We start from the raw sequence: 114653 nt of genomic DNA on the forward strand, positions 1-114653 counted from the left end.
GCCGGACGCCTTCCTCGCCGCCGTCAGCCCCGATCACAGCACCGTCAGGCCGTGCGGCCGCTTGTTCAGGGATTCACCGCCTTCTTCGGTGACGATCACGATGTCCTCGATGCGCGCGCCCCACTCGCCGCGGAAGTAGATGCCGGGCTCCACGCTGAATGCCATGCCGGGCTGCAGGACGAGGTCGTTGCCCGCGACGATGTAGGGCTCCTCGTGCACCGACAGGCCGATGCCGTGTCCGGTGCGGTGCACGAATGCGGGCCCGAAACCGGCTTCGGTCAAGGGGTTTCGCGCCGCGTCGTCGACCGCGGCCGCGGTGACGCCCGGGCGGACGGCCGCGACCGCCGCGGCCTGCGCGCGTTCCAGCTCGGCGAACCGGGCGGCGATCTCCGGATCGGGCTCGCCCAGGACGTAGGTCCGGGTGGAGTCGGAGTAGTAGCCGGGTTCGACCGGGCCGCCGATGTCGACGACCACCACATCGCCTGCCTCGATCCGGCGCTCGGACACGCCGTGATGCGGGTCCGCCCCGTGCGGACCGCTGCCGACGATGACGAATGCCGCCTCGGTGTGCCCCTCGGCCACGATCGCGGCCTCGATATCGCGGCCGACCTCCGCCTCGGTACGCCCCACCTGCAAGAACTCGCCCATCCGCGCGTGCACCCGGTCGATCGCCGCACCCGCCCGGCGCAGCGCGTCCACCTCGGCCGGGTCCTTGATCATGCGCAGTTCGCGCAGGACGGGAGTGGCGGACACCGGCAGGCCGGTGAACGACTCGGCCAGCGGCAGCAGATGCAGTGCGGGCATGACATCGGCCACGGCCACCCGGGAACCCACGTGCAGCGCTGACTTCACCAGCGCGTACGGGTTGGTTCCGTCGACCCAGTCCAGCACTTGCAGACCCAGTTCGCCCGCCGCGGAGCCCTCCAGCGACGCCAGCTCCAATTTCGGGATCACGACCGACGGCGTCGCACCGTCGGCGGGGATCACCAGGCAGGTCAGCCGCTCGAACGACTCGGCCGCCGAGCCGATCAGGTAGCGCAGGTCGGGGCCGGGAGTGATCAGCAGGGCGTCGAGGTGGGCGGCCCGCATCAGCTCCACCGCCCGCTCCAGCCGTGCACCGTAGACGTCCGCCGCGAACCTCGAATCCGTATGCGAGCTCATTCGTCCGACGTTACCCGCCGGGCGGGCCCGGCGAACGCCGAACTTCGCCAGGGTGGTGTCGGTGCGACCGAGTAGCCTCAGCCCGTGACCTCTGCTTCCGGTGGGCCCCTGCTGCTGTTGGACGGAGCCAGTCTGTGGTTCCGCGCCTTCCACGCCATCCCCGACAAGATCACCGCACCCGACGGCCGGTCGGTGAACGCGCTGCGTGGTTTCACCGACATGGTGGCGTCGCTGATCACCCGGTTCGCCCCGAGCCGACTGGTGGTGTGCCTGGATCTGGACTGGCGCCCGTCGTATCGAGTCGAGCTGGTCCCGTCCTACAAGGCACACCGGCTGGACACGTCGCCCGATGCCGCACCCGGCGCCGAGACCGTTCCCGACAGGCTCACCCCGCAGGTCGAGATGATCCTCGAGGTGCTCGACGCCGCAGGGATCGCGACCGGAGGGGCGGAGGGCTTGGAAGCCGACGACGTGCTCGGCACCCTGGCGACTCGTGAGCGCACCGACGAGGTGGTCGTGGTCAGCGGCGATCGTGACTTGCTGCAGCTCGTCCGGGACGAGCCCGCGCCTGCGGTACGGGTGTTCTACGCCGGACGGGGGCTGGCCAAGGCGGAATTGTTCGGCCCGGCCGAGGTGTCGGCGAAGTACGGTGTGCCGCAGCGGAACGCCGGCCCGGCCTATGCCGACATGGCGACGCTGCGCGGCGACGCCTCGGACGGATTGCCCGGAGTGGCGGGCATCGGCGAGAAATCCGCCGCCACCTTGATCTCCCGTTTCGGCTCCCTGGACGCCCTCGTCGCGGCCGTCGAGGACCCCGGCGCCGACCTGTCGCAAGGCGTGCGTGCCCGGCTGCGCGCCGCCGAGGACTACTTGAAGGCCGCCGCACCGGTCGTGCGGGTGGTCTGCGACGCCGAGGTAGCCCTGTCCCGCGACGACGTCCTCCCCACCGAACCGGCCGACCCGGCCCGCCTACACGCCCTGGCCACCGCCTACAACGCGGAAAGCCCGGTCACCCGCCTGATCACGGCACTCGCCACCCGCACCGCCTGACCCGGAGGCCGAAGCTGGTCGCACCCGTCGCGAAGAGCCATCCGATGCGCAACCGAGCACTCGACGTTCGGACTCGCGGCTCGTGGCTGCCGAAGGAAAGCGGCATCCATCCCCTCTGACACCCGCGCCGACCAGCATCGGTGTCCGCTACCGAAGCCATCGGCGGCAGTTGCACGCGACCACTCCGGCTCACCCCCGTCTGCACTGCCGTCGGCGAAACCACTCTGAGGTCCGCCACAAATCGCCGGTATGGCTTCCCTCCACTGGCGAAAGCGAACGGCGAGGTCCGCACGCGACCTGACACTCTCAGCTCACCTCTGCCACAGGTTCGGAGCGAAGCGAGACCGAGCATCCGCCGTCCCCGGCCCGGCTCGCGCAAACGCGAGCCATAAGAGGGCCGCGAACACCCAGCGCGGCAGGCGCTGGAGAAACGAATACAGCTCAGCTGGGGCGACCGACCTCGTAGGTGCCGTCGTCCTTGGTGATCTTGATGCTCACCTTCTTGGCCTCGCCGCTGACCTTCACGCTGCATTCGAAGGTGGCATCGACCTTGACTTCCTGGCCGGAGGGGCAGGAGACGTCGCTGATGTCCTGGATGCCGTAGGAATCCGACAACACCTTCTTCACGCCGTCCTGCACGGCGGCCTGGTCCAACTGGTCCTTGGCGGTCAACACGAGCACGAGCGCGACGATCGCGCCGACCACGGCGACACCGAGCACCGACAGCCCGATGATCAGGCCTTTGTTCTTGCCGCCCTGCTGCGGAGGCTGCTGTCCGGGAGCGCCCCACTGCTGCTGCGGCTGCCCCCACTGCGGCTGCTGCCCCTGCTGGCCCCAGTCCTGCTGCTGCGGTTGGCCCCACTGCGGCTGCTGGCCCTGAGCGGGCTGCTGGCCCCACTGCGGTTGCTGCGGTTGCTGCGGCTGCTGGCCCCACTGCTGCTGGGGCTGTCCCCATTGCTGCTGAGGTTGCTGCTCACCCCAGTGCTGGGTCGGCTGCGCCGAGGCCGGGGTCTGCGGCTGACCGCTCCACTGCTGCGTGGGACCGGACCCGCCCGGCGCCTGCTGTCCACCCCACTGCTGGGTGGGATCGTTGCGTCCCTCCCCGGGGTCGTTCGGTCCGTAAGGGCCGCTCATTTGCTTGCCTCCACTCGCATCGTTGTACACACGGTAGCCCCCCGCGTGGGCCTCGTCGCATGACACGACTACTCCGCCACGGTCGGTACGCGAAAGAAATCAAATCACAATCGAATCCGCCGTGTTGATATTGCCGCCCGCCGCGTGCCCGGCGCTCACGCCGCTCAGGCGGCGTCCACCGCCACGACGCCTCGCCGGATCGCCCGCACCGCCTTGGCCGCGGTGGCGGCGACCTCGAGATCGTCGGCGGTGCCGTGGATCTGATCGAGCAGATCGATCACCTGCCTGCACCAACGCACGAAGTCACCGGCCGACAGCGGCGCGCCTTGGTCGCCGCTGGCGAGCAACGACTCGGCCAACCCATCGCCGCGTGCCCATTTGTAAATGCCGTCGACGAAACCGAGATCGGGTTCCCTGGTCGGCGGCAGCTTGTGTCGCGCCTCGTCGGAGCGCAGCTCGGACCAGACGCCGATGGTCGCGCCTACCGCGCGCCGGATCGGAGCCGTCGGTCCGGTCGCGCCGAGATAGCCGCCCTCCTGGCGGGATTCGTACACCAGGATCGAGACCACACCGGCCAGTTCGGCCGGGCCGAGACCGCGCCACAACCCCTTCCTGAGGCATTCGGCTACCAGCAGATCGCTTTCCGCGTAGATGCGCGCCAACCGGCGTCCGTCCGCGGTCACCTCGCTCTCGTGCACGAATCCACGTTCCTCCAGCAGACCGAGGATCCGATCGAACGTGCGCGCCAGCGAATTGGTGGTCGCGGCAACCTTCTGGCGCATCGCCTCCGTTTCGCGCTGCAACCGGTTGTAGCGCTCGCCGATCCGGGCCAGCTGCTCGCGATCGGGCATGGAGTGCGCCGGATGGGCACGCAGGCTCCGGCGCAAGGTGGCCAGTTCCCGGTCGTCGGCCGCGGCGGACTGCCTGCCGCGACGTGGCCTGCCCGGCACCGAGATTCCCGTGCTGCGCAGCGCGGAGGCCAGGTCGCGGCGGATGCGCGCGGTGCGGTGATCCACCCGGCGCGGCAGCCGCATGTGCCCGAGCGCCTCGGCGGGCACCGGGAAGTCGGCGACCGAAACCCGTCCGGCCCACTTGTCCTCGGTGAGCACCAGCGGCCGCGGATCGCCCGGCGTCGCGTCCGGCTCCAGGATCACCGCGAGCCCGGCGCGGCGGCCGGACGGAATCGCCACCACGTCACCGCGGCGCAGCGCGCCGAGCGCGTCTACGGCGGCGCCGCGCCGGTCGGCACGGCTCTGCTGGGCCAACTGCCGCTCCCGCTGCTTGATCCGCTCCCGCAGCGACAGGTACTCGAGGAACCCGCCTTCGGCACCGCCGAGCTGGTCGCGCAACTTGCCCAGCGCTCCCTCGTTGCGCTCGATGCCGCGCACCAGCCCGACCACCGACCGATCCGCCTGGAACTGGGCGAACGATCGCTCCAGCAGGGCGCGCGACTCGTCGGCACCCATCCGATCGATGAGGTTGATCGACATGTTGTAGCCCGGCCGGAACGAGCTGCGCAGCGGATAGGTGCGCGTCGAGGCCAGGCCTGCGACCGCGCTGGTGTCCACCTCGGGCTGCCACAACACCACCGCGTGGCCTTCTACGTCGATGCCGCGCCGCCCCGCACGCCCGGTCAGCTGGGTGTACTCCCCGGGCGTGAGCTCCGCGTGCGACTCGCCGTTGAACTTGACCAGCCGTTCCAGCACCACCGTGCGGGCGGGCATGTTGATGCCGAGCGCCAGCGTCTCGGTGGCGAAGACGGCACGCACCAGCCCGTTGACGAACAGCTCTTCGACGGTGTGCCGGAACGCGGGCAGCATCCCGGCGTGATGCGCGGCGAGGCCGCGGTGCAGCGCCTCACGCCACTCCCAGTAGCCGAGCACCTCCAGATCGGCCTTGGGCAGATCGCCGGTGTGCTTGTCGATGATCGCGTCGACCTCGTCGCGCTCCTCCGGACGACTCAGATCCAGCCGCGAGCGCAGGCACTGGGCGAGCGCGCCGTCGCATCCCGCCCGGCTGAAGATGAACGTGATCGCGGGCAGCAAGCCCTCTTCGTCCAGCTTGGCGAGCACCTCCGGCCGCGGCAGCGGGCGGAAATCCCGGCGCGGGCCACCGCGGCCGTTGCGCGGGGCGCCCCAGCTGTTCATCCGGTCGGCCGCCTCACGGTGGCGGATGAACCGCACCAGGTCTTCGTCGACGAGCACCTTCTGCTCGGTGGATTTGGTGTCGAACAGGTCGAACATCCGCCGTCCCACCATCACGTGCTGCCACAGCGGAACCGGCCTGGTCTCGTCGACCACCACCGCGGTGTCGCCGCGCACGGTCTCCATCCAGGCGCCGAACTCCTCTGCGTTGCTCACCGTGGCCGAAAGGCTGACCAGCCGCACGTCCGGGGACAGGTGCAGGATGACCTCCTCCCACACCGCGCCGCGGAACCGGTCGGCGAGGTAGTGCACCTCGTCCATCACGACATAGGACAGCCCGCGCAGCGCGTCCGAGGAGGCGTAGAGCATGTTGCGCAGCACCTCGGTGGTCATGACGACCACCGGCGCGTCGGGATTGATCGATTGGTCGCCGGTCAGCAGTCCGACCTGGTCGCGGCCGTAACGCTCGGTGAGGTCGGCGAACTTCTGGTTCGACAGCGCCTTGATGGGTGTGGTGTAGAAGCACTTCCCGCCCGCCGCCAGCGCCAGGTGAACGGCGAACTCGCCGACGACCGTCTTTCCCGCGCCGGTGGGGGCACAGACGAGTACGCTGTGGCCTTCTTCGAGCGCCGCACAGGCTTCGCGCTGAAACGGATCCAGCCGGAACTTCAGCTCGGCGGAAAATGCGGTCAACTCGCCCGTCTGCGACCGGTCAACTGTCACTCGTCAGAGCGTATCGGAGTAGTCCGACACCGGTCGTGCGGATTTCTCCGCGGGCGTACCGATCGACCCGGCCGGATCGATCGGTGACGGGGCGCCGAGTTCGGAGGCCTCCTCGTCCGACAGCGCACCCCAGCCCTCGCGCTCCTTGCGCGCCCGGCGCAGGTCGTTGACCCGGGAGAACTGGATCGCCACCTCGAACAACACCGTCAACGCCAAGGCCAGCGCCAGCATCGAGAAGGGATCCTGCGGAGTCACGATCGCCGCGAAGACGAACAACCCGAAGGTGATCCCCCGCCGCCACGCCTTCAGGCGCTCGTAGGTCAGCACGCCGACCAGGTTCAACCCGACGATCAGCAACGGCGTCTCGAAACTGACCCCGAAGATGATCAGCAACTGGATGATGAACGAGAAATATTGCGACCCGCTCAACGCCGTGATCTGCACGTTGTCGCCGATGGTCAGCAAGAAGCTCAACGCGTGCGCGATCACCACGTAGGCCAGCACCGCGCCGGCGGCGAACAACACCGTGCCCGAGGAGACGAACCCGACCGCGTACTTGCGCTCCTTCGCGTACAGCCCGGGGGTGATGAACGCCCACAACTGGTACAGCCAGATCGGCGCCGCCAGCACCACGCCTGCGGTCAGGCCGACCTTCAACCGCAGCGTGAACTGCTCGAACGGCGCGGTCGCCAGCAGACGGCACTCGCCATCCGGGGTCAACGACGCACGGGCCGACGAGGGCAGCGAGCAATACGGCCCGCGCAGGATCTCACCGAGGCTCTCGATCCCGAGGAACCCGTGCCCGTACCACAGGAACCCGAGCACCGTCGTCGCGATCACCGCGGCGATCGACACGAGCAACCGGTAACGCAGCTCCTGCAGATGCTCGACCAACGACATGGTGCCGTCGGGATTGGTCCTGCGCTTACTGCGTCGCGGATCGAACGGGATTCGCATGGTTGGTGATCGCCCCTGGGTTCACGTGCCTCGCACGGCTCGGCAACAGCACTGAGTCCGGAGTGAGTTCTTCCTCACTCCGGCGCGAGCGGCTCCGCTCAGACCGATTTCTGCTCGGTGCGGGGCTCGGTGGCCTGCTGCGTCGGCTGCTGCGCGGCGGGCAACTGCGGTGCGGGCTGCTGAGCCTGCGCGCCGCTGGTTGGCGCGTTGCTCTCGTTCTGCATCTGACTGACCTCGCTCTTGAAGATGCGCAACGATCGGCCCAGACTGCGGGCCGCGTCGGGCATCCGCTTCGCGCCGAAGAACATCACGAAGACCACCGCAATGATCAGCCAGTGCCAGATGCTCAGACTGCCCATGATCTACCTCCCAAGACTGTGATGTTTCGATGCTACCGGAGGGTGACGTGCGCGAACGCCGCCGTCACCGCTCGTTCGCCCTGCGTTCGGGCGCGGCGCCCGCCGCTGCGGCCCGCAGCTGGCCGAGCAGTTCCCGTCCGGTCCACGCGCGCCTGCCGCCCTGCTCGGCCGCGACGATCAATTCGATCAGCCGCTGATTCACCGGCGTCGGCATCCCGACCATCGCGCCCAGTTCGACGATTTCCCCGCACAGCCAGGATATTTCGGTGGTACGGCCCAGCTCCAGGTCGTCCGCCATGGACGAACGCGCCATCGGATCGATGGCCAGCACCTGCCCGGCTACCCGCCGGAAGAGGCCGTCGGGAACGGTCAGCAGCGCGGCCATCACCCGGGGCGGCAGCGGGGTCAGCCGGGCGGGGCGAATTCGCGCCTTGTTCATCACCTCGAGCGCTTCGCGTTGGGTGAGCGCGAGGCAACGGCGGTAGTCCCGGTCGGCGAGTTCTTCCCGCAGCGGGCGCCCCGACAGCGCGTTGACCGGGTTGTTCAGGTTCAGCAGCAGCTTCGCCCACTGCACCGGCCGCAGGTCGGGATACCGGCGCAGGCCGAGCCCCGCTCGCTCGAATACGTCCAGGAACGGCGCCAGAGCCGGATCGTCCTGTACCGCGAGACCGCCCTCGGTGCCGCGATGGAAACGCCCGCCGGGGTGGTGCACGACGTTGAACATCACCATTCCGGCCAGGACCACGCAGTGCGGCAGGATCTCCCGGATCACCGAGTCGTTGCCGATGCCGTTCTGCAGGCTGAGCACGACGGTGCCCGGCCGGATCTTGCCCGCGAGGTCGCGCACCGCCTCCGCCGTCGCCGCCGATTTCACCGTGACCAGCACCAGGTCCGCCGAGCCGACGTCATCCGGTTCGGTGGCGCGGTGGAATCGATCCGGCGGCAACGCGTCGTCGCCGCCGTCGAGGTCGGTGAGCCGGAGCCCGGACGCGCCGAGTTCGTCGAGCACGCGCCTGCGGCCGACCAGGGTGACCTCCGCGCCCGCTACACCGAGCTTGCCGCCGACGAAGTTGCCGATGCTGCCCGCGCCTACCACCAGCACACGACTGTTCATGCCGGTAGGGCCTCTGCCTTCCTCATCTGGCCTCCAGGTATCCGGCTTCCTCGTAGGCGGCCAGCGCGGCGTTCGACCGCTCACGCACCGCCGCCACCAGCTCCGGCGGGCCGAGGACGGTGACACCCGCCCCGAAACCGAGCAGCAGGCGGGCCATCCAGTCCAGCGTGGCGAACCGCATGGTCGCCTCCAGGCTGCCGTCGGGATGCACCGCCAGCCGATGCATCGGGTACTGATCCAGCACCCAAGCGTAATCGGCGTGAATCCGCAAGCGCGCCAAGGCGACCGCGGGATCGTCCTGGAACAGGTCCAGGCCCGCCGTCGCGTCGGTGGCATGCACGGGCGGCCGGGCGAGTTCGTCCAACTCGGTCGCGGCCTCGATCCGGTCGAAGCGGAACAGCCGCACCCCCTCGGCCTGCCTGCACCACGCTTGCAGGTAGCTGTTGTCGTCCACGAGGACGATGCGGATCGGGTCGACGATGCGTTCGGACACCACGTCGCGACTGGCGGAGTAGTACACCAACCGCAGCGCACGGCCGAGCGCCAGCGCCGACCGCACGGCGGCCACCGCGGGCGCCTCCGGCGGCGGGGTTCGCGACCGCCCGTTCTCCGCGAGTTCCGCGCCGCCCGCGATCGCCGCTTCGATCTTCGCGATGGCCGCGTGGGCCGCCGTCGGGTCCACCATGCCGGGCATGTCGACGATCGAGCGCAGCGCGACCAGCAACGCGGTCGCCTCGGTGGAGGTCAACCGCAACGGACGGTCGATGCCTGCGGAGAAGGTGACCTCGATGCTCTCCTCGGAGAACGACAAGTCGATCAGGTCGCCCGGACCGTACCCGGGAAGTCCGCACATCCACAGCTGATTGAGGTCGCTCATCAACTGTTTGGTGGTCACGCCCAGGTCGGCGGCGGCCTCGGCCGCGCTGATGCCCGGGTGGGCGATGAAGTACGGGATCATGTTGAGCAGCCGGGACAGCCGGACCGAGAGCCGCGAGCTCATGCCCGCACCTCCGTGCGGTCGAACACCGAACGCAGCCGCGCGATGACATCGGCACGCAGCGACTCGGGGGCGAGTACCACGGCGTCCGGGCCCAGGCCGGTGATCAGCCGGGCCAGCCAATCGCGGGATCGCACCGGAAGCTCGACGACGGCGCCCGTACGGCCGCCGACGACGCGCTCACCGGTCACCTGGCCGAGCCTGCGGATCTCCCGCCCGCGCCCTTCGGCCACCCACACCGTCGCCGAGCCGCTGACCGGCGCGGTGCTGGTGACCTGGTCGACGATGGCGCGCAGGTCGACGCCCTCCGGCTTGTGGACGGCGTTGCGCGGGCCATACGCGGTCACATCGTCGCCGATGCGGGACAGCCGGAAACTGCGCACCGCGTCCCTGTCCCGGTCGTGCCCGACCAGATACCAGCGGCCGTGATGGGTGACGACGCCCCACGGTTCGACGTCGCGCATGAGATAGGGGGCGTTGATCGCGCCGCGGTGCTCGAACCGCACAGCCTGGCCCGCGTCGATCGCGGCGAGGAGTTTGCCGAGCACGGGTTCGGAGCCCCGAGCGCGGGCCGGAACCGCGGGCACGGACGCCACGGCGGCGTCGGTTTCCACGTGGATGCCCGCCGCGCGCAGTTTGAGCAACGCCCCCTCCGCGGCGGCGGCGAGTTCCGGCGATTCCCACATCTGCACGGCCACCGCGACGGCGGCGGCCTCCTGATCGCTCAGATCGATGTCGGGTAGCTCGTAGGCGTCGCGGTTGATCCGGTAGCCCTCCACCGTCGAGTACCGGCTCACCGGACCGACTTCCAGCGGAATCCCCAGATCACGCAGTTCGTTCTTGTCCCGCTCGAACATCCGGCTGAACGCCTCGTCGCTGGCGGAGTCCTCGTATCCGGCCACGCTCACCCGGATCCGCTCGGCGGTCAGGAACTGCCGGGTCGACAGCAGCGCGATGACCAGATTCATCAGCCGCTCGACCTTGGATATCGCCACCCGATAGAGGGTAATCTGCGCAGCCGGGCTGTGTTGGTTCGGCCGCTACTTCGTAGCGGCGTGTTCGCGGCCCTCTCATCGCTCGCGTTTGCGCGACCGCCGCTTGCTCCTTCGTCGCCTACGCGGCGGCCGCGTAGGCGCGCGCCGGGCCGCGAACGGCGCAGGCTCGGTCTGGCTTCGCTCGAAACCTGTGGTCGAGGTGCTTGGGCGCGTCGGTGAGCAACGTACTGACCTCGGCATCCGCCGTTACGAGCGAGCCGCGCGCCGGTACGACTTTGTCGGTGTGTCCGAAGTTATGGAAACAGCAGACCGAACGGCGCTCCGCTAGGTGGCTCGACAGTCGTGGAGGGCTCGACAATCGTCGAGCCGCCGCGACACAGTCATTGAGATGCGCGGGCCATCAGTCTTCCGACAAGTAGCGCTCGACCTTGTCCACCTTGGCGGTCATCGCATCCGTCACGCCGGGACGGATGTCGGCCTTCAACACCAAGCTGCAGCGTGGAGCGACGGCGAGGATAGCGTCGGTCGCCTGTTTCACGACGGCCATCACCTCGTCCCATTCGCCCTCGACGGTGGTGAACATGGCGTCGGTGCGATTGGGCAGTCCACTGGCGCGCACCACGCGGACCGCTTCGGCGACGGCGCGCCCGACGTCGACGCCGGTCCCGAGCGGTGTGACGGAGAAGGCGATGATCATGCCTCGATCATGCTCGCAGGCGTCGGAATTACATCGATGCGATCAGGCGATCTACGCGCTCGTCGACCGAACGGAACGGGTCCTTGCACAGCACGGTGCGCTGCGCCTGGTCGTTCAGCTTCAGGTGCACCCAGTCGACGGTGAAATCGCGGCCCGCCTCCTGGGCCGCGGTGATGAAGTCACCACGCAGCTTGGCCCTGGTGGTCTGCGGCGGGGTGTCCACCGCGGCGTCCACGGCCTCGTCCTCGGTGACCCGCTTGGCCAGCCCCTTGCGCTGCAGCAGGTCGAAGACGCCGCGTCCGCGCTTGATGTCGTGATAGGCCAGATCCAGCTGGGCGATCTTGGGATCGGACAACTCCATGCCGTACCGGTCCTGGTAGCGCTGGAACAGCTTGCGCTTGATCACCCAGTCGATCTCGGTGTCGACCTTCGCGAAGTCCTGCGCCTCGACCGCGTCCAGGGTGCGGCCCCACAGGTCGACCACCTGATCGATCTGGGGATCGCGGTCCCGATTGCGCAGATGCTCCACGGCGCGCGCGTAGTACTCGCGCTGGATGTCCAGGGCGCTGGCCTGCCGACCGCCTGCCAGGCGCACCGGACGCCGACCGGTCAAGTCGTGGCTCACCTCGCGGATCGCGCGGATCGGATTGTCCAGCGCGAAGTCGCGGAACGAGACACCCGCCTCGATCATCTCCAGCACCAAGGCGGCCGTGCCGACCTTGAGCATGGTGGTGGTCTCGGACATGTTGGAGTCGCCGACGATCACGTGCAGCCGGCGGTACTTCTCCGCGTCCGCGTGCGGCTCGTCGCGGGTGTTGATGATCGGCCGCGAGCGGGTGGTCGCCGAGGAGACGCCCTCCCAGATGTGCTCGGCGCGCTGCGACAGGCAGAACGTGGCGGCCTTCGGCGTCTGCAGCACCTTGCCCGCGCCGCAGATCAGCTGCCGGGTGACCAGGAACGGCAGCAGCACGTCGGAGATCCGGGAGAACTCGCCCGCGCGCACCACCAGGAAGTTCTCGTGGCAGCCGTAGGAGTTGCCCGCCGAGTCGGTGTTGTTCTTGAACAAGTAGATGTCGCCGCCGATGCCTTCTTCGGCCAGACGCTGCTCGGCGTCGATCAGCAACTCTTCGAGGACCCGTTCGCCCGCGCGGTCGTGGGTCACCAATTGCGCCAGGTTGTCGCATTCCGCGGTCGCGTACTCCGGATGCGACCCGACATCGAGGTAGAGCCGGGCACCGTTGCGGAGGAACACGTTCGAGCTACGGCCCCAGGACACCACCCGGCGGAACAGATACCGGGCCACCTCGTCGGGGGACAGTCGACGGTGACCGTGGAAGGTGCATGTCACACCGAACTCGGTCTCGATCCCCATAATTCGTCGCTGCACACCATCGACATTACAGCCAAGTCGAGGTCTTGCGTGGGGCACCGAACAACCCGTATGCATACGTCTTCACAACGATTTGGCCCGCTTTGTCGGAATTTGCCCGGGTGAAACGCCGGTTTCGCCGGAGGATGCACAGTTCGGCCCGGCCCCGGACATGCCGATACGGCCCGCGAACCAAGCGTCGTTCGCGGGCCGTCGAGTTCGTCGGCCCGGCGGATCACTCCGCCGACGGAGTCTCCTTCGCCGACGGTTTCTCATCCTTCGGCTCGGCGCCGGTCTCCTCCGCCGCGGGCTTCTCGGCCGCCTCCGCCGGACTCAGCAGACGCTCCAGCGTGGCGTTGGGCACCCGCCGGAACGCCCGGCGCGGACGCGCCTGCTCCAAGGTCGCGACCTCGAGCGAGCTCACGCCCAGCACCCGCTTCTCCTTCTCCGCGCCTTCCGGAACGCCCGCCTGCAACGCGCGCACCGCGACGCCGACCGCGGAGGCCAGGTCCAGACCCGGCTGGTACGACGACTTCAGCGCGGTGACGATCGGCTCCGTGGTGCCGCCCATCACCACGAACTCGCGCTCGTCCACGATCGACCCGTCGAAGGTGATCCGGTACAGCACCGATTGCGCGGCCTGCTCGGGATAACCCACCTCCGCCACACAGATCTCCACCTCGTACGGCTTGAGCTGATCGGTGAAGATCGTGCCGAGCGTCTGCGCGTAGGCATTGGCCAGCGCCCGGCCGGTGACATCGCGGCGGTCGTACTGATACCCGCGAATGTCGGCCTGCAGGATGCCGCCCCTGCGCAGATTCTCGAACTCGTTGTACTTGCCGACCGCGGCGAACCCGATGCGGTCGTAGAGCTCACTCACCTTGTGCAGCGTCGCGGACGGGTTCTCCGCGACGAACAGCACACCCTTGTCATACGTCAAGACCACGACGCTGCGCCCCCGAGCGATGCCCTTGCGGGCGAGCTCGGTCTTGTCGCGCATGATCTGCTCGGCCGACGCGTAGTACGGCAACGTCATGATCAGGCGCTCCCTTCTTCGGCGGCCTCGCGGTCGGCGACGATGCCGCGGGTGATCTCCGCCAGCCGCGACTCGGTCACCTCGACCGCACCCTCCTCATCGATCACGATCGCCGTCGGGAAGATGCCGCGCACCAGATCCGGGCCACCCGTCGCGGTGTCGTCGTCGGCCGCGTCGAACAGCGACTCGACAGCGATGCGCAACGCGCGATCCTGATCGATTCCCTTGGCGTACAACTTCTTCAGCGAGGACTTCGCGAACATGGAGCCGGAACCGACCGCGGCGTACCCGAATCGCTCCTCGCTGCGTCCACCCACCACATCGAACGAAACGATGCGGCCCGCCTTGTCGGCATCGGTGGCGTCCAGGTCGTAGCCGACCAGCATCGGCACCACCGCCAGACCCTGCAGGGCCGCGGGCAGATTCTCCCGCACCATCTTCGACAGCTTGTTGGCCTTGCCGTCGAAGGTCAGCGGCACGCCCTCGAGCTTCTCGTAGTGCTCCAGTTCCACCGCGAAGATCCGCACCATCTCCACCGCCATGCCCGCGGTGCCTGCGATGCCCGCCGCGGAATAGCTGTCGGTGATGTAGACCTTCTCGATATCCCGGCTGGCCAGCAGGTTCCCCTGGGTGGCACGGCGGTCACCGGCGATCAGCACACCGCCGCGATAACTCACCGCCACGATGGTGGTGCCGTGCGGAGCGATCTCCTTCGCGGAAGTGCCGCCGGGGATTCCGGCGGCACCCTGTCCGAACCTGTTGCTGGGCAAAAGATCCGGAGCATGCATGCGGAGATAGTCGGAGAAGGAAGAAAGGGCGTACCCCAGGTGGAGACGCGAGGGGTCACCGACTGTCACTGGCCACCTTTCTGCACGTACGCGCGGACGAAGTCCTCGGCGTTCTCCTCGAGCACGTCATCGATCTCGTCGAGCAGGTCGTCGGTTTCCTCCGCCAGCTTTTCGCGGCGCTCCTGACCGGCGGCGTCTACACCGTCGGGGCCCTCGTCCTCGTCGCCACCCCCGGCGCGCTTGGTCTGCTCTTGTGCCATGGCAGCCGACCTCCTCTGTCCTCACCATGATCGGGACCCATGGTGAGCACGGTCCCGATCATGAGCATTGTCCGTGCTCGTCCCTCAACACTACCTACCAGCACCGACAGTGTGCCTATTTTGTGTGGCGGTGTTGGTCTCGCGCAGGTGGACTATGTGGTCAGCTGCTCCACCAGGTCCGCGGCGGTGGTCACGCCGTCCAGGAGTTTGCCGACGTGGGCCTTCGTGCCGCGGCGGGGTTCCAGGGTGGGGATGCGGACCAGGGAGTCGCCGCCCAGGTCGAAGATCACCGAGTCCCAGCTGGCCGCCGCGATGTCGGCGCCGAAGCGGCGCAGGCATTCGCCGCGGAAGTAGGCGCGGGTGTCGGTGGGCGGGTTGGTCATGGCGTCGAGGACCTGCTGCTCGGTGACCAGCCGCTTCATCGAGCCACGGGCGACCAGGCGGTTGTAGAGCCCCTTGTCCAGGCGCACGTCGGAGTACTGCAGATCCATAAGGTGCAGCTTGGGGGCCGCCCAGCCGAGGCCCTCGCGGCTGCGCATGCCCTCGAGCAGGCGCAGCTTGGCCGGCCAGTCGAGCAGGTTCGCGCACTCCATCGGATCGCGTTCGAGCAGGTCCAGGACCATCGCCCAGTTCTCGATGATGTCCTGGACGCGCTTGTCGTCGTTGCCGGTGCGGTCGACGAACTTGATCACCCGGTCCAGGTAGACGCGCTGCAACGCGAGACCGGTCAGCTCGCGGCCGTCGGCGAGCGCGACCGTCGCCCGCAGCGTGGGGTCGTGACTGATGGTGTGCACCGCGGTGACCGGGCGGGCCAGCTGCAGATCCGACAGGTCCTCGCCCGCTTCGATCAGGTCGAGCACCAAGGCGGTGGTGCCGACCTTGAGGTAGGTGGACATCTCGGCCAGGTTGGCGTCACCGATGATGACGTGCAGTCTGCGGTATTTGTCGGCATCGGCGTGCGGTTCGTCGCGGGTGTTGATGATGCCCCGTTTGAGCGTGGTCTCCAGGCCGACCTCGACCTCGATGTAGTCCGACCGCTGGGACAGCTGGAAGCCCGCGTGGTCGCCGGACTGGCCGATGCCGACCCGGCCGGAGCCGCACACCACCTGGCGGGACACGAAGAACGGCGTGAGCCCGACGATGATCTGGTTGAACGGGGTGTCCCGGCTCATCAGGTAGTTCTCGTGGGTGCCGTACGAGGCGCCCTTGCCGTCGACGTTGTTCTTGTACAGCTGCAGCCGCGGAGCCCCCGGCACGCTCGAGGCGTGCCGCGCGGCGGCCTCCATCACCCGCTCGCCCGCCTTGTCCCAGATCACGGCGTCCAGGGGGTCGGTGACCTCGGGCGCGGAGTATTCCGGGTGGGCATGGTCGACGTAGAGCCGGGCGCCGTTGGTGAGGATCATGTTCGCGGCGCCCACCTCGTCGGCGTCGATCACCGGCGCGGGACCGTTCATCCGGCTCAGGTCGAATCCGCGGGCGTCACGCAGCGGCGACTCCACCTCGTAGTCCCAGCGCGTGCGCTTGGCGCGCGGCACGCCCTCCGCCGCGGCGTAGGCCAGGACCGCCTGGGTCGAGGTGAGGATCGGGTTGGCCGACGGCTCGGTCGGGGTCGAGATGCCGTATTCGACCTCTATTCCGATGATGCGCTGCATGGCATCGAGCCTAAGTCACGCACCCCGCCCGACCTCCCGCGACCGGCGGAGTCCAATGTCATACCGCAGGTGGTACTTCCGGAGGACCCGTCGCGGCGCAGGTCGGCGCGATAGTCGGGACATGTCCGAATCGATCGCAGCCCGCCGCCTGGAGACCGCCGAGCAGCATCGCCCGTCGCCTCCCCCACCACCCGCGCCCGCCCGGCTCGTCGCGTTGGACGTGCTACGCGGGATCGCGATTCTCGGCACCCTCGCCACCAACATCTGGATCATCACCAACCCGGAGGGGCTGGTCGGGTATCTGCACGACATGGGTGGCGAGGCCGGCGGATGGACGTGGACCGAGCGCGTGCTCCAGCAGCTGGCGCAGGGCAAGTTCCTCGGGCTGCTCACCGTCATGTTCGGCATCGGCCTGGCCATCCAGCGACGCTCCGCGACCAAGGCCGGGCGCCGCTGGCCGGGGAAGTACCCCTGGCGGGCGGGCTTGCTGTTCCTGGACGGTTTGGTCAACTTCGTCTTCGTCGCCGAGTTCGACGTCCTCATGGGGTACGCGGTGACCGGACTCGTGGTCGCATTCGTGCTCGCCACCGGTGCGCGGGCGCGGCGGCGCTGGCTGGTGGGCGCGGCGGCCGTGCACGTGTCGCTGTTGACGCTCATCGGGCTCGCTCTGGCGTTCGCGCCGAGCCAGGACGCGCAGGCGCGTCGTGCGCTGGACCCGAACCCGTATGCGGACGGCTCGTTCTGGGAGCTCGCGGCGTTCCGGCTCGGCAACGCCGGGCTGTTCCGGATGGAGACGATCTTCGTCTTCGCGATGTCGGTCGCGCTGTTCCTGACCGGCGCCCGGCTGTTCCGGGCGGGCGTGTTCGGCCCGGAAGGCGCGCGACTGCGCAAGCGGCTGATGATCCTCGGCTTCGGCGTCGCCGCGCCGATCGACCTGGGCGTCGGCATACTGGGCGGTGGCGACCTCGTCCTGTTCACCCGGTACGGCAGCGCGCCGTTCGTCTCTCTGGGCATTCTGGCCGCGGTCGCCGAGTGGTACCTGCGGCGGCCCGGCGCCGGGTTCGCCGGGCGGCGGTTCACCGAGATCGGCCGCACCGCGCTCAGCTGCTACATCCTGCAGAACCTGGTGGCATCGATCCTCTGTTACGGCTGGGGTTTCGGACTCGCGGCGCGCGTCTCGCCCGATGACCGTGTCCCGTTCACCGTCGGTGTCTACGTGCTGGTATCGCTGATCATCGCCTGCGGAGCGCACCTGTGGCTACGACGCTTCGAGCGCGGGCCGGTGGAGTGGTTCTGGAACGTGAGTTTCCGAACGCTGGCGCGGGAACGCTGAAACGCCATGATGCCCGTATCCCCGGGCCGGGGATACGGGCGTGACCATCCCGACCGGCTCCGTTGTGGCGCAGGGCTTGTCGTACCCGCACATGCCGCGAAATCCGGCGGCCCCGGCGCGCGGCGGCCGCTACCGTCGTGCTGTGACGCTCGCCGACCGCTACCCCTTGCTGCACACACCGGCTCACTGGGCGTGGGGCGACCTGGATGTCCGGTTCTCCACCACACTCCCGTCCGACGAACTGGTCACCAATATCCACGTCGTCTGTTTCGTCGGCGACGAGATCGTGCTCTGTCGCGACGATCGCGACGTCTGGCTGATTCCGGGCGGCACCAGGGAACGCGGCGAGTCGGTCGACGCCTGCGTGCGCCGCGAACTGCGGGAGGAGGCGGGCGCACGCCCGGTCGGACCGATCCGATGGTTCGGCGCGCACCATGCGACGAGCAACGGTCCGGCACCGTATCGCGAGTGGCAGCCCCATCCACACAAGGCGTGGCTGTGGTGCACCGCGGACGTGGTGCTCGAATCCGCCCCGACCAATCCCGACGACGCCGAGCAGATCCTCGAGGTGTGCACCTTTCCCGTAGCCGAAGCGATGCGACGGGCCGGATCCGACGGCGAGCACCTGAGCGAACTGGTGGCATTGGCGGTCGAACTCCACCGGCCGGAGCGTCCCGAGTGATGTAGGCGGCCGGCCGCACATACTCGGCCGCCGCCCACCGGTGGGATCGGGGGAGAATCGAAGGATGGCAACGGCAACTTGGCACGGCCGCGTCCTCGCGACCAGCAATGACACCATCATCGTCGAGGGCAATCACTACTTCCCGCCGGACTCGATCCGGCCGGAGTTCTTCCAGCCCTCCGACACGCACAGCTACTGCCCGTGGAAGGGCACCGCCAGCTACTACACCGTAGTGGTCGACGGAGACAGCAACACCGACGCCGCCTGGTTCTACCCGGAGCCGAAGACCAAGGCCGCGCAGATCAAGGACTATGTCGCGTTCTGGCGCGGCGTCGAGGTGACGGAGAGCTGAGCGGCGTCTTTCGCTGCGAGCAATCGAGTGGCGAACTCATGATCGATGCCGGAATCCGGTCGTAGGCGCGGTGGTGCGGTGATCGGCGGGCCGGGGCGGCGGCTCGGACCGCACTGCCCCGGCGAACGGCGGCAATCGGAGGAATCGGGAATACCGCCTGCGCGAAACCGATACGCTCATCCCAGGATTCAGCGCGAGTGTCTCAGCCGGGAGCATCCCATGATGAAGGCTCTGGTCACCAACGGCTTCTCGATGGCGCCTGGCGGCGCGGCGGACGAACCGGCGCGAGCGGGTGTCGCGCTGCTCCGGCCAGGGGTGCTGGCTTTCGCCGGATCGGTCGGTCCGACGGAGTTACACGCGCATCACGCGGTGCAGATCGTCGCCGCGAGCACGCCGATCGTGGTGGTGGACGGTAGCGGCGTCCGCAAGCAGGGCACCCACGTCATCGTGCCGACCGACGCACCGCACCGGATCGACGTAGGCGCCGCGCACGGCACGGCCGTCTACCTCGACCCCGAGACGGCCGCCGGTGCGGCGGCGGATCGCAGAGCGCACCTCAACGGCTGGGTCGACAGCGCCGACACCCTCGGCATCACCGCCGGTGGTGGAGACCTGACCGCTCAGGTCACCGCGGTCGTCGACGATCTGCTGCCGCAGGACGGCGCGTCCGGCGCGAGCGAGCGGCACGCGGTGATCACGGCGGCCCTGCAACTGCTGCCCGCACTGGTGCGCACCGGGTCGGTGCGGGGGGCGGATGTCGCACGACAGTTGGGTATTCCCGCGCCCCGACTGTCCCACCTGTTCACCGAGCAGATGGGAATTCCGTTGCGCCGCTATATCCTCTGGCTGCGGCTGCACATAGCGCGGACCCGCGCGCTGGCCGGAGACGACCTCGCGGCCGCCGCGCACGCGGCCGGTTTCTCCGATGGCGCGGATCTCACCCGCACCTGCCGCCGGACGTTCGGGCTGTCTCCATCGGTGCTCAGCCGCACCAGCGAATCGGTCCCGGACGCATAGCGGCCGGGACGGCTCGCGTTCCGTATCAGTCCGCCGGACGGGACTCGACGTAATAGTCCGCCGAGATCGTCTTCAGCATCTGCCGCACGCCGAGTGGCGCCCATACCGCGGAGGGGTCGTGCCGCACGACCGGATCGGTCAGCTCGACCACATGGCCGCGGGTTTCCAGGGCGAAACCACCCGCCGCGCAGATGTTCTTGACCCAGTCGACATTCCGGCCGTACGTCAGCGCGATACGGTAGGCGCCGTCCTGCTCGAAGACCATGACCGGGGTGCGGTAGGACCGGCCCGACTTCCTGCCCTTGTGCAGCACGATGCCGAACCCGGGCGCGCGTCCCGCGACCAGGCCCGCGGTCGGATTGGTGACATGCCGGTTGAAATTCGCCAGTGCGTGCGGAAGCACCATGGGCGGCGATCCTCTCTCCCTGTGGCCTGCGGTGTTCACGTTACTCTCGACCCATGTCCGCTCCGCCGCCTCATCGCGAGCCGCCCCACACCGGAGATCCGAGCGCGGAAACGATCGCCGTCTACGATGCGGCGGGCAACCCGGTGGGGGCCGCCGAGCGGGCCACGGTCTACCGCGACGGATTGTGGCACGCCAGCGCGGGGGTGCTTCTGCGCTCCGGTGACGGCGAGCGCGTCTACGTGCACCGCCGCACCCACACCAAGCTCGTTTTCGCGAGCATGCACGACTGCCTGGCCGGTGGTGTGGTCGCGCCGGGCGAAGCGCCGCGCGAGACGGCCCTGCGCGAACTGGCCGAAGAACTGGGCGTCACGCCGAACCCCGGCGACGTCTCGCCCGAACCGCTGGCGACGGTCTCCTGGGACGGCGAATGGGCCGGTCGGCCGATGCGGTGTCATCTGTTCGCGTACGAGTCGCGCTACGACGGGCCGGTTCGCCACCAACCCGACGAGATCGCCGCGGGATGGTGGTGGACCGACGCCGAACTGCTGGCGCGTCTGGCCGATCCGGACTGGCCGTTCGTCCCGGACACCCGCCTGCTGATCACGGATCTGCTGGTCGGCGCCCGGTCAGCGGCAGACGACGGGACGAGGCCCTGATCAGCTGGACGAGGCGACGGAGGCTGCCCAAGCGGCGAACGCGCCGGGATTGCGTGTCTGCAACAGCACCCGGCCGGGGCCGGTGAAATCGAAGACGAAACCCTCGCCGGACTTCAACGACTGGATCGATCGACCCGAGACCGCTCGCCGGATGCTGAAATTCATCGCCAGGTCGTAGGCGACCACGTGCCCGGTGTCGATCGTGATCGGCTCGCCCGGTTGCAGATCGATCACATCGATCGCGCCGAACACGCCCACCACGATCTCACCCTCGCCGTGCGCGCGCAGACCGAATCCGCCTTCGCCGCCGAACAGATTGGCGAACCCGCCCCACTTGCTCTCCACCTGCGCACCGTGCGAATTGGCGATCCATCCCCCACGGCTGATGAAGAAAGGCCGATCCGGCGTGATCTGCAAGTTCAACATGTCGCCGGGAAGCGCGGGCGCCACGTCGACCCACCCGCCCTGCGGCGGCGCGGTGAAAGTCGAGACGAAGAACGACTCCCCGGCCAGCACCGACCGCTTCAGTCCGGCCAGGATGCCGCCCTCGGCCTTGGCCTGCAACGTGACCCCCGCCGAATGAGCCACCATGGCGCCGCTCTCGACCCGCATCGGCTCGCCCCCGGCGAGAAAGCACCGCGCGACGGCGGCGGCGGGACTGTGGCGCAGTTGTACTTTCATGTCCGCCGACCCTACCGCCGAATCCCACACGGCGGGAACGGGTGTCAGAGCAGATCACGCAGTGCGTCGTCGTCTCGGGCCACCACCGCCCCGCCGTCCGCGGTGAGCACGATCGGCCGCTGGATCAGCCCGGGATGTTCGACCAGCGCTTCGATCCAACGGTCCCGGTCCGCGGCGGTCCGCGCCCAGCTCGCCATGCCGAGGTCCTTGGCGATCTGTTCGCCGGTGCGGGTGATGTCCCAGGGTTCGGCGTCCAGCCGCCGCAACACCTCACGCAGCTCGGCGGCCGTCGGCGGCTGGTCCAGATACTCGCGCACGGTGTAGTCGACACCGGCGTCGTTCAGGAACGCGGTGGCGTTGCGGCTCTTGCTGCACCGCGGGTTGTGCCAGATCTCGGTCTGCCCGGAAGTCATGTACGCAGGGTACCGAGGACGTGCACCCGGGCCGCCCGGCGCCCACTGGCGGATCTCGGACGTCGCGCCGCCGAGCGCCGCGTGTGCTCCGATACTGGAAGCCATGACTGAGCACGCGTCGCCCGAAAACCCCTACGGCACACCGACCACATCCGGTCCCGAGCGCATCCCTTCATATCAGGGCGTGATGAATCGGGTCGTGCGCGCGCTGCTGCGTGTGCCCGGGCTGTCCGGCGTCGTCGGCAAGCGGCTGATGATCCTGCACGTCGTCGGGCGCAAGTCGGGGAAGGTCTACGACGTGCCGCTGGCCTATACCCGGCACGGCGACACTCTGCTGATCGGCACCGCCCTGCGCCCGTGGGTGAAGAACCTGCGGGCGGGCGATCCGGTGCGGGCCTCCTTCGGCGGCGAGCCGCGCACCTTCGACCCGGTGGTCCACACCTCCGAGGCCGACGTGCTGCGGCTCTACGAGATCGTCGCGCGGGACAACAAGCAGAACGCCAAGTACAACGGCATCGGCTTCACCGCCGACGGTTCACCCTCCAAGGCCGATATCTACCAGACCTGGCAGCAGGGCGGCGTCGTGGTGGAACTGACGCCGCACTGAGCGGCCGGTCAGCTCGCGACGTAGCCGTCGGCCACGTCGAGCACTTCGTCGACGATCTCGAGGCCGGTGCGCAGTTCGTCGGCCGTCGTGGTCAGCGGCGGCGCGATCTGAAAGCGATTGCCCGCGTTGAACGGCCACAGCCCGCGCGCCTTGGCCGCGGCGGTGACCGCGGCCATCGGCTCGGCGTCCGCGCCCGCCGCCGCGAACGGGATCAGCGGCTGTCTGCTGCGCTGGTCCCGGACCAGTTCCAGCGCCCAGAAGAAGCCGAGTCCACGGACCTCGCCGACGCTCGGATGACGACCGGCGAGTTCGCGCAGGCCTTTTCCGAGCACATCGGCGCCCACCGCCCGTACGTGATCGAGGATTCCTTCGCGCTCGAAGACCGCGATCGAGGCGACACCCGCCGCGCAGGCCAGCGGATGACCCGCGTAGGTGAGACCGCCCGGATACACCACATGGTCGTAGCGCTGCGCGATCCGCTCGGCCATGAGCACGCCACCGAGCGGGACGTAGCCGGAGTTCACCCCCTTGGCGAAGGTGATGATGTCCGGCTCGACGCCGAACGCCTGTACCGCGAACCATTCGCCCACCCGTCCGAATCCGACCATCACCTCATCGGCGATGTAGACGATGCCGAACTCGTCGCACAGCGCTCGCACGCCGGCCAGATAACCGGGCGGCGGGACGAGCACACCGTTGGTGCCGACCACCGTCTCCAAAATCAACCCCGCGATGTGCTGCGGGCCTTCGAGCTCGATGACCTGCCGCAGGTGCCGCAGCGCGGCGGCCGTCTCTTCCTCGGGAGTCGTCGTGCCCCACGGTGACCGGTAGGGGTAGGGGCCGAAGAACCGCACCACGTCGACGTTCGTCGGTTCCGCGCCCCAGCGGCGCGGTTCCCCGGTCAAGCCGATCGCGACGCCCGTGCCGCCGTGGTAGGAGCGGTAGGCGGCGAGCATTTTCGTCCGCCCGGTGTAGCTTCGCGCCAAACGCACCGCGTGCTCGACGGCCTCGGCGCCGCCGGTGGTGAACAGGATCCGGTTCAGCTCGCCGGGAGCCCGCTCGACGATCAGCCTGGCCAGTTCGCTGCGGACGTCGTTGCCGACCGTCGGCGAGATGGTCGCCAACCGCTGCGCTTGGGCGACGATCGCCGCGACGATGTCCGGATGCTGGTGGCCGATGTTCACGTTGACCAGCTGGGAGGAGAAGTCCAGATAGCGCTTGCCGGTGTCGTCCCAGAAGTAGGAGCCGAACGCCCCGGTGATCGGAGCCGGGTTCAATTCGGCCTGCGCGCTCCAGGGATAGAAGACGTGATCGGCCACGCTAGTCGCTCCCTTCGGTCGACTTGGTCGTGGTCACGAGGGAAGCGAGACGAGGCAGCACCGATTCACCGTACGCCGCCAAAGTCGCGTTCTTCGCGTCGTGCTGGAGATAGACGGCGAACTGGTCCACACCGAGCCTTTCCAGCTCCCGCAACCGGGACAGCTGGTCGTCGGGCGTGCCCAGCAGGCAGAAGCGGTCCACGATGGCGTCGGGCACGTACTCGGCATGGACATTGCCCGCGCGTCCGTGCAGGTTGTAGTCGTAGCCGCGCCTGCCTTCGATGTAGTCCGTGAGGGCAGCCGGGATGTCGCCTGCCGTACCGTATCTCGCCACCATCTCCGCCACGTGGTTGCCGACCATCCCGCCGAACCATCGGCACTGTTGCCGCGCGTGCGCCTGCGCCGCGTCCGTCCCGTCGGTGACATAAGCGGGTGCGGCGACGCAGATCCGCACCGACGCCGGGTCCCGGCCCGCGCGCTCGGCCGCGGCGCGCACCCGGGCGACGGTCCATGCCGTGATGTCGGGGTCGGCCAGTTGCAGGATGAATCCGTCGGCCACGGCACCGGTCAGCTCGAGTGCGCGTGGCCCGTAGCCCGCCACCCACACATCCAACCGGGAGTCGGCCGCCCACGGCAACCGCACGACCGCGTCGTCCACTCGCGCGCCGCGACCGTTGCCCAGTTCGCGGATCACCTCGATCGATCGGCGCAGCGTGGCCAGCGTGGCGGGCTTGCCGCCCAGCGTGCGCACGGCCGAGTCGCCGCGGCCGATCCCGCATACGGTGCGATTGCCGAACATCTCGTTGAGCGTGGCGAAGGTCGACGCGGTCACCGTCCAGTCCCGGGTGGCCGGGTTCGTCACCATCGGACCGACCATGATCTTGCGGGTGGCGGCCAGAATCTGGCTGTAGATGACATAGGGCTCCTGCCAGAGCAGATGCGAGTCGAAGGTCCAGACGTGGGAGAACCCATATGTCTCCGCGAGCCTGGCCAGTTCGATCACACGCGAGGCCGGGGGCGTGCATTGCAGCACCACACCGATGTCCATGCGGCACTTCTCCGTTCCGAGGATCGAAAGTCAGATCAGGTTCTGCGCGAGTCCACGCGCGACGAACCGGCCGTGCCCCGCGTGCCCGAGGTAGCCGCCGTCGTCCACGACGACCCGGCCCCGGGACAGCACCGTGTCGACGTGACCGTCGATCTCGAATCCCTCGTAGGCCGAGTAGTCCATGTTCATGTGGTGGGTCTTGCCGAGACCGATGCTGGTGTGGCCGTCCGGGTCGTAGATGACGATGTCGGCGTCCGCTCCCGGGCTGATCACCCCTTTGCGCGGGTACATGCCGAACATCCGGGCCGGGGTGGTGCAGCAGACCTCGACCCAGCGTTCCAGCGGGATCCGGCCGGACCGGACGCCCTGGAACATCAGATCCATCCGATGCTCGACGCCGCCGATGCCGTTGGGGATCTTGCTGAAGTCGCCGATCCCCATCTCCTTCTGGCCCTTCATGCAGAACGGACAGTGATCGGTGCCGACGGCCGTGACGTCGCCGGTGCGCAGGTAGCGCCACAGCTTGTCCTGATGTCCTTCGGCCTTCGATCGCAGCGGCGTGGAGCACACCCATTTGGCGCCTTCGAAACCCGGCGCGCCGAGCTGATCCTCGAGCGAGAGATACAGGTACTGCGGGCAGGTCTCGCCGAAGACGTTGCGCCCGGCGTCGCGGGCGGCGGCGATCTGAGCCAGCGCCTGCTCGGCCGACACGTGCACGACGTACAGCGGCACGCCGGTCAATTCGGCCAGCATGATCGCGCGGTGGGTGGCCTCCTCCTCGAGCTGCCACGGTCGGGTCGTGCCGTGGAAGTACGGCGCGTTGTCCCCTCGCGCGAGCGCCTGTTCGACCAGCACATCGATGGCTATCCCGTTCTCCGCGTGCATCATCACCAGCGCGCCGAGTTCCGCCGCTGACTGCATGGCGCGCAGGATCTGGCCGTCGGTGGAGTAGAAGACACCCGGGTAGGCCATGAAGAGCTTGAAGCTGGTGACGCCCTCGGCCACCAATTCGCTCATGCCCTTCAAGGATTCGTCGTCGACGTCGCCGATGATCTGATGGAAGCCGTAGTCGATCGCGCACTGCCCGGCCGCTTTCGCGTGCCAGGCGGCCAGCGTGTCCTGAACCCGTTCCCCTTGCCGCTGGACGACGAAGTCGATGATGGTGGTGGTGCCGCCCCACGCGGCCGCGCGGGTGCCGGTCTCGAAGGTGTCGGAGGCCTCGGTCCCGCCGAAGGGCATCTGCATGTGGGTGTGACCGTCCACGCCGCCGGGGATGACGTATCTGCCGGTCGCGTCGAGCACGCGATCGGCGGACGCGGCGAGATCCGCGCCCAGCGCGACGGAGCCCGGCCGCAGGACGGCGGCGATGGTCTCGCCGTCGACGAGCACGTCGAGCGGCTGCGCTCCGGTGGCGGAGACCACCGTGCCACCGTGGATGAAGGTGCGCGCCATGTCGTTCTCCCCGGTCTCAGGGGGCCACCAGCGGCCCGTAGGCGTCGGGGCGGCGATCGCGGTAGAAGGCCCAGCGGTCGCGCACCACCTTGATCAGGTCCATGTCCAGATCACGGACGACCAGCTCGGGGTCGGTATCGGAGGCGACCTCGCCGACGAACTTGCCTTCGGGGTCGACGAAGTAGCTGGTGCCGTAGAAGTCGTCGTCGCCGTACTCCTCGGCGCCGACCCGATTGATGGCACCGATGTAGTACTCGTTGGCTACCGCGGCCGCCGGCTGTTCCAGTCTCCAGAGGTAACCGGACAAGCCGCGCGACGTGGCCGACGGATTGAACACGAGTTCCGCACCGGCGAGGGCCAGCGCGCGCCACCCCTCCGGGAAGTGCCGGTCGTAGCAGATGTACACGCCGACCTTGCCCACCGCCGTGTCGAACACCGGCCAGCCCAGGTTGCCCGGCCGGAAATAGAACTTCTCCCAGAACCCGTGCACGTGCGGAAGGTGGTGTTTGCGGTACTTGCCGAGATAGCTGCCGTCGGCGTCGATCACCGCCGCCGTGTTGTACAGCAGACCCGGCTGTTCCTGCTCGTACACCGGCAGGATCATCACCAGGCGCAATTCTTTCGCCAGTTCCGCGAATCGTTCCGTCGTCGGCCCCGGGACGGATTCGGCGTAGTCGTAGAACTCCGTGTCCTGCCGCTGGCAGAAATACGGGGCGTAGAACAGTTCTTGGAAGCAGATCACCGCGGCTCCGTGCGCGGCGGCGCGGCGCGCGTAATTCTCGTGCGCCGCGAGCATCGACTCCTTGTCACCGGTCCAGTTCGTTTGGACCAGCGCCGCTCGAACGATTCCCATGCCTCGTTATACGTCACCCGGAACCTGTTCCGTTGTCCGACGAGTGCCTGGAGGCATTTTGTAGCCAATCCGTGGCAACCGCGGTTACGGCGGCATCCCGACCTGCCCGTGCTCGAGTAATCGAGCCGTACTCCCCCACTTGGTCGGGCGAGATGGAATGATTCGCGCTGCATCGTCCGGTGCGCAACCCCGAGTGAAGGAGATTTTCAGCGGTGAGCAGCGAAGTGCAAGCGCGAGAACTCGTCGACGGCCGGCGCACGGGGCGCCGGGGCGTGCCGTGGCGATCGCTGCGGATCCTCGGGGTCCTCGTCGTCGGCGCGGCGCTGGTCGCGTCCGCGACCGGTGTCGTCTCGGCGACCCCGTCGCCTGCTCGGGAGCAGGGCCCGGCCGGCTGTGGCGTACCGACCGCGGGGCAGCCGAACGGTAAGCAGTGGCCCGCCGAACCCGGCATGACCATCGATCCCAACGCGCAATACACGGCGACGCTGATCACCACTTGCGGCACCGTGACCGTCGCCTTGGACGCCGCCCGCGCACCGCGCACCGTCAACTCGTTCGCGTTCCTGGCCGGAGAACGGTACTTCGACCACACGAGGTGCCACCGGATCACCACCGACGGCATCTACGTCCTGCAGTGCGGCGACCCCACCGCGACCGGCATGGGCGGCCCCGGCTATCAATTCCCCGACGAGAACCTGGCGGGCGCTACCTACCCGGCGGGCACGATCGCGATGGCGAACGCGGGCCCCGGCACCAACGGCAGCCAGTTCTTCCTGGTCTACCGGGACGCGCCGCTGCCGCCGAACTACACCCCGTTCGGCCGGGTCACCGCGGGCATGGACGTGCTGAACGCCATCGCCGCCGCCGGAGTCAAGGACGGCTCGTCCGACGGCGCACCGGCCGCCGACGTGGTGCTCGATTCCGTCGCCGTCCGCAACTGAATTCCGGACGACCATGGTGGCGGCGACGATCGGACGCCGCCACCATGGCCGTCCCGTGGGGGCTCGAACGAATCGGTCAGGACACCGCGGCGCGCCGACGCAGCAGCAGCGCCATCGCCGGCTCGACGAACCGGCTGACGACCGGCCCGAGCACCGCCATCAACAGCACGTAGGTTGTGGCCAGCGCGGCGAATTCGGCGGGGACCGCGCCAGCGGCCACCGCGAGACCCGCGATGACGATCGAGAACTCGCCGTGGGCGACCAGGGCGGTGCCCGCCCGCGCCCGGCCCAAGCGGCCCGCACCGGCCCGCTTGGCCGCCCACCATCCGGTGGCGATCTTGCTGGCCGTCGTGACCAGTGCCAGCAGGCACGCCCAGCCCAGCACCGGCGGAATGCTCGTCGGGTCGGTGCTCAGGCCGAACAGCACGAAGAACAGTGCGGCGAACAGGTCGCGCAGAGGTTCCAGGAGCTTGGTGGCGTTGTGCGCGGTGGAGTCCGAGATCGCGATGCCGAGCAGGAACGCGCCGACCGCCGCGGACACTTGCACAGCGGAGGCCGCGCCCGCCACCAGCAGCGCGGAACCCAGCAGCTTCAACAGGAAGATCTCGCGGTCGGCGCTGTCGACGATCGCGGAAACGTAGCGGCCGTAGCGCAGCGCGACGATCAGCACGACCGTGACCGCCGCCAGGGCGATGGCCAGCGTCTTCAGTCCGGCGAGGAAACCGACTCCGGCCAGCACCGCGGTCAGCACCGGCAGGTATCCGGCCATCACCAGGTCCTCGAACACCAGGATGGACAGGATCACCGGCGTTTCCCGGTTACCGAGCCTGCCCAGATCGTTGAGCACCTTCGCGACGATGCCGGAGGACGAGATGTAGGTGACCCCGGCCATCGCGATGGCGCCGGTGAACCCCCAGCCGAGCCCGAGCGCGACGAGCACACCCGGCGTCGCGTTGAGCACGATGTCCACCACGCCCGCGGCCCACGATCGGCGCATGCCCGTGACCAGTTCCGGAGCGCTGTATTCCAGGCCGAGCAGCAACAACAGCAGGACGACGCCGATTTCGCTGGCGAGATGGATGAAGTCGTCCACCTGCCGCAACTCGACGAGGCCACCGGTGCCGAACACCAGTCCGCCGATCAGATACAGCGGGATGGGCGACATGCCGATGCGCGCGGCGATCCGCCCGAGCAGGCCGAGGCCGAAGAACACCGCGCCCAGCTGGATCAGCGCGAGCGCGGTCTCGTGTGCGACCATGCGCTCAGCCGTCTAACAGGATCTTGGCGGCGGCCTCGAGGCCCTCCACCGTGCCGACGACGACCAGCACGTCTCCAGCGGTGAAGGTGAAGTCCGGCCCCGGCGAGGGAATCGGCTGGCCACTGCGGACCACGGCGACGATGGACGCCTTCGTCCGGGTGCGCATCTGAGTTTCGCCCAGCCTGCGTCCGTCGAAGCGGGAGCGGTCCGGGATGGACAGCTGCCGGGTGGTCAGTCCGGTGAACTCGCGGTGTTCCTCGCGCAGTTGTTCGACCAGTTGCGGCGCGCCGAGCAGACTGGCCAGCACGGCCGCCTCCTTCCCCGACAGCGGTACCTGCTCGGTCTCGTCGGGGTTGTCCGGCTTGCTCACGATGAGGTCCATCGTGCCGTCGCGATGGTCGATCACCCCTATCCGGCGTCGTGTATTGGTCAGCGGAAAATCCTTGCGCACACCTATACCCGGCAGGGGTGTCACCTCAACATTCACGACCTCACCCTATCGACCCACCCGTTACGACCCGTCGACGGGTGACCGAATTGTCCGTATTTCTCGCCGTTTCCGCACGCCACTCCGGCCTTGCGAGTTGGACCACGGTTCACCGCCCGTGGTAAGAGAAATGACGTGTCCCGTTCATGCCTCCGTCGCCGAGCCGTTGGATTCCGTTTCCGCGACGACCGCGCCGCGCGAGTCCGGTGACGGTCGCCCGAGCGGTGAATCGGTTGCTCCGGCCGGGTGCGGTCGCCACCGCGGCGGCCGTCCCGCGGGCGGGCGCCGGCGGGTACCGGCACGATCTGGACGGGCTGCGCGGCGTGGCGATCGCGCTGGTGGTGGCGTTCCACATCTGGTTCGGCCGAGTGTCGGGCGGCGTGGACGTGTTCTTGGCGCTGTCCGGGTTCTTCTTCACCGGCTCGCTGCTGCGCGGCGTGGCGGCCACCGGCACGGTCCGTGTCGCGCACACCGCTCGCCGGCTCGCCCGCCGATTACTGCCCGCCCTGGTCACGCTTCTGGCGGCCGTGGTCGCGGCGACCGTGCTGCTTCGCCCGTTCACCCAGTGGGGCGAGATGGCGGCGCAGACGCTGGCGTCGCTGCTGTACTACCAGAACTGGTATCTGGCGCTGTCCTGGTCGGACTACCGGGCCGCCGATCCGTCGGTGAGCCCGTTGCAGCATCTGTGGTCGATGGCGGTGCAGATGCAGTTCTACCTGCTCGCGCTGATCGTCGTGGCGTCGGTCGCTGGCCTGTGCCTGCGTTTCGCTCGTCCGGGGGCAGTGCGTCCGGCCTTGGCGATCGTGCTCGCCGCGGGCGCGGTGGCCTCGTTCGTCTACGCCGCGCACGGTACCGCGGTGCATCAGGGCTGGAACTACTACGACAGTTTCGCCCGCGCCTGGGAACTCCTCGCCGGGGCGCTGCTGGCGATCGTCGCGCCCTGGCTGTCACCGCCGCGTTCGGTGCGGGTCGCGGCCGCCGTCCTCGGCGCGGTCGCGGTGCTCACGTGCGGTTGGTTGATCGACGGCGCCGATCGGTTCCCCGGTCCCGCCGCCCTGGTGCCAGTCGGGGCCACACTGGCGCTGATCGTCGCGGGCGGCGGTCTCGCCGCCGCCGATCAGCCACTACCGAACCGGCTGCTCGGCGCACCGGCCGCGGTGCGCCTCGGCGAACTGTCCTACGCGCTGTATCTGTGGCACTGGCCGATCCTGATCTTCGTCCTGGCGCGGACCGGAGCCGCGACCGCGGGACTCGGCGTGGGTCTGGGCGTCGTCGGGGCGTCGCTGGTACTCGCCCACCTGACCAACCGGTTCATCGAGCAGCCGCTACGAATGCGGTCCGGTCGTCCGGCCGGAAAGACGCCCGCCCGAGGACGCCGCACCGGCCGGCTGGTCGCGGCGCTCGGCATCGCGGTACTCGCGGCGGCGCTGGGCGAGCAGGTGGTGACCAAGGCGAATCCGCCGCGAGCGGTGGCCGGGCTGGACTCGGCGCGCTATCCCGGCGCGGAAGCACTGGTCAACGGCGTGAGCGCGCCCGATGCTCCGATGCGGCCGAGCATGTACGAAGCGCCGGCGGACGCGGCCTACCCCTCGCGCGACGGCTGCATCGCGGACTGGGATACCCGCGAGGTCATCACCTGCACCTACGGCGACGCCGCCGCGGAGCGCACCATCGCGGTGGTGGGCAGCTCGCATGCCGAGCATTGGGTGCCCGCGCTCGACCTGCTCGCCCGCGAGCACTCCTTCCGGGTCGAGGTCTACCTGAAGATGGGCTGCCCGCTGACCGTGGCGGCGGAACCGATGTACAAGGGTGAAGCGAATCCGGACTGCCGCGACTGGTCTGTGGAGGTGATCGACCGCCTGGGCGTCGAACGCCCGGAGTGGGTGTTCACGACAGCGACCCGCCCTCGTGACGGCGCGGGTGACGAGACCCCGGCCGACTATCTGGACGTCTGGACCCGCCTGGCCGACCGCGGACTCAACGTGCTCGCCATCCGTGACACGCCGTGGCTGCGCCGCGACGGCGTGCGGTACCGGGCCATCGATTGCCTCGCCCAGTACGGCGACCGGATCAGCTGCGGGATGCCGCGCGCGGAGGCGCTGAACCCGGTCGATCCGGCGCTGGAGTTCGCCGCCTCGTTCCCCAACGTGTTCCCGCTGGACCTGTCCGACGCGCTGTGCGAACGCGACGTGTGCGCGGTCACCGAGGGCAACGTCCTGATCTACCACGACGAGCATCACCTCACCGCCAGCTATTCGCGGTCGCTGGCACCGGAACTCGGCAGGCAGTTGTCGCCGATCCTCGGCTGGTGGTGAGCCGGAACCGGATCAGTTCAGCCGCAACATGTCCGGCCAGGCTCGCGACCACGGCACGAGCGGCTGCGCGCAGCGCCAGACAGTGACGCCGCGGGTGACCCCCGGGAACCCGAGACGAGCGTCGACTTGCCCGATCGGGGTCACCTCGGCGCAGTGCGCGCGCACATCGGCCTCGGTGCCGCCCACCCACAGCACCGTCGTCGCCGTGTCCGGCGGGGTGCCGAAGTAGCCGAAGCCGCGATTCGGACTGAAGACGGCGGGCAGGCCATGCGTCGCGCGCGCGAGGTCCAAGGCGCTTGCCTGCCAATAGGAATCGGCGATCACCACGGCCGAAGCCCGCTCCGGCTCCGGCAGCGCCGCGTAGGCCGCCGCGGTCCCGGCCGCGAGTTCGGACCAGCCGAACCGCCCGTAGACCGCGATCTCCAGCCCCGCCTGGGCTTGGGTGTCGACCGGGTCGATGTCGGATTCCGGGCGCAGGGGCAGCGAGAAAATCACCAGCGCAACGGATATCGCGGCCACCGCAACGGTGAGGATCACACGCGATCGCCGCCGGTTCTCCATCCACCGCACCGCACCGACCGCGATCAGCGCTCCGTAGCAACCCGCCGCATAGTACGGTCGTCCACCGGTCGCGATGAAGACCACGATCAGCACCAACGGCAGGACACCTAGAAACCGGTACGGCCGCAAGCTTTCGGCACGAAACAGGGTCCACACCCCGTACACCAGCAGCAATCCACCGATCAATCCGGCGGAGGCGAGCGCGAGCGGCAGCCAGATGTAGCGCCCGCCGATCGTGGCCTGCTCCGCGGCGACCACACCACCCAGACGCAGCTGCGGCCACCCGTGCGCCGCCTGCCACACCAGGCTGGGTACCGAGGTGAGGGCGACGATCGCGGCGCCGCACCACAGGGCGGGGCGGCGCAGCAACTCACGCGGTCCGTAGATCGCCACCCCGATCACCAGTGCGAACCAGAAGAAGGGAATCAGCCACTTGACCTGCATATCCACCGCGGTGAGCAGCGCCGAGGCCAGCAGCAAGCCGTCGTGGCGGGTGCGGACCCAGCGGATCACCAGCCAGCTCACCACTACCCACAACGCCGTGTCGATCGTATTGGTGGCCAGCTGATCACCCTGCACCAGCAGGAACGGCGAGGTGGCATACGCGGCCGCGGCCAGCACCTGCGCCGGGCGAGCGCCTCCGAACTCCCTGGCGATCTGGGCGGTCACCACCACCGCGGCCACGGTGACGAGCACGGCCGGAAGACGCAGTGCCACCAGTGAATCCGGGGCGAGCAGATCCGTCATCCGCGCGATCGCGGGTAGCAGCGGCCCCTGATCGGCGTAGCCGACCGCGAGCCTGCGGCCCGCCGCGACGAAATACAGCTCGTCGCCGAAGAATCCGTACCGCTCGGTGGAAACCAGCAGCGCCACCGCGCCCAGCGCCGCCACTGCGCCGACTCCGCCGAAGGCGAACGAGGGCAACGGTGTCGTGGCATCGTCCCGGCGCCGCTGGGTGTCCAGTACCTCAGTCATCCTTATCCGCTTTCCGGGTCGCCGTGTCGAACAACCGGCACACGTGTGCCGCGTACGCGTCCATCGCGAAGTCCTGTTCCCGGACCGCCCGTCCGGCGGCGCCATCGATGGCGTCGCGGATGGACTTCGCCATCAAGAGCGGATCGAACTCGCCGAACTCGCCGGTGCGCTGCCCTTCGGTGAGGATGTCGACCAGCGGCGCGATGATGTCGCGTTCACCGTCGGCGGAGGCGAACTTCGGGTTGCCGTCCGCGTCCCGCAGATTCGTCACCACCTCGACCAGCGCCGCCACATACGTGGTGTTCGCATCGATGAAACCGAGGTTCGATTCGAGGTAGGCCAGCAGGCTCGCGCGCGGTCCGGCCGCCGCGCCGACCCGTGGCGCGATGTACTCCGCGGCCGAGACGTAGAGCTGGACCACCAGCTGCGTCATCAGATCGTCCTTCCCCTCGAAGTGATACGAGATGACGCCCTTGGAGATGCCCGCGCGCTCGGCGATCCGCGCCAGCGAAGCATTCGCGTACCCGACCTCGGAGATCACCTCCACCGCGGAGGCGATGATCTGCCGCCGTCGCGCCTCTTCGATGAAAGACCGCCGTTGGCCACTCGTACTGTTTTCTGGCCGCATGGTCAAATTTTAGCACGGGCGGACTGTAGGCCTGCTGATGAGCGACGACGTTCGAATGGAGCGCCGTCGAGAGTCATCCGGATACGAGTGGCGCGGCCGTCGCCGTGCACCGTCACCTGCGCCCTGGACAGCGAAAGGGCCGCGTCTCCGGGGAGACGCGGCCCATCGTGATCGGCGCAACCTTTACAGGTACTGACCGGTGTTCGACTCGGTGTCGATGGCGCGGCTGGCACTGGCGTTCTTTCCGGTGACCAGCGTGCGGATGTAGACGATCCGCTCGCCCTTCTTACCCGAGATGCGTGCCCAGTCGTCCGGATTCGTGGTGTTGGGCAGGTCCTCGTTCTCGGAGAACTCGTCCACGATCGAATCGTAGAGATGCTGGATGCGCAGACCCGGGTTGCCCGTGTCGAGCACCGCCTTGATGGCGTACTTCTTGGAGCGGTCCACGATGTTCTGGATCATGGCGCCGGAGTTGAAGTCCTTGAAGTACAGGACCTCCTTGTCACCGTTGGCGTAGGTGACCTCCAGGAAGCGATTGTCCTCGCTCTCGGCGTACATCCGGTCGACGACGCGTTCGATCATGGCGTTGATGCACAAGAGCTTGTCGCCGCCGAACTCGGCCAGGTCGTCGTCGTGCAGCGGCAACTCCTTGGTGAGGTACTTCGAGAAGATGTCCTGCGCCGACTCCGCGTCCGGACGCTCGATCTTGATCTTCACGTCCAGGCGGCCCGGCCGCAGGATCGCGGGATCGATCATGTCCTCACGGTTGGAGGCGCCGATCACGATGACGTTCTCCAGGCCCTCGACACCATCGATCTCCGACAGCAGCTGCGGCACCACCGTGGTCTCGACATCGGAGGAGACGCCGGAGCCGCGGGTGCGGAAGATGGAATCCATCTCGTCGAAGAACACGATCACCGGCGTGCCCTCGGACGCCTTCTCGCGGGCCCGCTGGAAGATGATCCGGATGTGACGCTCGGTCTCACCCACGAACTTGTTGAGCAGCTCGGGGCCCTTGATGTTCAGGAAGAACGACTTGGCTTCCTTGGCATCCTCACCGCGCGCCTCGGCGATCTTCTTGGCCAGCGAGTTGGCCACCGCCTTGGCGATGAGCGTCTTACCGCAGCCGGGGGGACCGTAGAGCAGCACACCCTTCGGCGGACGCAGCGCGTACTCGCGGAAGAGGTCCTTGTGCAGGAACGGCAGCTCCACCGCGTCGCGGATCTGCTCGATCTGCCTGCCGAGACCGCCGATGTCGCTGTAGTCGACGTCGGGCACCTCTTCCAGCACGAGGTCCTCGACCTCGGCCTTGGGGATGCGCTCGAAGGCGAAACCGGCCTTGGTGTCGACCAGCAGCGAGTCGCCCGGCCGCAGCTTGCGGATGGGGGAATCGGGATCGTCGAGGTCGTCCACCTCGGCGACCTTCGCCAGCGGGCCTGCCAGCCACACCACACGCTCCTCGTCGGCATGGCCGACGACCAGGGCGCGACGACCGTCGTCGAGGATCTCCCGGAGGGTGCCGATCTCGCCGACCGCGTCGTAGTGCCCGGCCTCGACGACCGTGAGCGCCTCGTTGAGGCGGACGGTCTGACCGTACTCGAGCGTCGAGGTCTCGATGTTCGGCGAACACGTCAACCGCATCTTGCGACCCGAAGTGAACACGTCGACCGTCTGATCGTCGTACACACCGATCAGAATGCCGTATCCGCTCGGCGGCTGACCCAGCCGATCGACCTCCTCACGCAGCGCGACCAGCTGCTGGCGCGCTTCCTTGAGGGTGTCCATCAACTTCGTGTTGCGAATGGTCAGCGAATCGATGCGGGCTTCCAATTCCCGTGTGCGATCCGGCGAATCGGCGAGTTGCCTTCGGAGTGCAGCCGCCTCGGCGCGCACTGCCTCGAGCTCTCTCCAGGCCGCCGAATCCGAATTCTCGATGGGGCTCATGTGCTGCTCCTCCCAGTCCCGGTCTATCAACGCTACCGGGCGCGACCCGTTCTCGCTTTCCGACATGGTTTCGTGGTGATCACATCTGGGCCGCGATCGGCGGCCGGATCACCATGTTAGCCTGCCCTAACCCGACCCTGGCGAGCCTCCTCGCCGCTCGAGCCGAAAGGTTGCCGACCATGCTCCTTCCCGCGAGAACCCTGCGTTTTTCCCTCGTCACCGCCGCGGCGGCGCTGGCCATCTCCGGCGCGGTGGCGGCGTGCGGCTCCGACGACGACTCCACCGGCGCGGCGACCTCGGCCGCCACCAGCACCGCCGCGTCGGGTACCCACGATCACTCCGCCCATGCGACCGGTGCGCCGACCGCCGATACCTTGCAGGCCGTGCTGGTAAAGCTCACCGATCCGACTGTACCCACCCCCGAGAAGGCCAAGCTGATCGTCAACGGTGAAAAGCGCACAGCGAACATCGACCAGATGAACAAGGGCCTGCAGGGCTACGCGCTCACCTTCGCCGTCGCCGACATCACCACCCAGGGCAACACCGCGAACGCGCAGGTGACCATCACCTCCCCGCATGGCGCCGCCCCCGCCGTGCCGCTGAGCTGGGAAAACGTCGACGGCACCTGGAAGCTGACGGACGCGAGCGGCTGTCTGCTGCTCGGCTTCGCGCAGGCGCCCTGCGTCCCGGCCTGAGTCGGCCACCACCTCGCCCGCCCGGCCGCGCTCAGCCCTTCGAGGGCCTGCGCTGCGGCTTGGGCGTGACGGTGCCCTCGGCGAGCCTGCGGGCGCTGACCAGGAAGGCGGTGTGACCCTGCATGCGATGCTCGGGCCGCACGGCGAGGCCGACCACATGCCACGGTCGCACCAGCGACTCCCAGGAGCGTGGCTCGGTCCAGCACTCCTGCTCGCGCAGCGCTTCGACCACTTTCGACAGCTGGGTGACGGTGGCCACATAGACGATCAGCACGCCGCCCGGCACGAGCGCCTTGGACACCGCCGGTAGCGCATCCCACGGCGCGAGCATGTCCAGTACCGCGCGATCCACCGGCTCTCCGGTGTAGTCGGCCACGTCACCCACGGTCAGCGACCAGTTCGCCGGCCGCTCGCCGAAAAACGTCTCGACGTTGCGGATCGCGTGCTCTGCGTGGTCGGCGCGGATCTCGTAGGACACCACCTGCCCCTGCGGCCCCACCGCCCGCAGCAGCGAGCAGGTCAGCGCACCGGACCCCGCGCCGGCTTCCAGCACACGCGCGCCGGGGAACATGTCGCCCTCGTGCACGATCTGCGCGGCGTCCTTCGGGTAGATCACCGCGGCGCCGCGCGGCATGGACAGCACGTAGTCGATCAGCAGCGGACGCAGTGCGAGGTAGGGCGTGCCGTTGGTGGAATGCACCACGCTGCCCTCGTCGGCGCCGATGAGGCTGTCGTGCTTGATCCCGCCGCGATGGGTGTGGAATTCCTTGCCCGGCTCCAAGACCACCGTGTACAGGCGTCCTTTGGCATCGGTCAGCTGCACCCGGTCACCGATGGTGAATGGCCCGGTCCGTCTGGCCGTCATGAATCTCCGTTCCACTTGTCGGAATCGTGCTGTGACGCACCGGCGTGTCGGTGCCGCCGGATAGCCTGCCAGGTATGTGCTCGCCCGTGTCCACGCCCCCTGCCGACGACGCGCGGACCGCCCGGCCCGATCCGACGGCCACCCGCGCCCGGCCCGCGCTCTCGCCTTCCCGGGCAATGGATTTCAAGCAGTGTCCGCTGAAATACCGCTTCCGCGCGATCGATCGGATACCGGAGCGGCCTTCGGTGCACGCGGTGCGCGGCACGGTGGTGCACGCGGTGCTGGAGGACCTCTACGGGCTGCCCGCGGCCGAGCGGGTGCCCGAGCGCGCCGAGGCCCTGGTGCCGACGGCGTGGGCGCGGGTGCACGCCCAACAGCCGGAGGTGGCGGAACTGGTCGCCGCGGGGCAACTCGACGCGTTCCTCGAGGAGGTGCGCGCGCTGGTGCGCCGCTACTACCGGCTGGAGGATCCGACCCGGTTCGATCCGGAGTCGCGCGAAGCGCGGGTGGAAGTGGAACTGGGCGACGGCGCACCACTGCGTGGGTTCGTCGACCGGATCGACCTCGCGCCAAGCGGCGCCCTGCGCGTCGTGGACTACAAGACCGGCCGCGCGCCGGGGCCGACGCAAGAGACCAAAGCGCTGTTCCAGTTGAAGTTCTACGCGCTGGTCGTACTGCGCACCCGCGGCCTGGTGCCCGCCCAGCTGCGGCTGATCTACCTCGCCGACGAGCAGATCCTCACCTACGCCCCCGAGGAGCAGGAGTTGCTGCGCTTCGAGCGCACGCTCTCGGCACTGTGGGCGGCCATTCTCGAGGCGGGGCGCACCGGGGACTTCCAGCCGAACACCAGCTGGCTGTGCTCGTACTGCGACTACAAGCCTTTGTGCCCGGCATTCGGCGGCACGCCGCCGCCCTACCCTGGCTGGCCGACCGGCGGCGTCACCGAATCCCCGGACGAGACCCTGGCCGAAGCCGTCTCGGACTGACGAGCTAGTGGCCCAGCGCGGCCACCAGGAAGTCCAATGACGTCCCGCGCTCGCCGAGCAGGAAAACCGCTCCGATCAGGACCACGACCAGTACCGCGTCGCCCGCGATGATGAACAGGTTTCGTATCCGCGTCCACGCCGTGCCGCGCGCGGGGACACCGTCGGCCGCCGGGGTGGTCGCTCGTCGGCCCGGCTCCGCCGCGGCCTTCTCGTCGTTGATCCTGTCCGACACGCCCGACAGTCTTCCCGATGAGGCCGGTGGTTTCGAGCCGACCCGCGTATTCGGCCGGTGAACATTTCCCGAACGGCGGGCCGCCCGGCCCCGATGTCCAGGACCGGGCGACATCGCGTGCCCGAGTTTCGGCTGCGTATCCATGGGGCCGACGCTCAGGCGGTGAAATTGTGGAACAGCAGCACCGAGAGTCCGAGACCCACCGCGAGATTCACGACCGCCGCGGACCCGAACACCACGACCGGCCGCCAGCCCGCTTCCCGCAGTCCGCGCAGCGAGAACTCCAAGCCGATGGAGACGAACGCGAAGATCAGGAACCAGGTGCGCAGATCGTTGATGATCGCGATGTGCGCCGCACCGGACTTCTTGTCCACCGCCTGCAGGTACAGCGTGCCGATGACCGAGGCGGCGATGAAGCCGAGCACGAACTTCGGGAACCGCTCCCAGAACTGGCGCGGCGAGGGCCGCACCGCACCGGGCGCCCGCTCGACGCGCAGCGTGAAGTACGCGGTCAGCGCGATGGCGACCACACCGATCAGCGCGTTCTGCGTGGTCTTGACGATGGTGGCGATCTGCAGCGCCTTCTCCCCCGCGATCGCGCCGGAGGCCGCGACCGCCGCCGTGGTGTCGATATTGCCGCCGATCCAGGCGCCCGCGACCGCGTCCGACAAGCCGAGCTCCTCCGCCAGCCACGGCAGCAGGAAGATCGAGGGCAACGCGAAGACGATCACCAGCGAGGCCGCGTAGGCGATCTGCTCGCGCCGCGCTTGCACCGCGCCCGCCGCGGCGATAGCCGCGCTGACACCGCAGATCGACACCGCCGAGGACAGCAGCGCGCGCAGCTTGTCGTCCAGCCCGAGGCGTCCGCCCAGCCACCAGGTGAAGCCGAACACGGCCGTGATCAGCAGCAGCGCTTGCAGGATCGACGGACCCGCCGCGGTGACCAGGACCTTCAGGTTGATCGAAGCGCCGAGCAGCACCACGCCGGTCTTGATGAAGAATTCGGTGCGGAAACCCGCCGAAAGCCGGTCGCGCAGTGCGAGTTTGCTCAGCACGACATTGCCGAGCAGACCAAGGGCGATGGCGTACACCGGGTATTCGACGGACTTGGCGACGCGCTGGAACGGAGTGCCCACTGCCCACTGCGGGACGTGTGTCTCGAAGTAGCGGGTGAGGGCGCCGAGCACGATCACGACCGCGATACCGGCCGCGATGGTCCCGGCGGTCGGCCGGGACGTCGCCTGCACCGCTTCCGTCTCGGATGACGGGATTCCGCCGGGCGCGGCCACGCCGGAATCCTTGTCCGCCAGAGCCTTCGATTCCTTCGCCGATTCGGCGCCGGTCTCGGCCATCACGGCACCAGCCAATCCGGAATCGCGCCGAGCAGGACCAGCGCGATCAGGATCAGCCCGGCGATCGCCGCCAGCCAGTCCTCGTTCCAGGTGAATGTGCTGCCCGACTGCTCCTCGGGTGGTGACTGTGACACGGGGGCTCCTTGCGTTTCCTCATCGAGAGGCCGCACGGTAGCAACCCCCGGTCACAGGGCACACCGATTGCGCTCAGCCTGAACGAATCAGGCGTATCGGACGAATCCGGCGTTCAGAATGCGCGGCAGGAGCGGATGTCCGTGGCCAGGATGGCTTTCGCGCCCAGATCGGCCAGCTTGTCCATCAACTCGTTGCTCTGCTTGCGCGGCACCAGTGCGCGCACCGCGACCCAGCCGGTGTCGGCCAGCGGCGCCACGGTCGGCGATTCCAACCCGGGGGTGATGACGAACGCCTCGTCGAGCAAATCCTTCGGGCAGTCGTAGTCCAGCATGACGTACTGCTGGGCGAAGACCACGCCCTGGATCCGGGCGACGAGCTGATTCCGTGCCCGGTCGCCGCGATCGGCGTCCTTGCGCTCGACCAGCACACCCTCGGAGTCGCACAGCGATTCACCGAACGCGACGAGGTTGTGCTGGCGCAGCGTGCGCCCGGAACCGACGACGTCGGCGATGGCGTCGGCGACGCCGAGCTGGATGGAGATCTCCACCGCGCCGTCGAGGCGGATCACCTCGGCCTCGATGCCGCGGCCGCGCAGATCGTCGAGCACCAGGTTCGGGTAGGACGTGGCGATGCGCTTGTCGGCGAGGTCCTCGACCTTCCACTCCCGTCCGGCCGGGGCGGCGTAACGGAAGGTGGAGCGGCCGAAGCCGAGGGCGAGCCGTTCCTGCACCGGTGCGCCGGAATCGAGGGCGAGATCACGACCGGTGATGCCGAGATCCAGCTCCCCGGAACCGACGTAGATCGCGATGTCCTTGGGCCGCAGAAAGAAGAACTCGACCTGGTTGGCCGGGTCGAGCACGGTCAGATCGCGGGAATCCGTGCGCTTGCGGTAGCCCGCCTCGGAGAGGATCGAGACGGCGGATTCGGAGAGGGCGCCTTTGTTGGGGACTGCGACGCGCAGCATGGAGGGAGTCCTTTCGGGAGGAGAAACGGGGTGTCGGACGGCCGTCATCACAGATGTCGGTACACGTCTTCGAGCTTCAGCCCGCGACCCACCATCAGCACCTGCACCCAATACAGCAGCTGGGAGATCTCCTCGGCGAGCGACTCGTCGCTCTCGTGTTCGGCGGCCAGCCACACTTCACCGGCCTCCTCGAGCACCTTCTTACCCTGGGTATGCACGCCTGCGTCCAGCGCGGCAACGGTTCCGGACCCCTCGGGGCGGTTGACCGCACGATCCTGCAGTTCGGCGAACAGGGATTCGAAGTTCTTCACGATGAGCCATTGTTTCAGACCCGGATGCGGGTCTGTTGCTCCGGCCCAGGATGGCCGGCAACGGCGACCGCCCGGTTCCTCCACCCCTGACCGGGTGCGGAGGAACCGGGCGGAAAGCGGCTAGTTCCCGGCGAGCAGCGCCTGCAGGTCGGCGACCGCCGTGCGGAGGTGGTCGGCGAACGCGTGCATCTGGTCGGCGACCGGTTTCGGAGTGGCCAGGTAGAGATTCCAGCGGTCCGGCAGCAGGACGTAGGCGATGCCGATGCAGCGGGGACTGGTGGAGCCGAAACCGAAGTAGCGGATGTTGACCGACGGCGCCGAGCTGGTGCTCAGGTAGTCGTCGCGCATGATCGTCCAGCCGGGGCTGTCGTAGAGCGGGATCGGATCGGTGACGCCCAGTTCCGCGCCGCGGCGGCGCTGGATCCACTGCAGCTCCCACAGGTGCTGCTCGGGCGCGTCCCCGGCCTGGCACTGCTTGGCCCGCTCCACGTGCGCGGACGCGGCCGTCCGCGCCGCGGCGAGCTTCGCCTCGGCGCTCGCGTTCTGGTCCTGCATCGCGTCCACGAAGGCGATCATCTCCGGGGTGATCACCCGCATGGCCTCGGTGCGGCCGTTGCGGTACTGCCTGGTCGCGATGGACTCGTAGGTCGCGCCGGTGAGCCCCTTGCTGCGCCGATGGGCCAGCTGGTAGCTCAACTGCGCGAACGCGTCCGGCGAGATGCCGAGCTGCTTGGCCCTGGCGGTGCCGAAGTCCTGGAACGACACCGTCTGGGTGGCGTTCGCCGCGGCGTACTGGGCGAAGGCGGCGGCCGCCGCGGCGATATCGCCGCGCTGCGCCTCGTCGAGCACGAACTCGACCGGCTCCACCGCGGGCAGTCCCTGCGCCTGTGCGCCGGAGTGGGCGGCGTGTTCCGGCACCGAGGTTTCCAGCAGGGTGTCCACGAACGACAGGATGGTGGTGCCGTCGAGTCCGCAGTGCTCGACATTGATGCCCGCCTGTCCGTCGGCGAAGACGACGAAGGACACCGATTTGTCGAACCACCGGTTCGCGCTGTCGCCGTGCAGCAACTCGTCGCAGGCGTGCAGTTCGTCGCGCGGGGCGAAGTCCTCGAGGCAGACGGCGAACAGCGCGGTCTCGATGGTGTCGAGCGCCGCGGCGTTCGCGGGCTCGGCCAGCAGCCGCTGCCTGCTCTTGGCCCATTCCGCGCGGGCCTTGGTGGTGAGGTGCCCGACGGCGGTGTCGGTGCGGGCCGGGCGGGCGCCCGCCTTCAGCACCGCGCGCAGCCCGTCGGCGAGATCCTCCGGCGAGTACGGCGCTCCGTCCGGGCCGATCACGTCCATCCGGAACGTGCTGCCGTGGAAGAACACCACGATGTGCCGGGCCTGCGAGGGGCCCGGCCATTCCGCGCTGTAGGGGACCCGGACCGTGTCCTGCTCCACGCCGGGGATCCTGGTCTCGGAGAACAGGTACTTGTTCTGCCACATGGACAGCTGCTGCCCGCGCTGGGTCACCGGCGGGACGGCCTCGCGGTCGAGGGCCAGCTTGTAGTCGACGGCGGCGGAGATGATGCCCGCCGCCCGGTCCACCTGAGTCGCGGCGGTGGAGGCGGCCAGTGGGGTGTCGTCCCGGAACAGGAAGAAGAAGTTCGCGTTCAGGGCGATCCGGTCCCGCCTGCCCAGGTATCGCGACGGCCAGAACAGGTCGAGCCAGCTGCCGACGCCGGGCGTCGCGTCGTACTCCGCGAGCGCCGCGTGCAGCGTGCGCCCCGGCCCGTCGGGTCGCAACAGGTCGTCGACCGCGGCCCGGGTGGCGGCGATCTCTTCGGCGGTCAGCAGCGGCTCGCACCACTGCAGGAACCGGCCACAGCTGTCCTCCAGCGTCGGCAGGGGCACCCGGGGAAGGTGGTCGTCGGCGGCGAAGGTGCGTTCGGTCAATGCGAGTCCTCGGTGTCGGCGTGATGTTTCGGCAGCGGCCTCGACACGTACAGGTTGGCATACAGCCAGCCCTGGTCTTCCCGGCCGGTCGTGTCGATCCCGTTGGCGGACAGGGTGTTCAGCACCTGCGCCTGTTCGGCCGCGGAGGCGAACCTGCGTTGCTCGTACAACCCCGGCGCGTGCTCGGTCCGGTAGCCGAGCGCGGCGAGTTCCGCCTCGATCGGTGCGAAGTCGAACATGCGCAGTACGAAGTGTGCCATCCACGGCCGCCTGCGCGGGTGCGCGGTGGCCACTCGAGTCAAGGTTTTCTCGGTGATATACCCGACGCAGCCGGTGGAGACGACCAGATCGGCGGTCGCGAGCAGGGCGCGCTGCTCGTCGGTCGGCTCGCCGGACTCGAGGTCGGCGTGCACGACGTCGTGCAGGAGCCCGGCCTCCCGCGCGTACTCCAGAGCTGGGCGGGCGGCGTCCATGCCGAGGAAGCGGACGTCCTCCACCGCGGCCCGCCCCGCCACGCGGTCTCGGTCGCGCCGGATCAGACCGGCCCGATCGGTGTCGGCGGCCGCGTAATGCTCGGCCAGCTCGCCGATCGTGGTGTCGAGGCGCAGCAGCGCGGCGTTCACACCGTAGGAGCAGCCGAGGTCGAGCACGGTCGGCACGGCGACCCGGGCGGACGCGCGGTATTCCCGAATCTGCTGCTGGAAGAACGGTTTCGCCAGTTCCGGAATGCGGTAGTCCAATTCGGACATGCGCGCGTAGTAGGCGCGCGGATCGGGGCGGACGTAGATATCGTCGAAAGACGCTTTCCCGGTGGTGTCTAACGGCACTGGCACTGTCGGTCCTCTCGGGTCGAGCTCGGTCAGTCGAGCCGTTCGGCTCAGTCGAGCAGTCGATCGCCCCGGACGGCGTCGGCCGCGGCGGCTAGGTGGTCGGGTAGCACGCGGCCGAACAACTGCCGGGTGCGCTCCACCGTGCCGACCATCCCGGGACGATCGGTGTAGGCGAAAATGGCCGAATGGCGCTGACGCGCACCGTCGACGGGTGAGACGCGGTGCAACGAGAAGCGACCCTGGAACAGCTGCAGGTCGCCCGGACGCAGTTCGAGCCGCTGGACGAAGCGCTCGCCGGTGCCGGTGAGCACGGCGCGGACGTCGTCGAGGTGTTCCGCCTCGGGTGTGCGGATGTTGGGGCAGTACTCGAAGACGCCGCCCTCCTCGGCGGGCTGGGTCAGCATCGAGACGGTGAATTCGTTGGTGTCGAAATGCCAGGGGTGCGACATGCCCGGCGCGACGACGTTCAGGCACAGTCCCGCGAGGGGATCGGCGAATTCGTGCAATTCCGACAGGTCGAAGCAGTCGGCGACGAATCGCTGGAACAGCTCGTCGGTGTAGAGCCTGTGGATCAGCGCGTCGGCGGGGATGCGGTCGCGGGGCACGAAGGCGTTGCCCCGCTCGAGCACGATCCGGCCTGGATGGTCCTCCGGCAGGTCGGCGTCCAGCGGAATGTTGTAGGCGTTGACCCGCTCGACCTCGTAGTGCGCGTGCGGGGCCATCAGCTCGCCCTGCGCCCGCAACGTCTCGGTCAGTTCCGGGCGGATGAAGCCACGCAGCACGGTGCAGCCGGTGTCGGCCAGTTCCGCACGGGCGCGCCGAACCGCTTCCCGCAGCGCGGGTCCTTCCGCCTCCGCCAGGGGATACCGTCCGGTATCTACGATCTCGTCGAGGACGCCCAACGCTGCCATGGCGTCATTTTGGTGGAGCGGTCGCCGACACGCCCGGGATTCGGCGAGATTGCCGGTGATCACGGTCACACCTATCATCTGCACGCACACCCGTTGCGGCACAGTAACTCTCGGCACGGTTCGTGCGCGAACGTCGCGCGCCGCGGCCACCCGGATGGCTCAATCCCGCACGCGCAGAGCGTTTTCGAGTTCCGCGACGGTCAGCCCGATCAATGAATCCCGGAACACCCGCCCCGGCGCGTGCGGCACCGGAATCTCGCACGGGACGACCACCACCGCACAGCCCGCGGCCTGCGCCGCACGCGTACCGGTCGGCGAATCCTCCACCGCCACACACTGTTCCGGATCGAGCCCGAGCAGCTCGGCAGCGCGCAGGTAGACATCCGGCTCCGGCTTGCCGTGCGCCACCTCGTCGCCGCAGACCGAGACATCGAAGAAGTCCCGGCCCAGCGTGTCGAGGCCGAACTCCGTGAGCGACCGCTTGGTATTGGTGACGAGCGCGCTGGCCAGCCCCGCCGCGCGCACCATGGCCAGCGCATCCTTCGCACCAGGCCGCCACGGGATGGGGCCGGTCATCAATTCGGTCACCCGCCGCTCCAGGAACTCCCCCGCCGCACGCAACGAGTCCGGCGTCGGCTCGATGCCCAAGCCGGTGAACATGATCCGCAGCGCGTTCGGGCCGGACGCCCCGATCAGCGCGTGCCGGATCGCATCGGTCATCTCGTGACCGTGCTCACGTGCCAGTTCCCGCACCGCGACATCCCAGAGCTTCTCCGAGTCGAGGAGCGTGCCGTCCATGTCCCAGAGCACTCCGGCCAGTCGCGCTGTCACGTTTCGGTCCTTCTCCCAGCTCTCGTCCATGTCGCGGGCGCCGTTGCGAACCTTCCGAGATCACCCGGCCGCCGCACGAACCGTACCGCCGGGACGAAGCCGCTCCGCAGCCGAGCCTGCTCACCCCCGGATGGCTGGGCTACTCGATGGCGCAGGCCAAGGCTCGGCCGTGTCCCCTAGGTACCCGATGCGGCGATCTGCAACTTGGCACTGTCGCCGACGACCTCGATCCAGCGGCTCTCGGAAGTCGTCGTGCCGTTCTTCAAGGTGTAGGTCAACGCGACGACCGCCCGATTCGCGCCGTTCTGCGTAACCGAGCCCACGCTCACCGAACGAATCGTGCCCCAGAAGTTCACGTATGAGTCGTAGCCGGTCTTGGCCTGGTATCCGGGGGCCAGCTGCGTCCAGGCGCCGGACACGTTGGTGGGCAGCATGCCGTAGTAGCCCTGGATGAACGAGGCGATCCGGTCGGGTGTCGGCGGACCGGACGGGGTGGTCGTCGCGGTGGTGGCCGGGCCCGTGGTGGTCGGGGCAGGGCTCGACGTGGACTGCGGCGTGGTGCTGGGCGGCGGAGTGGTGCTCGGCGCGGGGTTCGTCGTTTGCGCCGGAGGGGTGGTTCCCGGGGCAGGCGGGGGCAGCGGGGCACCCGCCGAAGTGGGTGCGGGCCCCGGCACGGGCCCAGAAGTGGGCGCGGGCGCCGAGGAGGCGGATGTTTGCGCTTGGGCTGGAGCGGGAGCTTGTACCGGCGCCTGTCGCGGCTCGGTTCCGGCCGCGTCGGCCGGCGCCTGCGTGTTCTCGGGCGCCACGGCGGCCGGAGGCGCGACCGACGACGTCGGCGCGTCGCCGCCTTCGCCGTCCACGCCGGCCAGCATTGCGATGATGCCGACCAGGATCAGCACCCCGACCACCGCGGCGACTTCCACGGCGATCAGTCGGCGGCGCTGCCGGCCGCTCAGAACACTCCGCAACGTCGTCGCCACCCCGGCCCGCCTCGGCACCGGCCGTGACGTAACTCCTTGCGGCACGGCCGGACCCGGCACAGCGGCGGGTACGACCGCGGTGACACCGGTGTCGTCCGACTGCTCCGGCGATACGGCAGCGGCGGGGTCGGGCAGCACGGTCGTCGTGGCGGCGGGGGCGGCAATCACCTTGGTCACCGATGCGGGCAGCTCCAGATCCCGTCCCGCCGCGACGGCTTCGAGGACCGCTTTCGCCTCCCGCATGGTCGGGCGGTCGGCGACGGCCGGGGCGAGCAGGTACATCAGCACCGGCCCCAGCGAGCCGGCCGCCTCCGGCGGCGGGATTTCGCCCCGCGCCACCGCGTGCAGCAGGGCCAGCGGGTTGTCGCTCTCACCGAACGGTGGAGCGCCCTGCACCGCCGCGTACAACGTCGAACCGAGAGCGAAGACGTCGGAAGCCGGTTCCGGGTCCTCGCCGCGCGCCACCTCGGGCGACAGGTAGGCCGGCGTCCCGGCGAGAAACCCGGTGGCCGTGACCGTCACGTCGCCGACCGCGCGGGAAATGCCGAAGTCGGTGATCTTGACCGTGCCGTCGTCGGCGACCAGCAGATTCGCCGGCTTCACGTCCCGGTGCATGATCCCCGCGTCGTGCGCCGCGGCCAAGGCGCTCGCCGCCTGCGCGCCGATCCGGGCGACCTCCAGCGGCGGCAGCGTCCGGTTGCCGGACAGCTTGGTCGCCAGGCTCGGCGCGTCCAGGTACTCCATGACCAGCCAGGGCTGGCCGTCTTCCTCGGCCACGTCGAACACGGTGATGGCGTTCGGGTGGTGCAGCCGCGCCGCGATCCGCCCCTCCCGCATGGCACGCCGTTTCGCCTCCAGCGCAGCCGATCCGGTGAGTCCGGGACCGAGGAGAACCTGTTTGACCGCGACGGTGCGCTGCAGCCGGACGTCGGTGGCCCGCCACACCACACCCATGGCGCCGGTGCCGATCGGATCCGTGAGCCGGTAACGTCCCGCGATCAATCGATCCGCCGTCATGGTGGTGTGCCTCTTCCTACTTGCGCGCCTAGCCGTCTCGCACTCCACACGCAAGCCCGGAAGAATTCCGAAAGCGTACGCGCCGAGGTGCTTTGCACCACTGAGCAGGGACGCGAACGCATCCGCCGACTGCCCCGGATGCAGTTACAACGCCTTCGACAATGGCACATCCACCCGACACACAGCCACCTCCCGGTGCGGGCACGGACGATCGCCCAGGTAAACCGCGCGCGCCCGCCACTGTGACGCGCCGACGAGCGCCCCGATGCACGCGAGACATGACATCCGGGCAGGTAGCAAAGGCCCTCTACACGAGAGCATCTCGCTATTGCTCACAGTCCACCACTGATCGCCGTCCGGCCGCGACGCCCGCTGCGGACCCGAACGGACGGACAGGCCGAGAAAGGCGCTCACGTCCGCTGGACTCCGCGCGCCTACGCCCGATCCGCGAGACGAAGATGGCGCGCCCCGGGCACTCGGCAGACCGATCGGCCGGTCGAGAGCGTCCGGAAGCAGCGATGCCGACCTGCGGCAAAGGCGACGTACCGATACGGCTTCCAAAGCCTCGCGCCTGACGATCGGGCAGCCGCATTCGCGCTGACAGCGCGGCGCCGAGATCCTCGGAGGTCGGCGCCGCGCCGCATCGGCGAACGGCTACGCGCTGAAGTACTTCGCCTCCGGATGCAGCAGGACAAAGGCGTCGGTGGACTGCTCCGGATGCAACTGCAGCTCCTCGGAGAGCACGACGCCGATGCGATCGGCTTCGAGCAGGTCGACAAGTTTGGCGCGGTCCTCCAGCTCCGGGCAGGCGCCGTAGCCGAACGAGTAGCGGGCGCCGCGATAGCCGAGCTTGAAGTACTCCAGCACGTCGGCCGGGTCGGAGTCGGCGACCGCGTGACCGTCGAGGACGAGCTCCTCGCGGATGCGGCGGTGCCAGTACTCGGCGAGCGCCTCGGTGAGCTGGACGCCGATGCCGTGCACCTCGAGGTAATCGCGGTAGCTGTCACCCGCGAACAGCTCGTTGGCGAAGTCGGCGATCGGCTGACCCATCGTGACCAGCTGGAACGGAAGCACGTCCACCTGACCGGTCGAGCGGGCGTACTCCCGCGAACGGATGAAGTCGGCGATGCACAGGAACCGGTCGCGCTGCTGCCGCGGGAAGGTGAACCGGTACCGCTCCGGCGCATCGGGTTCCGGTTCGGACAGCACGATGACTTCGTCGCCTTCGGACACCGCGGGGAAGTAGCCGTACACCACCGCGGCGTGCTGCAACACGCCCTCGGTGCTCAATCGGTCCAGCCAGGCGCGCAGACGCGGCCTGCCCTCGGTCTCCACCAGTTCCTCGTAGCCGGGACCGTCGCCACCGCGCTGCCCACGCAGGCCCCACTGCCCCAGGAACAGCGCTCGCTCGTCGAGCAGGCCCGAATACTCGTGCAGCGCGAGGCCTTTCACCACCCGTGTGCCCCAGAACGGCGGCACCGGCACCGGCAGATCGGCCGCGACGTCGGAGCGCTCCGGCACCACGACGGGCGCCTCGTTCGCCCTGCGCTCCGCCGCGATTCGCTTGGAGCGCTCGTGGCGCGCTTTGCGCTCGGCGGCCTTCTCCCGCTCGGCGACGGCTTCCGGGCTGTCCGGGTCGAGGTCGCCACCGCGTTTGCGGGTCATGATGTCGTCCATCAGCCGCAGGCCCTCGAACGCGTCGCGCGCGTAGTGCACGTCGCCCTCGTACACCTCGGTCAGGTCGTTCTCCACGTAGGAGCGGGTGAGCGCCGCACCGCCCAGCAGCACCGGGAACTGCTCGGCCACGCCCTTGGCGTTGAGCTCCTCGAGGTTCTCCTTCATCACCACGGTCGACTTGACCAGCAGACCCGACATGCCGATGACGTCGGCCTTCTTGTCCACCGCCGCGTCAAGGATGGTGGCGATCGGCTGCTTGATGCCGAGGTTGACCACCTCGTAGCCGTTGTTCGACAGGATGATGTCCACCAGGTTCTTGCCGATGTCGTGCACGTCGCCCTTCACGGTGGCCAGCACGATGCGGCCCTTGCCACTGTCGTCGGTGGCCTCCATGTGCGGCTCGAGGTACGCGACGGCGGCCTTCATCACCTCGGCGGACTGCAGCACGAACGGCAGCTGCATCTGACCGGACCCGAACAGCTCGCCGACCGTCTTCATCCCGGCCAGCAGGGTCTCGTTGATGATCTGCAGCGGCGGCACCTCGGTCATGGCCGCGTCCAGGTCGGCTTCCATCCCGGCGCGTTCACCGTCGACGATCCGCCGCTCCAGCCGCTCGAACAACGGGAGCGCGGCCAGTTCCTCCGCCCGCGACGCCTTCGACGAGGAGGTGGACACGCCTTCGAACAGCGCCATCAGCTTCTGCAGCGGGTCGTAGCCCTCCGCACGGCGGTCGTACACCAGATCCAGCGCGACCTCGCGCTGCTCCTCCGGGATACGGCTGATCGGCAGGATCTTGGAGGCGTGCACGATCGCCGAATCCAGACCGGCTTGGACGCACTCGTGCATGAAGACCGAGTTGAGCACCTGCCGGGCGGCCGGATTGAGGCCGAAGGAGATGTTGGACAGACCCAAGGTGGTCTGCACCCGTGGATGCCGGCGCTTGAGCTCGCGGATGGCCTCGATGGTCTCCAGCCCGTCGCGGCGCGACTCCTCCTGGCCGGTGCCCAGGGTGAAGGTGAGCGTGTCGATGATGATGTCGCTCTCCGACAGCCCCCAGTTGCCGGTGATGTCGGCGATCAGCCGCTCGGCGATCTCCACCTTCTTCGCCGCGGTGCGTGCCTGGCCCTCCTCGTCGATGGTCAGCGCGACCACGGCGGCGCCGTGCTCGGCGACCAGGCGCATGGTCTGCTGGAACCGCGAATCGGGACCGGCGCCGTCCTCGTAGTTCACCGAGTTGACCGCGCAACGCCCGCCGAGGTGCTCCAGCCCGGCCCGCAGTACGGGGGCCTCGGTGGAGTCGAGCATGATCGGCAACGTCGAAGCGGTGGCCAGCCTGCTCGCCAGCTCCGACATGTCGCGGGTGCCGTCCCGGCCGACGTAGTCGACGCACAGGTCGAGCATGTGTGCCCCGTCACGGGTCTGGTCCTTGGCGATGTCCAAGCACTTCTGCCAGTCCCCGGCGAGCATGGCCTCACGGAATGCCTTGGAGCCGTTGGCGTTCGTGCGTTCGCCGATCATCAGGACCGAGGCGTCCTGCTCGAACGGCACCGCGGTGTACATGCTGGACACGCTCGGCTCGTGCACCGGCGCGCGCCGCTGCGCGATCGGCGGCAGGGCCGGCTCGACTTCGCGCACCGCGGCGGTGACCTGGCGGATGTGCTCGGGCGTGGTACCGCAGCAGCCGCCGACCAGGGCCAGGCCGAACTCGGTGACGAACCCGCGCAGCGCGACCGCCAGTTCCTCGGGGGTGAGCGGGTAGACCGCCCCGTCCGCGCCGAGCACCGGCAGCCCGGCGTTCGGCATCACCGAGACCGGCACCTGCGCGTGCCGCGACAGGTGGCGCAGGTGCTCGCTCATCTCGTCCGGGCCGGTCGCGCAGTTCAGGCCGATCATGTCGATGCCGAGGGGCTCCAGCGCGGTGAGCGCCGCGCCGATCTCGCTGCCGACCAGCATCGTGCCCGTGGTCTCCACCGTGACGTGCGTGATGATCGGGATCCGGCGGCCCAGCTTCGCCATCGCGCGCTTGCTGCCGGTCACCGCCGCCTTGACCTGCAGCAGGTCCTGGCAGGTCTCGATGAGGATGGCGTCGGCGCCGCCGTCCAGCATGCCGAGGGCGGCCTCGGTATAGGCGTCGCGCAGCGCGGCGAACGGGGCGTGACCGAGCGTGGGCAGCTTGGTGCCCGGCCCCATCGAGCCGAGCACGTAGCGTGGCGTACCGTCGGGAGACGGTCCCATCTCGTCGGCGACCTCGCGGGCCAGCCGGGTTCCCCGCTCGGAGAGGTCGCGGATCCGGTCGGCGATGTCGTAGTCGGCGAGGTTGGGCAGGTTGCAGCCGAAGGTGTTGGTCTCCACCGCGTCGGCGCCCGCTTCGAAATAGGCGCGGTGGATGCCGCGCAGGACCTCGGGGCGGGTGTCGTTGAGGATCTCGTTACAGCCCTCCAACCCGCGGAAATCGTCGAGGGTCAGATCGGCAGCTTGCAGCATGGTGCCCATCGCACCGTCGCCGATGACGACACGACGGCGCAGCGTGTCGAGTAGCGTGGTGTCGAACTCGGCGGGGACGGACGCAGACATGCGTTCCAGCGTAGTGGGCGGGGCTGACGATCCAGGCCACGGCGTGGAGGCTCGGTGTCCTGGACCACACGCGCGGCCCGGAGCCGCCGCGTCCGCGCGCCGGAACACACCACCCCGTCCGGCCGTTCTACGACACGCCATATCGCCGCACACCGTAGGCTGACCGAGTGAACGCCAGTGAAACTCCCGAGCCGGAACTGCCGACGTTGCGGGATCCGGTACTGGTCGCCGCCTTCGAGGGGTGGAACGACGCCGGTGACGCGGCCAGCGGCGCCGTCGAGCATCTGGAACTGATCTGGGACGCCGAGCCGTTGGCCGAGCTCGACTCCGAGGACTACTACGACTATCAGGTCAACCGGCCGACGGTACGTCAGGTGGACGGTGTGACCAGGGAAATCCAGTGGCCGTCGACGATGTTGTCGGTGTGCTCGCCGCCCGGCAGCGACCGCGACGTGGTGCTGCTGCGCGGTATCGAACCGAATATGCGCTGGCGCAGCTTCTGCGGCGACCTGCTGGAGTTCATCGAGCAGCTCGGGGTGCAGACCGTGGTCATTCTCGGCGCACTGCTCGCGGACACTCCGCACACTCGTCCGGTACCGGTGACCGGCTCGGCATACAGCAAAGAAGCGGCCGAGCGGTTCAGCCTGGAGCAGACCCGCTACGAGGGACCGACCGGGATCACCGGCGTGCTGCAGGACCAGTGCGTGAAGGCGGGGGTCCCGGCGGTGTCGTTCTGGGCCGCCGTTCCGCACTATGTCTCCCAGCCGCCGAATCCGAAGGCGACCATCGCGCTGCTGCACCGGGTCGAGGACGTGCTCGACATCGAGGTGCCGCTGGGTGAGTTGCCCAAGCAGGCCGAGGACTGGGAGACCGCGGTGAACGAGATGACCGTGGGAGACGAGGAGATCAGCGAGTACGTGCGCTCGCTCGAGGAACGCGGCGACGCCGCGGTCGACGTGAACGAGGCGATGGCCAAGATCGACGGCGACGCCATCGCGGCCGAATTCGAGAAGTACCTGCGCAGACGGGGTCCGGGCAGCTTCGGTCTCTGATCGGTTGCGCGTCGGCGCGTTCGGTGCGGGCGGCCGGCGTCCGCGGGGTTCACCGGAAGTTCGCCGGGGGGCCACCTTCAGGTCGGGAAACGACTCCCTCCTACACTTTCGCCGGTGACCGTCCATCCGATCGTCGAGCGTCTGCGCACCTTCGACGAGCGGATCGCCGTCCATTGCCCCGACCGTGCGGGCGCGGACGGCGGCGGATCCCCACCCACTCGGCAGGTGACCTACGCTCGGCTTGCCGCGCTCGTCGAGTCCTTCGCGGCCGAACTCGGCCCGGCCCGTCGCCTCGTCGCGCTCGCCGCGCGCAACGATCTTTCCTCGCTCGTCGCGTACCTCGGAGCGCTCAGCGCCGGCTGCGTGGTCTTGCTGACCGAGCAGATCACTGCGGAGTTGCGGGACGCCTACAACCCGGACGTGCTCATCGAAGACGGGCGCGCCGAGGTGGTCCGGGAACGCTCGGCGCATCGCCTGCATCCGGAGCTCGCGCTGCTGCTGAGCACCTCGGGCTCCACCGGGTCGCCCAAACTGGTCCGGCTCTCGGCGACGAACCTGCGTTCCAACGCGGCGGCCATCGCCGAGTACCTGGCCATCGGCCCTGGCGATTGCGCGGCCACCACCCTGCCGATGTTCTACTGCTACGGGCTGTCGGTGGTGCACAGCCACCTGTGGCGCGGGGCGAGCCTCATGCTCACCGACCAGTCGGTATTGGACACGCAGTTCTGGCACGCGTTCCGGGACTGCCGCGCAACGTCGTTCGCCGCGGTTCCCTACACCATCGAACTGCTGGACCGCATCGGTTTCGCCCGTATGGACCTGCCGCACCTGCGCTATGTCACCCAGGCGGGCGGCAGACTGGCGCCGGAGCGGGTACGCGAATACGCCGCGCTCGGCCGGGAACACGGCTGGGAGTTCGTGGTCATGTACGGCCAGACCGAGGCCACCGCGCGAATGGCCTATCTGCCCGCGCATCTGGCGAGCGCGCACCCGGACTGCATCGGGATCCCGATTCCGGGCGGCGAATTCACCCTCGAGCCGGTCGAGGAAGCCGACGACGATGGGGACGAACCGCGCGAACTGGTCTATCGCGGGGCCAATGTGATGATGGGATACGCGAAGTCCGCCGCAGACCTCGCCCTCGGCCGTGCGGTCGATGCCTTGCGCACGGGCGACCTGGCACGACGCACACCCGAGGGCTTGTACCAGGTGGTCGGCAGGCGTAGCCGGTTCGCCAAGATCTTCGGACTGCGCATCGATCTGGAGCGTCTCGAATCCGGGCTGGCGGAGGCCGGATTCACGGCACGGTGCGCGGACGACGACGCGCACCTCGTCGTGGCCGTGGAGACCCCGCGGTCCGATCTCACCGAGCTCGCCGCGCGACTGTCCGGCCTGCCCGCCGCCGCCGTGCGGGTCCACGTGGTCGAACGGATCCCGCGGTTACCGAATGGCAAACCCGACTACCCCGCTATCCGACGGCTGGCCGGATCCGCGCCGCAGACACGTGACATCCGCTCCCTCTACGCCACGACGCTGGGCATCGATCCCGCGCGAGTCCACCCGGACAGCACGTTCGTCGACCTCGGCGGCAACTCGCTCACCTACGTGACCACCGCGGCACGGTTGGAGCGGGCGATCGGCCGCCTGCCCACCGACTGGCCGAACACGTCCGTGGCGGAACTGGAACGGATACCACGAGGCCGCAGGCGTTTCGGACGGGCACTCGACACCGGAACGCTGCTGCGCGCGGTCGGCATCGTGCTCATCGTCAGCTCGCACGCCGGAGTGTACGTGCTCTGGGGCGCGGCGCACGTGCTGCTCGGCGTGGCCGGCTTCAACTTCGCGCGGTTCGGGGTGACCACGGCCCCAGCCGCCGAGCGACTGCGCCACACGTTGCGCACCGTGGCATACATCGCGGTGCCGACGGCGCTCTGGGTCGCGCTGACCATGACCCGCACCGACTACTACGGCTGGCAGAATGTCCTGTTACTGAACAAGATTCTCGGCCCGCACGACAGCGCCACCGCCGGGCACCTGTGGTTTCTCGAGGTGCTCGTGTATTTCATGCTGGCCGCCGCGCTGTTGATCCGGATCCCCGTGGTGGACCGGTGGCAACGTGCCGAGCCGTTCTGGTTCGCGATGGCGCTGGTCGCGCTGAGCCTCGTCTTTCGATACCAAGCGTTCGGTCTGTATTCGGCGAAGGACATCCCGTTCTCTCCGCTGGCGGTGTGGCTCTTCGCGGTCGGCTGGGCGGCGGCGAAGGCGACGTCGATGTGGCAGCGGATGACGGTGAGTGCCGTCGTACTGATCACGGTGCCTGGCTATTTCGGCGTTCCCGAACGGGAACGTTTGATCATGGCGGGCTTGCTCGCGCTGGTGTGGTTGTCCGCGGTCCGGGTTCCCGCCGTCGTCGCCGTCTGCGCCGCGGTGCTGGCCGACGGCTCGTTGTTCGTCTATCTGCTGCATTGGCAGGTATACCCGCTGTTCGAACAGCACCGGCTCGCGGGGCTGCTCGCTTCCCTGGCAGCGGGTGTACTCGTCACCGGCGCGGTGACCGGGCTGCGACGCTGGGGTTCGGGGCGGTACCGGGCAGTTCGGTCGCGGCGATCAGCTCTCCACGGTCCACACCCGCGCCGCCGCCTCCTGAGCCAGCTTGGCGATCAAGATGTCGCGCGGAATCGTCTGGCCGGCAAAGTGATCGAGTGAGGGAACCACCACATGGTGCGCGTCCGCGCGCTTGAGTTCCGCCGTGAGCTCGGCGAAAGCCGCCCCGTCACCGCCGGTCGATTCATGGAACGTTGCGGCGAAGCACAGCCCTTCCTCGCGGGCGAGGCTGCTCATCGCGGCCTCGAGCTCCTTGCTATGGCCATCGGCCAGATCGTCACGCAAGTATCCATAGATCAACGCTTCCACCCGAACCTCCGTTGGATTGGGATCGCTGTTCTCTTATGTGGATCCACCCGTTTTACGGGGTATTTGCGCTTCGTGCAAGAGCAGATGTACTTGCAATTGCTCTTACAGGAGGGGCTGGCTAACTTCTGGCGCCATGTTCAGCATGCACAACGCGGCGGCGCGAAAGTAGCTGTCAACACACGGACATCTGCCTGCCCTCTTAAGGCCACCAAACGTTAACTGGTGCGATACTACAGACGTGGCCGCTACCGACGATCGACCCGTCTGGGCAGTCCGAATGCGTTCCGAGCGTGACGCGAGGGGGTGGTCGCAAGCCGACGCTGTTCGCGTGATGCGTGGAAAGTCTTCGCACAACCTGCCGACCGACAGTACTCTCCTACGCAACTGGCGCCGTTGGGAATCGGGCGAATCACGCCCCGACGACTTCTACGCGCCGATCATCGCCGCCACCTTCGACACGGTGACCGCGGCGTTCTTTCCCAAGGCCAGACCGAACCGGGACGACGAATTGCTCTCGGCCACCGGCATGGACACCCTCGAGTTCATCGGACGACTCCGTATGTCCGATGTGTCCTCCGTGACACTGGAGGCCGTCCGCATCACCGCAGAACGCCTGTGCTGCGAATACTCCTACGCCGACCCGCACGACCTGCACGCCGACGGCACCGCGTGGCTGCGCAGGATCACCTCGTTGCTGGACGGTCGCCTGACCCTGGCGCAGCACCGCGAAATCCTCGTTCTCGCCGGATGGGTGGCGTTGCTGGTCGGCTGCGTCGACTACGACCTCGGCCGGCGTACCGCCGCGGAGGCGACCCGCCGCGCCGCGCAGTCGCTGGCGCAGGAGGCGGAGAACATCGAGATCGCGGCATGGGCAGCGGAAATGACCGCGTGGTTCGCGCTGACCCAGGGCAACTACCGCGGCGTCATCGAGACCGTGCAGCCGACGCTGGAAGTAAGCCAGCACCTGCGCGTCGGTGTCCAGCTCGCCGCCCAGCGCGCCAAAGCCTGGGCCAGGCTGGGCAACCCGCGCGAGGTGGAGGCGGCGCTCGACGAAGGCCGAGCTATCTTGGAGCGACTCGATCATCCGGCCAATCTGGACAACCATTTCGTCATCGATGCGAACAAGTTCGACTTCTACGCGATGGACTGCTGCCGGGTCGCGGGCGAGGATCGGCTCGCCGAAACCTACGCGCGGGAAGTGATCCGCAACGCCACCCGCCCGGACGGCAGCGTGCGCAATCCGATGCGGGTCTCCGAGGCGCACCTGACTTTGGCCGTGGTCGCGGTCCGCGACCGTGACCTGGAACTCGCGGTGGCCGAGGGCATGCGCGCGTTCGCGGGCAGCAGGCGGTCGTTGCCCTCGCTGATGTGGATCGCGGGGGAAGTCGCGCGCGAGATCATCGAGCGGTTCCCCGGCGATCCGCGCACCCGCGCTTATCTGGACCAGTTGCGTTCGCTGTCCGTCGAGTGAGCCGACCTGCGCCGCGGCCGCGGCGAACGGTGCCGAACCGGACGCGGCCACGCCGAACACCAGAACGTCGTGCGGGTGGCGATCGGCCCGCTACTACCCTGTTCCCGGTGACCGACTCCGATGACGGCTGGGCCGACGCCCACTGGGACGACCGGCTGCGGCTGTTCTCTTTCGCCACCGCCGAGCGGCGCGCCGATTACCTCCGGGTGCTGCGCGCGTTCGACGGCGCGCGGGCAGCATACGTGGTGCTGCTGCACGCGGACGACGTCGCGGAGTGGATCGACCGCAACGGGAACACGCTGCACACGCCCGATCCGGTCACTGCGAACCAACCGGTCACGAATGCCGGCGTGGATCCGGCGCAAGCGCGCACGCGTCCGTCGGATCCACCCGGGGGCGAGCCGGAAACCGGTGCGCCGGACCGGTCCCCGGAGACACCCGGCCGACCCGCGGCGCCCCCGCTGACCGCGGCCGAGATCGGCCCGTTGCTCGACCAGTTGCACCAGTGGGGCATGCTGGAGCGCAGTTACGACGGAACCCGCGCCGCGACGCTGGCCGAATATCGTAATCGGCACTACGTGTACCAGTTCTCCCAGGCTGGTTTCCAGGCCTATCAGGCAGTCGCCGGTGTGCTCAGCGCCCGCCTCGACGAAGCTTCGTTGTCGCGCCTGGTGCTGCCGGAACTGCTGGCCGATCTGCACACCCTGGCCGAGGCCAACCGGGCGGGTGACGCCGAACGCGTCTACCGCACGCTGCGCCGTCTCGACATCGCGTTATCCGACCTGGCCGCCCGCGCCGCGCACTTCTATCTGGGGCTCGGCGACCTGGTTCGCACCACCGAGATCACCCCGGAATCGTTTCTCGCGCACAAGGACGCCCTGCTGGCGCACATGCGGGAGTTCAGCCTCGACCTGGCCCGGTTCACCCCGCGGCTGGCGGCCGCGATCGCCGAGATCGAGGAGACCGGCGTCGACGACCTGATCGGCCGGGCGGCGCGCTGCGACGAGCGGGTGCTGCTGAGTGTCGAGGAACGCCGGTCGGATTGGCAGGCCAGGTGGGACGGACTGCGGACCTGGTTCGTCGCGTCCGGCGGTGAACAGGCGGGGACGACGGAGGCCGAGCGGTTACGTGAGGCCACCATGAGCGCGATCGCCGCGGTGCTGTCGCTGCTGCGGCGGGTCACCGAGACGCGGCGCGGCGGGGTCAGCCGGGAGTCGGCGCTGCGGCATCTGGCCGGCTGGTTCACCGCGGCGCCGACCGTGGACAGCGCCCACGCGCTGTTCGACGCGGTGTTCGGGCTGGGCAAGCCGCGGCACCTGGCGATGGAGCACCCGGACGCCGACGTGATACCGGCGATTCGATCTTGGTGGGACGCACCGCCGTTGGAGATCTCGCGCACGCTCGCCGAGACCGGACGCCCGCCCTCCGCGGGTGCGCCCGCCCGTATCCACCGCAACGACGCGGGTATCCGGCGTCTGCGCGAGGCGCAGTTGGACGCGCAGCGGGCCCGCGCGGAGGCCGCCAGGTCGCTGGCTTCCGGCGACGTGCACGAACGAGTGCTGGACGACCGGGAGACCGAGGTGCTGCTGCGGCTGCTGGACGCCGCGTCCACCGCGTGGGTTCCGGTGCGCGGCCGGGTGGCGGGCACCACCGGCTCCGACAGCGGCGTCACCCTGACGGTGTCCGAGCACGACGGTCCGACCATCGTGCGCACCACCCGGGGACTGCTGCGGTTGAACAACCGGACACTGAAGATCGAGCAGACCACCGGAAGCCGGCCCCGTCCGGGCGGGGAGCACAGCTGATGCACGCACGCACCATCGATGCGCTCGCGCTGGACAACTACCAACGCGCCGCCCGAGTCGTCCTGGCCAACCACCTGGTGACCCGCGCCTATCCGGACCGGATCGCGCTGCCGCTGATCCGGCGCTGGGCCACCGAGCTGCGCGAGGACCTCGCCGAATTGTTCGGGTACCGGCTGGAAGTCACCGAGACCACCGCGCGGGTCTTCCCGGTCGTCGACCGCCTGGACGCGGGCAGACCCGCGCGTACCGCCGCCGAGCGCGTCTTCGACCGCCGCCGCTACGCCTACCTGGCTCTCGCGCTGGCCGCGCTGGGGCGCGCCGGGGACCAGATCACGCTGTCGGAGCTGGCCGATCAGGTCGCCGCCTACGCGAACCGGGTGGAGGGACTGGAACTCGCCACCGACCGGGCCGCCGACCGCGACGCGTTCGTCGACGCGGTGGGCTGGCTGACCGTGCGCGGCGCGCTTGGCCTGGCCGACGGTGACGCGGGCGGCTGGGCCAGCGATCCGGAGGCCGGTGAGGCGCTCTACGACATCGACCGGCCGGTGGTCTTCGCGCTGTTCCGGCCGCCGCGGGCCCTGCAACATCTGCACGGCGTGCGCGGGTTGCTCACCGAAGAGCCCATGGTCGGCGGTGTTTCCGCGCACGCGACAACCACCGCCGAGATCGCCCGCCGGGTACGCAGGGCGCTGGTGGAGCATCCGGTGGTGTACGCAGAGGATCTCGCACCCGAAGAGCGTCCTGTTCTCGCCCAGGAGCGGATCGTCGCGGAGGTCGAACTGTTCACCGGGCTGCGCGCCGAACGCCGCGCGGAGGGCGTGGCGCTGATCGACACCTCGGGGCGGCTGTCGGACGTCCGCTTTCCGGGGACCGGGACGCTCGCGCAGGTCGCCTTGCTGCTGGCCGGTGAGATCGCCGACCGCGTGCTGGACATCGATCACCCGCTGCCGCGGCGCCACGCCGGCCCGGACACGGATGCGGCACTGGCCGACCAGCTCGATGAAGCCATTCCCGAATCCACGCTGTTCGCGCCGCTCGCGGAGCCGCGTTCGCCGGATTCGTCCGCCGCCGAACCGGATTCGGCGACGGATGCAGCGGAGCAGACAGACCGGTCTGTCGCAGCAGGCTATCCGCTGATCGACCGGGCCTGGCTGTATGAGACGGTGCAGGCGCTGGCCGATCGCTACGGCACGACGTTCGCCGCGCAATGGCAGGCCGACGTTCCTCGCCTCACCACCGAGGTGGTGGCGCTGCTGGAACGACTGCGGCTGATCCGGATGGTCGAGGACGGACTGCTCGTGCTGCCCGCACTGGCCCGCTACCGTGGCGCGGTCGTCACGGTCCGCACCAAGCGGGCCGCGGAGCTGTTCGTCACCGCGGCCGACACCTACGGGCCCGGCGGCACCGGGACGGAAGGGAACTGACGAATGTCGCTCATTCACGGCGGAGTGCGGTTCACCCCCACCCGCGCCGGGATCGTCAACCTGTGGGACTACCGCGACCAGGAGTTCTGTTTCGCGGACGGCAGATTGGTCCTGCGCGGGCCGAACGGGTCGGGCAAGACCAAAGCGCTGGAGGTGCTGTTCCCCTTCGTTCTGGACGGACGGATCGAGCCGCGCAGGCTGAACCCGTTCGCGGGCGAGGAACGCACGATGAAGTCGAACCTGCTCTACCGCAAGCAGGACTCGGCGTACTCCTATGTCTGGATGGAGTTCGCGCGCGGTCGCTGGGAAGACCCCGAGGCGGTCACCGTCGGCATCGGCATGCGCGCCACCCGTTCCTCGGACAAGGTGACCCGCTGGTATTTCGTCGCCGACGGCCGGGTCGGGATCGACTTCTCCCTGATCGGCGCGGACGATCGGCCGTTCACCCGCAAGCAGCTGGCCGAGCAGATCGGCACCGACTCGATCGTCGACCGGCCGGTGGACTATCGCAACGCGATCGACGCTCGCATGTTCGGCCTCGGGACGCAGCGCTACGACCAGCTGATCAATCTGATCCTCACGCTGCGCCGCCCGCAGCTGGCCAAGAACCTCGACCCGCGCGGTTTGTCGCAGGCGCTCACCGACGGCCTGCGCCCGCTCGACGAGCAACTGATCCTGGACGCCGCTCGCTCGTTCAGCGATATGGAGGAGGTCGGCCGGACCCTGGAGGGTTTGGTGCACGCCGACACGGCGACCAGGGCTTTCGTCGAGGTGTATCGCAAATACCTCGCGGTTCAAGCGAAGACGGATGTCGACCAGGTGCGGGCGCGGCTCGACGCGGTGACCCACGCGAGCACCGCGCTGTTCGCCGCCACCGCGCTGCGCGAGCGCAGGGAGACCGAGCGTGCCACGGCCGAGGCTCGGGCCGAGGACGCCGACCGCGCCTACGAGCAGGCAATCGCCGACCGGGAGAATCTCCAGCGTTCCAGCGCCTACGAGGGCAAACAGCAGCTCGACGACCTGGCCGACGCGGTGCGTCGCCTGGAGACCTCGGCGGGCGTGCACGCCGACAAGGCGCTCAAGTCCCGCCAGACCCTGGACCAGCGGACCCAGGAGGCCGAGCGCGCACGCACCGCGGTGCGCACCGCCGCCGCCGCGCTCGCCCGCGGCGAGGACGATCTGCGCGCCGCCGCCGAGGAGGCGGGGATCGCATGGACGCCGCTGCCGGCGTCGACGCGGGCCGAGCAGCTCACCGCGGCGGTGCGCGGGCACGCCGAGGAGCGCGACGTCGATGTGCGCGCGGTGCGCAAGGCGGTGGGCGCGGTGGACACCGCTGCCGCCGAACGCACCAGGGCCGAGCGGCTGGCCGAGCGCGCGCGGGAACTGCGTGACGCCGCCGCGGCGGAGGTCGCGCACGCCGAAGCGACGGTCGCCTTGACCCGCTCCGAGGCCGCGGCCGCGTTGCGGACCTGGTGGGACGAGCACCGCGCGGTCTACACCCCGGTGCGCACCGGCCTGTTGGAAGCGCTGAACTCGGCGCTGGCCGAGGCCGGTTCGGATGCGCCCACCGTGGCCGAAGTGCTGTCCGATCGCACGGAATCCCTGCTCGAGGAGACCCGCACCCGCCGCCAAGAGGCACGCGCCCAGGTGGCCTCGGCCACGGCCCGCGTCGAGGAGCTGACCGCCGAACTCGAGCGGGTCGCGGCCCGGCGCGACGACGCGCCACCGGTATTCGCGGGCCGCTCCGGCCGGACCGGTGACCGGTCCGGCGCCGCGCTGTGGCGGCTGGTGCGCTTCGCCGACGACGTGCCGCCCGAGGCCGCGGCGGGCATCGAGGCCGCGCTGCACGCGGCGAATCTGCTGGACGCCTGGGTGTGCCCGGAAGGCGAGCTGCCGCCGGACTACGAATCCGATCAGTTCCTGCTGCCGCTGCCCGCATCGGACCGCCCGGCCGGTCGCACGCTCGCCGACGTGCTTATCGTGGAAGACGATTCGGACACGCTGGCGGTGCCGCGGCAGGTCGTGGCCGATGTGCTCGCTTCCATCGCCCTGCACGAGGACGCGGGCGAGCCGAGCGGCGCGGTGACGATCGGAGCGAACGGCGCGTTCCGGCAAGGCGTGCAGATCGGCCGCCACCGCAAGACCGACGCGGAATTCATCGGCGCCACCGCGCGAGCCAGACGCCGCGAGCTCCGCTCGGCCGAGTTGACCGCGGCGGTGGCGGCCGCCGAGGCGGACCGGAGCGCCGCCGGACAGCGGGAGGCCGCCGCCACCGCCGAACTCGCGCGAATCTCCGCCGCCGCCAAGGCGCTTCCGCGTCCGACCGCGGTGACCACGGCGCTGCGCGCGGTGTCAGAGGCCGCGGGCGTGCTGCGGTCGCGTGCGGAGGCCGCCGCCCACGCCGAGCGCGAACTCGACCAGGCGGTCGCGGACGTGTCCGCCGCGGAGAAGAAACTACGCGCCGCCGCCACCGCACACCGCACACCGCGCACGGCGCGCGAGATCGACGCCCTCGCCGCCGCCATCCGGCACTTCGAGAACACCGGCACGGGATTGCTGCGGTTGCGCGGCGACCACGAGCGGGAACGAGAGCGCGAACGCGAAGCCGACGACCGCTTGACCGAAGCCACCGACCTGGCCGAGGCGTTCGCGGAAGAGGCCGAGGCCGCGCGCACCGGCTACCAGGAGCAATTGCGCAAACTCGAGACCCTGCGCGATGCCCTCGGCGCAGGCGCGGCCGACATCGACCGCGAATTGGAGCAGGCCCGGCAGCGGATCGAGGCGACCAAGGTCGAGCAGAAGGCCGCGCGCAAGGCCGCCAACCAGGCCATCGAGGCGGTCGGCGACGCCGAAGCCGCGTACCGGACCGCGCACGAGTCGCTGGCCACCGCGCTGACCGAGGTGCTGGCGGAGGTGAAAGCCCTCGCGCCGTACGCTCAGCCGGATCTGCTCACGCTGCTCGGCGCCCCTGCCGAGGGACGCTGGCCCGGCAGCGACGCCGCGTGGTCGACGCCCGAGCAACTGCTGTACCGGATCGCGACGGCGGGGCCGGAGGCCTCACCGCGGGTGCTGCCGGACGAAGTCGCCGCGCTGTTCGACAGCCTCTCGGCGGCCACGGCAGCGGTGCGCGCGAGCGAGGCGACGCGCAAGTCCACGCGCACGGCGGTGACCGGGGCGTTGCAGGAGTTCGACGCGGCGTTGGCCGGCTCGGGCCGCGATTACCGGTTGCAATGGGACGCCGCCGACGGCCTCACCGTCGTCCAGGTGCACGACGAACACGGGGTTTCCGCGCTGGCCGACTTCGCCGCCCGTGTCGACGCCGCCCGGCGGGATCAGGAACTGCTGCTGACCGACGCCGAGCGCCGCATCCTGGAGGATGCCCTGTTGACCGGCCTGGCCCAGCAGATCCACGAACGCACCAGCGACGCGCGCGATCTCATCGCCAGGATGGGCGCGGAGATGAAGCAGCGGCGGATGTCCTCGGGCAACACCATCGGCGTGCACTGGGTGCTGGCCGACAGCCTGTCCGACGCGGCGCGGGCGATGTGCAAGCTGCTCGACCGGGACGCGTCGGCGCTGACGGCGGAGGATCTCGCGGCGATCCGGGCGCACTTCGCCTCCGAGATCAGGGCGGCGCGGGCGGCGCACCCGGAACGCTCCTACCCCGAGATCCTGGCCGCGACCCTGGATTATCGCACCTGGCGGGTGTTCTCGTTCACTTTGATCTCCGCCGACGGCAGCGAGGACAAGCTCACCGTGGCCAGGCACAGCGCGCTCTCCGGCGGCGAGCAGTCGGTGTCGCTGCACCTGCCGCTGTTCGCCGCGGCGCACGTCATGCTCGATTCCGCCGACCCGCAGGCCCCGCGACTACTGGCCCTGGACGAGGCGTTCGCGGGCGTCGACGACAACGGCCGCAGCGAATTGCTGGGACTGAGTGTGCAATTCGATCTCGATCTGTTCATGACCGGCTACGACCTGTGGATCACCTATCCGCATGTCCCGGCGTGCGCGCACTACGACTTGGCGCACTCGGCGGCCGAGAACACCGTCAGCGCGACACTGCTGGTGTGGGACAGCGGCGACCTGCTCGCCGAACACGACGGAACGGATCTCACCGCCGCGCTCGGCTCCCCCGACCGGCGCAGGCTTCCCACCACGATCGAGGGCGGGCTGGAACTCACGCCGGTGAGCTGATCGCCTCCGGGCGGGGTTGATCGTCGGCTCGGTCCGGGAGGTCGCAGCGGGCCGCCTTCGAAGTGGCCGTATTCTGCCGAACCGACCCGATCACCGCACGCTGGCGTCGGGGAGCATGGGCGGGCACGGTGTGCCCGGCGCGGTCTGCAGCTCGAAATGCCAGTACTCGTTCTCGAACGAGCGGCAGAGCCCCCATCGGTAGCCGTTCGTCTCGAGCCACCGCGCGCCCTGTTGCGGACCGACATCGATGGCGTCTCCGGACACGTGGGTGGACTCCTCCGGCGGCAGGACCCAGCGGCGCGCGTTGTCCGGCCCGTAGGTCGCCACACCGTCCTCCCACAGCGCCTGCTGCTCGGCGGGCGTCCGGTACCCGGACGTGATGGACAGCGGCACCCCCTGCGCGTGCGCCTCGCGTTCGGCCAACGTGTAGGCCAGCGCCAGCTTGGGATCGAGCCCTTCGGTTCCCGTCGCCGAACCCACCGACTCGCGCTGCTCGATGGCGACTGCCATGTCGGCCTGCGCCTCCCCCGCCGAAAAACCGACCGCGACCAGCGCCGGAAGCACTGCCACCGATAGTCCCGCCGCCACCCGACTCCGCCCAGCATTCCCGAACACCATGCGCCGATGCTATCGCTTGCGATCACCTATGCCGGATATGCCCCGATCGCAACGCGCTCCCGCGCTACCGGGGCAGGACTTTCGCGGTGACCGGCGCACGGCAGGAGGCAGGTCGCCGCCGCACCGGAGCCGGCTCGGCAGCCCGGGCGGTGCGGAGGCTTCACGCGGATGCGGGGATCGTGTCCTTCGCGAGCTCGCGGTAGTACTCGCTCGAGGCCATCAGCTCGTCATGGGTTCCGATCGCTTCCACACGTCCGCCGTCGAGCACCACGACACTGTCCACGTCCCGAATCGTCGAATACCGATGGGCGGCCACGAGAACGGTGCAACGTCCGCGCAGTTCGCGCAACGTCCGCAAGACAGCCGCCTCGCTGATCGGGTCCAGGTTCGACGTCGGTTCGTCCAGCAGAAGCAGGTCGGGCTCGGTCAGCAACGCGCGTGCGATCGCCAAACGCTGCCGCTCGCCGCCCGACAGGGACTGTCCGTGCTCGCCGACCTGCGCGTCCATGCCGCCGTCGAGCCGGGCGAGGACATCCTCGAAACCGGCGAGCTCGACCGCGCGCTCGACCTGCCGCTGGGTGGCGTGCGGATGGGCGTAGGGGAGGTTCTCCCGCACCGAACCGTGCAGGATCGGAGCGCCTTGCTCCACGAAGGCGATGCGACGCCGATAGGGAGGCAGATGGAGGCGAGACACGTCGTGACCATCGAGGAGGATCACGCCGCCATCGGGCTCATAGAAACGCTCGATCAGGGACAACACCGTGCTTTTACCACTGCCGGATCGACCGACCAACGCGACTTGTTCGCCACCCGGCACCGTGAAAGACACTTCGTCGAGCGCTCGGCGTGACGGCTCATAGGAAAAGGTGAGCGTGCGGAGTTCTACCGTGGCCGGTCTGCGCCGCCCATCGTGCACCACCGCCTGCCCCTTCCCGAGACCGGTCAGCGTGGCGGGACCCTCGGTACCGGTGTCGTCTTCGATGTCGACCCGAAGCGCTTCGGCGACGCGCTGGAACGCACCCATCCCTTTCTGTATCGATCCCAGCAGCGAGATGGCGCCGGCGAGCGGTGTGGCCAGAAATGTGGCGTACAGCAAGAACCCGACCAGTTCACCGACTTCCATCCGGTCGCCCGCCACGCGAATACCACCGATCAGCAGCAGAGCGAGAAACGACCCGTTGACCGCCGCCGAACTCGCCGGGCGGATGATCGCCTCCATGCGCGCGGCGCGGACACCGCTGTGCAACGCCTGGGCCGCCTTCGCGATGAGGCGAGCCGCTTCCCGGTCCTCAGCGGAACTCGCGCGCACCGTTCGCAGTGAACTCAGGGCTCGTTCGGTGTCGGCGGCGAGTTCTCCGACACCGGTCTGCGCGCTCTCCGAGGCGGTTCTGATCCCCGCCAGAGCAGCCGCCACCAGCAATCCTGCCGTGGCGATGGTGACCAGGGTCACCACGGTCATGAACGGACTGAGCCAGACCATGGCCGCCAACGCCGTGATCGCCGAGACCACCGATATTCCCAACTGCACCACGCTCGTCACCGCGTGCTCGCGCATCGCCGAGGTATCGGCGCCCAGTCTGGATGTCAGATCCCCGATCCGCATGCGGTCCAGTGCCGGCATTCGCACCCGCAGCAAGCGCTCGACGACACGCGCACGCAGATCGAATACCACTCGTTCGCTGGTGCGCGATACGAGAAAGTCGCCGCAGGTCTCGAACAGCGCTTGTGCGACGAACACCACGATGAGCGATGCCACGAGCCCGGCTATCGCGTGCCGACCGGCTACCGCGTCGATGATCCGCATGGTCACCCAAGGCTGCACGAGGCCCGCGCCGGTACCCGCCAGCAGCAACAGGGCACCGGCACCGACTTCCCTTGCGTGCCGCCGCAGTAGAGCGGCCAGATCGCGGTACCGAACTCGGTCCTCGCGCCGCAATTCCGACACTTCACCCCCTGTGTCCGACCGATGAAGCAGATATCGATCCACTGCCATAGTCGTACGGTTCAGGGTAGGCGAACAAGTTCATTCCGGCTTCGAACGGTGCGTGGGCGGACAATCATCCGCTTCCGCCTCGGCGTGTTGCGAGACACAAGATCGACTTCAGCCGGGGCATCCAACTGGCGCACTACTCCACATGCAGCGCACTGCAGGTGTGGACAACAGTCAGCGAATTCCACAGAAAACTCCACAACTTGGGATAATACTCATCTGCTATGTCCGTTATGCGACCAATTGTCCTCTTGCGGCAAACATTTCGCCCATCCTGGAACGAGTGATGTCCACAATCTGTGGATGTGTTGTGGATCACTACGGCATTCAACCTGCTACCAATCGCGAATTGGCCGCCGATAAGCGACTTTTGGGTGATTTGTGCCCTGTCGTGGACAACCGGAGGGATGAGATCGAGCCTCCGCGAGAAACTTTCGCGAGGCGATGCGTCCCTTTCGGCCGGTATGTCAGGCATACCCGGACCAAGACATCAGCACGGACATATTCCGCGAATCCCCGCGATCCGGGCGCGGCGAACCATTTCGAGCCGTAGACACACCGCGGGCGGCCGTGGCTCGCGCCGCCAGCCGCCCGTGAATCGGGTGAATCATCCACAGATGTCGGGAATTTCACATTCCCTCCCCAGTCATGTGAAGATCGGCCGCATCAGACGATACGGACCGGTCACATTCCCGGCGGGCCGCCCAGCGCGCTCGGACGCGACGGCGGCGCGGTCATCCGCACACCTGCCCGGCGAATCGACTCCGCCGCTTCCCTGTTGCGCGCGATCCGCTCCAGGATCGCACCGCCGTGCGCGCGGGCATACGCGAGCGCCAGCCTGATCTTGCTCGCGTGCAGGTCCGATTTGGCGCTGAGCACGGCGATCCGGCGTTCCAGCGGTCCGTCCAATTCGCGCAGGCGCGCAACGACTTCCCAAACCTCCGGACCGGCCGTCAACGCAGCGCGCCGGTCGTGCAGCGGGCCGCGGAAGACGATTCCGGGGTGGTCGAGCTGGTCGACGCCTTCGTGGATCAGCCGATCGAGCAGTGTGGTACAGCTGGTTCCCTCACGGGCAGCGCGATCGGCCAACCGGGAGGCGGCCGACTCGGTGATACACAACGCCGTCGGTACTGGCCTGGACGTGCTCATAGCTCTCCTCGACCTGCATCGGTGCGGAAATCGACGAAGTTCTTCGCTAAGCGTGCCCGCTGCGACCGCACCACCGCCCCGGTGATCGGGGTGACATCGTCGTGTCCGGGCCTGCCAGGCAGGCCCGGACGACGGCTCAGACGCGCTCTTTGGAGCGGGTGCGCACGCGCAGCGCGATCGGCTTCTGCGTTTCGGCGAAGAAGTCGTTGCCCTTGTCGTCGACGACGATGAACGCCGGGAAGTCCTCGACCTCGATCTTCCAGACGGCTTCCATGCCCAGTTCGGGGTATTCGAGCACCTCGACCGACTTGATGCAGTCCAGCGCCAGCCGCGCCGCGGGCCCGCCGATCGAACCGAGATAGAAGCCGCCGTGTTCCTTGCACGCCTTGGTGACCTGCGCGGAACGGTTGCCCTTGGCGAGCATGACGAACGAGCCGCCCGCCGCCTGGAACTGGTCGACGTAGGAGTCCATCCGGCCCGCGGTGGTCGGGCCGAACGAGCCGGACGCGTAACCCTCCGGCGTCTTGGCCGGGCCCGCGTAGTAGACGGCCATGTCGCGCAGATAGTCCGGCATCGGCTCGCCCGCGTCGAGCCGCTCCTTGATCTTGGCGTGCGCGATGTCCCGGGCGACGACCAGCGGACCGGTCAGCGAAAGCCTGGTCTTCACCGGATATTTGGACAATTCGGCACGGATCTCGTCCATCGGCCGGTTCAGGTCCACGCGCACCACGTCGCCACCGAGGATCGCGTCGGTCTGCTCGGGCAGGTACTGCGCGGGCTCGCGCTCGAGCTGCTCCAGGAACACACCCTCGGCGGTGATCTTGGCCAGCGCCTGCCGGTCGGCCGAGCAGGACACCGCGATGGCGACCGGGCAGCTGGCGCCGTGCCGGGGCAAACGCACGACCCGCACGTCGTGGCAGAAGTACTTGCCGCCGAACTGGGCGCCGATACCGAAGGACTGGGTCAGCTTGAAGACCTCTTCCTCCAGTTCCAGATCACGGAAGGCGTGCGCCGACAGCGAGCCCTCGGTGGGCAGGTTGTCGAGGTAGTGCGCGGAGGCGTATTTCGCCGTCTTCAAAGCGAACTCGGCGCTGGTGCCGCCGATCACGACAGCGAGGTGGTACGGCGGGCAAGCCGCGGTGCCGAGCGAGCGGATCTTCTCGTCGAGGAACTCCAGCATCCGCGCGGGGTTCAGGACGGCTTTGGTCTCCTGGTACAGGAACGACTTGTTCGCCGACCCGCCGCCCTTGGCCATGAACAGGAACTTGTAGGCGGGGTTCGCCGGATCGCCCGCGGTGGAGTACAGCTCGATCTGCGCGGGCAGGTTCGAACCGGTGTTCTTCTCCTCCCACATGGTGATCGGCGCCAGCTGCGAGTACCGCAGATTCAACTTGGTGTAGGCGTCGAACACGCCCCTGCTGATCCATTCCGCGTCGTCGGCGCCGGTCAGCACGCCCTCGGACTTCTTGCCCATCACGATCGCGGTGCCGGTGTCCTGGCACATCGGCAGGACGCCGCCCGCGGAGATGTTGACGTTCTTGAGCAGATCGAGCGCGACGAAGCGGTCGTTGCCGCTGGACTCGGGGTCGTCGATGATCTTGCGCAACTGGCCCAGATGCGCCGGACGCAGGAAGTGACTGATGTCGTGCATCGCCGTTTCGGTGAGCAGCCGCAGCGCCTCCGGGGCGACCTGCAAGAAGGTGCGCCCGTTGTGCTCGAACGTGCTGACGCCCTCCGTCGTGAGCAACCGGTAGGGGGTATCGTCCGCGCCGATGGGCAGCAGGTCTGAATAACGGAACTCCGGCGCGGTCACCAGTCGCACTCCTTCGAACGGGCCCGAACAACCGCGAACGGCCGGGCTGGTCACGAGCACAGCGAGCCTAGTCACCGCCGCGCACGCCCCTGCTGGTTAGGCAACCCTATCTCGGACAGTTGGCCAGCAAAGGTTGCACGTTCAACCCCGGTGATGCTACCTCTCATCTCTGAGAAAGCGTTCGGGCGGCCGAGTCCGGCCGCGCGCGGACCGTTCCGCGCCGCACATCGCGACACGGAACGATCTTGGGACAAATCGGAGTTTGGAGCGCTGTCGTGACCGATCCCCAATGGCTCGATGACGTCGAGATGCGCGCCTGGCTGGGTTTCGTGCGCACCCGCGACCTCATCGCCGCGGCGGTCGGGCGGGATTCCACCAAGGAGTCCAACCTCACCTACGTCGAATACTCGGTGCTGGCCTATCTGGCCGAGTCACCGGACCACCGGCTCACCTTCGCCGATCTGGCGGCCAAGCTCGAGTGGTCGCAGAGCAGGCTCTCCCACCAGATCACCCGCATGGAGAAACGGGAGCTGGTCGTCCGTGAGCCGATCCCCGACGACGCCCGCCGCACCGCCGCCAAGCTCACCCCGTTCGGCGCCGATGTGCTCACCGACGCCGCGCCCGCGCACGTGCAGAGCGTGCGCAGGCACATGATCGACATCCTCGATCGCCAGCAGCTCGCCGCCCTGGCAGACATCTACGACACCTTGCTCGCGCACCACCGGCGGGCGGCGGCCGAGAGCTGACCGCTCAGGCGGGCGTGGCCGCGTGGTCCGCCGGACCGCTTGCCGCGGAGCGGTTTTCGGGCAGCCCGAGCGCTCGCTCGAACCCGGCGGGCACCACCACGTCCGAGCGGTCCAGATCGCCGACGCTCGTCTTGCGCAGACCCAGCAGCGCCGAATCGATGCCGCCGCGCAGGATGTCCAGCACGTTCTCCACGCCGGCCTGCCCGTTCGCGGCCAGGCCCCAGAGATAGGCGCGCCCGATCATGACCGCCCGCGCACCCAGCGCGACGGCCTTCACCACGTCGCTGCCGCGCCGGATGCCGCCGTCGAGCAGCACCTCGATCTGCGAGCCCACCGCGTCCGCCAGCACCGGCAGCGCGCGGATCGCGGCGGGGGTGCCGTCGAGGTTGTTGCCGCCGTGGTTGGACACCGAGATCGCCGCCACACCCGCGTCGACCGCACGCAGCGCGTCGTCCACCCGCATGACGCCCTTGAGCAGCACCGGGCCTTCCCACTGCTCGCAGACCCAGCGCACATCGGCCCAGTCCGGCGCGGGCGTGCCCATCCATTCGCCGTAGGCGCCGAAGAAACCCGGCGCGGGCGCGTCGCCGATGGCCATGTTGGGCGCGGTGAGATCCGGAATGCTGCCCGACCGCGCATAGGTCGCCAGCCACCGGGGACGCGCCAGGGTCTGCGGCGCGAACTTCAGCATCGTGCGCAGGTCCAGCTTCTCCGGGATGACCGGGCTGCCCCAGTCCCGCCCGTGCGAGAACGACCAGTCCAGTGTCAGGATCAACCCGACCGCACCCGCCCGCTTCGCCCGGTCCATCCGCTGCAGGATCTCGTCCTTGCCGCCACACCAGTACAACTGGAAGAAGGTCGTCGGGTTGGCCGCGATCACTTCTTCGATCGGCTTGCTGGCGAACGAACTCAGGCCCATGGCGATGCCGCGCGCCGCGGCCGCCCTGGCGACGGCGACCTCACCGTCGGGATGCACCGCCTGCACACCGGTCGGCGAGATCAGCACCGGCATCGAAAGCTGTTGCCCCAGTACGGTCGTGGACTGGTCGCGCGCGCCGATCGGCCCGGCCACGTGCGGCGCGAAACCCAGTTCGGTGAACGCCCGCTGATTGTCCTCGATGGTCTGGCCGCGCTCGGAGCCTGCGATCAACGCGCCGTACACCGATTTCGGCAGGCGCTTCTTCGCCCGCCGCTGCGCTTCGGCGACGGTCTCGAACCACGGGTTCATGTTGCGGTCCTTTCCGGGGAGTTCTCCGGCCACCAGTGCCGGGTTCGGTCGAGCAGGTCGGTGCTCAGGTGATCGAGCAGTGCCGCGCCCTCGGCGGCGGTCGCGCCCGCCGGGTCGCCGAGCACGCCGTTGGCGCTGACCGCGCGCACTCCGCCGCTACGCAGCAGCGGCAGCAGTTCGGCCAGCGGGCGGGTGTCCCCGGCCGCGGCGCGGTCGGCGTGCACTCGCTCGGGCGCGAGGGCCAGTTGCAGCGCCGTCTCCGACCGGCCCGCGTGCGGGTCGCCGTCGAAGCGCGGCAGGTACACGCGCACGTCACGCGATTCGGCGCGCAGCAGATCCTCGGCCCGGCGCAGCGGTTCGATGTTGCCGCCGTGCCAGTTGACCAGCAGGATCCGCTCGAAGGCTTCGGTCGCCGAGCGGCACAGCTCGACCACCAGCAGTTCCAGCGCCGCCTGCCCGATCGACAGCGTGCCGGGAAAGCCCGCGTGCTCGCCGCTGGCGCCGTACGGGATCGCCGGTGCGGCGAGCACGTCCGCGCGCGCCGCGGCCAGCCGGGCGCACAATGCCGCGGCGATGTCGGTGTCGGTGGACAGCGGCAGATGCGGGCCGTGTTGCTCGGTCGCGCCGACCGCGACGGCAACGATCGCACCCGCGGTGGCGCGCACGCCCGCCTCGGGCCAGGTGAGATCCGCCAACATGCGGCGAGATTATCGTCAGTCACTGACAAAATCAAGGGCCGTGGCGGCCGAGCACAATCGAACAATGCTGGAGAACCGGGCCAGGCGCGGCCGCCCACGCGGCACCACCAAACGCGAACTCGAACTGATCGCGATGCGACTGTTCAGCGAACAGGGCTTCGACGAGACCACCGTCGAGCAGATCGCCGTCGCCGCCGGCATCAGCGGACGCACTTTCTTCCGGTACTTCCCCACCAAGGCGGAGGTGCTCTGGTCGCAGTTCGATGATGAGGTCGCCGCACTGCGCGCCGCGTTCGCGACGGTGCCTGACGACGTTCCGATGATGACCGCGGTGCGCCGAGTCGTGGTCGAAGCCAACAAATATCGCGCCGAGGACGTTCCGGAACTGCGCACCCGGATGCAGTTGGTCGCGAACATCCCCGCGCTGGCCGCCACCGCGGGCGCGCACTACGACGCCTGGGAGCGCGCCGTGAGCGCGTTCGCCGCGGGCCGGCTCGGCGAACCGGAGGACGGGCTCATCCCGCTCGCCGTCGGCCGGACCACGCTGGCGGCGGCGCGCGCCGCGTTCGACGCCTGGCTGACCCGCGCGGACGCGGACCTCACGGTGTATTTGGACGAGGCGCTCGCAGCGCTGGAACGCGGATTCGCTACGGTGCCGTGAGGCACTCTCGCACTCGAACATCAGGCGAACAACCGGCAGGTTTCGTCGGCGACTCGGGTGGGGTATGACTAGGCTCGGAATCGGCACGCGCCGAATGCACAGAGATCCCGACTGAACCGTCGAAAGGGGCAGGAGTCCATGTCCGAGGTGTCCATGAGCCTTTCGGCGGATTCCCTGACCGCGGGACCGATCGATCAATTGCTCCCGCAACTCGTCGAGCACCTGCGCCAGAACCGCACCGCGCTGCGTGAAGAGTGGGCCCGCCGCATCGCCGACGCCCAACTGCTCACCGCCATGACCCCGGAGGAGATCTTCTCCGAGGCGACCTCGATCTACGACGGCTACGTCGACGTGCTCGAGACCGGTAGCGTCGAAGCGCTGCAGGCGTACGCGCGGGACCTGTCCGAACGCATCATCCCGAGAGGCGTCGAGACCGACGAGGTCATCGGCATCGTGCTTCTGCTGCGCGACGTGCTCGCACGCAGCCTTTTCGAGAAGTACCAGTCGGACTTCGAACTCCTCAACAAGGTGCTCGACGCCTACGAACCGGCCGCCAACCGCATCGCCAACACCGTGACCGTGTCCTTCGTCCAGGAGCGCGAGCGCGTCATCCGGCAGCAGCAGGAAGCCATTCGCGAGCTGTCCACGCCGGTGCTGCAGGTGCGCGAACAGCTGTTGATCCTGCCCATCATCGGCGTGCTGGACAGTCAGCGCGCCCGCCAGCTCACCGAGCAGTTGCTGCGCGCCATCCGGGCCAACCGCGCGAAGGTCGTCGTCATCGACATCACCGGTGTCCCCCAGATCGACTCCACCGTGGCCAACCATCTGGTGCAGACCGTCGACGCGTCCGGCCTGATGGGCGCGAACGTGATCATCACCGGGTTGTCCTCGGAGATCGCGCTCACCCTGGTCACCATCGGCCTGGATCTGTCGAAGATGAACGCGGTCGGCGACCTGCAGGGCGGTATCGAAGAAGCGGAACGTCTGCTGGGCTACGAGGTTTCCCGCGTGACCGAACGGGTCACCGAACGCGACGGCCGCTGATCGGGCGCGCCACATGCCGGTTCCGATTCTCAAACAAGGGACGTATCTCATCGCGTCGGTGCAGTCGGCGCTGACGGACGCCGATACCGAGCGCCTGCAGGACGACCTGATGAAACAGGTCAGCAAATACCGGGCACACGGCATCATCGTCGATGTCACCGCGATCGACGTGATGGATTCGTTCGCCGCGAGATCGTTGCGTACCATCGCGCACATGACGCAGCTGCGCGGCGCCGAAACGGTGATCGTCGGTCTGCAACCGGAAGTCGCGTTCGCCATGGTGCAGCTCGGTCTCACCTTCGAGGACATGCACACCGCCCTCGATCTGGAAGAGGGACTCGCCTGGTTGGACCGCAAGATCCCAGCCCGTCGCCAGCGAGACGGTCGTGACAGTGGCCGCTGAGAACGTGGTGATCGCGGTCAGGGTGTCCGGAGACATCGTGACCGCACGTCAAGCCGGACGCGAACTGGCAGCGAAACTCGGATTCACCCTCACCGACCGCACGATGATCTCCACGGCGATCTCCGAGATCGCCCGCAACATCACCAGTTACGCGGGCAGCGGCGAGATCCGTCTGCTCGTCGACGACCGGGAGGGCCGTCAGGCCCTGGTGGTGCAGGCCGAGGACCAGGGGCCCGGCATCATCGACATCGCCAGAGCATTGGAGGACGGCTACTCCACCGGACGCGGGCTCGGGCTCGGTCTGCCCGGCGCCCGGCGGTTGATGGACCGGCTGACCGTGGATTCCGCGCCGGGTCGCGGCACGCTGGTGGAGATGTGGAAGTGGGTACCGAACGGTGCATGAGGACGGGTTCATCGGCCGGATCGAGTGGGCGGTGGCCGGACGCGCACTGCCGGGTCAACAGGTCTCCGGTGACCGCGGTGTCGTCCTCGACGCCGGTGGCGGCACCGTCCTCTTCGCGGTCCTCGACGGGCTCGGGCACGGCGCCGCCGCGGCGGACGCGGCCGATCGCGCCGCGCGGGTGCTGTCGGAGAACCGCGCCGAACCGCTGGACGTGCTGATGGTGTTGTGCCATCGGGCGATGGCCGACACCCGGGGGGCGGCGATCTCGCTGGCCCTGTTCGACGAGGGCGACACGGTGCGCTGGCTCGGCGTCGGCAATGTCGAATCGCAGGTGCTCACCGCGGGTCCGGCGGGCAGCCCGAAGGTGCACGCCACCGTCCTGCTGACCGCGGGCATCGTCGGCTATCGCCTTCCGGCCAACCTCCAGCCGCAGTCGGTCGCGGTCCGTCCTGGTGACCTGCTGTTGATGTCCACCGACGGTATCGTCACCGAATCCGCCTCGACCATCGACCTTTCCAAGTCCACCGCCGACATCACCGCCGACATGCTCGCCCGGCACGCCAAAGACACCGACGACGCGCTGGTGCTCGCGGCGCGGCACCGCGGTGCGGGAGGGACGGCCAAATGAGCGCCCTGCTGGCCGACTTCCTGGACGACTATGGCGATGCGCTACGGCGGCACATGGATTCGCCGACCCAGGCCGGTCTCGCCGAGGGCTACGAGCTGGGCAGGCGGGCCCTGGTCGAAGGCATCAGCCTGCTCGACCTCACGGAGAACCACTTCCGCGTGGTCCAGGAAGCGGAGGAACAGCGACAGAAGGACGCGGCCGCCGAGGGCCGCGAACTCGCGGCACGCCTACCGGAAACCGCGCTGGAATTCCTGTTGCAGACCCTGGTTCCGCTGGACATCGCGACCCGCGGCTATCTGGACGGCACCCGCCGCTACGAGCAGCAGCGCACCCGCGCCGACGATCTGGCCGGACGCGACGCGTTCCGCACGGCGCTGGTGGAATCGCTGCAGGACGGCTTCTTCGTCGCCGACGCGCAGGGCACCATCATCGAGGTCAACACCGCCTTCGGCGCCTTGACCGGCTACGGCGCCGCGGGCATCCCCTATCCGCTGCCGCATCCGTGGTCGAGCCCGGACGGTCCGCGCTATCCCGACCTCGGTACCGAGGCACAGCGCTTCGTCATCCCGATCCGGCACCGCGACGGGCGCAATGTATGGCTCGCGGTGAGCACCAGCGCCCTGATCAAGCCGGAGGACAACGAGCGGATCTTCGTCGGCACGCTCCGCGACATCACCGCCGAACACGACGCGCAGGCGCGCGACCAGGCCGCGTCCCGGCTCGCCACGGCTGTCGGCGCGGCCACCAGTGTGGTCGAAGTGCTCGCCGTCGGGCTCGACGAGCTGCGCCGTACCGTGGGCGCGGAAACCGCGGTGGTGGCGGTGTGGCCCAGCCGCAACGCCGTGCCGGAGGTGTACGTCTCCGGCACGGGCGCCGACCGCACTTCACACGACGGCGCCGCGTCCCTCGACGACGGGTCGCGCGCCCTGCTGGAGCGGGCCAGACGCAGGCCGCCACGCAGCCTGCTGGCCATTCCGGACGGAGCCGAGAGCTCCGAGGGCATCGTCGCTCCGCTCGGCGAGACCGGCGACGCGGCGGTGTGGTTGCGCTTCGCCGCACCCCGGGCGATCAGTGCCGCGGACTGGACGCTGTTCTCCTTGTTGATCGGTCATCTCAGTCTCGCCGTGCAGCGGGCGCGCAACTTCGACCAGGCCCGCGCCACCTCGCTGACCCTCCAGCGCGCCATGCTCGGCCCGATCGATCTGCCGCCGCGTTTCTCGGTGCACTACGAGCCGGCGCTGCCGCCGCTGGAGATCGGCGGCGACTGGTACGACGTGGTGCCGCTGCGCGACGGCACCATCGGTGTCGTGGTCGGCGACTGCGTGGGTCGCGGCTTGTCCGCCGCGGTCGTGATGGGACAGTTGCGAACCGCCGCCCGTGCGCTGCTGCTGCGCGGCGCGGGACCTGCGCAGCTGCTCGCCGAACTCGACACCGTCGCCGCGCGCATCCCCGGCGCCATGTGCACCACCGTCTGCGCCGCGGTGCTGGACCCGGTGCGCGGTCTGGTCCGCTACAGCAGCGCCGGTCACATGCCACCGATCCTCGCCGACGTCGCCAGGACCGGCAGGCTGCTGGAAGGCGGGCGCTCGGTGCCACTGGCGACCTTCGATCCGCCGCGCAGGCCGGAGGCCACCACGGCGCTCACCCCCGGTTCGACCCTGGTGCTGTTCACCGACGGTTTGGTCGAACAGCGCGGCGTCGACATCGACGAGGGGTTCGCCAAGATCGCCGCGGTCCTCGCCGACACCTCGGGACGGCTGCCGCGCGAAGTGGCCGACGCGGTGCTGTCGCGCCTGCGGCCGTCCGCGGGGTACGACGACGACGTCGCCATGGTGGTCTACCGCCAGCCGCCCGCACCGCTGCGGCTGGACGTGCCCGCGCGCGCGGACGAGCTCGCGGCCCTGCGGCGCACGCTGAAGGGCTGGCTGGCCGCCGCGGCGGTGCCGCACGACTTGGCCGCCGATCTGGTCGCGGCGGCCAACGAGGCATGCAGCAACAGCATCGAGCACGCCTACCGCAACGACGACACCGGCCGGGTGCGGATGTCGGCCACCTGCGACATCGACACCGTCGTCATCGTGGTCGCCGACGCGGGCGGCTGGAAGCCACGGGCATCCGATCCCGGGTATCGCGGCCGCGGTATCGACATGATGCGCGCCCTGACCGAGGAACTCGACATCGACCACTCGGAATCGGGGACGACCGTGCGGATGTCGGTGACGCTGCCCGCGATCACCTTCCCGGTGGCCAATCCGTTGCGCGGGACGAACCGGCGCGTTCCCGGCTGAGGACTCGCCTTGCGCTGAGCGCAGCGGCGGGCCGAACTCCGTAGATCCGGTATTGCATGCCCCGATACGGGTTACCGGATTCCGCCCATTCGCTGACGATCATGCAGAACGCGCCGTCGAACCTGCTGTCCGGGTGGACATAACAACCATAGAGGCGCGGCACGATATCGGGACCGCCCGGCGCCCAGAAAGATCCTTTCACCGGGCGGTAGGTCCAGGCTGTGCGCCAGTTGTCGGTGATCCTCCTGGCTACCTTGACGAAGGCACCGTAGGCCCCGGCGTCGAATCCCGACATCACCCAATTCCCTTGGATCCGCCGCAATCCGATCTCGCCTAGTTTCGTGTCGTCGGCCAGGATGCCGAAACGCGGATCGCCGCCCGGATCCCGGCCCCAGCCCCAATCCTGTCCGTTCCAGCCCCATCCTTGCCAGGCCGCCGGGTCGATGAGCGCGGCATGGCTCTCGCGTACCCGCCACAGCAGCATGTTCTTGTTCCGGGCCAGTCCGCCGGTGGAGATGACGTAGACGTAGCCGTCGCCACCGCTTTCCCACGAGATCATCGTGCGTTTGCCGCCGTAGGCGCTGGTCGACCACCGCACGGCGGTATCGGTCCAGCTCTCGCCGTTGTCGTCGGAATACCGGATCTCGCACCACTGCTCGTTCGCCAATCCCTGGGTGACCATCACCCACAGATAGATGCGGCTGCCGATGGTGATGGCGTCGCAGGGCAGAACCGTGGAGTACTGGGGATTGTCGTGCGGGTAGTCCCAGAGTTGCCGGGCATCCCGCGCCGCCGATCGGAATTCGATCGGTGCGGACACGTCGTGGGTGCCGCTGCGCAACAGCATCGGGGAACGCCAATTCGGCCCTCCCACAGCGGGTTCGGCGCCGGAGAACGTGTCACCGAGCAGGTATCCGATCTCACCGCTCGGCATGCGGAAGGGGATGAACAGATCCGAGCCTCCGATGTCGGCCATCGGCAGCGGGTTCAGGTTTGCGATCTTGGGCATCGCCGGATCCTGTCGATTCTCGGAGCGTCGCTGATGGATCGGCTCGTAGGGATCACCGCGAGTGTGCACGGGCTGTTCACCAGTATCGGCTGCCGATGGCTGCGACGTTGCTGATTCGGGCGGATGAGGGCACGCGAGAATGCGGAAACCGACTGTGCAGCTTGTATTCCGGCAGCTCGTTCCGGTGACGGGCCGCGCGATATAAGTGGCCGAGAATCCTTTTCGGGTGCCGCTTCGGATGTGCACGGTGTTCGCCGACGGCTGGGAACGCGGGATCAGCTGGTGCCGACCGAACGACCCGACGGTGTCGATTCCATCGGGCCGCGACCCCCGATGACGTGCGGACGTGCCGTCGCCGCGGTGCGATTCCGCGCCGGTGCGACACCCTCGGCGCGTAGACCGGCCATCACCGCTCCGGACGCCGTGTTTGGGCGGCCGCACAGCGGGTAAATCGCGCACTGCCATACCGGGCCAGCACACCCACGGATCGGACGGAAGGTATGTCCGAAAGAGACACCCCCGACGAAGAACATCCCGCCCCCGATGCCGCGGACAGCGGACACAGCGGCGACATCGCACAACCCCACGGCACCGACGAATCCGGTCCGATCGTCGCCGCCGAGGCCGAAGCCGCCCGGGCGCGCAGTGCGGAGTTCCCCCTGGGCCGACCCGGGCGTCCCTTCGATCGGCGCTCGCCGTTCATGATCGGGATGACCGGAGCCGCCGGTGTCGCGGTGACCTACGCCGCCATTCGCACGGTGCTCGCGGCGGGCCAGACGCTGATCCTGATCGTGGTGGCGTTGTTCCTGGCCGTCGGGATGGAGCCGTTGGTGTCCCGGCTGGTACGGCCCCGGTTCCCGCGCTGGGCCGCGGTGACGACCGTCTACCTGGTCGGGCTCGGCCTGTTCGCCGGATTCCTCGCCGCGGCGATACCACCGCTGGTCACGCAGGGTGAGGCGCTCGCGCACAACGCGCCCGATTACGTCACTCACCTCGCCGACCGCTATCCCTACATCGGCAGCCTCGACCAGCGATTCCACCTGCAAGACCGGCTGCGGCGAACACTCGAATCGGACTCCTCCGGCTTGACCACCGGGGTGCTGGACGCCGGGCGCGCGGTGTTCTCGATCGTCAGCAGCACGGTCGTCATCGCGGTGCTGACCGCCTACTTCATGGCGAACTTCACCCGCGTGCGCGCTTCGGTCTACCGGCTCTTCCCCCACTCGCGCCGCTCCCGCGCCATTCTGATCGGCGACGAGATCTTCGCCAAGGTCGGCGGCTACATCCTGGGCAACCTGGTCATCTCGCTGATCACCGCCGTCCTGACCGGCATCTGGCTGCTCATCTTCGACGTGCCGTACCCACTGCTGCTGGCAGTGCTGGTAGCTGTGCTCGACCTGATCCCGATCGTCGGTTCGACGCTCGCCGGGGTGATCGTCGCGCTGGTCGCGTTGACCGTCTCCCTGCCGGTCGCGGTGGCGACCGTCGCGTTCTTCATCGCGTTGCGCCTGTTCGAGGACTACGTTCTGGTGCCACGCATCATCGGCCGCGCGGTGCACGTACCCGCGCTCGTGACCGTGGTGGCGGTGCTGCTCGGTGGCGCGTTGCTCGGGATCATCGGGGCGTTGCTGGCCATCCCCGTCGCCGCGGCCGTCCTGTTGATCATGCGCGAGACCGTCCTGCCCTCACTCGACGAGCGATGAGCGAGACCGGGTGGCGGCCACATTCCCGGTAACCTCGGTATCACTGTGTCCGGCGCAGCATGCGGATGACGGCGCTGTCGATGACCGCCCGCTCCGCGTCGGCGGATCCGGCCCGCTTCGCGCGCCGCAGCGCCGCGGCGACAGTCGTACCGTTCTCGAAGGCGGTCACCACGCGTGGATCGACATAGGACGCCTGGGCGACGGCCGGGGTATTGCCGAGTGCGGCTGCGACCTCGTCCATGACCTCCCGGACCGCACGCTTGCGCGCACGCAGGTTCGACGGCCGTTCGATCGAACCGAGCGCGGCCGCGGCCAGGACGGTCGCCTGCCAGGTGCGCAGGTCTTTGACGCTGCACTCGCAGGCGGCGAGTTCTTGGAAGCGCGCGTTGATGTCGTCGGCGCGCAGTTCGCCGTAGCGGTCGCCGTCCCGGTACACCAAGAGCCGATCGGATTCCGTCCTGCCGCGCTGCAGTGATCGAACGGCTTTGGCCAGCAATGGGTCTCGGACGCTCACTCGTCGCCGGATACCGCCCTTGGCGCGATAGTCGAAGAGCATCTGCTCCCCCGACACCCGGACCTGCTCGCGCAGCAATGTCGCGACTCCCCTGGTGCCGTGCTCCTCGGCGTACTCCTCGCCCCCGACCCGGAACACTCCGCGATCCACCAGATCGATCGCCACCGCTTCCACCCGCCGCCGGGCCGAGCCGCGCAGGGCGAGATCCTCCCGGACCTGCGCGCGGACCTCCGGCAGGCGGCCCGCCAAGGCCAGGACCCGGTCGAACTTCTCCTCGTCTCGCTCCTTGCGCCACTGCTCGTGGTACAGGTACTGGCGGCGGCCCGCGGCATCGACGCCGACGGCTTGGATGTGACCGTTCTCGTGCGCGCAGATCCACACCTTTCGCCAGGCCGGCGGAATCGCCAACCCGCGGACGCGCTCCAGTGTCGCGTCGTCCCGCACCGGTTCGCCGTGCACGGTGCGATAGCCGAACCCGCGTCCACGCCGGACGCGTCGCAGTCCGCCGTCGTACGGTCGGCTACGACGCAATCGTATGCTCACATCACATAGCTGCCCTGTCCTGGACAGGCGAAACAGTTCGAGGCGCCAGGACCCGGCAGGACGACCCGGCGCGGCACGTGTTCGGTGATCCAGCCGGAGAGTTACGGGGCCGGCGGGACGAAGGGCTGGTTGACGGTGGTGAAGTACTGCACCAGAGCGGCAACGGCGATCGGCGCGGTGACGAAGAGCTGACCGGCGAGTGTGCCCAGAGCCCCCACGGCCAGGATTCCGCCCAGACAGCCGACGGCGGCGGCCGGGATGAACGGGCCGAACATGCCGACGATCGTCGCGGCCGCGACGGTCGCTCCCGCGATGCCGCCGAGCACGCAGCCGACCAGGCCGCCACCGAGGCCACCGGCGACGGTGCCGATCGCGGCGCCCGTCGCGATGGTGTCCTTCAGCCGGGTGAATGCCGCGACCTCCCGCTCATACGGCGTTCGCCAACGCGCCGAGTCCTCGAACGGCAGGGCGACCGGGCGGTACGCCGCGTGCTGGAGGTCGAACAACGGTGTGAGCGTGGCGGTCCGGCCGCCGATGTCGGCCGCGATCGGGAAAACGAAGTCGTCGACACGGAATTCCAGCGGCGTGCCCGCGAGCACGGTGCCGTCGTTCGCCGCGATCGCGAACACTCCGTTCTCGGCCTGCAACGAGCCGGAGTCGATCCGGACGACCACGCTCTCGGCGGAAGCGGTCGCGGTGTAGTTCACGGCTTGCCCACCGGCTTCCGGTGGCGCGGCGCCTACGTTTCCGGCCGGAACGCAGGCAATCGCGACAGCGAGCGTCGATATCGTGGCGATCTTGCGCACAACCATGTCCGTCAGTCCTGCCGCACCGTGCCCAGCACGGCCCCGCTGTTCGCGTCGACGGCGGCCGCCGCGAGCAGCCCGCGCCGACCGGGAAGTACGCGGCGAGTAGCGACTTTCATAGAAAACCTCCTGCGGGAATAGTGATCTCGAAGACGAAGATCACCTTCGCAAGCGAAGGCTTAAGACAGCCTGAAGTCGCCTGAAAACCGGTTCAGGCAAACGTTTCTCTGTCATTGTCGGGCCGACGGCGTTAAGGTCGGTGACGGGTCGGGGTTTCCGGGGGTTTTCGCATTCGTTTCCGTCGGTCAGTCCCGACGCTGCCCGCGTCGGCTGTGCCCGCTGCTCAGCTGTCGCCGAGGCGCGAGGGTGGGTGCGCTCGATCCCCTCCGAATGCACCCACCTTCCCCGAGCACATGTTCGCCGCTGCCAGTTGATCGAACCGGTGCACCAACGCCCGGCCACAAAGGTTCATTCGGCGACGAACTCCGCCTCACGCTCCACCGCCTCGATGGTCCGGCGCGGCACCTGGATCGGACCGGGCGTGTAGGTGACAGCTCGCAGCGCGCCGGTGTAGCGGAAAGTGCCGCGGCGTTCGCGCAGTTCCCACGCCACAGGACCGCGAGCGTCGACGCCGACGGAAATCCCGGTCCACGGCGACATACCGACCAGCTGGACTCGATCCACCAGCCGCGCGACCTGGACGCCATCGAGCTCGATGACGAAATCCCACCGCAGCCGGGGCCGCACCGTGGCGCGCACGGTGATGTGCCGCGTTCCTTCCGCGAGGGTGCGCGTGGTGACGCTGTCGTAGCGGCCGTAGCTGTTGACACCGAACGTCACCCGGCCGTTCTCGAGGTAGAGCACATAGCCGCCCAGCGGGTCACCGTGCGCGACGAGAACCCCTTCGTCGCCGGACGCGTACCCGGCGAGTTCCGCCTCGATGACGAAGTCCCGATAGGCGATCAATCGCTGCGAGCGATACCGCTCCAGGGTCGGGGTGCCCGGCAGCAGCCGGACAGGCGCGGCGAATCGGTCCTCCTCCGGCCGCCGCCGTGCCAGATCCTGGCGCGTGAGCAAGGGGAACACGGTATTCGCCCAGGCGGATTCGTCCCATGCGGCGGCCAGTTCCGCGACCTTCTCCGGGAACCGCTCGGAAAGATCGTGCAGCTCCGTCGGATCGGCGCGAACGTCGAACAGCTGCCATCTCGGCTCATCGATATCGGTCCCGGGCTCGTACAGCGACAGCAGTTTCCATCCGTCGCGATAGAAGCCGCGATTGCCGACCATCTCCGAGTACTGCTCGGTGTGCTCGGACACCGCATGGGGGTCACGCAGCGTCCGCACGGCCGAGACGCCGTCGAACTCCTTGGCGGGCAGCCCGTTGCGTACGCCCGGCCGCCGCAATCCGGCCAATTCCAGCAAGGTCGGCGCGAGATCGGTGACGTAGGTGTACTCGTGCCGGATGCCGTTGTCGCCCGCGCCGCGCGGCAGCCCCTTGGGCCAGGAGATCACGAACGGCACGCGTACGCCGCCCGCGAAGGTCTGGCCCTTGTAGAAGCGGAACGGCGTATTGGACGCCTGGCCCCACCCGCGCGGATAGTGGACACCCAGCTTCGCTGTGCCGATCAGGTCCTCGTCGTGCGGGACGTCGCCGATCCAGTCCGGATCGGTGATGTGGGCGAACTCCGCGAAGTAGGTGCGGGTGCCTTCCGGCCCGCCCTCGGCGGTGCCGCCGTTGTCCGAGGTGAACACCACGATGGTGTTGTCGAGCTCGCCGAGTTGTTCGAGCGTGTCGACGAGGCGTCCCAGGCTCTGGTCGATGCTGTCGACCATGCCCGCGTACACCTCCATGTACCGCGCGAATCGCCGCTGCTGCGCGGGAGTCAGCGAATCCCACTTCGCCGCTTCGTAACCCGGCTCGGTGTTGCGGGGCTTCTGCTGGGTGCCCGCGGGAAAGAGGCCCTGGGCGAGCTGGGCGGCGAACCGGCTCCTGCGCAGATCGTCCCACCCCTTCGCGTAGCGGCCGCGGTATTTGGCCAGGTCCGCGGGCTTGGCCTGCAACGGACCGTGCATGGCGACGTGCGCGAAGTACAAGAAGAACGGCTTGGTGGCGTCGTGCGCGCGCAGATCCTTGAGGTAGGCGATGGCCTTGTCGGTCAGATCGTCGGTGAGGTAGTACCCCTCCGGGTACTCCTCGATGTCGACGACCGAGGAGTCCGACACCAGCTGGTTCGGGTAGTAGAAGGAGTTGAGGCCCTCGAGCGAGCCGTAGTAGCGGTCGAAGCCGCGCTGGGTCGGCCAGGAATCCCGGTGCGCGGCCGGGTTCATCGTGGCGTCGCGCACCAGGTGCCATTTGCCGACGGCATAGGTGGCGTAACCGTTGCCGCGCAGGATCTCCGGCAGTGTCAGCACGTCGTCCGCCAGTTCCAGGCGCAGCCCCGGATATCCGGGATCGGCGTTGGCGACGAAGCCGAAGCCGGCGCGGTGGGCGTTGATGCCGGTCAGCAGCGACGCGCGCGACGGCGAGCACAGCGGAGTGGTGTGGTAGTTGGTCAGCCGGAGGCCGTCGGCGGCCAGGCGGTCCAGCGTCGGCGTCTCGATCTCGGAGCCGAACGGGCCGATGTCGCTGTACCCCATGTCGTCGATCAGCACCACGACGATGTTGGGAGCGCCCTCGGGAGCGGTGGGCGGATAGCTCCACTCCGGTGCCGAATCTGCCGTGGTGCGGCCGACGGAGCCGCCGAAGTCGTCATAGCCGCGAGCATGGGGTGGAACAGGCATTCGTGCAGTCAAAGCCACCTTCGCCCGGGTCACCACTCTTTCGCGCATCGTGCGCCGAACGGATGACCCGGTGGTCCGCGGTTGCTAACTTCGCTGTCGACCCTGGGCCGCGTCGAGCGACGGGCGCACCTCACCGCTCCGGTGCAAGGCTTGCACCAAGTCTGCGACGTCCGCCGCATCCGGTGTGTAACCGGGGAAGTAGCAGCACACCTCTTCGATCCCGGCGCCGAAGCGGGCCCTGATCTGCGCCGCGCACTCTTCCGGTGTGCCTGCCACCCCGATCGTGCGCACCATCTCGTCGGTGACCGCCGCCCGCATCTCGGCGAAATCGCCCGTCTTGGACAGCGCGTTGAGCCTGGGGTGCAGCGCCGCCCATCCCTCGACTTCGAGGACCGGACGATACGCGGGCGTGGACCCGTAGAACGCGATCAGCGAGCCCACGCCGCCCATCGCAGCCGTCAGAGTTTCCTCGGTGCGCCCGAGCGCGACCATGACCTGAGCGATCACCGGGAATCCGTCCGCGGTCCGCCCGGCCCGGCGCAGGCCCTCGGCGACGGCGGGCAGTGTGCGCTCGGTGAAATGGCGCCCGCTGTTGAACGGCATCACCAGCAGTCCGTCGGCGACCTCCGCGGCCTTGCGCGTCATCACCGGTCCGAGCGCGCCCATCAGCACCGGAGGCGGACCGAACGGGTTCGGCCCGGGGTCGAAGGTGGGCGGCATCAGCGTGTGCGTGTAGTACTTGCCGCGAAAGTTCAACGGGCCCCGCCCTTCCCACGCGGCGAGGATCGCTTTCACCGCCGCCACGCTCTCCGCGGTGCGCTCCGCGGGCGCGCCCCAACTGCTGCCGTAGCGCTTCTCGATATGGGCGCGGATCTGCGAGCCCAACCCGAGCCGGAACCGTCCCTCGCTGTAGAGCCGCAGATCGTAGGCAGCGTGGGCCAGATGCATCGGGCTACGCGGCCCGGCGATCGCCACGTTCGTCATCAGTTCCAGGGATGTCACTCCGGCTGCGACGACGAGGGGAAAGAACACGTCGTGCGGGCCCTCGAAGGTGAACAGGCCGTCGGCCCCGGTCTCGGCCAGCGCTCGCGCGTCGGCCGCGACGTGCGGTGGCGCTCCGGTGACCTGCACATGAACCTTCACGCCGACCTCCGCCGGTCTCGGTGCGTCACGCTTTCCGCGACACGACGACCCCATCGTATGGACAGCGCTCTGTGCACGTGTCCAGTTCGAGCGAACCGCTCTCGGATCTGCTTCGCGCGATGTCCCCGCCGGACATCGGAACTCCGAGGGGTGAGGTCACGTACCGAGCAGCGAGTTCTCGCTCACGGTGACGACGACCACGATGTCGCCGTAGGGCGCCGCGCCCATGGCCAGTCTGTGGCCCAGACGCGCCAGGCCGAGCCATCGTCCGTATTTGGTCTGCATACCGGTCCGCACCTGGTGGAACAGTGGCCCGGTACGAAGCAATTCGGCCGTGCCCTGATGCTGCCGCGATCCGAGAGCCGGCGCACCTCGCCAGTCCGCGGCCTGCACGATGACCCGGGGTTCGCGGGCCAGATGCCGAGCCTCGCTGGAATGCGACGAGATACAGAAGGCCAGACGCCCGTGGTCGACCGGTAACACGAGGTGCGGCACGGTGTTCCAACGCCCCGTGGCCTCCGGCCGTGGGTACGTCACGCGCACTGTGCTCGCATCCCACCACAGCATCCCCGGATGCCATTCGCTGGGACGATTCGGGACGGCGAGAACGCGATGCGCCGCCGGGAGCCGGTTGTACCGCCGCGGGGTGTAGCCGCGGAGTCTGCTGCGGAGCGAGGAGCCGCCGTGCACTGGATAAGTCATCGCGTGGAACCTCCGGGACAGGGGCGAGTTCAGGGGGTACCGATCCGATCTCCGTACTGCGATCGGCGCCATGGCGCCGTGAAGAAGTACCACCGGGCGCATCCAGGTGCAACGACCTGTCCGTGTCGCCGCGCAATGGAGAGCGAATCGTCATGCGCCGCGCCCGGCCGAGAAAGTGTTATGGCCCGTCCGGCTGGGACCGATGCGCGCGAACCGCGTTCACGGCGGCGAACAGCAATCCGATGCCGATCAGAACGCAACCCCGCAACCACACGACCCCGTCGATCCGGGTGAACAGGAACAGACAGGAGGCCAGTCCCAGCCAAGGCACGACGCGTGGCACGCGAAAATGCTCGTCCACGTCGGGCTCCCGCCGCAGGATCAGCGCCGACGCATTGACCGCCGCGAAAACGACCAGCAGCAACAACACCAATGTCTCGGCGAGGGAGGCCACCTCGCCGGTCAGTGCGAGCGACAACGACGCCGCCGCGGTCACGGCGATCGCCACCCACGGCGTCCGGCGGCCCGGCAGAATCCGGCCCAGCGCGCGCGGAAGCAGCTCCTCGTGAGCCATGCCGTAGGCCAGCCGCGAGGACATGATGCCGGTCAACAGCGCCCCGTTCGCGACGGCCACCAGGGCGACCACGGCGAACAACTCGTCCGGGACGCCACCGGCCAGGCGCACCACCTCCAGCAGCGGACCGCTCGAATTCGCCAGCCGATCGGTGGGCACCGCCGCACCGGCCACGAAGCCGATCAGCAGGTACACGCCACCGGCGGTAAGCAGCGCCCCGAACAGCGCGCGCGGATAGGACCTGCGCGGCTCGGCGACTTCCTCCGCCAGATTCACCGAGGTCTCGAACCCGACGAAAGAGTAGAAGGCCAGCACCGCGCCCGCCAGGGTCGCGCCGACGACGCCGTGCTGCTCGGTCCCCACCTCGGCGAGCCGGGCCGGTTCGGCGTCTCCCCGAACGATCACCCACGCGCCGAGCCCGATGACCACGACGAGCCCGCCGAGTTCGACCACGGTCGCGGCCACGTTGGCGCCGAGCGACTCCTTGATGCCATAGATGTTGAGCAGCGCCAACGCGCCGATGAACACCACCACGACCAGCGCGGTCGGCAATGTGACCAAGGCGCGGAGGTAGTCCGCGGCGAACGCCCTGCTCAGCGCGGCCACGGAGACCACACCGGCCGCGAGCATGCAGAAGCCGACGAGCGATCCCGCGGCCGGCCCGAGCGCACGGCCCGCGTAGTGGGCCGAGCCGCCCGCCTTGGGATACTTCGTCGCCAACTCGGCATAGGAACCGGCAGTGAGGCAGGACATACCGAGGGCCACCAGAAGCGGTAGCCAGATCGCACCACCGGACTCCCGCGCGATGTTGCCGACCAGCACGTAGACGCCCGCGCCCAGGATGTCACCGAGAATGAAGAAGTACAGCAGAGGCGTGCTCACCGCCCGTCGCAGAGTATCCACCACAGGGCGGCGGATACCCGCGTCATCGACGCCGAAGCTCGCGCCGTGTCACGCCGGCGTCGCCGCGATCATCCGGCTGGGGGCCGCCTGCACGGCGCCGTGATAGAAGTGCCTGCCCAGACCGACCGTGAACACGAGGATTCCGTACACCGAGTGCTCTACCGACGCGGTGAACAGCGACCGGGTCCGCAAGTACCGCGAGGCGAAGATCCAGCCACCGACGCCGCTGGCGGCGACCGAGAACCAGCTGCCGAAGACGATGTGCACGAAGCCGAACGCGGCCGCGCTCGCGATCACCAACCCCGCGCCTTCCCCGAAGACGGGCGCGTACCGGTGGAACAGGAACGATCGGAAGATCAATTCCTGCGGGTACACGCTCAGCACGGGATACAGCACCATCACCGCGAGCCATATCCCAGGATTCCGCCGGGGCAGATCGAACAGATCCTCCCGCCGCACCACCGCGACCGCCGTGGTGAGCGCCACCGCGCTCACTGCCGCGCCCGCCGCCATCGACCGCGCCTGGGCGCGCAGTGCCTCGCTGCGCCAGAACGCGGCGCGATCGAAATCGGAGGAACGCCGTAGATAGACCGCCGCGCCCGCGGCCAGCGCGAGCAGTGCGGGAATCGGCGACTTGCCGCGCGACACGCAGCGACAAGCGCGCCGATCACATTCGGACGATGGGTACCGACATCCTCAGCGGGACAACCACCCTGCGAACCACCGGGACAGCAGCGGCATGATCACCCACACCATCGCGGCCACCGCGACCGGCACGATACAGGCCAGCCGGAGCGGCGACGGCAGATGGTCGAGCAGTGGTGCGGCGATCGTCACCAATCCCGTGAGCAACGGGTAGAGACCGGCGATCGTCAGCAACCAGATCTTCCACTTCGCCGGACGCGCGGCCGCACTCGGGACAGCGTCATCCGCGCGAACAGGCCGTCCGCTGTCGGACCGCTCGTCCGGAATCTTCTTCGTATCGACCACTTCCCGCTCCTTGCTTCGCCGCTCGCGCCCCGCGTTCTCTCCGAGCAGACGGAGCAGACCACGCCACTGTGACATTCGCGAATGCCTCGCACAGTGTGCCTGCTGCCGGAGCCACGACGCGCATGGTCGGTCTTCCCGCGCCAGGGCACGATGGTCGCGCAGGTGCTTCCACCGCTGTGACGCCCGGCCGCCCTCGGATGCGTCGCGGCGTCGTGAGGCGGTTCACGCCTGCGCGGTACACACGCATACCCATTACGCGGCGGGGAATGCCGGATCAGTGAACGACAATGCGCCATCGGGGGCCGTGCCCACGGTCCCCGTCTCCAAAAGGACGGGAAGTTTCCAATTCTGGTTCGCCGATCAACGCTGGGAGTGGTCGGAGGAGGTCGCGGCCCTGCACGGGTACGCACCGGGTGAGGTGACACCGACGACGGAACTGGTCCTGGCGCACAAGCATCCGGACGACCGAGCGGAGGTCGCCGACACCTTGGCGACGGCGGTGCGGACCGGGCTGCCATTCAGCGGCCGTCACCGCATCGTCGATACCACGGGCGTCACGCACCACGTGCTGGTCGTCGGCGATCAGATGCGTGACGCCACCGGTGCGGTGGTCGGCACGGCGGGGTACTACATCGATGTCACCGACACCGTCGACGAGGAGCGCCAGGAGATCATCGACGCCACGCTGCCGGAGATGGTCGCCGCCCGCGAAGTGATCGAGCAGGCGAAGGGCGCCTTGATGCTGGTGTACGGGATTTCGGCCGATCAGGCATTCCGTGTGCTCACCTGGCGATCACAAGAGACGAATACGAAACTGCGTGTTCTGGCCGAGGAACTCGTGGCCGCGCTGAGCGATTTCGGCGGTGCGGATGTGCAGACCCGCACGCGCTTCGACCACGTGCTGCTCACCGCGGACGAACGTCGTGTGCAGGGCTGCCCTTGACCCGATGTCGTCGGGTCTCGACTCCCCCGTCGTGTCAGTGGTTGTCCGGACGGCCGTGGTCGATCTCGGCCATGTGCGCTTCGGCCCACGCGCGTAGCGCCGCCAGCGGAACTTCCAGCGACATACCGAGTTCGGTGAGCCGGTAGTACACGCGCGGCGGCACGGTGGGTTCCACGCGCCGTGCGACCAGCCCGTCCCCGGTCAGATTCCGGAGGGTCACGGAGAGCATCTTCTGCGAGACGCCGGGCATGCGGCGCTGGAGTTCGGCGAAGCGCACCTCGCCGGGCGCGGCCTCGGCGAGCAGTTTCACCACCATGGAGACCCATTTCGTGCCGATGCGGTCGAGCAGCCGCCGGGTCGGACAGGCGGGATCGAACAGGTCACCGGCGGCTTCGGCGTGCTTACGCCGGGGATCGGTAGTCACCTCGAGCTCACCACCTGATTCGAAAGTGCGGTCTTGGCAGCGCCGCCCAGCCTACCTACGGTCAGCTGATAACCAATAGTGACCAGGAGTAGGTGATGACCACCCTGTCTTCCGAGATCTCGTTGCGCCGCATCGCGACCAATGGCATCGAGGTGAATGTCGCGATCGCCGGACGTGGGCCCGCGGTCCTGTTGTTGCACGGGTTCCCGCACACCTGGCAGCTGTGGTCCGAGGTGATCGGGCCGCTCGCGCGAGGGCGCCGAGTGATCGCACCGGATCTGCGCGGCCTCGGGGCGAGCACGCGCGCGGCCGACGGCTACGACGCGGGGAATCTGGCCGTCGACGCCGCAGGACTGCTGGACGCGCTCGGCGAGCCGACCGCGGCGGTGGTCGGAATCGATGCGGGCACGCCACCCGCCTTTCTGCTGGCCATGCGGTACCAGCACCGGGTGCGGCGACTGGTGCTGATGGAATCGCTGTTGGGCACGCTGCCCGGCGCCGAGGATTTCCTGTCCGCCGGGCCGCCCTGGTGGTTCGGGTTCCATGCGGTGCCCGGCCTCGCGGAGAAGGTCGTCGCCGGAAACGAGGCGGCGTATATCGACTGGTTTCTGGCCGCGGGCACTTTGGGCCACGGTGTCCCCGGGCCGATTCGGGACGCCTTCGTCGAGGCCTACGGCGACCCGGAGGCGTTGCGATGCGCGTTCTCGCACTACCGTGCGATGCCGGCCAGCGCCCGGCAGATACACGACGCGGTGGCCACCGCACGGCTCACGGTGCCGACCATGGCCGTCGGCGCACACCCGGTGGGTGACGCGCTGGCCCGGCAATTGGCTCCCAACACCGATGTGCTGATCCACCACGAGATTCCGGGTTGCGGGCACATCATCCCGCTGCACGCACCGACGGAACTGGTGTCGTTGCTCAGCGATTTTCTTGCCGACGACCGCGGGGCCGCACTCCGGCCGGATTGACGGGAAAGCGCGGACAAACCAACCGAGCCCCGAACCGGTATACATCGGTTCGGGGCTCGCTCGGGGGTATTCGCGCCTATCCACCGATCGCTCGGTAGTTTGACAAGACGAATGTACCGGGCTGTACGCGAAATCACCAAACCCGGGTTCCGCGGGAGCGGAATGGTTCAATGAGCAACTTGTACGGACTCATATGAGGTTCTTCTGCTTGCGGATTCGCCGACGCAGATCGACCATCAGCGCGTGCGATCCGCCGTGCCGCACGAAGCGCGGAATGAAGCGGTTGACAAAGGAAACGAATACGAACAGGTTCTCGAACCTCCGCTGGTCGGCGTCGGTCCACTCGACCCGGAGCTGTTCCCGGAAAATCGGGGCCAGGAATCCGATGGTGAGGAACCGGAGCAGGTTCCGGAAAGGCAGCCGCAGGTACCAGTGGATCATGCGAAGATTCAGCAGGCTGTCGAGGTAGCCCCGGACGTAGTCGTCCAGCACGACTTGCTCGCACGCGGTGTTCCAATATTCGTCGAATTCCGCGCGGGTGGCGGGCCACATGTCCTCCGTGACCTGCAAGGTGGTGCCCAGAGTGGAGGACGAGGTGTAGAACGCTTCGGCCTGCTCGTCGTTCATTCTCCCGTGCAACAGCTGGTAGGTGTCCTCGAAACCGATGTAAAGGCAGGCGGCGACCCACAGTTGGAGGTTGCGGTCGAAGGCGTTGTACTTCACGGCGGCGCCCGGGGCCGAATGCACCTGCCGGTGCGCCACATTCACCGCTTCGCGATATGCCCTGCGCTCTTCCTCGGTACCGAGGATGGCGACCGCGAGATATTGCGTGGTCGTGCGCGCCCGTTTCCACGGGTGCTTCATCAGCGAGCCGGACTCCACCTTGCTTTCGGCCACGCCGTAGCCGACGCCCGGCCGGGCCATCTGCATGACAACGTTGGCCGCGGCGCCGGCGAAGGACCAGAAGTCCAGAGCGTCGGTGAGTTTGACCGGCCGCTTGGTGTACGGCCGATGCGTGACGCTGATACCGATGCGGGTGTAGTCCTTCGTCAGCGGCGCGCTGTGGTCGCGATCGGGTTGATGAGCGACTGCGGTCATCGGGATGTCCTTCCATCTGCGTTCATGCGTCGCGCGACCAGGCGAACCAGCCGCGCCGACGTCAGCCGGACACCGCCGAACACCAGCCCGGCGGCGGAGAGCACGACGAGGAACTCGAACACGGTCAACTCCGCTCCCAGCACCCGACTGACGGTCGACGGTCCGGATCCGACCGTGTCGCGACGCCCCGCGGACGCCGAAGCCGGAGTACGCCCGACTCCGGCGCGTTCCCACTTCGGCCGCTCCTCCACGAGAACATCGGCGGGCATCGGACTCTCCTGCGTTCGATGACCTGAACCGGTCACCCGTGCTTATGTTACTGACGATTCTACTCGGCGCTGAGTTAATGACGCAATAGAACTAGTAACCAAGGCGATATTTGGCGGGGCTCATAACCCTCATATGTGGTCCCTTGTTCTGAGTCTCAAATCGATCGCCAGGCCGCCGGACTGGCCGTGCCAGGTCGCTCATTTCCGCACGCCGGGCGGCTGTGTCGCCGTATCGAACAAGGTGACCCGCATCAAGCGCGCCACGGCATCCTGCGGACAGCCGTGCCTGCCGTCGCCCAGAGCCCTGCCGAGGTCGACGACCAGACCGAACGCGGCGTGCACGAGAATTCGCGCTTGCGCTGCGGAGAGATCGGAGCGCACGGCGACCAGCAGCTTGCCCCACTCGGCCACCGACAGACGCTGAATGTTGCGCAACACGACTCGCTCTTCGGCCGGGACGTGCGAGAACTCCGTGTAGTAGACGAATGTCAGTTCCCGCTCGGCGAAGGAGCCCGCGACGTAGAGTGCGATCAATTCCGTCAGCGCCGCGGAGGGAGTGGCCGAAGACGCGATGACCGGACCGATGGCGTCCGCCACCCGGTCGGCGGCGCGACGGAAAGCGGCGGTCAACAGGTCGCTTTTGCTGCGGTAGTAGCGGTAGACCGCGGACGCGGCGGCCAGGTCCGCCGCGCCGGCGATGTCCTCGACGCTGACATTCGGATATCCGCGCTCATGGAACAGTTCCACGGCTTTCGCCAGCAACAACTGATGTTTGAAAGGGGTCGGCGGGTCCGTCGACGGCTGCGCGACGGGGGATTCGGCGAAAGTCGGCAACACCGCGTGCACCACCGTCCAACAGGCTGCGGCCAGCAGGGCCGCGAGCGATTTCGTCGGCAGGGCGGCGTGGTGATCACCGATGCTGCTGACGATGCTGAGTATCGCCACCGCCCGGACGAATTCGTCTCGCTTGCTCAACCCTGGGCGCACCGCAGCGATCAGCCGGCGAAGCGCGGTGATCGAGGTCGCGAATTGATCGGTGAGGGTCTTGCCGTCTTCGTCGTCCAGATAGCGGCCTTCCCAGCGCGCCGAAGTCACGGTCGGGCGATTGGTGACGGCCTGGGCGATCAACGCATCGATGACGTATCGCAATCGAGCCTCGGCGCCCCAGCTCTCGGCCTCGGCGGGAAGCGTCACCGCGTCGACGGTGACCTGGCCCAAGCGGAGCAACTCTTCGCGGAACAGGGAATACTTGCTGGGGTAGTGGCGATACAGCGCCGCGGAGCTGATCCCGACCTTGGCCGCGATCTCCTCCATGCTGACGCCGTGATAGCCGAGGGCCCCGAACGCGGCGGCGGACGTGGCCGCGATCTGCGCCCGCCGGTTACGCGGGCGCCTGCGCACCACCCGTTCCGAGCCGGGCTCAGCGGATTCTGTTCTCGCGCTCTTCACGGCGCCGGCGTCACGGTTGCGCGGGTAATGCCAACGGCGAATTGACCTTGTTCACCAGCCACCTATCCCCGACCTTCTCCAAGCGCATCACCATCGACAATTGCCCCGGCGCGGGCTTGCCCTTGGTGCCGAGACTGGTGATGGTCTGGCCGATGACCACGATCGCTTCGGCGGAGTGTTCGTCACCGGCGCGAATCGCGCACTGCACGTCGCGCGTGGCCGAAGTGACCTGGCCTTCGCCGAGCACCGTACGCAGCTCCGTGCTGGTGGACTCGAATTGTTTCTTCCAGTCGCCGGTGGCGCCGTCGCTGACGGCGGCGAAGTAGGCGTCGAGATTCTTCGAGTCGTAGTTCGCCAGGACGGGCGCGTAGCGGCAGGCCGCGGCGCGTGCGTCCTCCTGTGCCGCCAGCAGATTCTTGCTGTCGTGATTCTGGACGTACCAGTAACCGGCCGACGCCACCGACACACCCACGAGGATCGCGGCCGCCGAACGCAGGGCGATCGGACCGGGACGGCGGATCGGCAGACCGCGCAGCCGGCGCCACCGATCACCGGATTTCGCTGTGCCGGTTCCGGCGGGATTCGCGTCCGGCGCAGTCGTGCCCGCGGAGTCGGTGCGCACGGACTCGGCGTCCTTCTCATCCGCTTGCGTTGCCGGCGAGCCTGTTTCGGCGGTCGGATCGAGGTCTTCGCTCTTCATCGGAAATCTCCTAGTTGCCGGGGACCGGGCGGGACAGTTCGTCGCCATGGACACCAGGCGGCCGAGCGGCCCCGTTGTCCGGAATGCCGGGACGCGGCGCGTTCGCCGAACCACGCACCTGCAGGGCGGGATCGTTGGTGACGCAGTAGTTGTAGAGCCGGACTCGGGTGTCGGTCATCTTGTCCGTGGGCACCACCGGGATGGTGTCGTATTCGCATGTGGGGCGCGGCCAGATGTCGACCAGGGTGTAGAAGGCGTTGTCGTGGGCGGGTATGCCCAGCGCCTCCGAGCCGACCCGCAACGCGGGGAACAGTGCCGCGATCGCCGGGGCGCGCAGCTTGGCCGCCTTGGTGATCGCGACGAAGTTCGTCACCAGGTTCGTGATGGGATCCTGGGTGCGGGACACGAAGCCGCCGAGTGTGCCGAGCTGGGCGGGCCCTTCGTCCAGGAGGTGACGTACTTCCAGATCCGCCGCGGTCAGCTGCTCGAACAGCACGCCGCCCGTGCGCGTGAGTGTCGCGAGGTCCGGTTGCGCATGCGAGGTCGTCTCCGCGATCACTTCGAGGTTTTCGATCAGCTGACGTGTCTGCGGCAGCAGGTCGGTCAGCCCGGCCATGGCGCGACTGATGCCCGACACCATGTTGCGCAACTGGTCGGGGCCTCCGGCCAGCGCCTTGTCGAGTTCGTCGACGATCACGTTCAACCGGTCCGGGTTCAATCCCCCGATGAAGCCGCTGAGATCGGTCAGCACCGACTGCACGCTCACCGGCACGGTCGTCTGGGAGCGTTCCACCAGCGCTCCGTCGGTGAGGTAGGGGCCGGTGTCGGAATCCGGGCGGAAGTCCAGGTACTGCTCGCCCGCCGCCGACAACCGGCCGACGGCGACCGTGCCGCCCACGGGAATCTCGGCCGCGGAGTCGATCTCGGCCACGGCCGCGACGCCGCTGCCCGCGACTTTCACCTCGCGGACCTTGCCGACCCTGGTGCCGCGGAAGGTGACGTCGTTGCCCGCCGACAAGCCACCGGACGACTGCAACTCCACAGTCACCGTGTAGTCGTCGCGCAGCGGATCGAACCGCAGGACTTCGGCGCCGAGATAGGCCGCGCCGAGGATCAGCACCACGATCAATCCGAAGTTCGCCACCGCGACACGGCGGCGGACCAGCCACCGCCACAAGGGGGGATTCATCGCTCTCCTCCTTGCTGGGGCTGCTGAGGTTGCTGTGGCGGACTGGTGACCCGGCCGATCACCTTCTCGATCACCTGCGCCAAGCTGCCGATGAACGCGGGCACGTCGCCGATCTCGGGCAGCCTGCTGCCGCTGGGATCGGTCAAGGCCCCGACACTGAGGTAGGACACCGTCGCGGCGACGGCCAGGGCGGGCCCGTCGAGGCTCGCCATCAGCGAGGGATAGATGGTGTGCAGGCCGTTCAACGTTCCGTCCAGGTCGTCGCCCATCTGGGTGAAACCCGCCATCAACCGCTGGATGCTGTCGAACAAGCTGACCGCCTGCGGGCCGGTCGTCTCGGTGAAATCGCCGAGCGCGGTCATCGTGGTCGAGACTTTGTCGAGCAGGTCCACGATGGACTGGTTGTTCTCCGCGAGCAGAGCCAGCAGCCCCGGGAAGGTATCCGCGGCGTCGCCCAACTCGGCCTTCCGCCTGGCCAATTCACCGGTGAGCACATTGAGGCCGGTCAGGACGCTGTCGATGTCGCCGGTGCGCTGATTCAGCGCGGCGATGACACCGGTCAGTTCGCTGAGCAGGTGCGCGAGTTGCGGCGCGCGGCCCGCGAACATCGAATCCATCTCGGAGGTGATCTTCGCGGCCTGGTTGATGCCGCCGCCGTTGATCAACATCGAGACCGACATCATCAGCTGCTCGACGGACGCGGCGGCCGACGTGTGCTCGGTTCCGATGACGTCACCGGCGCGCAGATTCTCGCCGCCGGATGTGGCCGCGGGCAACGTCATCGCGACGAAGATGTCGCCGAGCGGCGTCGCCTGACGCAACTCCGCGGTGGTACCGCGTGGCAGCTGGATGTCCTCCCTGATCAGCATTTCCACCTCCGCGATGAAGTTGGTCGTGCTGATCGCGGTGACGACGCCGATATCGGTGCCACCGATCTTCACGTGCGCGTGATCGGGCAGATTGAGCGCGTCACGGAAGGCAGCGCGAATGGTGTAGCCGGGGGCTCCGATACCCGGTTTGGGCATCGGCAGATTCGCCACAGTCACGCCGCAGCCGGTCGCGGTGCCCATGACCGCGGCCAACGCCGCCGCCACCGCGGTGCGTCGAAGCGAGTTCGTTCCGATCATTTCGAAATCCCCAGTAGTGCCGCGGTGAGGCCGAAGTCGGGCCCGAAGTCCTGGATCTTCCCGGTGCGGCAGCCATCCAGGCGCATCTGGACGCGTTCGCAGAACTGGGACACGACCTCGTTGTCGAGCAGGACCTTGTCGGTCAGCGCGTGCAGGCGCAGCGCTTGGTGCTCCCGGCTTACCGCGTTGGACAAGTTCTCGAACAGCAACGGCCCGACGTCGACGATCTCGGTGAGGCCGCGGGCGTTGGCCCGCATCTGTTCGGTGATGGTCGTGAATCGCTCCAGCGCACCGGCGAGCTGATCGGAGTTCTCGCCGACCAGCGTGGCGGTGTTGGCGACGAACTGGTCCAACTGCCGCAGCACCGCCTGCAGACCGGGCGCCTGGTCGCCCATCAGCTGCACCAGTTCGGTGAGGCGGCCGCTGAAATCACGTACCGTCTGGTCGTTCTGGGCGATGATCTGCGTGATCTCGTTGAGTTTGATGATCGTGTTCGAGATCTGGTCCTTGTTGGCGAAGGTCACCTCGAACGCCGAGGACAGCGCGTCCAGGGTCGCGCGCAGTTTGTCGCCGTTGCCGTCCAAGAGCGGGAACAGGACACGGCTGGCCATCGGACCGTTCCGGTCGTCGCCTTTGAGCGCGGCGCCGAGCTGGTCGAAATTCTGCAGGATGCGGTCGAGTTCGACCGGTGTGCGCGTCCTGGCCAGCGGGATGTGCGTCCCGTCGGTGAGCAGCGGCCCGTCCCCGCTGTACGCGGGGGCGAGTTCGACATGCCGATTGGTGATCAGCTGCGGCGACACCAAGGCGGCGATGGCATCGGCCGGGACCTTGGTTCCCTGTTCCAGGCTCATGGTGACCTGGACGTAGCTGCCCTTGGCCTCCACGGTGTCGACCCGGCCGACCGGAACGCCCAGCACCGCGACCTCGTTGCCCGCGTACAGCCCGGCGACGTTCTCGAAATCGGCGCTGATGCGGATGCGCTCGCCGAGGTACTGCCTCGGCAGCGCGGTCAGGCTGTCCGGTACGAGCGCGCAACTCGCGGTGACCAGCGCGGCCACGACCAGCACGCCGAGCTGCGCGAATCGTCGTGTTCTCATCAATTGCACCCCTGTACGGCTCGAGCGAAGCACAGCCAGTTGTCCGGGAAGAACCACGGCGCCCAGACGTCGCCGTACGGACCGTTGCCGACGGCGTTGTTGAACTGCCGCAGAGCGATCGGCATGTTCTCGTAGAGCCGGTCCAGATTGTCGCGGTTCTTGACCAATCCCTCGGACATGGTGTTCAGGTCGTGGATCAGCGGCCCGAGCTGGCCGTTGTTCTCCAGACCCATCTCCTGGAGCAATCTCGACAGGGCCGCGACGTTGTCGAGCAACTGTTTCAACAGATCCTGTCGCTGCTGGACGGCGTTGCCGATCGCCTCGCCGCGGGTCAACAGCAACAGCACGCTGTTCTGGTTGTCCGAGACCAGCTGGGACACCTGGTCCATGCTCTTCAGCAGCGAATCCACTTCGTCGCGGCGATCGGTCACGACCTTGGCGAGCGCGCCGATGCTGTCGAGCGCCTGGACCGCCAGCTGCGGGGAATCCCCCATCTGCTGGTCGACCAGGTCGAGCGCCTGGCGTAGCTTCTGCGGATCGAGGCGTTCGATGCGTTCGAAGGAGTTCTTGTACTTCGGGTCCTGGATGACCTTGCTCAGGTTGTACGGCACCGACGTGTTCTCGATGCGGATGCGATTGCCCGGCAGGCCCTTTCCGTCTCCTGGCACCAGGTCCACGTGCAGGCGGCCGAGAATCGTCGACATCTTGATCGCCGCACGCGCGTCGGGGCCGAGACGGAGATCGCGACGCACTTTGAGATCGACCACGACCTTGGCGCCTTCGAGACGGACCGCGCGCACCGCACCCACTTCGATCCCCGACACGTCCACCGTCGCGCCCGGACGCAAACCCGCGGCCTGGGCGAATTCGGCGTGAATCGTCTTGTCGCCCAACCGGGCCTGGGTCAGGACACTGGAGCCGATCAACAGAGCGGCCACCGTCGCGGCGGCGACCAGGCCGAGTCGCAGATACCGGTTCCGCAGGAATCCCGGCCACGGAATGCGCTTGCTCATCGGCACACCTCCGAATGCGAGTTGCCGCCCACCTGGGAGAACAGTCCCGGAGGCAACAGCACGCCCCACAACGACACGTCGAGGCTGCACAAATACGCGTTGCCGTAGGCGCCGTTGCTGGTGAAGCGCGCGACGCCGTTGAGTACGGCGGGCAGTTCGACCGCAGCCCGGTCCAAGGAAGCGCCGTTGAGCAGCAGCAACGCCACACCTGTGGTGGCATCGTTCTGCGCCTTCGACAAACCCGGCTTGACCTGCATGATCAGCTGGGTCAGCGAGTCGGTCGTGTGCGCGACGCGGTCCACCGACTGCTTCAGACTCTCGCCTTGCGAGTAGAGCGCCTCGACCAGCGCCCTGGCCTGGGTGAGCAGCGTCTCCAGCTCGCCGCTGCGATTGGCCAGGCCGCCGATCACGGAGCTCAGGTTGCTCAGGACCTCCCCCAGGATCTTGTCCCGCTGCCCGAAAGTGCCCGCCAGGTCCGCGGCTTGGGTGATCAGGCTGCTGAGCGACACCTGGTTGCCTTGCAGGGCCTGGATCAACGTCTCGGACAGGGAATTGACCTGATCGGGTTGCAGCACGGTGAACAACGGCTCGAAGCCGGACAACAACGCGGACACGTCGAACGACGGTTCGGTTCGCTCCAGCGGAATCCGCGCGCCCGCCGCGACGACGGCGCCCGCTTCCTTGCCCGGCGCCAGGGCGATATAGCGCTGACCGATCAGATTCTGGTAGCGCACCAGCGCCTTCGTCGTGGTGGTGAGATGCTGGCGCGCATCGATCCGGAACTCCACCTCGGCGCGGTAGCCGTCGGTGAAGTCGATCTTGTCCACGCGACCGACCCGCACGCCTGCCACGCGTACGTCGTCCCCGACGCGCAGGCCGAGCACGTCGGAGAAGACCGCCGAGTAGCGCTGGGTATCCCCGGTGACCGATCGCTGCAATGTGGACCAGATGGTGACGGTGAGCGCGACCGCCAGCACCGCGAACAAGCTGAATCCCGCCAGCGCCTTGCCTGATCTCATCGGCGCGCCCCTCCCTCGTCGGCGGCGGTCACGGTGACCGATCCGCCCGCCAGCACCGGAGTCAGCAGCAGGTACTGGGCCACGGTCGGCCGCCCTCCCACGATCGCCGCCACGGCGTCGGAACCGCGCAGCGCGATGGGCCGCGCCTCGGGGCCCGGACTCTGCGGGCCGGGCTCGCCGGGTGCCACGGCGCTCGGCGAAAGGCCGGGGACGGACGGCAGACCCGGGATGAACGGGAGACCGGGAATCGCGGGCAGGCCCGGCAGCACCAGCCCCATTGCGCCCAGCGGCGCGGGCGCGACCGGCACGGGTGCGGGCCCCGCCGCGTCGAGCCACTTCGGCATCAGCTGCGGCGGGTAGTTCTGCTCCGGCGCCACCTCGGGCACCGTGGCGCCTCCGCAGCGGGGACCGTACTGGTCGCCGTAGTGCGGGCAGTCCTTCGCCGTGTACTGCTGGAACGGCGTGAACGAGACATCCATCTGCCACACCATCTGTTTGGACGGACCGAAGTGGAACGTGGTCGCCAGCCGTCGCAGGGCCACGTTCAGATTCGCGGCCGTGTACGGGATGGCCTCGGGATCCTCGGCCAACCCGCCGAACAGATCGTCCAGACCGGACACGAGGAACTTGCCCGCGTCGGGGTTGCGGGCGAACAGTGCGTTGACCGAGTCGACCGTCGCGTTACCGGTGGCCAGCAAGTCGATGAGCTTCGACCGTCGTTCGGCCAGCGTGCGGGCGGTGGTCACCGACTCCGACAGCACCCCGACCAGTTCGGGAGCCGACTGGCTCAACGCGATCGATGCCCGCCCGAGGTCACCGAGCAGCGCGTCGATGCCGGGCGTCGCCCGAATTTCGGTCAGCCAGTTGTCCAGGCGCTCCACCGTCGAGCCGGGCGCACGCGCCGCGGGATCCAGCGCGGCCGCGAGAGTGGCCAGCACCCGGCCCAATTTCTCCGGTTGGATGTTCTCGAGCACGTTGCGCAGCACATTCAACGTCGTCTGCAACGCCACCGTCTCGCTGCTGGTGTCCTCCGCGATGGTGGCGCCTGCGCGCAGCGTTTTCGGTTCAGGGCCGTTGTCGACGAATTCGATCGCCGTGACGCCGAACAGGTTGTTCGGGATCACCCTGGCCGTCACGTTCACCGGAATGGTTGAGGCGACACCCGGTTTCAGATCCACGCGCGCCTGCTGCCGGGCGCCGCGGGCCACCACGTCCACCGCGGCCACCCGGCCGACGACCATGCCGCGGAATTTGACGTCCGCCCGCCCGGGCAAGCCGTCGCCGGTGCTGGTGAGCTCCACGGTCACCGGGACCTTGTCCTCGAAGTAGCCGGTGTAGCGCAGCGCGAGCAGGTACAGCAGGACCGCTACCGTCGTCAGCACCGCCAACCCGGCGAGGGTCAGCTGTCTCGCGGTCGGTCCGCGACCACTGGGGTCAAGAATCATCGTCGGCCTTACCCCGAGATCCGGAATCCGGGATCGATGCCCCAGATCGTCAGCGTGAGAAAGAGATTCGCGAACACCATCACGACGATCACCATCTTGATGGCGCGCCCGGCCGCGACCCCGACGCCTTCCGGGCCACCGGTGGCGACGTAGCCGTGGTAACACTGGATGAACGTCGAAAGCAGCACGAACACCACTACTTTGAGCAGCGAGAAGAAGACGTCCGGGCCGATCAGGAACTGGAAGAAGTAGTGATCGTAGGTGCCCGCCGCCGTGCCGCCCAAGAACAGCACCGTGATCTTGGTGGCCAGGTAGGCGGTGGCGAGACCGATGCTGTAGAGCGGGATGATGGTCAGGGTCGCGGCGATCATGCGGGTGCTGATCAGATACGGCAGCGGGCGGATGGCGATGGATTCCAGCGCGTCGATCTCCTCGGAGATGCGCATCGAGCCCAGTTGAGCGGTGAACCGGCATCCCGCCTGGATGGCGAAAGCCAAGGTCGCCAGGATCGGCGCGAGTTCGCGAGTGGTCGCGAATCCGGAGATCGCTCCGGTGAGCGGAGACATCGTCAGCAGATTCAGAGCCGTGAACGACTCCATGCCGACGATGATGCCGCCGAACGCGCACAGGATGACGACCACACCGATCGTGCCGCCGCCCACGATGAGCGAGCCGTTGCCCCAGCCGACATCGGCCGTCAGCCGGGCCACCTCACGGCGATAGTGCTTCAGGACGAACGGGATGGCGATCAGCGCCTGGAAGAACGTGATGGCCTGATGCCCCACGCGCTGATTGGCGTGCACAGGCGCCAGCGCGACTTTCCCGGCGGCATGCAGGGGCCGCAGCGCCGGAGGTGTGTAGCTGCTCGCCATGCTCACACCACCTTCGCCGGAAAGAGCGTGTTGTACAGCTGAGTGAGAATGATGTTGGTGGCGAACAACATCAGCGCCGAGCTGACCACCGCCGAGTTCACCGCGTTGGCGACACCGCCAGGGCCGCCGTGCGCGTGCAAGCCGATATCACAGGCGATGACCGCGGTCAGCACACCGAAGATCGCGGCCTTGACCAAGGCGATGATCAGATCGTTCGCCACCGCGAAGGACGCGAACGAGCTGATGAACGAGCCCGGCGTACCGGATTGGGCGTACACGTTGAACATGTACGCGGTGGCGAATCCGACGAACACGACGAATCCGCAGAGCAGGACGCTCACCAGCACCGCCGCGGCGAGCCGGGGCGCGACCAGGCGGCGTACCGGATCGACGCCCATCACCATCATCGCGTCGATCTCTTCCCGGATGGTTCGCGATCCCAGATCGGCACAGATCGCCGAACCGACCGCACCGGCGACCATCAACGCCGACACCAGCGGAGCGCCCTGGCGGATGATGCCCAATCCGGCGACCGCGCCGATGAATGTCGTTGCGCCGACTTGATTCACGAGCGCGCCGACCTGGATGGATACCACGACGGCGATCGGGATGGCAACGAATACCGTCGGCGCCGCCGACACGTTGGCCATGAAGGCGCACTGCTTGATGAATTCCCGGTACGGGAATCGTGCCCGCACCAGTGAGACGAACAGCTGGACGAAGGCTTCACGGCCCAGAGTGACCTGCCTGCCCAGTGTTTCCAGCGACCGCTGGGGGTGGCGCCGCCACAAACCCGAAGCGCTGTCGATCATCTTCCCGAGCTCGCCCGGTTCCAGTGGCGGTTGCTTGTCGGCTGGCGTTCGCAACGAGGCAGTCACCGGTAGCCGTTCCTTTCCGATTTCTCGTCCACCGCGCCGGCGGCCGCCCCTTCGATGGCGCGGAGCGTGTGAAGTGTTGCACACCTCACAGACGTCAGACAAGTTACAAGTGATTCACTATTCCAGCAAAAAACGACATCCGTCGAAGCGCGCGGTCCAAGTCAAGGACCTTGTTCGATACCGCTTCTAGCCTGCATATACATGCGTCCACTGCACATAGATGACCACGCCGGAAAGCGAATCTCGAAAGTAAGTGATCATCTATTCTGCACTCGGACGACCGGAGCCGAGTCTGCGAAGCCGCTAGGCGAGGGCCTCCAGCCAACGTTGCAGCAGCACCGCGAGTGCGGCGAGCACCGCGCAGCCGGCCAGGAAAAGACCGAGTACGGCCACCCACAGCCCGAAGCGGAGCACGGGATTGACCTTCATCCGCCCACCGAGGATCTTGACCACGATCACGAGAACGTCGATGAGCCACACCAAAGCCATCATCAGGTCATGCACACATTCGAGAAGGTCAGCACGGGCCAGCACACGATCGATCCCAGGAACGACATCAGCAGATCGATGCCGTGCATATCGCGCAGATGACCGGTGTGCGTGAGCGTCCAGATCACCCCGGCCAGGCCGTAGGGAACGCCGATGATGATGAGAGTGCCGAGGAACTCGGAGACCTTCATCTCGTAACCGAGTATTCGGTCCAGCTTCTTGAGCATGCGTCGATGCATCCTTTCGCTTCGATCCACGCCGCCGCACACGCATCGGACACCACGGGACGAGGCGTCCGGCCGCGCGCGCCAGTCAACGAGATCCGCGCCGTATGTTAGTCGATATTCTTACATCTATGGAAGGGGTATCGAGAGATGCGGACCGGCAACTTGGATACAAGCAGGTAATAGCTCCATATCAGCAGCCTGTCGCCCGGATCATGTTGATGAATATTCTTCTGGATGTGCAGCACTGCGCCCGCACCACATGCGCCACGACACGCACGTCTACGTTGGTGGCGTTCGGTTTCGGCACGGCGCACATGTCGTCGATTGCGTCGACCACCGGCGCGAGCGCCTCGCCATCTGCGCCGCACACCCCGCCACGCCGCCACGTAAGGCCGAGGCGGGAATGGACTCCGTCGCACGGGCTTGACCTTGCCCCAGGGGCAAGGTTGGACGGTGGTCGGCATGAACAACAACGCACTGCACACCGCCGAAGCCCGAATTCGCGAGCAGATCGCCGCCTACTGCATGTCCAACGAAGTCCCCGGATTCGTCGCGGGCGTCTACCGTGCGGGCGAGCAGATCGTCGTCGCCCACGGCACCGCGAACGTCGCCACCGGGGCGCCGATGCGCGCGGACACCGGGTTCCTCTTCGGCTCGGTGACCAAGGTGCTGACCACCACGTTGGTCCTCCAGCAGGTCGAGCGCGGGCTGCTCGATCTGGACGCGCCGGTGGTGCGGTACCTGCCCGAGTTCGCCCTGACCGCGCCGGGCGCCGCGGAGAAGATCCTGGTTCGCCACCTCATTTCGCATACCAACGGCATCGATGCGGACTTGTTCTTCCCCGATGCGAAAGGGCGCGACTCCCTGAAAACTTATGTCGAGGGTCTCGCGCGCAATTGCGGTGTCCTGTTCGAGCCCGGCGAGCAGCTCAGCTACTCCAACGGCGGCATGATCGTCGCGGGCCGCTTGCTGGAGGTGGTGACCGGTCTGTCCTTCCCCGACCTGCTCGAGCGCGACGTCTACGCACCTGTCGGCATGACCGACTCCAGCACGTCGGCCGAACGAGCGATCCTGCGCAGCACCGCCATCGGGCACTTCCCGGACCCCGAGACCATGGCGGCCGAGCCCACCGGAATGTTCACACTGCCCGACACCTGGGGACCGGCGGGCGGCACGCCGATCGGCACCGTCGCCGACCTGCTCGCCTTCGGACGCACCCATCTCGCGGGCGGTGTGTCCCCCTCCGGAAGGCGCGTCCTCTCGGCCGGGTCTACCGCACTGATGCAACAGGTCTCGCACGACATGGCCACCCCGAACGTCCCCCCGATGGGCTTGGGTTGGGTGCGGTATCCGTTCGGCGACACGACCGTCCTCGCGATGTCGGGCGCGTCACCCGGCGGCGTGTCCATCCTGTGCGTCGTGCCCGAGCACGACCTGGTGTTCACCGCCTTCGGCAACACCCCGGGGGCGATCATGCTGCACGACCAGATTCTGCGCTGGCTGCTGAGCGAACACCTCGGCGTTCGGATCCCCACCCTGATCACCGAATCGGCGCAGGACATCGATCTCACCCCCTACGTGGGCACCTACCGTTCCGATCAGCTGCGCGTCGAGGTCGGCGTCGTCGACGGCCAACTCGAGGAGCGCGTGACCTACGAACCGGCGGACGCATCGCAGGAGCGGATCTTCACCGAGTTCGCCGGGGGCACGACCACCGCCCCTCCGCAACGGTACGTGCCGATCCGGCCCGGCCTTTTCGCGCCCGCCGGATACCCGTTCGAGACGTTCGACGGATACCTGCGACTGCTGCTCGTCTCCTTCCACGACATCCGTGACGGCCGAGCGCGTTTCCGCAACGGCGGCGGCCGACTTGCCCGGCGGGCCTGACCGCTGTCGGAGCCATCCGTCACGGCGGGCGAGGTCTCCGCCGTCCGAGGTGATGCGTGCGTGAACCGGTGCGTTCGCCATTAGGCTGACGCCGTCGAAGGTGACCGAACGGCCGATCCCGGTGTGGCGAGGCCGTCCTGAACGGTCGGGCGCGGAAAAGCGAGGTATGCGCTATGCGGGACAGTCGGTGGCGGCGGGTGGTCGCATCCGTCGTGTGCGGAGTCGGAGTGCTGGCGGGATCGTCGGTCGGCGCGGTGGCGGACCCGGCCGGTGACACCGGTGTCGTGTGGTTGTGCAGGCCGGATCGAGCCGACGACCCCTGCCGAGACAGCACGGCGACCACGGTGCGACAGGCGGGGCAACCCGATGTGCGGGAGGAGCCTACGCCTGCTGGGGATTCCGGGGTGGACTGCTTCTATGTGTATCCGACGGTGTCGTTGGAGCCGACGCCCAACTCCGACACTGCGGTGACCCGAGAGGTGCGGGCGGTGGCCGAACAGCAGGCCGCCCGATTCTCCCAGGTCTGTCAGGTCTTCGCGCCGGTTTACCGGCAGCGGACCCTCACCGCGCTGGCGCGGGAACGGGCGTACTCCCCCGACGAGCGCGCCGAGATGGCGCGGATCGCGTACGAGGACGTCCTGCGCGCGTGGCGGCAGTTCCTCGCGGAGCGCGAAAGCGGAAGGCCGATCGTCCTTCTCGGGCATTCGCAGGGTGCGCGCATGCTGCGCCAACTGACCCGGGAGGAGATCGACCCGCAGCAGGCGGTGCGCGAGCGGATCCTGTCGGCGATCCTGCTGGGTGGCAATGTGGTGGTGCCGAAGAACGGTGACGTCGGCGGCGACTTCCAGCACCTTCCGCTGTGCCGCGGCGAACAGCAGACACGGTGCGTCCTGGCCTGGCAGACCTTCGGCGCGACCCCGCCCCCGGACAGCCGATTCGGCCGCAACCCGACGACCCCTGAGCCGCTGCCGCGTCCTTACGGCCCGGACTACGAGGTCGCCTGCACCAATCCGACTTCGTTGAGCGGCAACGAGTCCCGCACCGCGGCCACCGTGCTCCGCACCGGTCCCGTGCCCAGCCCACTCGCCGCCGAACTGGCGCTGCGCCACGGGCCGTCCGCCGTCGCCGCGCCGACTCCGTGGCTGGTCCCCGCCGAGAAGTACCGGCTCCAATGCGTCCGCGACGGCGACGCGACGGCGCTACTGGCGACGCCGGAACCCGGCAGCGCCGAGCTGTACGCCGTCCCGGACGCGACCTGGGGCCTGCACCTCGCGGACGTGGAGATCGCACTGGGCGATCTGGTCCGCATCGTCGCGTCCCAGATCAGCGCCGACCGCGCGGCGCACCGCTGAACGCCGGAGTCCGCGAAGCCGCCCATCGCTCCGAACCGGCCCGACCCGGTTCGGCACCCGAGACCGCGCGGCGATGCCCGACCGCGCGGGGAATCGGCCACAGGCGCGGCTATTCGGGGATGGTCGCTATCGCATCGATCTCCACCAGCGCGCCGGGGCGAGCGTGTCCCGCGGTGGAGACGACCGTGATGGCGGTGCGGTGGTCGCCCCACACTTTCCGCGCCGCAGCGTATCCCGCCTGTGCGTCGACCCCGGCGACAAGGTAGATCGTGAGTTTGACGACGTGTTCGGGACCGGTATTCGCAGACGCCAGCACGGTCAGTACGTTGCGCATGGCCTGGATGGTCTGCTCTTCCAAGCCGTCCAGCAGTTCTCCCGTGCTGTCGGTGCCGAGCTGACCGCCGACATAGACCGTCTGGGCAGCGGGCGCGATCACGCCCTGTGTGAAGGCCGGGTTGTGATGCAGTTCTTCGGGGTCGAGGTGGGTCGTCTTCGTGATCATGGGTTTCCTGACAGCGTCGGAGTGTGTATAGAGGTCGCGGATCAGGCAGACCTCGGACAGGTGGTGGATCAGCTCACGGTGGATGTGCTGCACCAGATCGGCCATGGGCGCCTCGGGGAAGGGCTCGTTCGGGCCGATCGGGACCCGGAGTCCGGCGTCGCCGAGACCACGCACTCCGGTCAGCCAGATGTCGAGCTGGGCTTCGAGCTGGTCGAGCGCCGTGGCCGCGTCGCCCGCGTATTCCCATGTCTCGTACGCGGCCGCCGGCGCGCCGAAATGGGTCGCGTTGCGCGCGGCGAGCACGCCGACGATGACGTGACCGAGCCGCCAGGCGATCGTGGTGAACGGCGCGGGGACCGGATTCGGGAAGGCGTAGTCGATCGTGAAGTCCCCGGCCCCTGCCTGCACGGGCGCCGTCGAACTGCCACGCGGTCGCACGCTCCAGGCGTCCGGTACCGGAGACCAGAAGTACTCGTCGTCGGTGAGACCGTGGAGCCGGTCGCGTAGCTGATCGTTCCAGTGGGCTTCCCACTGCTCGCGCAGTGTCTTGTTCCAGTCGAGTGCGTCTGCGTTCATGCCGCCACCCTGGCACCCCTAGCGGACAGAATCGGTCCGCTATTTCTGGCAGGCTGAGCGACATGGAAGCGGCGAGCGGTACCGAGCGGGGCACGACCGAGCGGGTGCTGACCCTGCTCGGACTGCTGCAGCAACGCCAGGTCTGGACCGCGCGCGAGCTCGCGGAGCGGCTGGGAGTCACGCCGCGCACGGTACGGCGCGATGTCGAGCGCCTGCGCACGCTCGGCTATCCGGTGCACGCCTGTCACGGCGTCGGCGGCGGCTATCAGCTCGGCCGGGGACAGGAGCTGCCGCCGCTGCTGCTCGACGACGAGGAAGCGATCGTCACCGCGGTCTCGCTCCTCGGCGGCGCGGGCGCCGCGGTCGCGGGCGCCGGGGATGTCGCGCTCCGGGCGCTGGCCAAACTCGACCGGGTGCTGCCCACCCGTTTGCGGCACGAAGTGCAGGCACTCTCCGGCTCGGTGGAGTCCTTCGGCGGAGGTCACCCGCCGGTCGACCCCGACGTGCTGATGACGCTGGCCAGAGCCTGCCGCGACGAGGTCGAGGCCGGTTTCGACTATCCCGCCGGAGACCGGGTGCGCCGGCGGCGGGTCGAGCCCTACCGCTTGGTCGCCTCCGACCGGCGCTGGTACCTGCTGGCCTTCGACCTCGATCGTGCGGACTGGCGCAGCTTCCGTGTCGACCGGATGACCGAGGTGGCCGCGCGGACGTGGCGCTTCCGACCACGCGCGGCGCCCGAGGCTGCGGCCTACGTGCAGGAAGGCGTGGCGAACCGGGTCTACCCACTGCGGGCCCGCTTCCTCGTGCACGCCTCCGCCGACACGGTGCGCGCGCAGATTCCGGCGTCGGCGGCCGTCGTACGGCCGTGCGGCAGCGGGCGCTGCGAGGTCCGCAGCGGAGCCGACCACAGCCTGGACTTCGTGCTCATGCATGTGCTGTTGCTGGGGCACGACTTCGAGATACTCGACCCGCCCGAGCTCGCGCACCGCGCCCGCGCGCTGGCCGAGAAACTGCTGTCGGCTGGTGTGACAGCCGCACCGACGCAGCGCATCGCGGATTCGTGAGCCCGTCGCGGCCCACGAGCGTCGCGAGCCTCGGATGTAGCGGTTCGCGCCCTCGCGTCCACGGCATGGACACCCGCGCATCGCTCGTGTGCGTCCTACTGCCGAGCGAGTACAACCGGCTCGGTACCGGAGCCGGTCGGTGTCCCGGCCTGTGCGGTTCCACCGCCCGATTCGCCGCACGTGGGCGACGCCGACGGCGGTCTGTAGGTCAGACAGGCTGCCGATGCTCCGTCCACTGCCAGGAAGACCACTATGCGCGCGGTGTCGAGTACGCCCGTTTCCCGCGCATGGAGGTAGGCGTGTACCGGCCCCGCGGTGTAGGGATCTCCGATCGAGGCGTCGAAACCGACGACCGACCGCGACGGAATGGCGAGCGCGCCGGCCAAGCGGACGCGGAAGTCGACGGCCTGGTCGGGCGCCAGCAGCAGCGCGTGTCCTTCGGCGAAGTGGCGGCCGTCGAGCCCTTCGGAGTCCAGACAGGCACGCACCACCTCGGCCGCCGAATCCACCCGGTCCTCCGCACCGGTACGAACGCGGATCGCGCTGCGACCGTCGGCGCCGACGTCGTTCAGCGGCACCCAGGCGATGGGGCCGACCGGGCCGGTGGTGTCGCGCGTGTGCAGCCGCCCGAATCCTCCTGTGGCAGGCGAGGTTCCGAGCAACAGGGCGGCGCCGCTGGCGCTGTAGGGGAAATCGGCGACGTGGCGCTCGGTCGAGGGGTGGGTGTCGCCCGCGACGAGCAACGCGTACCGAACCGTGCCGGTGGCGAGGAAGGTGTCGGCGGTCGCGATGGCGTGCAGCAGGCCGCAGGCCCCGTGCATCAGGTCGAAGGACAGAACCGGGACGCGCCCGGCCGCATACGTGAGCCCGAGGCCGATCCGCTTCTGGATGAGGGCCGACACCGCCGGCTCGGAGATATTGCTGTCCCGGAAGACGCCCCCGTTGATCAGCATCCCGATCTCGCGCAGGCCGATCTCCGAGCGCTCGACGCAGGCCAGTGCCGCGCGAGTGGCCAGTTCGAGGTAGCTGCCGGTGTCGAGGTCGCGGTTCGTCGCGGCCGAGACGATCGTCGTCGCCATGCTCATGCCGCCAAACGCGAGATGGTCGCGGCGAGATACCCGGAGACGATGCCCGATGCCGCGGGAATCATCAGAATCTTGGATCCCTTCGGGACCTTCTGTTGCGCGAGATGCTCGTGCAGGACTAGGAAGTGAGAGGTCGAAGCGGTATTGCCGTAGTCGTGCAGCACGTTGAGGGCCTGCGGCATCGGCGTGCCGAAATGCCGTTCGGTCAGATCCGAGATGTACTCGATAGCCGGCGCGCTGAATTGATGATGGATCCAGTAGTCGTATTTCTCGCTCTCCCAGGTGCGTCCGGTCTCGGCGAGGAAGTCGGCCATACGGTCGATGCCCTGCCGATAGCGGGCTTCGTTCTGCATGGCGCGGTTGTCGGTGTACATCGCGATGCCTCCGGTGCGGTCGCTGGGCATTCCGATGCAGTGCTCGGCGCCGTCGGCCGCGGTCATCAGCTCGACATAGTGCAGTTCGTCCTCGTCGTCGCCCCGGTCGTCGAGCACAACCGCGACCGCGGCGTCACCGACCGTCAACGCCGCGAATTGCGGGTCGTAGGGGCGGCTGATCTCGCGCAGCGCCGTCTCGGCGATCGGCGTGATCTGCTCGCCGCTGACCACCAGGCCGTTGCGCACCGCACCGGCCTTGATCATGCGATCGAGCACCATCACTCCGGTGATCATCCCGGCGCAGGCATTGGAGACATCGAAGTGCCGAGCCGTGTTCGCGCCGATCGCATTGCCGAGCATGAGCGCGAAAGAAGGTGCGTAGCAGAAGACTCCCGCGCCGCGAGTACGCGTGATGGAGGTCGAGATGACGACGTCCAATTCGTCGGCCCGATACCCGGAATGCCACAGACAGTCCTCGATCGCGTACAACGCCAGCTCGAAGGACGATTCGTACCGGTCCGGATCCGAGTCGTAGACACGACGATTCTTGATCCCGGTGATGCGCTCCAGGTCCAGCGACCGCGGCACGGCCAGCTCGGCGATCAGATCCTCGGTGGAGCGGACAGTCGTCGGCGTGTACGCGCCGATCGACTCGAAACGAGTACGGATCATGCTCCCCTGCCTTCCGCTTCAGTCGGCGTCGATTGTCGTGTTGCTCAGCGATAACGGTGTCGCTGGTCGTGGGTGCGCCTACCCGGTGAGTCCGACCAGAGCGGCGCTGACTTCACACAACTGCTGCCCGAGTGCGTCGTCCTGCGCGAGGCGGGACGGCGCCTTGACGCGGTTGTTCTGGAAGTAGCAGCCGCTGACCGCGGCGACTTCCGGGTCGGCGGCCAGGTAGGTCAGCGCTCGTCCTCCCTCCGCGGCGGAGATCATGAACAATCGCTTGGCGAGCGCCACGAAGGGTTGCCCGAACCACGGCATCGAATCCCAGATCCCGGTTGCCACCGCACCGGGGTGAAAGGCGTTGACCGTTACGCCGGTTCCCTCCAGACGCCGCGCCAGCGCCCGGGCGTACAGGACGTTCGCCAGCTTGGACCGGCTGTATGCCTTTTCTCCCGAATAACTCTCCCGGAACTCCAGATCGGCGAAATCCATGGTGGCGCCGAATTGCATGACCGACGAGGTGAACACGATGCGCGACGGGGCGCTGCGCACCATCAGATCCGTCAGCAGTTCGGTGAGCAGGAAACCACCGAGATGGTTGACGGCGAACGTCGCCTCGATGCCGTCCACGGTCTCGCTCCTGGCCTTGTGGTAGCCACCTGCGTTGTTGGCCAGCACATCCAGCCGGTCGTAGGCGGACGAAACCTCCTTCGCCAGCTGACGGACCGACGACTGCGACGCGAAATCGCACTCCAGCGTGTCGACTCCCGCCGCCCCCGCGCCTCGGACCAGCTTCGCCGCGGCGGAGAGCTTCTCCGGATTCCGCCCCACCAACACGAGCCGATTCCCTTGCGCCGCCAGCTGCTGAGCCGACTCCAGCCCGATACCCGATGTCGCCCCCGTGATCAGGATTGTCTGCACAGCCGACCACCCTGCCACAGAAGTTTCCTCGGAGATTGCTGACACGAGCCATCCGAACCGAGATTTCCGTCGTCGCCGACCTCGGCTTCGCCGAGCATGTCCGACTCACGCCGAAGTCTCGGCTCAGGCTGCGGCTGTGGCGAAGCGGCTCCTGCGGCGAA

Annotated in this window: 104 protein-coding genes and 1 pseudogene (1 of these 105 running past the window's edge); 30 read left to right on the plus strand and 75 right to left on the minus strand. The window is 68.5% G+C overall.

Features of this window, described 5'->3' with window-relative positions:
- Positions 1–33: 33 nt before the first annotated feature.
- Complete coding sequence (locus ACFV2O_RS11360; RefSeq protein WP_379251732.1) at positions 34–1161, minus strand: M24 family metallopeptidase; 1128 nt, start codon at positions 1159–1161, stop codon at positions 34–36.
- Between the two features lie 84 nt (positions 1162–1245).
- Between ACFV2O_RS11360 and ACFV2O_RS11365 the strand changes: the two genes are divergently transcribed.
- Positions 1246–2211, plus strand: coding sequence for a 5'-3' exonuclease H3TH domain-containing protein (locus ACFV2O_RS11365; RefSeq protein WP_379251733.1), 966 nt, complete (start codon positions 1246–1248; stop codon positions 2209–2211).
- A gap of 441 nt (positions 2212–2652) precedes the next feature.
- Here ACFV2O_RS11365 and ACFV2O_RS11370 read toward each other — a convergent pair whose 3' ends face one another.
- The 13 genes from ACFV2O_RS11370 to dop form a co-directional block, all read right to left on the minus strand.
- Entirely contained in the window at positions 2653–3345 is a 693-nt protein-coding gene (locus ACFV2O_RS11370; RefSeq protein WP_379251734.1) for a DUF4333 domain-containing protein, read from the minus strand.
- 164 nt (positions 3346–3509) lie between these two features.
- On the minus strand, positions 3510–6212 hold the full coding sequence (locus ACFV2O_RS11375; RefSeq protein WP_379251735.1) for a DEAD/DEAH box helicase: 2703 nt from the start codon (positions 6210–6212) through the stop codon (positions 3510–3512).
- A gap of 3 nt (positions 6213–6215) precedes the next feature.
- Positions 6216–7169, minus strand: coding sequence for a twin-arginine translocase subunit TatC (gene tatC / locus ACFV2O_RS11380; protein ID WP_355077569.1), 954 nt, complete (start codon positions 7167–7169; stop codon positions 6216–6218).
- Between the two features lie 98 nt (positions 7170–7267).
- Positions 7268–7528: a Sec-independent protein translocase subunit TatA gene (gene tatA / locus ACFV2O_RS11385; RefSeq protein ID WP_355077567.1), complete on the minus strand. Its 261-nt coding sequence runs from the start codon at positions 7526–7528 to the stop codon at positions 7268–7270.
- Between the two features lie 64 nt (positions 7529–7592).
- On the minus strand, positions 7593–8642 hold the full coding sequence (locus ACFV2O_RS11390) for a 2-dehydropantoate 2-reductase (RefSeq protein WP_379251736.1): 1050 nt from the start codon (positions 8640–8642) through the stop codon (positions 7593–7595).
- Between the two features lie 22 nt (positions 8643–8664).
- Positions 8665–9642: a YafY family protein gene (locus ACFV2O_RS11395; protein WP_355077564.1), complete on the minus strand. Its 978-nt coding sequence runs from the start codon at positions 9640–9642 to the stop codon at positions 8665–8667.
- Complete coding sequence (locus tag ACFV2O_RS11400) at positions 9639–10634, minus strand: YafY family protein (RefSeq protein WP_355077562.1); 996 nt, start codon at positions 10632–10634, stop codon at positions 9639–9641. Before ACFV2O_RS11400 ends, ACFV2O_RS11395 begins: the two co-directional genes overlap by 4 nt.
- 400 nt (positions 10635–11034) lie before the next feature.
- Positions 11035–11331 (minus strand): MTH1187 family thiamine-binding protein, encoded by a 297-nt coding sequence (locus ACFV2O_RS11405; RefSeq protein WP_379251737.1) that lies wholly within the window; start codon positions 11329–11331, stop codon positions 11035–11037.
- Positions 11332–11359: 28 nt separating this feature from the next.
- Positions 11360–12718: a Pup--protein ligase gene (gene pafA, locus ACFV2O_RS11410; protein WP_174186519.1), complete on the minus strand. Its 1359-nt coding sequence runs from the start codon at positions 12716–12718 to the stop codon at positions 11360–11362.
- Positions 12719–12935: 217 nt separating this feature from the next.
- Positions 12936–13736 (minus strand): proteasome subunit alpha, encoded by an 801-nt coding sequence (gene prcA / locus ACFV2O_RS11415; RefSeq protein ID WP_379251738.1) that lies wholly within the window; start codon positions 13734–13736, stop codon positions 12936–12938.
- A gap of 2 nt (positions 13737–13738) precedes the next feature.
- Positions 13739–14593: a proteasome subunit beta gene (gene prcB, locus ACFV2O_RS11420; protein WP_355077558.1), complete on the minus strand. Its 855-nt coding sequence runs from the start codon at positions 14591–14593 to the stop codon at positions 13739–13741.
- Complete coding sequence (locus ACFV2O_RS11425) at positions 14590–14784, minus strand: ubiquitin-like protein Pup (protein ID WP_014986166.1); 195 nt, start codon at positions 14782–14784, stop codon at positions 14590–14592. Before ACFV2O_RS11425 ends, prcB begins: the two co-directional genes overlap by 4 nt.
- A gap of 152 nt (positions 14785–14936) precedes the next feature.
- Entirely contained in the window at positions 14937–16436 is a 1500-nt protein-coding gene (gene dop / locus ACFV2O_RS11430) for a depupylase/deamidase Dop (protein WP_039798407.1), read from the minus strand.
- A 121-nt stretch (positions 16437–16557) separates the two neighbouring features.
- On the opposite strand from dop, the gene ACFV2O_RS11435 reads away from it, so the two are divergent.
- The 4 genes from ACFV2O_RS11435 (at position 16558) to ACFV2O_RS11450 (ending at position 19820) form a co-directional block, all read left to right on the plus strand.
- A complete protein-coding gene (locus ACFV2O_RS11435; RefSeq protein ID WP_379251739.1) occupies positions 16558–17769 on the plus strand; it encodes a DUF418 domain-containing protein in 1212 nt (403 codons plus the stop codon).
- 40 nt (positions 17770–17809) lie between these two features.
- Entirely contained in the window at positions 17810–18451 is a 642-nt protein-coding gene (locus ACFV2O_RS11440) for an NUDIX domain-containing protein (protein WP_379251740.1), read from the plus strand.
- 64 nt (positions 18452–18515) lie between these two features.
- Positions 18516–18803, plus strand: coding sequence for a DUF427 domain-containing protein (locus ACFV2O_RS11445; RefSeq protein WP_355077552.1), 288 nt, complete (start codon positions 18516–18518; stop codon positions 18801–18803).
- A 219-nt stretch (positions 18804–19022) separates the two neighbouring features.
- On the plus strand, positions 19023–19820 hold the full coding sequence (locus tag ACFV2O_RS11450) for a helix-turn-helix domain-containing protein (RefSeq protein WP_379251741.1): 798 nt from the start codon (positions 19023–19025) through the stop codon (positions 19818–19820).
- 25 nt (positions 19821–19845) lie between these two features.
- On the opposite strand, the gene ACFV2O_RS11455 is transcribed toward ACFV2O_RS11450, so the two are convergent.
- A complete protein-coding gene (locus ACFV2O_RS11455) occupies positions 19846–20226 on the minus strand; it encodes a nitroreductase family deazaflavin-dependent oxidoreductase (RefSeq protein WP_355077548.1) in 381 nt (126 codons plus the stop codon).
- Between the two features lie 53 nt (positions 20227–20279).
- Here ACFV2O_RS11455 and ACFV2O_RS11460 point away from each other — a divergent pair, with 53 nt between their 5' ends.
- Positions 20280–20882: an NUDIX domain-containing protein gene (locus tag ACFV2O_RS11460; RefSeq protein ID WP_379251742.1), complete on the plus strand. Its 603-nt coding sequence runs from the start codon at positions 20280–20282 to the stop codon at positions 20880–20882.
- On the opposite strand, the gene ACFV2O_RS11465 is transcribed toward ACFV2O_RS11460, so the two are convergent.
- The gene (locus ACFV2O_RS11465) at positions 20883–21563 is read right to left on the minus strand and encodes a TIGR00266 family protein (protein ID WP_379251743.1); all 681 of its coding nucleotides are present in this window, start codon (positions 21561–21563) and stop codon (positions 20883–20885) included.
- 44 nt (positions 21564–21607) lie between these two features.
- Positions 21608–21976: an arsenate reductase family protein gene (locus ACFV2O_RS11470; protein ID WP_379251744.1), complete on the minus strand. Its 369-nt coding sequence runs from the start codon at positions 21974–21976 to the stop codon at positions 21608–21610.
- 103 nt (positions 21977–22079) lie between these two features.
- On the opposite strand from ACFV2O_RS11470, the gene ACFV2O_RS11475 reads away from it, so the two are divergent.
- The gene (locus tag ACFV2O_RS11475) at positions 22080–22583 is read left to right on the plus strand and encodes a nitroreductase/quinone reductase family protein (protein WP_356962048.1); all 504 of its coding nucleotides are present in this window, start codon (positions 22080–22082) and stop codon (positions 22581–22583) included.
- A gap of 8 nt (positions 22584–22591) precedes the next feature.
- Here ACFV2O_RS11475 and ACFV2O_RS11480 read toward each other — a convergent pair whose 3' ends face one another.
- Genes ACFV2O_RS11480 through ACFV2O_RS11495 form a run of 4 tightly spaced genes read right to left on the minus strand, consistent with a single transcriptional unit; the run spans position 22592 to position 27255 of the window.
- Complete coding sequence (locus ACFV2O_RS11480; RefSeq protein WP_355077538.1) at positions 22592–23902, minus strand: aspartate aminotransferase family protein; 1311 nt, start codon at positions 23900–23902, stop codon at positions 22592–22594.
- 1 nt (position 23903) lies between these two features.
- Entirely contained in the window at positions 23904–24950 is a 1047-nt protein-coding gene (locus ACFV2O_RS11485; protein ID WP_379251745.1) for a TIGR03842 family LLM class F420-dependent oxidoreductase, read from the minus strand.
- 30 nt (positions 24951–24980) lie between these two features.
- A complete protein-coding gene (hydA, locus tag ACFV2O_RS11490; protein ID WP_379251746.1) occupies positions 24981–26402 on the minus strand; it encodes a dihydropyrimidinase in 1422 nt (473 codons plus the stop codon).
- A gap of 16 nt (positions 26403–26418) precedes the next feature.
- A complete protein-coding gene (locus tag ACFV2O_RS11495; protein ID WP_355077532.1) occupies positions 26419–27255 on the minus strand; it encodes a nitrilase-related carbon-nitrogen hydrolase in 837 nt (278 codons plus the stop codon).
- A gap of 212 nt (positions 27256–27467) precedes the next feature.
- On the opposite strand from ACFV2O_RS11495, the gene ACFV2O_RS11500 reads away from it, so the two are divergent.
- Positions 27468–28196, plus strand: coding sequence for a peptidylprolyl isomerase (locus tag ACFV2O_RS11500; protein ID WP_379251747.1), 729 nt, complete (start codon positions 27468–27470; stop codon positions 28194–28196).
- A gap of 76 nt (positions 28197–28272) precedes the next feature.
- On the opposite strand, the gene ACFV2O_RS11505 is transcribed toward ACFV2O_RS11500, so the two are convergent.
- Both ACFV2O_RS11505 and ACFV2O_RS11510 read right to left on the minus strand, forming a co-directional pair.
- Entirely contained in the window at positions 28273–29454 is a 1182-nt protein-coding gene (locus tag ACFV2O_RS11505; protein WP_355077528.1) for a cation:proton antiporter, read from the minus strand.
- Between the two features lie 4 nt (positions 29455–29458).
- Positions 29459–29941, minus strand: coding sequence for a TrkA C-terminal domain-containing protein (locus tag ACFV2O_RS11510; protein WP_355077526.1), 483 nt, complete (start codon positions 29939–29941; stop codon positions 29459–29461).
- Between the two features lie 224 nt (positions 29942–30165).
- Between ACFV2O_RS11510 and ACFV2O_RS11515 the strand changes: the two genes are divergently transcribed.
- Complete coding sequence (locus ACFV2O_RS11515) at positions 30166–32256, plus strand: acyltransferase family protein (protein WP_379251748.1); 2091 nt, start codon at positions 30166–30168, stop codon at positions 32254–32256.
- Positions 32257–32268: 12 nt separating this feature from the next.
- Here the strand turns inward: ACFV2O_RS11515 and ACFV2O_RS11520 are convergent, their stop codons facing one another.
- The 3 genes from ACFV2O_RS11520 to arc all read right to left on the minus strand — a co-directional run bounded on the left by ACFV2O_RS11520 (position 32269) and on the right by arc (position 36364).
- Positions 32269–33792, minus strand: coding sequence for a glycosyltransferase family 39 protein (locus ACFV2O_RS11520; protein WP_379251749.1), 1524 nt, complete (start codon positions 33790–33792; stop codon positions 32269–32271).
- Positions 33785–34420 carry a TetR/AcrR family transcriptional regulator gene (locus ACFV2O_RS11525; protein WP_379251750.1) on the minus strand — a complete coding sequence of 212 codons (636 nt, stop codon included), beginning with the start codon at positions 34418–34420 and terminating at the stop codon, positions 33785–33787. Before ACFV2O_RS11525 ends, ACFV2O_RS11520 begins: the two co-directional genes overlap by 8 nt.
- Positions 34421–34603: 183 nt before the next feature.
- Positions 34604–36364, minus strand: coding sequence for a proteasome ATPase (arc, locus tag ACFV2O_RS11530; protein ID WP_379251751.1), 1761 nt, complete (start codon positions 36362–36364; stop codon positions 34604–34606).
- 179 nt (positions 36365–36543) lie between these two features.
- Between arc and ACFV2O_RS11535 the strand changes: the two genes are divergently transcribed.
- Complete coding sequence (locus ACFV2O_RS11535) at positions 36544–37059, plus strand: hypothetical protein (protein WP_364428346.1); 516 nt, start codon at positions 36544–36546, stop codon at positions 37057–37059.
- A 31-nt stretch (positions 37060–37090) separates the two neighbouring features.
- On the opposite strand, the gene ACFV2O_RS11540 is transcribed toward ACFV2O_RS11535, so the two are convergent.
- A complete protein-coding gene (locus ACFV2O_RS11540; RefSeq protein WP_355077516.1) occupies positions 37091–37924 on the minus strand; it encodes a tRNA (adenine-N1)-methyltransferase in 834 nt (277 codons plus the stop codon).
- A 74-nt stretch (positions 37925–37998) separates the two neighbouring features.
- Here ACFV2O_RS11540 and ACFV2O_RS11545 point away from each other — a divergent pair, with 74 nt between their 5' ends.
- Entirely contained in the window at positions 37999–38910 is a 912-nt protein-coding gene (locus tag ACFV2O_RS11545; RefSeq protein ID WP_379251752.1) for a RecB family exonuclease, read from the plus strand.
- A gap of 4 nt (positions 38911–38914) precedes the next feature.
- Here ACFV2O_RS11545 and ACFV2O_RS11550 read toward each other — a convergent pair whose 3' ends face one another.
- The 11 genes from ACFV2O_RS11550 to metH all read right to left on the minus strand — a co-directional run bounded on the left by ACFV2O_RS11550 (position 38915) and on the right by metH (position 52659).
- Positions 38915–39142, minus strand: coding sequence for a hypothetical protein (locus ACFV2O_RS11550; protein ID WP_355077513.1), 228 nt, complete (start codon positions 39140–39142; stop codon positions 38915–38917).
- Between the two features lie 155 nt (positions 39143–39297).
- Positions 39298–40494 carry a YeiH family protein gene (locus tag ACFV2O_RS11555; protein ID WP_379251753.1) on the minus strand — a complete coding sequence of 399 codons (1197 nt, stop codon included), beginning with the start codon at positions 40492–40494 and terminating at the stop codon, positions 39298–39300.
- Positions 40494–40628: a hypothetical protein gene (locus tag ACFV2O_RS11560; RefSeq protein WP_355077510.1), complete on the minus strand. Its 135-nt coding sequence runs from the start codon at positions 40626–40628 to the stop codon at positions 40494–40496. The genes ACFV2O_RS11555 and ACFV2O_RS11560 overlap by 1 nt, the downstream gene beginning before the upstream one ends.
- A gap of 113 nt (positions 40629–40741) precedes the next feature.
- Complete coding sequence (gene hisG / locus ACFV2O_RS11565) at positions 40742–41593, minus strand: ATP phosphoribosyltransferase (RefSeq protein ID WP_379251754.1); 852 nt, start codon at positions 41591–41593, stop codon at positions 40742–40744.
- A gap of 47 nt (positions 41594–41640) precedes the next feature.
- Complete coding sequence (locus tag ACFV2O_RS11570) at positions 41641–41904, minus strand: phosphoribosyl-ATP diphosphatase (RefSeq protein WP_039798430.1); 264 nt, start codon at positions 41902–41904, stop codon at positions 41641–41643.
- A 120-nt stretch (positions 41905–42024) separates the two neighbouring features.
- Entirely contained in the window at positions 42025–43839 is a 1815-nt protein-coding gene (locus tag ACFV2O_RS11575; protein ID WP_379251755.1) for a choline/carnitine O-acyltransferase, read from the minus strand.
- Positions 43836–44672 (minus strand): class I SAM-dependent methyltransferase, encoded by an 837-nt coding sequence (locus tag ACFV2O_RS11580; RefSeq protein ID WP_364428360.1) that lies wholly within the window; start codon positions 44670–44672, stop codon positions 43836–43838. Before ACFV2O_RS11580 ends, ACFV2O_RS11575 begins: the two co-directional genes overlap by 4 nt.
- Positions 44673–44716: 44 nt before the next feature.
- The gene (locus ACFV2O_RS11585; RefSeq protein WP_355077505.1) at positions 44717–45580 is read right to left on the minus strand and encodes an arpA protein; all 864 of its coding nucleotides are present in this window, start codon (positions 45578–45580) and stop codon (positions 44717–44719) included.
- A gap of 159 nt (positions 45581–45739) precedes the next feature.
- Positions 45740–46441 (minus strand): HAD family phosphatase, encoded by a 702-nt coding sequence (locus ACFV2O_RS11590; RefSeq protein WP_355077503.1) that lies wholly within the window; start codon positions 46439–46441, stop codon positions 45740–45742.
- Positions 46442–46587: 146 nt separating this feature from the next.
- Positions 46588–48408 carry a protein kinase gene (locus tag ACFV2O_RS11595; RefSeq protein WP_379251756.1) on the minus strand — a complete coding sequence of 607 codons (1821 nt, stop codon included), beginning with the start codon at positions 48406–48408 and terminating at the stop codon, positions 46588–46590.
- A 654-nt stretch (positions 48409–49062) separates the two neighbouring features.
- The gene (metH, locus tag ACFV2O_RS11600) at positions 49063–52659 is read right to left on the minus strand and encodes a methionine synthase (RefSeq protein WP_379251757.1); all 3597 of its coding nucleotides are present in this window, start codon (positions 52657–52659) and stop codon (positions 49063–49065) included.
- 167 nt (positions 52660–52826) lie between these two features.
- On the opposite strand from metH, the gene ACFV2O_RS11605 reads away from it, so the two are divergent.
- Both ACFV2O_RS11605 and ACFV2O_RS11610 read left to right on the plus strand, forming a co-directional pair.
- Positions 52827–53711, plus strand: coding sequence for a PAC2 family protein (locus ACFV2O_RS11605; protein ID WP_379251758.1), 885 nt, complete (start codon positions 52827–52829; stop codon positions 53709–53711).
- A gap of 114 nt (positions 53712–53825) precedes the next feature.
- The gene (locus ACFV2O_RS11610; RefSeq protein ID WP_379251759.1) at positions 53826–56417 is read left to right on the plus strand and encodes an AMP-binding protein; all 2592 of its coding nucleotides are present in this window, start codon (positions 53826–53828) and stop codon (positions 56415–56417) included.
- On the opposite strand, the gene ACFV2O_RS11615 is transcribed toward ACFV2O_RS11610, so the two are convergent.
- Positions 56319–56624 carry a hypothetical protein gene (locus ACFV2O_RS11615; protein WP_350901430.1) on the minus strand — a complete coding sequence of 102 codons (306 nt, stop codon included), beginning with the start codon at positions 56622–56624 and terminating at the stop codon, positions 56319–56321. The two genes, ACFV2O_RS11610 and ACFV2O_RS11615, sit on opposite strands and share 99 nt — an antisense overlap.
- A gap of 331 nt (positions 56625–56955) precedes the next feature.
- Here ACFV2O_RS11615 and ACFV2O_RS11620 point away from each other — a divergent pair, with 331 nt between their 5' ends.
- From ACFV2O_RS11620 to ACFV2O_RS11635, 4 genes are all read left to right on the plus strand, one after another.
- Positions 56956–58095, plus strand: a complete 1140-nt coding sequence (locus tag ACFV2O_RS11620) for an XRE family transcriptional regulator (RefSeq protein WP_355077686.1) — start codon at positions 56956–56958, stop codon at positions 58093–58095.
- Positions 58096–58250: 155 nt separating this feature from the next.
- Positions 58251–59900 carry a TIGR02677 family protein gene (locus ACFV2O_RS11625; RefSeq protein WP_379251916.1) on the plus strand — a complete coding sequence of 550 codons (1650 nt, stop codon included), beginning with the start codon at positions 58251–58253 and terminating at the stop codon, positions 59898–59900.
- Positions 59900–61324 (plus strand): TIGR02678 family protein, encoded by a 1425-nt coding sequence (locus tag ACFV2O_RS11630; protein ID WP_379251760.1) that lies wholly within the window; start codon positions 59900–59902, stop codon positions 61322–61324. The genes ACFV2O_RS11625 and ACFV2O_RS11630 overlap by 1 nt, the downstream gene beginning before the upstream one ends.
- Before the next feature lie 3 nt (positions 61325–61327).
- Positions 61328–65518 (plus strand): TIGR02680 family protein, encoded by a 4191-nt coding sequence (locus ACFV2O_RS11635; RefSeq protein WP_379251761.1) that lies wholly within the window; start codon positions 61328–61330, stop codon positions 65516–65518.
- Between the two features lie 90 nt (positions 65519–65608).
- On the opposite strand, the gene ACFV2O_RS11640 is transcribed toward ACFV2O_RS11635, so the two are convergent.
- The 4 genes from ACFV2O_RS11640 to ACFV2O_RS11655 all read right to left on the minus strand — a co-directional run bounded on the left by ACFV2O_RS11640 (position 65609) and on the right by ACFV2O_RS11655 (position 71088).
- Positions 65609–66028, minus strand: coding sequence for a M15 family metallopeptidase (locus ACFV2O_RS11640; protein ID WP_355077684.1), 420 nt, complete (start codon positions 66026–66028; stop codon positions 65609–65611).
- Positions 66029–66296: 268 nt separating this feature from the next.
- Positions 66297–68129, minus strand: coding sequence for an ABC transporter ATP-binding protein (locus tag ACFV2O_RS11645; RefSeq protein WP_379251762.1), 1833 nt, complete (start codon positions 68127–68129; stop codon positions 66297–66299).
- Between the two features lie 681 nt (positions 68130–68810).
- The gene (locus ACFV2O_RS11650; protein WP_379251763.1) at positions 68811–69275 is read right to left on the minus strand and encodes a hypothetical protein; all 465 of its coding nucleotides are present in this window, start codon (positions 69273–69275) and stop codon (positions 68811–68813) included.
- A 136-nt stretch (positions 69276–69411) separates the two neighbouring features.
- Positions 69412–71088, minus strand: coding sequence for a fumarate hydratase (locus ACFV2O_RS11655; RefSeq protein WP_356962016.1), 1677 nt, complete (start codon positions 71086–71088; stop codon positions 69412–69414).
- 275 nt (positions 71089–71363) lie between these two features.
- On the opposite strand from ACFV2O_RS11655, the gene ACFV2O_RS11660 reads away from it, so the two are divergent.
- Positions 71364–71834 carry a MarR family winged helix-turn-helix transcriptional regulator gene (locus ACFV2O_RS11660; protein WP_379251764.1) on the plus strand — a complete coding sequence of 157 codons (471 nt, stop codon included), beginning with the start codon at positions 71364–71366 and terminating at the stop codon, positions 71832–71834.
- Positions 71835–71838: 4 nt separating this feature from the next.
- Here the strand turns inward: ACFV2O_RS11660 and mftD are convergent, their stop codons facing one another.
- Both mftD and mftE read right to left on the minus strand, forming a co-directional pair.
- Positions 71839–73062, minus strand: coding sequence for a pre-mycofactocin synthase MftD (gene mftD, locus ACFV2O_RS11665; RefSeq protein ID WP_379251765.1), 1224 nt, complete (start codon positions 73060–73062; stop codon positions 71839–71841).
- The gene (mftE, locus tag ACFV2O_RS11670; RefSeq protein WP_379251766.1) at positions 73059–73760 is read right to left on the minus strand and encodes a mycofactocin biosynthesis peptidyl-dipeptidase MftE; all 702 of its coding nucleotides are present in this window, start codon (positions 73758–73760) and stop codon (positions 73059–73061) included. The genes mftD and mftE overlap by 4 nt, the downstream gene beginning before the upstream one ends.
- Positions 73761–73824: 64 nt before the next feature.
- On the opposite strand from mftE, the gene mftR reads away from it, so the two are divergent.
- From mftR to ACFV2O_RS11700, 6 genes are all read left to right on the plus strand, one after another.
- Entirely contained in the window at positions 73825–74421 is a 597-nt protein-coding gene (mftR, locus tag ACFV2O_RS11675; RefSeq protein ID WP_355077481.1) for a mycofactocin system transcriptional regulator, read from the plus strand.
- A 138-nt stretch (positions 74422–74559) separates the two neighbouring features.
- Positions 74560–75465, plus strand: a complete 906-nt coding sequence (locus tag ACFV2O_RS11680; protein ID WP_039798458.1) for an STAS domain-containing protein — start codon at positions 74560–74562, stop codon at positions 75463–75465.
- Between the two features lie 13 nt (positions 75466–75478).
- On the plus strand, positions 75479–75868 hold the full coding sequence (locus tag ACFV2O_RS11685) for an STAS domain-containing protein (RefSeq protein WP_039798459.1): 390 nt from the start codon (positions 75479–75481) through the stop codon (positions 75866–75868).
- Positions 75858–76271 (plus strand): ATP-binding protein, encoded by a 414-nt coding sequence (locus ACFV2O_RS11690; protein WP_051020806.1) that lies wholly within the window; start codon positions 75858–75860, stop codon positions 76269–76271. Before ACFV2O_RS11685 ends, ACFV2O_RS11690 begins: the two co-directional genes overlap by 11 nt.
- A complete protein-coding gene (locus ACFV2O_RS11695) occupies positions 76264–76899 on the plus strand; it encodes a SpoIIE family protein phosphatase (RefSeq protein ID WP_379251767.1) in 636 nt (211 codons plus the stop codon). The genes ACFV2O_RS11690 and ACFV2O_RS11695 overlap by 8 nt, the downstream gene beginning before the upstream one ends.
- The gene (locus ACFV2O_RS11700) at positions 76896–79187 is read left to right on the plus strand and encodes a SpoIIE family protein phosphatase (RefSeq protein ID WP_379251768.1); all 2292 of its coding nucleotides are present in this window, start codon (positions 76896–76898) and stop codon (positions 79185–79187) included. The genes ACFV2O_RS11695 and ACFV2O_RS11700 overlap by 4 nt, the downstream gene beginning before the upstream one ends.
- Here ACFV2O_RS11700 and ACFV2O_RS11705 read toward each other — a convergent pair.
- Positions 79132–80196 carry a DUF4185 domain-containing protein gene (locus ACFV2O_RS11705; protein ID WP_379251769.1) on the minus strand — a complete coding sequence of 355 codons (1065 nt, stop codon included), beginning with the start codon at positions 80194–80196 and terminating at the stop codon, positions 79132–79134. The genes ACFV2O_RS11700 and ACFV2O_RS11705 overlap by 56 nt on opposite strands.
- 500 nt (positions 80197–80696) lie before the next feature.
- Here ACFV2O_RS11705 and ACFV2O_RS11710 point away from each other — a divergent pair, with 500 nt between their 5' ends.
- Positions 80697–81899, plus strand: a complete 1203-nt coding sequence (locus ACFV2O_RS11710) for an AI-2E family transporter (RefSeq protein ID WP_364428413.1) — start codon at positions 80697–80699, stop codon at positions 81897–81899.
- Between the two features lie 40 nt (positions 81900–81939).
- Here the strand turns inward: ACFV2O_RS11710 and ACFV2O_RS11715 are convergent, their stop codons facing one another.
- The 8 genes from ACFV2O_RS11715 to ACFV2O_RS11750 form a co-directional block, all read right to left on the minus strand.
- Positions 81940–82950, minus strand: coding sequence for a DNA topoisomerase IB (locus ACFV2O_RS11715; RefSeq protein ID WP_379251917.1), 1011 nt, complete (start codon positions 82948–82950; stop codon positions 81940–81942).
- Positions 82951–83057: 107 nt separating this feature from the next.
- On the minus strand, positions 83058–83768 hold the full coding sequence (locus tag ACFV2O_RS11720; protein WP_379251770.1) for a hypothetical protein: 711 nt from the start codon (positions 83766–83768) through the stop codon (positions 83058–83060).
- Between the two features lie 462 nt (positions 83769–84230).
- Positions 84231–86543 (minus strand): arylsulfatase, encoded by a 2313-nt coding sequence (locus ACFV2O_RS11725; RefSeq protein ID WP_379251771.1) that lies wholly within the window; start codon positions 86541–86543, stop codon positions 84231–84233.
- An 84-nt stretch (positions 86544–86627) separates the two neighbouring features.
- Positions 86628–87686, minus strand: a complete 1059-nt coding sequence (locus tag ACFV2O_RS11730) for a TIGR03617 family F420-dependent LLM class oxidoreductase (protein ID WP_379251772.1) — start codon at positions 87684–87686, stop codon at positions 86628–86630.
- Positions 87687–87842: 156 nt separating this feature from the next.
- A complete protein-coding gene (locus ACFV2O_RS11735; RefSeq protein WP_355077465.1) occupies positions 87843–88388 on the minus strand; it encodes a hypothetical protein in 546 nt (181 codons plus the stop codon).
- Between the two features lie 178 nt (positions 88389–88566).
- Positions 88567–89844, minus strand: a complete 1278-nt coding sequence (locus tag ACFV2O_RS11740; RefSeq protein ID WP_379251773.1) for an APC family permease — start codon at positions 89842–89844, stop codon at positions 88567–88569.
- Positions 89845–89913: 69 nt separating this feature from the next.
- Positions 89914–90513, minus strand: a complete 600-nt coding sequence (locus tag ACFV2O_RS11745; RefSeq protein WP_379251774.1) for a CPBP family intramembrane glutamic endopeptidase — start codon at positions 90511–90513, stop codon at positions 89914–89916.
- Between the two features lie 48 nt (positions 90514–90561).
- Positions 90562–90855: a hypothetical protein gene (locus ACFV2O_RS11750; protein ID WP_379251775.1), complete on the minus strand. Its 294-nt coding sequence runs from the start codon at positions 90853–90855 to the stop codon at positions 90562–90564.
- Between the two features lie 277 nt (positions 90856–91132).
- Between ACFV2O_RS11750 and ACFV2O_RS11755 the strand changes: the two genes are divergently transcribed.
- The gene (locus ACFV2O_RS11755; RefSeq protein WP_379251776.1) at positions 91133–91798 is read left to right on the plus strand and encodes a PAS and ANTAR domain-containing protein; all 666 of its coding nucleotides are present in this window, start codon (positions 91133–91135) and stop codon (positions 91796–91798) included.
- A gap of 34 nt (positions 91799–91832) precedes the next feature.
- On the opposite strand, the gene ACFV2O_RS11760 is transcribed toward ACFV2O_RS11755, so the two are convergent.
- Positions 91833–92222 carry a winged helix-turn-helix transcriptional regulator gene (locus tag ACFV2O_RS11760; RefSeq protein WP_379251777.1) on the minus strand — a complete coding sequence of 130 codons (390 nt, stop codon included), beginning with the start codon at positions 92220–92222 and terminating at the stop codon, positions 91833–91835.
- 95 nt (positions 92223–92317) lie between these two features.
- Between ACFV2O_RS11760 and ACFV2O_RS11765 the strand changes: the two genes are divergently transcribed.
- Complete coding sequence (locus ACFV2O_RS11765) at positions 92318–93193, plus strand: alpha/beta fold hydrolase (RefSeq protein WP_379251778.1); 876 nt, start codon at positions 92318–92320, stop codon at positions 93191–93193.
- Between the two features lie 189 nt (positions 93194–93382).
- Here ACFV2O_RS11765 and ACFV2O_RS11770 read toward each other — a convergent pair whose 3' ends face one another.
- From ACFV2O_RS11770 to ACFV2O_RS11835, 14 genes are all read right to left on the minus strand, one after another.
- Positions 93383–94291, minus strand: coding sequence for an oxygenase MpaB family protein (locus tag ACFV2O_RS11770; RefSeq protein ID WP_379251779.1), 909 nt, complete (start codon positions 94289–94291; stop codon positions 93383–93385).
- Positions 94288–94560, minus strand: a complete 273-nt coding sequence (locus ACFV2O_RS11775) for a hypothetical protein (RefSeq protein WP_379251780.1) — start codon at positions 94558–94560, stop codon at positions 94288–94290. The genes ACFV2O_RS11770 and ACFV2O_RS11775 overlap by 4 nt, the downstream gene beginning before the upstream one ends.
- A gap of 198 nt (positions 94561–94758) precedes the next feature.
- Entirely contained in the window at positions 94759–95961 is a 1203-nt protein-coding gene (locus ACFV2O_RS11780) for a TetR/AcrR family transcriptional regulator (RefSeq protein ID WP_379251781.1), read from the minus strand.
- 58 nt (positions 95962–96019) lie between these two features.
- Complete coding sequence (locus ACFV2O_RS11785) at positions 96020–96709, minus strand: hypothetical protein (protein WP_379251782.1); 690 nt, start codon at positions 96707–96709, stop codon at positions 96020–96022.
- A 10-nt stretch (positions 96710–96719) separates the two neighbouring features.
- Positions 96720–97898, minus strand: coding sequence for an MlaD family protein (locus tag ACFV2O_RS11790; protein WP_355077447.1), 1179 nt, complete (start codon positions 97896–97898; stop codon positions 96720–96722).
- Positions 97895–99025 (minus strand): MCE family protein, encoded by a 1131-nt coding sequence (locus ACFV2O_RS11795; RefSeq protein WP_379251783.1) that lies wholly within the window; start codon positions 99023–99025, stop codon positions 97895–97897. Before ACFV2O_RS11795 ends, ACFV2O_RS11790 begins: the two co-directional genes overlap by 4 nt.
- On the minus strand, positions 99022–100122 hold the full coding sequence (locus tag ACFV2O_RS11800; RefSeq protein ID WP_379251784.1) for an MCE family protein: 1101 nt from the start codon (positions 100120–100122) through the stop codon (positions 99022–99024). Before ACFV2O_RS11800 ends, ACFV2O_RS11795 begins: the two co-directional genes overlap by 4 nt.
- Positions 100122–101135, minus strand: a complete 1014-nt coding sequence (locus ACFV2O_RS11805) for an MCE family protein (protein ID WP_379251785.1) — start codon at positions 101133–101135, stop codon at positions 100122–100124. The genes ACFV2O_RS11800 and ACFV2O_RS11805 overlap by 1 nt, the downstream gene beginning before the upstream one ends.
- Positions 101132–102154 (minus strand): MlaD family protein, encoded by a 1023-nt coding sequence (locus tag ACFV2O_RS11810; RefSeq protein ID WP_379251786.1) that lies wholly within the window; start codon positions 102152–102154, stop codon positions 101132–101134. The genes ACFV2O_RS11805 and ACFV2O_RS11810 overlap by 4 nt, the downstream gene beginning before the upstream one ends.
- Positions 102151–103599, minus strand: a complete 1449-nt coding sequence (locus ACFV2O_RS11815; protein ID WP_379251787.1) for an MlaD family protein — start codon at positions 103597–103599, stop codon at positions 102151–102153. The genes ACFV2O_RS11810 and ACFV2O_RS11815 overlap by 4 nt, the downstream gene beginning before the upstream one ends.
- Positions 103600–103607: 8 nt before the next feature.
- Positions 103608–104471, minus strand: coding sequence for an ABC transporter permease (locus ACFV2O_RS11820; RefSeq protein WP_356961971.1), 864 nt, complete (start codon positions 104469–104471; stop codon positions 103608–103610).
- Positions 104472–104473: 2 nt separating this feature from the next.
- Positions 104474–105283 (minus strand): ABC transporter permease, encoded by an 810-nt coding sequence (locus ACFV2O_RS11825; RefSeq protein ID WP_355077680.1) that lies wholly within the window; start codon positions 105281–105283, stop codon positions 104474–104476.
- Between the two features lie 369 nt (positions 105284–105652).
- Positions 105653–105841: a hypothetical protein gene (locus ACFV2O_RS11830; protein WP_379251788.1), complete on the minus strand. Its 189-nt coding sequence runs from the start codon at positions 105839–105841 to the stop codon at positions 105653–105655.
- Complete coding sequence (locus tag ACFV2O_RS11835; protein ID WP_195080102.1) at positions 105841–106065, minus strand: hypothetical protein; 225 nt, start codon at positions 106063–106065, stop codon at positions 105841–105843. The genes ACFV2O_RS11830 and ACFV2O_RS11835 overlap by 1 nt, the downstream gene beginning before the upstream one ends.
- A gap of 462 nt (positions 106066–106527) precedes the next feature.
- Here ACFV2O_RS11835 and ACFV2O_RS11840 point away from each other — a divergent pair, with 462 nt between their 5' ends.
- Together ACFV2O_RS11840 and ACFV2O_RS11845 are read left to right on the plus strand one after the other, a co-directional pair.
- A complete protein-coding gene (locus ACFV2O_RS11840) occupies positions 106528–107952 on the plus strand; it encodes a serine hydrolase domain-containing protein (protein ID WP_379251789.1) in 1425 nt (474 codons plus the stop codon).
- Between the two features lie 173 nt (positions 107953–108125).
- A complete protein-coding gene (locus ACFV2O_RS11845; protein ID WP_379251790.1) occupies positions 108126–109304 on the plus strand; it encodes a DUF3089 domain-containing protein in 1179 nt (392 codons plus the stop codon).
- A 109-nt stretch (positions 109305–109413) separates the two neighbouring features.
- Here ACFV2O_RS11845 and ACFV2O_RS11850 read toward each other — a convergent pair whose 3' ends face one another.
- Together ACFV2O_RS11850 and ACFV2O_RS11855 are read right to left on the minus strand one after the other, a co-directional pair.
- On the minus strand, positions 109414–109806 hold the full coding sequence (locus ACFV2O_RS11850; protein WP_379251918.1) for a RidA family protein: 393 nt from the start codon (positions 109804–109806) through the stop codon (positions 109414–109416).
- Between the two features lie 18 nt (positions 109807–109824).
- Positions 109825–110382, minus strand: a pseudogene (locus ACFV2O_RS11855) (DinB family protein); the annotation flags it as partial.
- A 62-nt stretch (positions 110383–110444) separates the two neighbouring features.
- Between ACFV2O_RS11855 and ACFV2O_RS11860 the strand changes: the two are divergent.
- Positions 110445–111446, plus strand: coding sequence for a helix-turn-helix transcriptional regulator (locus tag ACFV2O_RS11860; RefSeq protein WP_379251791.1), 1002 nt, complete (start codon positions 110445–110447; stop codon positions 111444–111446).
- Positions 111447–111541: 95 nt separating this feature from the next.
- Here the strand turns inward: ACFV2O_RS11860 and ACFV2O_RS11865 are convergent, their stop codons facing one another.
- From ACFV2O_RS11865 to ACFV2O_RS11880, 4 genes are all read right to left on the minus strand, one after another.
- Positions 111542–112531, minus strand: a complete 990-nt coding sequence (locus ACFV2O_RS11865; RefSeq protein ID WP_379251792.1) for a hypothetical protein — start codon at positions 112529–112531, stop codon at positions 111542–111544.
- Entirely contained in the window at positions 112528–113577 is a 1050-nt protein-coding gene (locus ACFV2O_RS11870; protein ID WP_379251793.1) for a 3-oxoacyl-ACP synthase III family protein, read from the minus strand. The genes ACFV2O_RS11865 and ACFV2O_RS11870 overlap by 4 nt, the downstream gene beginning before the upstream one ends.
- A 78-nt stretch (positions 113578–113655) precedes the next feature.
- Positions 113656–114492, minus strand: a complete 837-nt coding sequence (locus ACFV2O_RS11875) for an SDR family oxidoreductase (protein WP_379251794.1) — start codon at positions 114490–114492, stop codon at positions 113656–113658.
- Positions 114493–114615: 123 nt separating this feature from the next.
- Positions 114616–114653: the end of a hypothetical protein gene (locus ACFV2O_RS11880; protein ID WP_379251795.1), read on the minus strand. It continues 358 nt past the right edge of the window; the window shows 38 of its 396 coding nt (coding positions 359–396); its start codon lies off the right edge, out of view; it ends in the stop codon at positions 114616–114618.

The sequence above is a fragment of the Nocardia sp. NPDC059691 genome (genome assembly GCF_042733915.1).
GTDB classification, from domain to species: Bacteria; Actinomycetota; Actinomycetes; order Mycobacteriales; family Mycobacteriaceae; genus Nocardia; species Nocardia sichangensis.

What these genes read in the sequence shown, in the direction of transcription:
- ACFV2O_RS11395 (WP_355077564.1), bottom strand. Translation starts at nt 9,642, where the DNA reads ATGAGCTCGCGGCTCTCGGTCCGGCTGTCCCGGCTGCTCAACATGATC.
- ACFV2O_RS11450 (WP_379251741.1), top strand. Translation starts at nt 19,023, where the DNA reads ATGATGAAGGCTCTGGTCACCAACGGCTTCTCGATGGCGCCTGGCGGC.
- ACFV2O_RS11425 (WP_014986166.1), bottom strand. Translation starts at nt 14,784, where the DNA reads ATGGCACAAGAGCAGACCAAGCGCGCCGGGGGTGGCGACGAGGACGAG.
- hydA (WP_379251746.1), bottom strand. Translation starts at nt 26,402, where the DNA reads ATGGCGCGCACCTTCATCCACGGTGGCACGGTGGTCTCCGCCACCGGA.
- ACFV2O_RS11645 (WP_379251762.1), bottom strand. Translation starts at nt 68,129, where the DNA reads ATGGCAGTGGATCGATATCTGCTTCATCGGTCGGACACAGGGGGTGAA.
- ACFV2O_RS11470 (WP_379251744.1), bottom strand. Translation starts at nt 21,976, where the DNA reads ATGACTTCCGGGCAGACCGAGATCTGGCACAACCCGCGGTGCAGCAAG.
- ACFV2O_RS11405 (WP_379251737.1), bottom strand. Translation starts at nt 11,331, where the DNA reads ATGATCATCGCCTTCTCCGTCACACCGCTCGGGACCGGCGTCGACGTC.
- ACFV2O_RS11640 (WP_355077684.1), bottom strand. Translation starts at nt 66,028, where the DNA reads ATGGCAGTCGCCATCGAGCAGCGCGAGTCGGTGGGTTCGGCGACGGGA.
- ACFV2O_RS11815 (WP_379251787.1), bottom strand. Translation starts at nt 103,599, where the DNA reads ATGATTCTTGACCCCAGTGGTCGCGGACCGACCGCGAGACAGCTGACC.
- ACFV2O_RS11485 (WP_379251745.1), bottom strand. Translation starts at nt 24,950, where the DNA reads ATGGACATCGGTGTGGTGCTGCAATGCACGCCCCCGGCCTCGCGTGTG.
- ACFV2O_RS11595 (WP_379251756.1), bottom strand. Translation starts at nt 48,408, where the DNA reads ATGACGGCGGATCGATTGATCGCGGGACGTTACCGGCTCACGGATCCG.
- ACFV2O_RS11555 (WP_379251753.1), bottom strand. Translation starts at nt 40,494, where the DNA reads ATGGCCGAGACCGGCGCCGAATCGGCGAAGGAATCGAAGGCTCTGGCG.
- ACFV2O_RS11800 (WP_379251784.1), bottom strand. Translation starts at nt 100,122, where the DNA reads ATGAGAACACGACGATTCGCGCAGCTCGGCGTGCTGGTCGTGGCCGCG.
- ACFV2O_RS11465 (WP_379251743.1), bottom strand. Translation starts at nt 21,563, where the DNA reads ATGAAAGTACAACTGCGCCACAGTCCCGCCGCCGCCGTCGCGCGGTGC.
- ACFV2O_RS11650 (WP_379251763.1), bottom strand. Translation starts at nt 69,275, where the DNA reads ATGAGCACGTCCAGGCCAGTACCGACGGCGTTGTGTATCACCGAGTCG.
- ACFV2O_RS11455 (WP_355077548.1), bottom strand. Translation starts at nt 20,226, where the DNA reads ATGGTGCTTCCGCACGCACTGGCGAATTTCAACCGGCATGTCACCAAT.
- tatA (WP_355077567.1), bottom strand. Translation starts at nt 7,528, where the DNA reads ATGGGCAGTCTGAGCATCTGGCACTGGCTGATCATTGCGGTGGTCTTC.
- ACFV2O_RS11370 (WP_379251734.1), bottom strand. Translation starts at nt 3,345, where the DNA reads ATGAGCGGCCCTTACGGACCGAACGACCCCGGGGAGGGACGCAACGAT.
- mftD (WP_379251765.1), bottom strand. Translation starts at nt 73,062, where the DNA reads ATGAACCCGTGGTTCGAGACCGTCGCCGAAGCGCAGCGGCGGGCGAAG.
- ACFV2O_RS11725 (WP_379251771.1), bottom strand. Translation starts at nt 86,543, where the DNA reads ATGCCTGTTCCACCCCATGCTCGCGGCTATGACGACTTCGGCGGCTCC.
- ACFV2O_RS11765 (WP_379251778.1), top strand. Translation starts at nt 92,318, where the DNA reads ATGACCACCCTGTCTTCCGAGATCTCGTTGCGCCGCATCGCGACCAAT.
- ACFV2O_RS11680 (WP_039798458.1), top strand. Translation starts at nt 74,560, where the DNA reads ATGTCCGAGGTGTCCATGAGCCTTTCGGCGGATTCCCTGACCGCGGGA.
- ACFV2O_RS11545 (WP_379251752.1), top strand. Translation starts at nt 37,999, where the DNA reads ATGTGCTCGCCCGTGTCCACGCCCCCTGCCGACGACGCGCGGACCGCC.
- ACFV2O_RS11805 (WP_379251785.1), bottom strand. Translation starts at nt 101,135, where the DNA reads ATGAGCAAGCGCATTCCGTGGCCGGGATTCCTGCGGAACCGGTATCTG.
- ACFV2O_RS11835 (WP_195080102.1), bottom strand. Translation starts at nt 106,065, where the DNA reads ATGCTCAAGAAGCTGGACCGAATACTCGGTTACGAGATGAAGGTCTCC.
- ACFV2O_RS11585 (WP_355077505.1), bottom strand. Translation starts at nt 45,580, where the DNA reads ATGGCAGCGTTGGGCGTCCTCGACGAGATCGTAGATACCGGACGGTAT.
- hisG (WP_379251754.1), bottom strand. Translation starts at nt 41,593, where the DNA reads ATGCTGCGCGTCGCAGTCCCCAACAAAGGCGCCCTCTCCGAATCCGCC.
- ACFV2O_RS11435 (WP_379251739.1), top strand. Translation starts at nt 16,558, where the DNA reads ATGTCCGAATCGATCGCAGCCCGCCGCCTGGAGACCGCCGAGCAGCAT.
- ACFV2O_RS11710 (WP_364428413.1), top strand. Translation starts at nt 80,697, where the DNA reads ATGTCCGAAAGAGACACCCCCGACGAAGAACATCCCGCCCCCGATGCC.
- ACFV2O_RS11850 (WP_379251918.1), bottom strand. Translation starts at nt 109,806, where the DNA reads ATGATCACGAAGACGACCCACCTCGACCCCGAAGAACTGCATCACAAC.
- ACFV2O_RS11535 (WP_364428346.1), top strand. Translation starts at nt 36,544, where the DNA reads ATGCTCCTTCCCGCGAGAACCCTGCGTTTTTCCCTCGTCACCGCCGCG.
- ACFV2O_RS11705 (WP_379251769.1), bottom strand. Translation starts at nt 80,196, where the DNA reads ATGCCCAAGATCGCAAACCTGAACCCGCTGCCGATGGCCGACATCGGA.
- ACFV2O_RS11505 (WP_355077528.1), bottom strand. Translation starts at nt 29,454, where the DNA reads ATGGTCGCACACGAGACCGCGCTCGCGCTGATCCAGCTGGGCGCGGTG.
- dop (WP_039798407.1), bottom strand. Translation starts at nt 16,436, where the DNA reads ATGCAGCGCATCATCGGAATAGAGGTCGAATACGGCATCTCGACCCCG.
- ACFV2O_RS11770 (WP_379251779.1), bottom strand. Translation starts at nt 94,291, where the DNA reads ATGACCGCAGTCGCTCATCAACCCGATCGCGACCACAGCGCGCCGCTG.
- ACFV2O_RS11810 (WP_379251786.1), bottom strand. Translation starts at nt 102,154, where the DNA reads ATGAGATCAGGCAAGGCGCTGGCGGGATTCAGCTTGTTCGCGGTGCTG.
- tatC (WP_355077569.1), bottom strand. Translation starts at nt 7,169, where the DNA reads ATGCGAATCCCGTTCGATCCGCGACGCAGTAAGCGCAGGACCAATCCC.
- ACFV2O_RS11845 (WP_379251790.1), top strand. Translation starts at nt 108,126, where the DNA reads ATGCGGGACAGTCGGTGGCGGCGGGTGGTCGCATCCGTCGTGTGCGGA.
- ACFV2O_RS11830 (WP_379251788.1), bottom strand. Translation starts at nt 105,841, where the DNA reads ATGATGGCTTTGGTGTGGCTCATCGACGTTCTCGTGATCGTGGTCAAG.
- ACFV2O_RS11840 (WP_379251789.1), top strand. Translation starts at nt 106,528, where the DNA reads ATGAACAACAACGCACTGCACACCGCCGAAGCCCGAATTCGCGAGCAG.
- ACFV2O_RS11685 (WP_039798459.1), top strand. Translation starts at nt 75,479, where the DNA reads ATGCCGGTTCCGATTCTCAAACAAGGGACGTATCTCATCGCGTCGGTG.
- ACFV2O_RS11620 (WP_355077686.1), top strand. Translation starts at nt 56,956, where the DNA reads ATGCGTGGAAAGTCTTCGCACAACCTGCCGACCGACAGTACTCTCCTA.
- ACFV2O_RS11525 (WP_379251750.1), bottom strand. Translation starts at nt 34,420, where the DNA reads ATGCGGCCAGAAAACAGTACGAGTGGCCAACGGCGGTCTTTCATCGAA.
- ACFV2O_RS11785 (WP_379251782.1), bottom strand. Translation starts at nt 96,709, where the DNA reads ATGAAGAGCGAAGACCTCGATCCGACCGCCGAAACAGGCTCGCCGGCA.
- ACFV2O_RS11700 (WP_379251768.1), top strand. Translation starts at nt 76,896, where the DNA reads ATGAGCGCCCTGCTGGCCGACTTCCTGGACGACTATGGCGATGCGCTA.
- ACFV2O_RS11445 (WP_355077552.1), top strand. Translation starts at nt 18,516, where the DNA reads ATGGCAACGGCAACTTGGCACGGCCGCGTCCTCGCGACCAGCAATGAC.
- ACFV2O_RS11360 (WP_379251732.1), bottom strand. Translation starts at nt 1,161, where the DNA reads ATGAGCTCGCATACGGATTCGAGGTTCGCGGCGGACGTCTACGGTGCA.
- ACFV2O_RS11860 (WP_379251791.1), top strand. Translation starts at nt 110,445, where the DNA reads ATGGAAGCGGCGAGCGGTACCGAGCGGGGCACGACCGAGCGGGTGCTG.
- ACFV2O_RS11630 (WP_379251760.1), top strand. Translation starts at nt 59,900, where the DNA reads ATGCACGCACGCACCATCGATGCGCTCGCGCTGGACAACTACCAACGC.
- ACFV2O_RS11475 (WP_356962048.1), top strand. Translation starts at nt 22,080, where the DNA reads ATGACTGAGCACGCGTCGCCCGAAAACCCCTACGGCACACCGACCACA.
- ACFV2O_RS11735 (WP_355077465.1), bottom strand. Translation starts at nt 88,388, where the DNA reads ATGACTTATCCAGTGCACGGCGGCTCCTCGCTCCGCAGCAGACTCCGC.
- ACFV2O_RS11390 (WP_379251736.1), bottom strand. Translation starts at nt 8,642, where the DNA reads ATGAACAGTCGTGTGCTGGTGGTAGGCGCGGGCAGCATCGGCAACTTC.
- ACFV2O_RS11590 (WP_355077503.1), bottom strand. Translation starts at nt 46,441, where the DNA reads ATGGACGAGAGCTGGGAGAAGGACCGAAACGTGACAGCGCGACTGGCC.
- mftE (WP_379251766.1), bottom strand. Translation starts at nt 73,760, where the DNA reads ATGTTGGCGGATCTCACCTGGCCCGAGGCGGGCGTGCGCGCCACCGCG.
- ACFV2O_RS11540 (WP_355077516.1), bottom strand. Translation starts at nt 37,924, where the DNA reads ATGACGGCCAGACGGACCGGGCCATTCACCATCGGTGACCGGGTGCAG.
- metH (WP_379251757.1), bottom strand. Translation starts at nt 52,659, where the DNA reads ATGTCTGCGTCCGTCCCCGCCGAGTTCGACACCACGCTACTCGACACG.
- ACFV2O_RS11870 (WP_379251793.1), bottom strand. Translation starts at nt 113,577, where the DNA reads ATGATCCGTACTCGTTTCGAGTCGATCGGCGCGTACACGCCGACGACT.
- ACFV2O_RS11865 (WP_379251792.1), bottom strand. Translation starts at nt 112,531, where the DNA reads ATGAGCATGGCGACGACGATCGTCTCGGCCGCGACGAACCGCGACCTC.
- ACFV2O_RS11520 (WP_379251749.1), bottom strand. Translation starts at nt 33,792, where the DNA reads ATGACTGAGGTACTGGACACCCAGCGGCGCCGGGACGATGCCACGACA.
- ACFV2O_RS11720 (WP_379251770.1), bottom strand. Translation starts at nt 83,768, where the DNA reads ATGGTTGTGCGCAAGATCGCCACGATATCGACGCTCGCTGTCGCGATT.
- mftR (WP_355077481.1), top strand. Translation starts at nt 73,825, where the DNA reads ATGCTGGAGAACCGGGCCAGGCGCGGCCGCCCACGCGGCACCACCAAA.
- prcA (WP_379251738.1), bottom strand. Translation starts at nt 13,736, where the DNA reads ATGACGTTGCCGTACTACGCGTCGGCCGAGCAGATCATGCGCGACAAG.
- ACFV2O_RS11635 (WP_379251761.1), top strand. Translation starts at nt 61,328, where the DNA reads ATGTCGCTCATTCACGGCGGAGTGCGGTTCACCCCCACCCGCGCCGGG.
- ACFV2O_RS11495 (WP_355077532.1), bottom strand. Translation starts at nt 27,255, where the DNA reads ATGGGAATCGTTCGAGCGGCGCTGGTCCAAACGAACTGGACCGGTGAC.
- ACFV2O_RS11795 (WP_379251783.1), bottom strand. Translation starts at nt 99,025, where the DNA reads ATGATCGGAACGAACTCGCTTCGACGCACCGCGGTGGCGGCGGCGTTG.
- ACFV2O_RS11775 (WP_379251780.1), bottom strand. Translation starts at nt 94,560, where the DNA reads ATGCCCGCCGATGTTCTCGTGGAGGAGCGGCCGAAGTGGGAACGCGCC.
- ACFV2O_RS11460 (WP_379251742.1), top strand. Translation starts at nt 20,280, where the DNA reads ATGTCCGCTCCGCCGCCTCATCGCGAGCCGCCCCACACCGGAGATCCG.
- arc (WP_379251751.1), bottom strand. Translation starts at nt 36,364, where the DNA reads ATGAGCCCCATCGAGAATTCGGATTCGGCGGCCTGGAGAGAGCTCGAG.
- ACFV2O_RS11825 (WP_355077680.1), bottom strand. Translation starts at nt 105,283, where the DNA reads ATGATCGACAGCGCTTCGGGTTTGTGGCGGCGCCACCCCCAGCGGTCG.
- ACFV2O_RS11820 (WP_356961971.1), bottom strand. Translation starts at nt 104,471, where the DNA reads ATGGCGAGCAGCTACACACCTCCGGCGCTGCGGCCCCTGCATGCCGCC.
- ACFV2O_RS11790 (WP_355077447.1), bottom strand. Translation starts at nt 97,898, where the DNA reads ATGAATCCCCCCTTGTGGCGGTGGCTGGTCCGCCGCCGTGTCGCGGTG.